This is a genomic window from Cobetia sp. 3AK (assembly GCF_029846335.1).
GTDB lineage: Bacteria > Pseudomonadota > Gammaproteobacteria > Pseudomonadales > Halomonadaceae > Cobetia > Cobetia marina.
The window spans coordinates 346,029-430,939 of the sequence record NZ_JARWKR010000003.1 but is presented as its reverse complement, the minus strand read 5'-3'; the positions used below and the strand labels follow the sequence as shown (position 1 = coordinate 430,939).

Here is an 84,911-nt window from a genome sequence, read left to right as displayed (position 1 = left end):
CAGGCACTTATACTGAACCGCCCCTGCAGCCCAGCTGCAGGGGCGGTTCTCTTTGTGCGCGGAAAAAGTCGTGCTCGGAGAAGTGGTGCTCGGAGAAGTGGTGCTCGGAGAAGTTGCGCAGAAAGTCCTGCGTGCGAAATAGCAGTGGGCGAAAGAAAAGAGCGAGAGGAAAGCTCCGCGTGAGCAACGTGCATATGCCACAAGAAGGCCCCTGTCGAGATATCGACAGGGGCCTTTTGTCTTCGGGGCCTTTTGTCTTCAGAGCCAGTGAAGTTTCAGCGCGCCATCACATCAGGGCGAGACTTCGTAGAGCTCGATGGGCGTACCGTCAGGGTCTGCCAGGAAGGTGAAGCGGGCGCCGGTGTATTCATCGACACGTATCGGCTCTGGCGTGGCGCCACGGGCGATCAGCAGCTCGACACAGGTGTCGATGTCCTCGGTTGCCAGCGCCAGGTGACGCAGCCCACAGGCTTCCGGATAGCTTGGGCGCTCAGGCGGTGACGGGAAGGAGAACAGCTCCAGCTGGATACCGCCCGGCAAGCGCAGGTCGAGCTTGTAGCTGTCGCGGGCTTCACGATAGGCCTCGTGGATCACCTGCGCATCCATGACCTCGAGATAGAAGCGCCTGGCGCGTGGGTAATCAGCGGTGATGAGTGCCACGTGATGCACTCGCGTCAAAGGCAGGCGCGCTGTCGAAGTGGCACTTGATGCCATGGTGGGACGTTCCGTTGTCATATGGTTGCTCCTGCTGAGAGTCTTCGGTGGCGAATGCCCGAGTGACATCCTGATGAAAGAAGGCGCCCAGTGGGCGCCTTCTTTCATTGAACCCATCACGGGTCATGCTGTGCGCTATCTCAACGACACAGGGTTTCCAGGGCTTCGATCAGGCTGTCCATCTCGGCATCGGTACCGATGCTGATGCGCAGATGGTCACGTAGCGCATCGGTGTTGAAGTGGCGCACCAGGATGCCCTGCTCGCGAAGGCCGATGAACAGCTTGCCGGCATCATGGGTCGGGTGAGTCGCCAGCACGAAGTTGGTCTGTGACGGCAGGATCTCGAAGCCCAATGCGGCCATGCGATCGCGCGTCTGCTCACGGGTAGTGATGACGCGTGTGCGGCACTCATCGAAATAGGCGGGATCACTGAGCGCGGCGACGCCGACCTGCTCGGCCAGACGATCGATGGGGTAGGAATTGAAGGAGTCCTTCACGCGCTCCAGGCCCTCGATCAGCTCCCGCGAGGCCACGGCATAGCCAAGGCGAATGCCCGCGAGGCTACGCGACTTCGAGAAAGTGCCTGACACGACCAGATTCGGATACTGATGAATCAGCGGGATGGCGCTTTCCCCCCCGAAGTCCACGTAAGCTTCATCCACCAGCACCACGCTCTGCGGGTTGCGCTCCAGCAGCGCGGCAATCGCCTTGCGGCCATGGCCATGCCCTGTCGGGGCATTGGGGTTGGCGAAGATGATGCCGCCATTGTCACTGCCGAAGGCTTCGAGATCGACTTCCCAGTTGTCGGTCAGCGCGATGCTGCGTGATTCGATGCCATACATGCGGCAGTAGACCGGATAGAAGCTGTAGCTGATGGAGGGCAACAGCAGCGGCTTGTCCTGACGGAAGAAGGCCTGGAAGGCCAGCGCTAGTACCTCGTCGGAGCCATTGCCGACGAAGACTTCCTCTGCGGCCACATGGAAGGTCTCGGCCAGGGCGGCGCGTAGCGAGCTGGAACTCGGGTCCGGGTAGCGACGCAGGTCAGAGGCATTGAACTCGCGCAGCGTCTGTTCCACGGCCGGGGCCGGCGGGTAGGGGTTTTCATTGGTGTTCAGCTTGATCAGCTGTTCACGCGGTTGTTCGCCGGGGACGTAGGGGGTCAGGTCGTGGACCTGTGGGCTCCAGTACTTGCTCATGATTTCTCGCCGCTGGTGACAGTGCATGACCCGTGTCATGGATAGGTTTCATGTTGCCCGCTGGATCGTCGCGGTACAAGCATCGGCAGGCTCTCGCATGAGTCGCGAGGATGCCGCGTGGCGCGACCTGGCGCATTGTTGCCATCCCAGCATTATTCTCATGCACCGCGTGCGCTTGAAGCATCAGCTGGCGCACCGCATGTCACTGGCATGCCCGCCCGGTTCGCCCGAAGCGGCGGCTGGCGAAAGATCAGAGACTCAAGGAGCACCGATGACTGCCAACACCAAGGCCCCGTACGCCGACACCCTGCTTGATCCGGTCACGCTCGGTGATCTCACCCTGCCCAATCGTATCCTGATGGCGCCACTGACCCGAGCGCGCACGCCGGACAGCATTCCCGGTGAGCTTCAGGAGGTCTACTACGGACAGCGTGCCGGCGCCGGCCTGATCATCAGCGAGGCGACCAACATCTCGCCGACCGCGCGTGGTTACGTCTACACACCGGGTATCTGGACGGATGAGCAGGAAGCCGGCTGGAAGGGCGTCGTCGAGGCAGTGCACGCCAAGGGTGGACGCATGGCGCTTCAGCTGTGGCATGTCGGGCGTGTCTCGCACGAGATGGTGCAGCCGGATGGCCAGCCACCGGTCGCGCCCAGCGCCCTGCGTGGTGAAGGCGCCCAGTGCTTCGTCGAGTTCGAGGATGGCAGCAGTGGTCGCCACCCCACCAGCACGCCGCGTGCGCTGGAGACGGAGGAAATCCCCCAGCTGGTCGAGGACTATCGTCAGGCTGCCGTGCGCGCCAAGCGTGCCGGCTTTGACATGATCGAGGTGCATGCCGCCAACGCCTATCTGCTCAACCAGTTCATGGCGACCGGTACCAACCAGCGCACCGACCAGTACGGTGGTTCGGTCGAGAATCGTGCGCGCCTGACACTGGAAGTCGTCGATGCCGTCGCCGAGGTCTTCGGGCCGGAGCGCACCGGCATCCGTCTGACGCCCTTCATCGAGATCTTCGGTCTCACCGATGACGAGCCGGAAGAGATGGCCTTCTACATGGCAGACCAGCTCTCCAGACGTGGCATTGCCTACGTGCACGTCAACGAGCCGGACTGGGCCGGCGGCGACGTCAAGTTCACCGATGACTTCCGCCGCGCACTGCGGGAGCGCGTCAAGGGCGCGCTGATCTTCTGCGGTCATTACGACGGGGAGCGTGCGGCACGCATCATCGACGAGGGCATTGCGGATGCCGTCGCCATCGGGCGCCCCTACATCGCCAATCCGGACCTGGTCGAACGCCTGCGTCTGGATGCGCCGCTCAACGAGCAGGATCCTGATACCTTCTACGGTGGCGGTGCCGAGGGCTACACCGATTATCCCTTCCTCGACAACGGGCATGATCGCCGTGGCTGAGGCCGACATGATTTAGCGAATGGCGTTCGATAAACGCCATCGGGGGTGGCCTCACGGGGCTGATACCCGCTATTCTTGAGCGTGGAAGCTCGTGAGCGGTCCGTCTGTCGAGGCAGTCGGGCCGCTCGCCGTCGATAGCGCTGACGCTGCTATCGAATCATCGCCTTAAGGAGGATTCAATGCAGATCAGGACTCTGATGGTGGGAGCCGCGCTGATGGTCGGTCTCGCCGGGTGCGCATCAACGGCCCAGACGACGGATGGTGCCGCTGCCAATGACGCCACCGAGACAGCCAGCGAGCAGGTTGCCGTCTACAAGGGCACCCTGCCGTGTCGTCGTTGCACGGGCATTGACCTCGATGTGCGTCTCAAGGGAGCGGAAGATGCTGCCCCGGAAGCGCGTACCTTCAGTCTCGATGCCACCTATCGCGATCATCCGCAGCAGCCCGCGCCGGAGCACTACGAGGGTCAGTGGGATGTGCTGTCAGGTACGGTGACCGACCCGAATGCCACCGTCTATGAGCTGACGCCGAATGGCGAGGGCCAGACCTACTACTTCCTGCGCCTGGACCCCCAGACACTGGAACTGGTCGACCCGCAGAAGCGCCGCTTCCAGAACGGCGAGACACTGCGTCTCAAGCGCGAGTGATGCCACCGCGTGTCATGCACGCGTAAGGTGACAGCAAGGCGGCGCAAGCCGCCTTGCTTGTGTCTGGCATCCGTGTCGGGCGTTCGCATCGAGCGCCCCTGCCTGGTGCCACCGGGCGATGCGGGGCATGGGTGCCATGCCGGGCGAGGTGGTCCGAAATCATTACTCCCTGACAGGATGGTCTGATGGCGAAAGCAAAGAGCGCCTTCGTATGTACCGAGTGCGGTAGCGAATTCTCGAAGTGGCAGGGGCAGTGCAGCGGCTGTCGCGAGTGGAATACCCTGCAGGAGATTCGGGTCGGTGCCACGGTATTGCCGGGGGCTGCGCCGGCTGCCGGGGGCATCAGCACTGGCGGGGCGTCACGTGGCGCCACCAGCGCCAGAGGCGGCTATGCCGGCACGCTGAGTGACAATGTGACGGATCTGTCCAACGTCTCGCTGGCCGAAGTGCCGCGCTTCTCCTCTACCTTCGGTGAGTTTGATCGCGTGCTTGGCGGCGGTCTGGTGCCTGGCTCCGCCGTATTGCTCGGCGGGCACCCCGGCGCCGGCAAGTCGACGCTGCTGCTGCAGACCGCCTGCAAGCTGGCGCAGCACAAGCGTTCGCTCTACGTCACCGGTGAAGAGTCGCTGTCGCAGGTGGCGATGCGTGCCCATCGACTGCAGCTCCCGACCCAGGGACTCAAGATGCTGGCCGAGACCAGCGTCGAGACGATTCTGGCCACCGCCGAGCGCGAGAAGCCAGAGGTGTTGATCATCGACTCCATCCAGACCATGCATCTGGAGGATCTGTCATCCGCGCCGGGTGGTGTCTCGCAGGTGCGTGAGTCCGCCGCCGCGTTGACCCGCTTCGCCAAGCGAACCAACACCGTGCTGCTGCTGGTCGGCCACGTGACCAAGGACGGCTCGCTGGCCGGACCCAAGGTGCTGGAGCACATGATCGACGCCTCCCTGCTGCTGGAGGGCGATGGTGATTCGCGCTTCCGCACCCTGCGCGGACAGAAGAACCGCTTCGGCGCGGTCAACGAGCTGGGCGTGTTCGCCATGGTCGAGCTTGGCCTGAAGGAGGTGAAGAACCCCAGTGCGATCTTCCTGTCACGCAGCGAGGAGCAATCCTCCGGCAGCCTGGTGATGGTGGTCTGGGAAGGGACTCGGCCGATCCTGATCGAGGTCCAGGCGTTGCTGGACGATTCGCCGCTGGGCAATCCCCGGCGCGTCGCGGTCGGTCTGGATGGCAACCGACTCTCGATGTTGCTGGCCGTGCTCAACAAGCACGGCGGCCTGTTCACCGGCGATCAGGATGTCTTCCTGAACGTGGTGGGCGGGGTCAAGGTGCTCGAGACCAGCGCCGACCTCGCGGTGCTGTGTGCGGTGGTATCCAGCCTGCAGAACCGCCCGCTGCCGCGTGAACTGGTGGTGTTCGGTGAGGTCGGCCTGTCCGGCGAGATCCGCCCGGTGCCCAGTGGGCAGGAGCGCATCGTCGAGGCCGCCAAGCATGGCTTCACGCGCGCCATCGTGCCCAAGGGCAATGCCCCCAAGAATCCGCCCAAGGGCATGACGATCGTCGCGGTCGACAAGTTGTCCCAGGCGCTGGAAGCCCTGTGATGGCTGCCGGCAGCTGCCACGCGCAAGCTTTCCGGTGACATTCCGCCTGAAACGCACAAGGCCAGCCTCGCGGCTGGCCTTGTGCATATGGGATTGCCACTGGGCGTGATGTCAGTCCTGGTTGTCAGCCTGACGGGCGGCGTGAGCGCAGGCCTTGAGGCGCGCGACCAGCTGCTCGACGCCACGCTCGCGCATCAGTGCCTCGTTGCGCGCCGGCACCTCTTCCACATCCCCAGAATAGGCATTGATCGCCGCCTCGACCGAGCTTTCCCGCAGCAGGTGCAGCATCGGGAAGGGCGAGCGGTTGGTGTAGTTCGCGGCGTCGTCTTCCTCGGTATCCTCGAAGACATAGTCCGGATGGAAGCTGGCCAGCTGATAGATGCCCTCATAACCCTGCATCTCGAGCAGTGCCTCAGCGTAATCCAGCAGCTCCAGATAGGCATCGAAGTCGCGGAAGCCATCCTTGAAGATCACCAGGGTGGTTTCGGCATCGCGATTGGCATCGAGGTTGAGGAGTTCATCGCCGAGTGCCTGCAGGCAACGCTCGAGTCCCGCGCCGGGGATGACGGCGTACTGGACGCTGTTGCGCGCCACTTCACGTGCCGCGAACGGGCATAGATTGTCCGCGATGATGTGCGTCTCGACCCACTGGCGGGTGGTCTCGATGGCCTCGGCCTCACTGACCTCAAGTGCAGGCGTATAGCCGGCCGACGGGGTGGAAGAGGTGGTGTCAGCAGGCGTAGCGTCGGTGGTCATGGCGTCAGTGTCCGCAGCGGTGTCAGGAGGGTGCATTGTCACTGCTCATGCCGGCCATGGCCAGTCCGGATTGGCAGCGCGCCACGATTGTCGCCGGTATCGCTACCGGCAAAGGGAGCCCCGGGCCGGCGAGTACGGTTCGCTGACACGCTGTTTCATCAGCGTATTCAGGGATAGACTTGCCGGGGCCGGACGTCGCCACGCCCGGCCCCGGCGTCGTTTCTTCACGGAGGCGATGGCCTCTCCCGCAGCCCACGCACCTTCATGGAGGCACTTCTTGACCGCTGACAATCCACCGCCACGCCAGCCTGCCGATGATGCCTCTGCCACGTCGAGTGCCACGGCATACCGCCTGTCACGCCTGCTGCCGTTTCTGGGCTGGATGCGCCAGCTGTCGCCGAGAGATGCGCGCGCGGACCTGATCGCCGGGCTGAGCGGTGCGGTGCTGGTACTGCCTCAGGGGGTGGCCTACGCGCTGATCGCGGGGTTGCCCCCGGCGCATGGACTCTATGCCGCCATCGTGGTCGCGATCATCGCCGGACTCTTCGGCTGCTCGCGGCATATGGTCAGCGGGCCGGCCGCCGCCATCTCGATGGTGGTCTTCGGTACCGTCTCGACCCTGGCCACCCCCGGCAGTCCGGAATACCTGCCGCTGGTGCTGGCGCTGACCTGCATGGTCGGCATCATCCAGCTCGCACTCGGGCTGCTGCGCATGGGGGCGCTGGTCAATCTGATCTCGCATACCGTGGTGATCGGCTTCACCGCCGGTGCCGGCGTATTGATCGCCACCAGTCAGCTCAAGCATCTGTTCGGTATCGCGCTGGGAGATGCCTCGAGCTTCCTCGGCACCTGGTGGGCATTGCTTGGGCACCTGGAAGACACCTCGTGGGCGACCCTGATCACCGGCCTCAGTACGCTCGCCAGTGCCTTGCTGGTACGGCGGGTGAATCGCAGACTGCCGTGGATGCTGGTCGCGATGGCCGTCGGTTGCGGGGTTGCGGCATTGCTGGGTGGCAGCGAGGCAGGCATCCCGATGGTGGGGGCTCTCTCCGGCAGCCTGCCGCCGCTTTCTCTGCCGCCACTGGGGTTTGACACCCTGCGCTCGCTGGGCGGTGCGGCCTTTGCGCTGGCGGTTCTCGGCCTGATCGAGGCGGTCTCCATCGCCCGCGCCATCGGGGTACGCTCGCACCAGCGCATCGATGGCAATCAGGAGTTCATCGGCCAGGGGCTGTCGAATCTGGTCGGCAGCTTCTTCTCGTGCTTCGCCGGCTCCGGCTCCTTCACCCGTTCAGGGGCCAACTACGATGCCGGCGCCCGCACGCCGCTGTCGGTGATGATCGCGGCCCTGATCGTGCTGGCGGTGCTGTTGCTGGTGCCGAATGTCACGGCCTGGCTGCCATTGCCCGCCATGGCGGGCCTGATCATGGTGATCGCCGCCAACCTGTTCGAATTCAGTCATATCCGTCAGATTCTCACCGTCAGCCGCGAGGAAGCGGTGGTGCTGGTGATCACCTTCCTCGCCACGCTGCTGCTGCCGCTTGAGTTCGCCATCTTCGCCGGCGTGCTGGTGTCGCTGGTGCTGTATCTGAATCGCACCTCGCGTCCACGTCTGGTGGAAATGGCACCGGACCCCGAACACCCGGAGCTGGGCGTGCGCAATGCCGAGCGCTATCAGCTGACCCAATGCCGTGAGGTCGTCATCCTGCGAGTGGATGGCTCGCTGTTCTTCGGCGCGGTGGACCACGTCCAGCGCAAGCTGGCGCGCTATACCGGCAAGCACGTCATCCTGCTCGGCACCGGCTGCAACTTCATCGACATCGCGGGGGCCGAGATGCTCGAGATCGAGCAGCGCCGCCTACAGGATGCCGGCGGCAGCCTGAGCATGTGCGGCTTCCGACGCTACGCGCTGGAAGTGATGGAGCGCGGAGGCTTCCTTGAGCGCATGGGGGATGAGCACTACTTTCATACTGCCGAGGCGGCCATTGCCGCGCTGCGCGAGGCAGTGTCCGAGGCGCATCGGCCACACGACGGCGAGCCGGCCGCATGTGCGTCCTGCCCGCTGTTCGGCCCTGACAGCATCGGCCCGAGCCAGGGCATTCGCCTGACGCCGCCGCTGGCCTGAGCGGGCCGTGCGGCAGCTGACAGGGCGAGAGTTGGCGGCACGCGAGACGGCAAGGCTGGGGGCCATGTCGTGCATGCGATAGAATGCCTGCCATCGATGTGCCGGGTGCGAGTCGACGGCCATTGCCTCATTTCCGTTTTCCAGTCGAGAGATGCCCATGAGTTTGCCCACCGTGGCGGCCAGCTGCGATCTGATTCGCGATGGCCGTCCGCTGATCGATGTGCGTGCACCGATCGAATTTGCGGCCGGCTCCCTGCCGGGGGCCGTCAACCTTCCGCTGATGGATGACGAGGAACGTCACCGGGTCGGTCTGCAGTACAAGCAGGTCGGCCCGGAGTCGGCGGTGCATCTGGGTCATCAGCTGGTCAGTGGCGGGATCAAGCGCGCCAGGATTCGTGCCTGGGTCGAGCACGTCGAGCGCCATCCCGAGGCGGTTCTCTACTGCTTCCGGGGCGGCATGCGCTCTCAGCTCAGCCAGCAATGGTTGAAGGAGGCAGGCATCGAGCGCCCGCGGATCGCCGGGGGCTGGAAGGCCATGCGTCAGCAGCTTTGCCAGCATATCGATGAGCGCGTCGAGCAGGCCCCGATGCTGCTGATCGGGGGCCTGACCGGCTGCGCCAAGACCGAGCTGATCCATGCGCTCGACAATGGCATCGACCTGGAAGGCTGCGCGCGCCACAAGGGCTCGGCCTTCGGCCGTCATCCCTTCCCGGCACCGAGCCAGATCGACTTCGAGCATCGCATCAGCGCCGAGATGCTGTCACTGGCCGCGGACGCGCCCACCGTCATGGAAGATGAGTCGCGCTTCATCGGCAGCGTCAACATTCCGCTGCAGGCATGGCGCGCGATGGAGGCTGCCCCGCTGGTGAGAGTCGAGATGCCACTGGACTGGCGACTGGTGCAGATTCAGAAGGACTACATCGAAGGGCTGTGGGCCACCTACAGCGGGCACTATGGTGACTTCCTTGGCTGGGCACTGCTGCAGCGTCAGCTGCGTCAGGCGTTGCTGCGTCTGCGCAAGCGGTTGGGCAGTGCACGTCTGGCGCGCCTGATTCGCATGCAGGACATCGCCTTCCGTGAACACAAGCGAGGCAATCCCACTGCCCATGAAGGCTGGCTGGCCCCGCTGCTCAGCGAATACTACGACCCCATGTACCGTTATCAGCTCGAGAAGCACGAGCGTACCTTCCTGCATGTCGGCGACTGGGACAACACGCTCGCCTTCGTGCGTGACTGGAGTGCCACGCATCGCTGGCAGCGCTGAGTCGTCGTAGGGCCCCAGCGCCGCCCGGGAGCGCCTCAGGCGTCGAGCCAGTCCACCAGCAGGCGGTCCAGCAGGGCGGCCTGCCGATCAAAGCGCTTCGGGTCTTCCAGCAGCGCGTCTTCTGACTGCACTCCGCGACCCTCATTCGGGGCGGGGTGATGCCGGAGACGGTCACGCGTTGCGCCGGCATCCAGATGGGGATGGAAGTTGAGCGCCAGCACCCGGCCAGCATCCCAGCTGAATCCGGCGATCGGGGTATGCTCACCGCTGGCCAGCAGCTCGCAATCCTCCGGCAGGCCACAGATCTCCTCATGCCACAGCAGCGTCTCGAATTCGGCGGGCAGTCCCACGGGACACTCGTCACTGCGCGTGAGCGTGGCCCAGCGACGCTGCGGCACCACGGCCGGAGACACGATGGCGCCGAGTTGCTCGGCGATGAGGCGCGCGCCCAGCCCGATGCCCAGTACGGGGCGGTTGCTGTTGAGCGCGCGGCGAATCAGCTTGCGCTGCAGGCGCAGTGGCTGTGATTGGGTGCTCTCGGCACCTGACAATGGCTGAGGGCCATCCAGGATCACCAGCGCCTGGAAATCGTCGATGCCGGGGAGCGTCTCGCCATCCAGCGGGAAGCTGGTGTTGTAGCTGTGGCCCATGCCGACAAGCCAGTCGCTCAGGCGTACAGAGTCCTGCCAGCCTTGTGATCGTGGCAGGGCATCAGTCGCTGAGTGAGGCGCTGCGTCGGGGATAAGGCCTTGATGTATGAAGTAAAGGTGCATGGCGTCATCATGCGTGAGCGCCATGGCAGCGTAAAGACTTCTGTGCCATCACGACGGCGTACCCAACAGTGACATGACGAGGGGAGAGCAGCATGCGGGCCGAACTACTTGAACAGATCTACACCGTGGTGGCACAGATTCCCGAAGGTCGCATCACCACCTATGGGCGTATCGCCAAGATGACCGAGGGTGCCAGCGCACGCATGGTCGGCTCGGCGATGCGTCACCTGCCGGATGGCCATCAGCTGCCATGGCATCGCGTGATCAATGCATCGCTCAAGGTCACCGACCACGGTGGCGCGGTGCGTCAGCGCGAGAAACTGCGCAGCGAAGGCGTGCTGTTCGATGCTGTCGGTCGCGTGCCCAGAGAATGTCTGTGGCCCTGAATCTCGCCGCGGCAAAGTCTCGTTCGTCAGACTGCCTGAGTGCGCTACCCTAACGCATGTCCCATGCCATCTGTGGCGGGCTGTCGGCTGGCGGATTTTTCCTCCCGACATGTGCCCCGCCTCTTTGAAAAGTGAAGTGAGAAGAGAGCCGTCATGACTCAGCCTGTTCCCGGTTTCCGCGCGCGTCTGGAAGCGCTGGCCCCCGTTCGCCGTACCGCCTTCATGGCAACGCTGACCGAGCGACTCCTGCCCAATGCCGGCTTCTACGCCGAGGCCAATGGCACCGCCAGCGCGCTGGAGACCACGCGCGAGTTGCGCAAGCTGCTGGACCTCGTCTGGGAGCAGCTGCGCGTTCGCGATGCCAAGATCGATTTCTCGCTGCAGGCCGAGAAGGTCACGGCCTTCGAGCCCGACGAGCATGACGACAGCTTCGGTGCGCGCCGTGCACTGGAAGCCGTCATGGCGCTGACCGCCTGCATCGATGTGCTGATCAGTGAGGAGCCGGAAGCCGCGCTCAAGGTCAGTCGCCTGTCCGCCGATGGCGTTCGCGCGCTGATCGACCTGCAGGCCGGTGAGGGCATCGAGCAGGAAGCGCTGGAAGCCATGATTCGCGAACATCCGCTGATGGTCGATGAGCGCGACTTCCAGGACGCCGTGCTGGAGAGTGTCGAGGCTCCGCGTCTTGAGCGTGATGACTGGCGAGCGCTCAAGCGGCTGGGGCGTAACGAGGATGTCAGCAATCTGGGGCTATCCTTGCAGGAATGAGCCCCCGGAAGACCGGGTGAGCGAGCCTGCCCGGCTGACACTGGCAGCCAGGCCATTCCCTTGGAGAGACAGATGGGCAAGACGAGTCAGATGCTTTCCCGCACAGGCGTTGATCCCTTGAATGGCCTGATCCTCGCGCATCTCGAGTCAATGCAGCAGCATCTGGCGCAGGCGACGCTCACCGCGCAGGAGGTCCATGCGCTGCGCGTCGACTGCAAGCAGCTGCGGGGCTGGTGGCAACTGCGACGTGAGTCACTGGGCAAGGCGGCGGTGAGTGAGCATCAGGCGCGTCCGCGCGCCATCGCCAGGGCATTGGCCGGCCCGCGTGAGGCGCGCATGCTGCGCAAGACCCATGCGCGCGCCTATGCCTGGGTGGATGAGCGTAGCCAGCGTCTGCTGGATGCGCTGCGTCCGGGGCTGATCAGTGCCGCATTGAGCGAGTCGGTGGCGGAGCTGGATCACGCACCTCTGAAACGGCTGCTGAGCGACGAGGTGGCCGCCTGGCAGGCCGCTCCGCTGACGGGGGAGGAGTTCACGGCCGGATTGGAATTCAGTCGTCACCGCCTCCACAAGCTGGCGGCGCGGGTGATCAGCGAGCGGGAGATCGAGACGTCCCACCGGCTGCGCAAGTGGATCAAGTACCGCAGGTTCCAGCTGGCACTGGTGCATGCGGCGCTGGGGGAGACGGCAGGGCGTGAACTCGAGTCACCGAGTCGTGGGCGTCGTCGTGAGCCGGAATTGCTCGACAAGGCAGCATCCCGTCTGGGCAATCAGCATGACCTTGCCGAGCTGGCGCTGTGGGTCGGCGAGCGGGTGATGCTGCCCGCCGCCGAGAAGCATCTGGTGGGTGATATTCTGCGACTTGCCGACCAGCGACTCGAGCAGGCGCTCACGCCACTGGCGAAGCTGGGCTACGCCTGAGTGCTGTCGTCGCCTGACCTGTGGGTAATGTCTCTGAAGACACGAACGCCGCCATTCCCTGAGGAGTGGCGACGTTCGTGTATCTACCTGACGCGAAGGAGATCGCTCAGAGGCGCATCTCGATGCCGCGCTCGGCCATGTAGGCCTTGGCTTGCGGGATGGTGTACTCGGCGAAGTGGAAGATGCTGGCGGCCAGCACCGCATCCGCCCCGCCCTCGAGCACGCCGTCCACCAGATGGTCGAGGGTGCCGACCCCACCGGAGGCGATCACCGGCACGCTGACGGCGTCGGAGATGGCGCGTGTCACGCCGAGATCGAAGCCGGCCTTGGTGCCATCGCGGTCCATGCTGGTCAGCAGCAATTCACCGGCGCCCAGCTCGACCATCTTCTTCGCCCACTCGACAGCGTCGAGCCCGGTTGGCTTGCGCCCGCCGTGGGTGAAGATTTCCCAGCGCGGAGTCTCGCCCTCTTCGCTGACGCGCTTGGCGTCGATGGCGACCACGATGCACTGGCTGCCGAAGCGGTCCGCCGCTTCACGCACGAAGTCCGGGTTGAACACGGCGGCGGTATTGATCGAGACCTTGTCCGCGCCGGCATTCAGCATGGTGCGGATGTCCTCGCAGGTGCGGATGCCACCACCGACCGTCAGCGGGATGAAGACCTCACCGGCGATGCGCGACACCATGTCGACCGTGGTGCCACGGTTGTCGACGCTGGCGGTGATGTCGAGGAAGGTGATCTCGTCGGCGCCTTGCTCGTTGTAGCGCTTGGCGACCTCGACCGGATCACCGGCATCGCGGATACCGACGAAGTTGACGCCCTTGACGACGCGACCGGCGTCGACGTCCAGACACGGGATGATGCGTTTGGCGAGTGCCATGATCGCTCCCCCTCAGGCCGTGCGGCCGGTGATGGCGTCGGACAGCGCCTGTGCTTCGGCGATATCCAGGCTGCCTTCATAGATGGCGCGACCGGTGATGGCGCCGAGGATGCCCTGATCGGCCACTTCGGCCAGGCCACGGATGTCATCCAGATTGGTCACGCCGCCGGAGGCGATCACCGGGATGCCGCCTTCGCGGGCCAGTGCCACGGTAGCCTCGATGTTGACGCCCTGCATCATGCCGTCGCGGGCGATGTCGGTGTAGACGATGGAGGACACGCCGTCATTGGCGAAACGCTTGGCAAGCTCGGTCGCCTTGATGGTGGAGACCTCGGCCCAGCCATCGGTGGCCACGAAGCCGTCACGCGCATCGAGACCGACGATGATGCGGCCCGGGAAGGCGCGGCACATCTCGGCGACGAAGGCCGGTTCCTTCACGGCCTTGGTGCCGATGATGACCTGACCGACGCCGGCCTCCAGATAGTGCTCGATGGTCGCGGCATCACGGATGCCACCGCCGATCTGGATCGGCAGCTCCGGGTAGGCGCGGGCGATGCGTGTCACCGCGTCACCATTGACCGGCTTGCCTTCGAAGGCACCGTTGAGATCGACCAGATGCAGGCGGCGACCACCGGCCTCGACCCAGCGCGCGGCCATGGCCAGCGGGTCATCGCCGTAGTTGGTGGAGTCTTCCATGCGGCCTTGCTTCAGGCGTACGCACTGACCGTCCTTGAGATCGATCGCGGGGATTACCAGCATGTCGGGTGTCCTCTCGGCGTGTCTTGGCACGCCTGAATTGTCGTCGGTATATCGAAGGCGGATGAATCGGTGCCCGACTCGCAAGGCAGGCACCGACGGTCACGCAGGTGAGCCCTCAGGGCTGCCAGCGGACGAAATTCTCGAGCAGCTTGAGGCCGGCGGCCGCACTCTTCTCCGGGTGGAACTGCACCGCGAACAGGCTGCCCTCACCGATGGCGACGTGCGCCTCGGCACCGGCGTAGTGAGTCGCGCCGAAGACCTGTGAGCGCTCGGCAGCCGAGACATAGAAGCTGTGCACGAAGTAGAAGCGCGAGTTGTCCTCGATGCCTTCCCACAGCGCATGGCCCTGGGTGTGGGCGACGTGGTTCCAGCCCATGTGCGGCACCTTGAGACGCTGGCCGTGTTCGTCCAGCTGCTTGTCATCAAAGCGCTTCACATCGCCCTTGAAGTAGGCGAGGCAATCGATGCCACCGTTCTCTTCACTGCGCTCCATCAGCATCTGCTGACCGACACACACGCCCAGCAGCGGCTTGCTGTGGTTGCTCAGCAGTTCGCCGACCAGCCCGCGCAGTTCGGCGCGCTCAAGCTCGCCCATGCAATCGCGGATGGCGCCCTGACCGGGCAGCACCACGCGGGTCGCACCACGGATGGCGCGCGGGTCACTGGTGATCACGACATTCTCGTCAGCCACATGCTCAAGTGCCTTGGCGACGGAGTGCAGGTTGCCCATGCCATAGTCGATGACGGCAATCGTCATGTCTTTCTCCCGCAGGCCGGAGGGGATTCCGGCATTGGATGTTCATGCAGAGGAAGTGCCACCCGGTGCCCGGCAAGCGGCAATGGCTGGCGACACATCCTCTGGCCGCGCGTCACGACGCTTACAGCGAGCCCTTGGTGGAGGCGATGCGGCCTCCCATGCGCTCGTCCTCTTCCACCGCCATGCGCACGGCACGGCCGAAGGCCTTGAAGATGGTCTCCGCCTGGTGGTGGGCATTGAAGCCCTTGAGGTTGTCGATGTGCAGCGTGGCGCCGGCATGGTTGACGAAGCCCTGGAAGAATTCCCAGAACAGCTGCGTATCGAAACGCCCGATGTTGCCGCGCGTGAACTCGCACTGCATGAACAGGCCCGGGCGACCGGAGAAGTCGATCACCACGCGTGACAGGGCTTCGTCCAGCGGCACGTAGGCATGGCCGTAGCGGCGGATGCCGGCCTTGTTGCCGAGCGCCTGCGCGAAGGCCTGGCCGAGAGTGATGCCGATGTCCTCGACGGTATGGTGGTCGTCGATGTGCAGATCACCGTCGCAGTCGACGTCGATGTCGATCACGCCGTGACGGGCGATCTGGTCCATCATGTGTTCGAGGAAGGGCACGCCGGTGTTGGCGCTCAGCTTGCCTTCGCCGTCCAGATTGATGCGAACCCGAATCTTGGTTTCCGAGGTGTTGCGATGAACCTCGGCGATACGCTCTGCCATGATGTCTCTCCAGCGGTCGGTGACCTCACCGCGGCTTCGGGGCTGATGAGGTCTGGCGCAGTCTGGGGCCTGGGTGTGAGAGGCGTATGTCCAGTCCGGCCGGGAAGTGCGCATCATGTGGTTGTTGTCATGTGATGTCGCAAGTGAAAGCGTGATCCAGTGACGTTGTCGAGGTTGCGGGTCACTGATCGATGGCAGACGCGTCGTCCTTGCCTGCCCAGCCCGTCATTATAGAGAAAGGACAACGGCATCCGCTACAATGGCGGGCATTCATATCGCGGGCGAGGATCTCACCATGCCGGTCACTCTTCAGATGATCGATCACGCACGCTGGCAGGCCGATGAGCAAGTGCGCATCGACCTGTCACGCATCTATCACGAAGCCCCCGGTGAACGCCTGCCACTCGCGCCGGATGAGTTCATTCAGGCCAGCCTGGAGACCGGTCATCGCTTCTGCACCGCCTTCTTCAATGATCGCCATATCGGCGCCCTGCTGTGCGAGGACGATGGAAGGGCATGGCGCATCCGTCATTGCTGCGTGCGCAAGAGCACCCGTCGACGCGGGGTGGGAACGCGCCTGATGGCATTGATGTCGCTGGAAGCGGCGGCGCGTGAGCGCCTGCTGGTCGTGCCGGATCAAGGATTGACGCTGGCTGACGAGCTTCTGCTGTCGCGGCTCGGTTACGTGAAGGATGCCGAGCAGCAAGGCTTCGTGCTGGCCCAGACAGATAGCGAAAGCTGACGGCTGGACCGGCGTGACAGGAACTGATGACGCCGGGGCCTGTCCACCGCAGGTGAACGTTGACGCTGGCGTCTGGCATCGGGCGCACGTTCGCGCCCTCAGGTGCGACAATCGGGATCATTCACACGTGCCGGGCAATGCCTTCAGGAGCGAAGGCAGCCCGGACATCTCATCGTGTCAAATGGAGGACGCAGATGAAAGCACTGTTCAGGGCCTTGCTGGCCATCGTCGGAGTACTGGCGCTGGTCGTGGTGGCGGGGGTGATCTATGTCACCACCTTCCTCGACCCGAATGATCTCAAGCCGCGTCTGGTCAAGGCGGTCAAGGACCAGGCGGGGCTGGAGCTGGCCCTGAACGGTCCGCTGGACTGGTCGTTCTACCCGCGTCTGGGCGTCAGTGTCGAGGACGCCCAGACCTGGCTGCCGGAGCAGGCTCACGACCAGACACCCTTCGCCTCCTTCAAGCGTGCCGAGGTCGGGGTGTCCTTCGCACCCTTGCTGAGCGGTGAGGTGGAGGTCGAGGGCGTGTTCCTCGATGGCCTGAAACTGGACCTCAAGCGAGACGCTGACGGGCGAGGCAACTGGGAGAGTCTGTTGCAGCATGCTGCCGATGCCGCCGAGAGCGGTGCGGCGGACAAGGCCCTGCCTCCCGCCAAGAGTGCCGGTGTCGCCATGGCCGATGAGACGCAGGGAGATGCCGGTGTCAGCGATGGCGCTGAAGGCATGGCCGTCAATCTCGATATCGCCTCGATTCAGGTCACCAATGGGCAGATCACCTACCAGGATGCTGCCAGCGGTCTCGACATGACGCTCAATGAGCTGGCATTGAGCTCCAGCAACGTCAGCCCGACCAAGGCGTTCCCGGTGGAGCTGTCCTTCGTGGCGGAGGGGCGTGAGCCTGAGCTGCGCAGCACCATCAACCTGGACGGCAAGGTGGCGCTGGACCTTCAGAACGGTCGCCATGTCCTGACCGGCATCAGCCTGGATACCGCCACCAGCATGCCGTCGCTGAGCGAGCAGTCCCAACAGCTGGCGCTGGAGATCGATACCCTGACACTGGATACCGAGCAGCAGCGCTATCGCATCGAGGGTGGGGAGCTGGATGCCTCGCTCAACGAACCGTCGCTGGGAGAGAAGGCGCTGCCGGTGAAGGCGACCTTCGGGGCGGAAGCGGATCTTGCCGAAGGCACCGCGACGCTCTCCGATCTGCTGCTGACCTCGGGCAGTGACCTGCGTCTGAGCGGGGCGCTCAAGGCCAGTGACATCACGGGCGAGGCGCTGAGCTACAGCGGGCAGTTCAAGCTGGCCCCGCTGTCGCCCAAGGCGTGGATGACGCGGGTCGGCATGCAGGCACCGCAGACGGCACGCGGCGATGCGCTGACCTCGCTGGCATTCTCCAGCCCGCTCAAGGGCGACCTGTCACAGGTACAGCTGACCAACCTGGTGATGGCGCTGGATGACACCACCATCAACGGACGTCTCGGCTCCTCCTTCGATGCCTCGCAGATCACCTTTGATCTGGATGTCGATGCGCTGAATCTGGACGACTACCTCCCGCCGCAGACCAGCGAGAAGACCGCGAATCTCGGTACGGGGGTGACGGCAGGACTGGTGGCGCCGGCCTACGCGGCTGACGGCGATGCAGAGGTGTTGCCGGTGGAGCTGCTCAGAACTCTCGGGCTCAAGGGCCAGCTGGACATCGCGAACCTCACGGCATCCGGACTCGAGATGCGCAAGGTGTCCGCCAAGCTGTCCGGCCAGCCGGGACTGCAGCAGCTCGATAGCCTGACGGCCAGTCTGTACGGCGGTAGCCTGGCAGCCAGTGCCCGCATCGACAGTCGCAAGACACCGCTGACCATGAGCTTCGGCGAGAAGTTGACCAATCTGGATATCGCGCCATTCCTCAAGGCGCTGGCGCCTGAGCAGGATGACATCCTGCGTGGCCGTCTGACCCTCAATGGCGACTACACCACCAGCACCAATCAACTCGACAGCATGAAGCGCAACCTGAATGGTTCAGGTGACTTCGAGATCCGCAATGGCGAGATACTCGACGTCAACGTGTCCGAGAAGATGTGCACCACGGTGGCGACGCTGAGTGGCAAGACGTCCTCGCGTGACTGGGCAGCGAATACCCCGCTGGAACGCGCACAGGGCAGCTTCAAGGTCACCAATGGCGTGATCAGCAATCAGGATCTGGCACTGGCAATCCCGGGTATCGCGCTGGATGGCAAGGGGCAGCTCAACCTGCCGACCGAAGCCTTTGACTACAACGTGGCGGCGCGCTTCATCGAAGGAACGGATGACGCTGCCTGTGAGGTCAATCCGCGTCTGGTCAAGTTGCGTTTCCCGGTGCAGTGTCAGGGCAATCTGAGCGGTGAGCCGGGCGAATGGTGCGGCTTTGACCAGAAGGGCTTCCAGACGGCCGCCGCGGAACTGGCCAAGGATGAAGCCAAGCGCAAGGCGGGCGAGAAGGTCAGCGAGAAGCTGGATGAGAAGCTCGATGAAGACACGCGCAAGAAGATCGATGACAAGCTGGGCGAAGGCGCCAGCGACAAGCTGAAGGGCGCGATTCAGGGGCTGTTCAACTGATCACGCGCTCCTAGCACAGCAAGACCGGCACGCCAGTCCCTCGGGGCTGGCGTGCTGCCGTTGGAGCCCAGACCATGGCGCGCCATGGTACGAGTCACGAGTAGAGGAAGTCTTGATGGCGGTACCTGACACTGCGGCCACGCCTGACGTGGCGGCGTCTGATACCCACGCCCCGCCAGGCGTGGCAAGCATTGCGCTGAGCCCGGAGGAATTCCAGGCCCGCGTGTTCGACTGGTTCGATGAGCATGGCCGCAAGCACCTGCCCTGGCAGGAGAACACCACCCCGTATCGTGTATGGGTCTCGGAGATCATGCTCCAGCAGACCCAGGTCACGACGGTGCTGCCCTATTACGCGCGCTTCATGGAATGCTTCCCGGATGTCGCCGCGCTGGCGGCGGCGGAGATCGATGAGGTACTGCACCTGTGGACGGGGCTTGGCTACTACGCCCGGGCGCGCAATCTGCACAAGGCCGCTCAACAGGTGGTCGCTGAGTATGGCGGCACCTTCCCGGTCGAGAGTGTCGAGGCACTGTCGGCCTTGCCAGGTATCGGGCGCTCGACCGCCGGGGCGATCATCAGCATCAGCACCGGACAACGGGCGCCGATTCTCGATGGCAACGTCAAGCGCGTGCTGGCTCGCCTGCATGCCGTGGAAGGCTGGCCGGGACGTCCGGCGGTGGAGCGCAAGCTGTGGGCATTGGCGGAGCGCTATACCCCGCAGATGCGGCTGGCGGACTGGACCCAGGCGATGATGGATCTCGGGGCCACCCTGTGCACGCGCGGCAGCAAGCCGGATTGTACGCGCTGTCCCTTCGAGGAAGTCTGTGTGGCGCATGCACGCGGCGAGGAAAAGCGCTTCCCCGAGAGCAAGCCCAAGAAGGCTATTCCGACACGTCAGACGCTGATGCTGCTGGTCAGTGACGAGACGGGCCGGATTCTGCTCGAACGACGCCCACCAACGGGCATCTGGGGCGGCCTGTGGGCGCCGCCGCTGGTCGAGAACCGCGAGGCCGCGCGGGAGTGGGTCGCCCGTGAAGCGCGAGGCGCGCATCTGGAGGCGCCGCTGGACAGTTTCGAGCATGTCTTCAGCCACTTCCGGCTGACCATCACGCCGCAGCCGGTCCAGCTGGGAGCGGCGGAACTGACGCCGTCGGCGGAGGATGGCGTCAACGAACACGGAGCAGACCGCCGTTTCGTCGACCCCGCCGCGCCGGATGCCGTGGGCCTGCCGGCACCGGTCAAGGCGCTGCTGGCACGCTGCACGGATGATCTGTTCGGGCTGTGAGCGAGTCGCTCTCATCGACAGGCCTCGGACGCCTGGGGGAAACCCGCTCAAGCGTGCGAGAATGAGGCAATCGATTGAGCGTCTGGCGAAGGCTCGGCGCTCAACCGCACTGACATCCAGTTCTCTTACGGAGTTACCCATGCGCACCGTACATTGCCGCAAGTATGACCAGGACCTGCCGGGTCTCGACTTTCCGCCGCTGCCGGGCGAGAAGGGCCAGGATATCTGGGCCAACGTCTCGAAGCAGGCATGGGAAGAATGGCAGGCGCTGCAGACACGCCTGATCAACGAGAAGCACCTCAACATGATGGATGCCGACAGCCGTCGCTATCTGATGGAGCAGATGGAGCGTTTCTTCCGCAACGAAGAGACCGATCAGGCCGAAGGTTTCGTCCCGACTGACGCCGCCGCCAAGGGCGAAGCGCAGGGCGGACAGGGCTACGAAGTCTGACGAGACGGCGAGGGCGATGGAAAACGAATAACGACGCCAAATTCTTGATAAGCAAGGGTTGACGTCGGGAAAGGTTTTCTATTTAATACGTCCTCGTTGGCAAGGGCCAGATAGCTCAGTTGGTAGAGCAGGGGATTGAAAATCCCCGTGTCGGCGGTTCGATTCCGTCTCTGGCCACCAAGTGTTGGGGTATAGCCAAGTGGTAAGGCACCGGTTTTTGGTATCGGCATTCCCAGGTTCGAGTCCTGGTACCCCAGCCAGCTGACATGCAGTAACGTAGTAAGAAGACTCATATCATGAGTTCTTTGTGCCGGCTTAGCTCAGTTGGTAGAGCAACTGACTTGTAATCAGTAGGTCGAGGGTTCGACTCCTTTAGCCGGCACCATCTTCAGGCTTCTGTAGATGAACGAAGAACGCAGGATATCGAAGTCGCCCAGGCGGCTTTTTTTGTGTCTTCCGGTCGGCCAGATAGCTCAGTTGGTAGAGCAGGGGATTGAAAATCCCCGTGTCGGCGGTTCGATTCCGTCTCTGGCCACCAAATTGGGGTATAGCCAAGTGGTAAGGCACCGGTTTTTGGTATCGGCATTCCCAGGTTCGAGTCCTGGTACCCCAGCCAATTCTGGCTAGCAGATGAAGTCGCAGGATGAATTCGGCAGCCAACAGAAAAGCCACCCTCCGGGGTGGCTTTTTTGCGTCTGGCGTCTGCTCGCCTTGCGTCTTTCGGCGCTCAATGCGCGGCAGATGAGCCGGGGTGATGGGCCTGCCAGCTGAGGCGTTTGCGATAGATGGTCGATGGGGCGATTTCCAGAATGGCAGCGGCACGCGGAATGCTGCCATCGCATGCCGCTATCACCGTCTCGATGGCATCCCGCTCCACCATCCACAGCGGGCGCTGCCAGAGGCCCTGGTTCTCGGCGCCGGGTGGTGCGTGCTCGAGTCTCTCGTGTGAGCCGCCGTGTGCTGGCAGGTCCAGCATGGCGGCCGTGAGACTCTCGCCCTCGTGGAGGATGATGGCGCGGCGCAGGGTGTTTTCCAGCTCGCGCACGTTGCCCGGCCAATCGTGGGCCAGCAGCGCCTGCTCCGCGCAGGCGCTCAGGCTGGTGAAATGCTTGCCTTCGTGGCTGGCCATGCGACTCAGCAAGCCGTTGGCGATCTCGAGAATGTCACTTCCGCGCTCGCGCAGGGGCGGCACCTTGAGCGGGATGACGTGCAGGCGGTAGAAGAGGTCTTCGCGGAAGCGATGGGTCTCCACCAGCTGACGCGGGTCCTGATGCGTGGCGCAGACGATACGGCAGTTGACCTCGACCGTGCGTGTCGCGCCCACGGGCATCACCTGGCCGGTCTGCAGAAAGCGCAACAGCTTGCTCTGCAGTGGCAAGGGCAGTTCGGCGATCTCATCCAGGAACAGCGTCCCGCCATCCGCTGCCACGGCCAGGCCCTGCTGGGCACTGACGGCACCGGTAAAGGCGCCACGCACATGCCCGAACAGCTGTGATTCCAATAGCTCCGCCGGGATGGCAGCACAGTTGACGGCGATGAAAGGGCCTTCGCGTACCGGGCTGTGGCGGTGGATGGCAGTGGCGCATAGCTCCTTGCCGCTGCCGCTTTCGCCGGTGATGAAGATGGGGGCGTCCGAATGGGCGACCTGTATGAGGGTGCGATAGAGGGTCTGCATGGACGATGAGCCTCCGATGAACCCCTCAAAACCGTTAGGCCGGCCTGTCGGTAGAGACTTCACCCGTGCGGGGGAGTCGACAGTCAGATTCAACGCAGTGGTGATCGGCGTAGCCTGATGGTGAGCCTTCAGTGCGGTCATGAGTGATGTTCCCTTGCTGCTGGACCCCTGTCAGCAGCTCGTAGAGCATCGCTGCAGGAGCATAATTGTCGGGCTGCTTCTGGTGACAGCCTCTCGGAAGGACACACGCTCCCCAAGCGTTGAGTCTTCGTCATGCGGGTTGTTGCGCGTCCTTTTCCAAGCTTACTCAAACGTGAGAGATGATCATGGCGGCTTTTAGTGGGTTTTTTCCGCTGCGCGCGAGGGTCAGATATCTCATCCCACCCGTTGGCATGATGACCAACTCTCTCCTCACGTTTGACACGTGAGTCTGATGTTCTCAAGTGCCCTGCCTGGGCCGTCACGCCTTGCCCGGGCGGGACATCATGGGGCTTCTTCCTCTTCATCATCCGCATTGTTGTGGGTGATGGTGAAATCCGTTGACGACGTCTGCGAGCTGCCATCGGCGGACTGGTCCGCCGTGCTGTCGATGGTGCCGGTGGAACCATCACTCAGCGTCTGTTCGATCTGTTGCCAGTTGCCGATCGAGGTACTGCTGCCGGTATTGAGGGTGTATTCCCCGATATTGGTATCGGACCCTTCACCCAGGCTGCCGGCCTTCTTGCTCTCATAGAGAATCAGGGCGGTTTCTGCGCTACGTGCCGGAAAGTCGTAGGGGAAGGGCCCCATCAGCGAGTTGGCGCTGGCAGTCGTGGCCAGCAGGCATCCCGCGCTGACGACCCCCAGGCTGATACGTGTGAAAGCATTCATGTCTTGCTCCTTTCGATCTGTGAAAGATGCAGTATCTGATGCGTGAAGACTATGATGTCGGCAGGTACTGAAACACACGCGGGTCGCCCCGCGTGTGTTGGTTGCCTGCTGAGGATTTACGGAGTAACGGGGCCGACGGAGACGGACATGTTGTTACCCACAGAGGTGGCCGTATTGCTGATGACTGGGCCATCGAAGCTGCCTGCCGGCGGCAGATCCAGCGTGATGCCGCTGACTGTGGCAGTCGAGCTGATGTTGGCGAAGCTCATCTGGGTATTGTCGGCAATCAAGGCGCTATTGATATCGGTGCTATCCAGAGTGACCGACAGATTGTTACCCACGGAGGTCGCGGAATTGTCCACGGTCAGGTTGAGGATGTCGTTGACCGTAGCCAGTGAGACGACATTTGCCAGCTGGGGGCCGTGGGAGTGACGACCATGCCCACCGCCATAGAGTTCGCTTCCGGACAGGGTCTGCTCATTATGCAGATTGACCATGGCATCGCTGTCGATGGAGATATTGTTGCCCACCGAGGTGGCAGCATTTTCCAGTGCCTCAAGCTTGGAGATGTCAGGATTGGGCGTTGAGCCGGCATAGCTGATATAGACATCCACATCGGCCGATGCTTTCGCCATGGCATCAGCATCAGCTTCAGCTTTTAAGCCTTTGAATCCGGCACTGGCCTCGGCACTGGACTTGGCTTTGGCTTTGGCGCTGAGGCTATCCACCAGCTCTATGGTCGGGTCGCCTGCTTCGCCAGCGCCGTAGCTGATATCACTGACGATAGCTGTGGATGACACATCGCCGACTTGCTTCTGCAGGCTTTCGATCATGACCAGGCCGCCCGGGTCTGTGATGCCCGGATCAATATAGACGTCAATGTTGACATCGGTATTTACCTGTCCATCCCAGTCCCAGTCCACTTCATCGAAGGCTTGCGCCTGACTTGCCATCATCACACTACTTACGAGACCGATGGCGACTGCGAGCTTATTATAGGTAGTCATTGTCATGTTCCTCATGAATGTTGACTTATTGTGCTGCGCTGGATGCTGCCGGTACTTCTGATGCGGGTGCTGCTTGCAACGGTGTTGCGACTGCTTCATTGCCACTTGCTGCATTGCTGCTGGTATTGGCTGCGGCCACTTGCTGCGTGTTGCTATTGTCATCTGCAACATGCTGTCCCGGGTGCAATGCACATTCCTGTCCCGCAGGTACAGGAAGTCCCAGGCCTTCAGTCAGAAGCTGATACGCGCCCATCTCCACGACTGATCTCACCCCCAACTGCAGTGGTTCATTGCGCACTGCGCCGGAGTCAAACTCGATCAACTGATTGCCGAAGAAGCGGTAGATACCGGCTTCGACTTCGTAACCGACCACCTGCTTCTGCAGGCTGGTGACATAGACGGTGCGGAATGTGCGGATATCGACCATGCGTAGATCCAGACCGACATTGATGACTGCAGTACGTAGTCCGGCCCCGATTCCGCTGACGAACAGGCGGGCACCGCCGCTTGAAATGTTGTAATTGAGCTCTGTGAGAGCACCGAGAACCACGAAATGTGAAGGGAGAACTGCCAATTTACGCGGCGAGTAGGCCATTGCCTTATTCTCGAAAAGCTGCTGCTCTGCCAGCGGGACTCGAACATCGAGACGCTCGGTAAGATGTACCTTGCGAGTCTTGTAGAGGGCACTGATCAGCATCTCGGATACGCCCTGGGTCACGGCAGCACTCTCTGTCACGGTGGAGTAACTGCGTTGACCGGTCTTGTCCGTCACCTGACCCACTGCAATTACAGGCAGGTTGGTGGCACCTTGCACCCGGCTGAGTGATACGAGGCATTCACTATATGGCGTGTTGTTTGAGGTGACTGGTGGCCCTACGACCGGTTCGACATTGTCGAATTTCGGTTCGACAGCTGCGCAGCCCCCCAGCACTGTGGCCATGCAAGCGGCCAGACAAATCCGTGGCTTGAACATGCTGGAAGTTCCCCTGGTGTGACGCATTGTCCTGCGCCGTTCTTGTACTCTGATATGTGTCTATCAGTTGTGATGCCGTGACTTTACAGGGGCATTAAGTGTGCCAACTAAATTCACAATAGTTCACAACAACTTACGCTTATTGTCTGGTGATCATTCGCGATGCGATTTGCAAAAGGCGAAGCGTATTGGGGTGAATTGTCAGGAGGCAATGACAAGGAATGAGGCGATATATGAGTCATGATGTCTTTCATGCATGAGGCGCGTGGCCACCGCGTGAATGATGAAATGATCTATCGGGGTGACTGAGGAATCTTGTCATCCGTGAGACACAGGAGGTCTCATGTTTTCGCGAGAACGGTGATGGCGGGGGTAGTGCGCGATTGAATGGTCTTTTAACGAACTCGGGGATCAGGCGTCTGTGATTAATTCATGATTCATGGGGTTGAAGTCTGTGTCATGGCCCATAGGTGGGACAGTGCGGCCAAGCCGCAGGAATAGAACGCCGGATTCCTCTTTCCTCTATGCAAGCCATTGATGCCTTAAGGAGAGCAAGATGACAGCTTCACGCCACATGACCTCGTACAACGCCACCGCTGCGCTTTCGTCCAAGCAGCGCCACCACCACGAGATGGACGGCAGCAACGCCAGCGATGGCGCAGAGTCCTCCAATCAGCGTCTGGGTGTTCGTCAGGTCGATGCCGATCGCGATCAGGCGCCGGAAGCCTATCTGGACAAGTCAGGCAGCGACCGGGGCTCCTCCCACTCGCGCGACGCCTACCCGACGCGTCTGAGCCAGCCACCGCAGCACCTGTGGCAGAAGCGCCGCGAGCCCGTCGTGCACTCGCGCGCCGATGAGGGGCCGCTGGGGGCTGAGCAACTCAAGCGGTTCGAGCGCGATGGCTTCCTGTTCGAGCCGGAATTCCTGGCCCCGGAAGAAGTCGAGACGCTGAAGGCCGAACTGGCTGCGCTGCTGGAGCAGGAAGATCTCCAGGGCCGTGATTTCACCATCACCGAGCCCAAGAGCCGCGAGATCCGCTCCATCTTCGCCGTGCACTTCCTGTCGGAGCGCTTCCGCCAGCTTGCCGAAGACCCGCGCCTGATGGATCGCGCGCGCCAGATTCTGGGTGGCGATGTCTATGTCCACCAGTCGCGCATCAACTACAAGCCGGGCTTCGAGGGCAAGGGCTTCAACTGGCATTCGGACTTCGAGACCTGGCACGCCGAGGATGGCATGCCGGAAATGCGTGCGGTCAGCGCCTCGATCATCCTGAATGACAATCACCACTTCAACGGCCCGCTGATGCTGATCCCCGGCTCGCACGAAGTCTTCGTGCACTGCCTGGGTGAGACGCCGGAAGACAATCACAAGTCTTCGCTGCAGGCACAGGAAGTCGGTGTGCCCTCGCGCGAAGCGCTGCGAGAGCTGGTCGCCCAGCGTGGCATCGAGGCGCCCACCGGTGCCGCGGGTGGTCTGCTGATGTTTGACTGCAACACCTTGCATGGCTCCAACGCCAACATGTCGCCGGACCCGCGCAGCAACGCCTTCTTCGTCTACAACCGCGTCGACAATGCCATGCAGGCGCCGTTCGCGGCCTCTCGTCCGCGCCCTGAATTTCTGGCCCACCGTGCCGATGGTGGCTGGGATGAACTGGAAAAATGAGCCGCGCGTGACAGATCGCCAGCGTGAGCAAGCGAAAGGAAAGACCGAAAGGCTGAGCAAGCCAGTGGACTGAACTGCACAACCCGGGGTTGCGTTCAGGCGGCGAAATCTCGGACGTTGGTGTGGTAGTGGCAAACCGGCGGGGCGGCGTAAGATTGAGACATCTCTCATTGATCACCTCTCATTGATCATCCATCACGCCCCGACAGGAGTTCTGCATGCCGCTTGCTCAGCGTTTTACCCCACGTTTCAGCGATGGTCGTGTCTTTGCCCATGATCTCGGCAAGGTGGTGTGCGTGGGGCGCAATTATGCTGCCCACGCCGCGGAGCTCGGCAATGAAGTGCCCAGCGAGCCGTTGCTGTTCATCAAGCCCGCCACCAGCGTGGTGCCCATGGACAAGCCGCTGCCGCTCTCGAAGCGACGTGGCCAGTACCATTACGAGGCCGAGCTTGCGCTGCTGATCGGCAAGCCACTGTGCGAGGCGAGTGAAGACGAGGCGCTGGAGGCATTGGCCGGCATGGGGCTGGCGCTGGATCTCACCCTGCGTGAGCGTCAGAGCAAGCTCAAGGCCAAGGGGCAGCCGTGGGAACTGGCCAAGGCCTTTGACGGCAGCTGTCCGCTGTCCTCCTTCGTGGCGCTGGAAGGCCCGCGCTGGCGTGATGGCGAAGGCGCACTGCATGATGTCGATTTCCAGGCACTGCAGTATCGTTTTGCCATCGACGGCGAGCAGCGTCAGCAGGCGGATACCCGTCTGATGCTGTTCCCTGTCGCGCGGCTGCTCAGCGAGATCAGCCACAGCTTCACGCTGCTGCCCGGCGACGTGGTACTGACCGGCACGCCGGAAGGGGTTGGCGAGCTGAATCCGGATCAGGCGCTGGCACTGACGCTGGATGCCCCGGATGGCAGCGGCGAGCTGCTGCGTGTCGAGACGCGCACTCGCGGCGTGGCATGACGACTGGGGCTGACTGGGGCTGAGACAGCCCTGAGCGAGTAGCCAGCAGCCCTGAGCGAGTTCACAACAGCCCTGAGCGTGTTGGCAGCAGCCCTGAGCGAGTTGAGACAGAAAAGCCCCTGCCGGGATTCCGGCAGGGGCTTTTGCTGTCTGGGCTGCTGCTTTCCGGGCTCGAATCTCTGAAGCAGAGATCAGCTCAATGACGGAAGGGCTCAGCTCTCCAGGTAGGTATATCCTTCCAGACCTGCCTTCAGGTCCTCGAGCAGGTCTGCCTGTTCCAGCGCGTTCAGATTGGATGACTTGAGCTGACGCGCGAGGCGGGCCGCCAGCTGATCCGGGTCGAAGTTCACGTAGCGCAGCACCTGCGCCACGCTATCGCCCTGGATGGCATGGGAAAGCTGCCATTGGCCCTCGTCGTCGAGGCTGGCATCCACGGAATCGGTATCGCCGAACAGGTTGTGCAGGTCGCCGAGGATTTCCTGATAGGCTCCGACCATGAAGAAGCCGAGCAGCTTCTCTTCCTCGGCATGCCATTCCGGCAGCGGCAGGGTGGCATCCAGGCCCTGGTCATCCACATAGGTGTCGATGCGGCCATCACTGTCGCAGGTGATGTCCTGAATCACGCCACGGCGAGTCGGCGCGCGGTCGAGACCGGTCAGCGGCAGAATCGGGAAGATCTGCTCGATGCCCCAGATGTCCGGCAGTGACTGGAACAGCGAGAAGTTGACGAACAGCTTGTCGGCCAGCTTCTCGTTGAGCTCATCGAGCACCGCGCGGTGCGAACGCTGGCGCGCATCGAGGCGCCCGGCGAGACTGCGGCACACGTTGGTGTAGATGGCCTCGGCCTCGGCACGGATGGCGATGCTCGCCAGCCCCATCACGAAGCGCTCCTGCACCTGATGCTGGGCATGCACCACGGCGTGGTAGATCTCCACCAGCTCACGTGGCTCGAGCGCACCTTCCAGACGCGCGGCCTGTGTCCACAGCGCGGCGATCTGCAGATCATCCTCACGCGGCGTGGGCAGCGGCAGGTCGACACGCTCCTCGCCGATCACGTCCGTCACCAGCACGGCGTGGTGAGCGGTCAGGGCACGACCGGATTCGGAGATGATGTGCGGATGCGGCAGATCATGCGCCTCGCACACCGCGTGGAACGCCCCGACCACATAGTCGGCGTATTCACGCATCGAGTAGTTGAGCGAGCAGGCGCTTTCCGAGCGCGTGCCTTCGTAGTCCACGCCCAGGCCACCGCCGACATCGACGATTTCCACGCCGGCACCGGCTTCATGCAGCCCCTGATAGAAGCGCGCGCACTCGGCCAGGCCGCGCTGGATGTCGCTGATGTCCGCGATCTGCGAGCCGAGGTGGAAGTGGACCAGCTTGAGGCAGTCCAGCGCATCCACTTCGCGCAGGCGCTCGACCAGCGCGACGATCTGGCTCGCCGTCAGGCCGAATTTCGACTTCTCGCCGCCGGTGTTCTGCCAGTTGCCCTTGCCGATGGTGGCCAGGCGCGCGCGCAGACCGATGCGCGGCCGCACACCGAGACGTTCAGCTTCTTCCAGTACCAGTTCCAGCTCGCTGGCCTTCTCGACCACCAGGTGCACGCGGTGGCCGAGCTTCTCGCCCATCAGCGCCAGACGCACGTACTCGCGGTCCTTGTAGCCGTTGCAGACGATGACCGACGGGCCATTGTCCGACAGCGCCAGCACGGCGAGCAGTTCCGGCTTGCTGCCGGCTTCCAGGCCGACACGCCCGCGCGAGCGTTCGCTGGTCGCCAGCAGTTCCTCGACCACGCGGCGCTGCTGGTTGACCTTGATCGGATAGACGGCGGTGTAGCTGGCGCCATAGCCGCGTGAGCTGATGGCGGCATCGAAGGCGGCGCACAGCTGCTCGACCCGGTCATGCAGGATATCGGCGAAGCGGATCAGCAGCGGCAGTCGCAGGCCCTGGGCGCGGGCCTTGTCGATCAGCGAGATCAGCGGCAGCGCAGGCGTACCCGGTTCGCCATGGGGGCGCACCAGCGTCAGGCCATCCTGGCCCACGTCGAAATAGCCGCTGCCCCACTGGTCAATGTTGTAGGTGCGGCGTGCTTCGGCTGCAAAGGAGGTCATCGCGGTCTCCGGAGATGGACGGCGTGAAGGCAAGCCCGGCGGTGCTCAGCGGTGTGGGCAGCGTCGGAGAAGACAATGGCGCCCGCACGGATGCGGGCGCTCAGGGGGCGCATTATGCCTGCTGGGGAGGCGCAGGCAATCGCTTTGCCACTTGCGTGGACATTCAGGCCGGCTGGGTGGCGTCGGGCAGCGGCAGGGCGCCTTCCTCGATGCGCCGGCCCAGCAACTGGCGATACTGTGCCGGGTCCTTCGGCGTCAGGCTGTGAGCGGGCGGGTCCACGTAGACCACCAGCAGGCGTGACAGCCAGTAGCGCAGCGCGGTCATGCGCAGCATGCTCGGCCACAGGCGACGTTCGTCAGCGTTCATCGGACGCTCGGCCAGATAGGCGCTGAGCAGGGCGTCATAACGCGCCTGATCCAGACGGCCATCGTCATTGGAGCACCAGTCATTGACCAGAATCGACAGATCGAAGATCAGGTCGCCGGTGCAGCCATTGTAGAAGTCGATGATGCCGCCGAGGCGATCGCCGTCAAACAGGGTGTTGTCGCGGAACAGATCCCCGTGCAGCGCGCCCTGTGGCAGGTCGACGCCACTGAAGACGTCTTCGCAGACATCGATCTCGTCGGCCATCAGCGCCTGGTCTTCCGGGCTCAGATAGGCCAGCACCTTGTGGTGCATCGGCTTGATCCAATGCAGGTCACGGGTGTTGGGGCGCTGGCCGGTGAAGTGCTGCGAGACGGCGTGCATGCGCCCCAGCGCCGCACCGATCTCGCGGCACTGGGCGACATTGGGCGAGACGGGCCACTTGCCCGGCATGCGCGGAAACAGCAACGCCGGCTTGCCTGCCAGCGTCTTGAGCGCCTGACCTTCGCGGTCATGCAGCGGGCCGGGCACCGGCAGCTGGTGGCCGGCGAGGAAATCGAGCAGCTCGACGAAGAAGGGCAGTTCCTCATGCTCGCCCTGCTCGAACAGGGTCAGCACCATCTCGCGGCGGTCGGTGGTGACGAAGAAGGTCGAGTTCTCGGTGCCGTGGGCGACATCTTCCAGCGATGTCAGCGTGCCTGCATCGTACTCTGCCAGAAATTCTGCGACCTGAGCCTCGCTCAGGGGGGTAAAGACTGCCATGGGTGACTCTTCTCGCCGAAATGTGTCCGCCCCATCAGTGGCGCGCCGCTGGACCGACGCGGCGGCAATGCGCTGACAGGAGTTGTTGTCGGTAGGCAGGAGGGAGACCTCCATGCCCGGACCGAGCGCAAGGGATGCGTCCGGTCCGGGCATGATGCCCATCACTGCCGGGTCAGATGCCGCGTGACCCGCAATGCCGAGCTTATCACTTTTTCCGCGCCCAGCCGGGCACCTTGAGCTGACTGGCCTGCGACACGCTGGAACGGGTGAAGTTGCCGTTGCCATCACTGTCGAGCAGGAAGAAGGGCGTGCCCCCCTTGGGGATGATCTCGATGGCGTACAGATGGCCATTGACGCGGTATTCGCGCAGCTGGCGGTCATCCTGCTGACGGCTGGTGACCTGTGGCTTGGGGGCATCACTCTCGGCCACGGCCAGCGGGGCGCCCAGTGCGGTGATGACCAGCAGCAGAGCACTCGCCAGCAGCGTGGGCAGGCGCAGCGTCGGGTGCGGAGCAATCGAAGCAGTCGTGCGCATGGCATTCCTCCTTTAACACGTGAGCCTTCATCGCAGGGAGACTGGCGACAAGGCCCCGTATACAAAAGTCCTGAGCGCAAAGATTCTGTGCGCAAGCGTGCGGAGGGCAAGCGAATCGGCGATGGCCAGAAACCTTGCCTGATGGGCGCAGTCTACGACTCTTGTCAGCCGCGTGCACGATTTCACTGCCCCTGGGAGCTGCCCGAAAGCCGGTCCATGCCCGCGGCGTGACTGTGCCTCGCCGCAGCCCTTGCGTATCATGACAGCCATTGATGCCGAGAGAGTTTCGGCCCCGACTCTGCTTGCCCCAAGCTCACCCTTCAGCCTACGGATGCGACTGCTCATGGCCGCCACGCCGATCGTTCTCGTCGATGGATCTTCCTACCTCTATCGTGCCTTTCATGCCCTGCCGCCGCTGACCACCTCCAAGGGCCTGCCCACCGGCGCGGTGAAGGGCGTGATCAACATGCTCAAGAGCCTGATCCGCCAGTATCCGGACAGCCCCATGGCGGTGGTGTTCGACGCCAAGGGCAAGACCTTCCGTGATGACATGTATCCCGAGTACAAGGCCCAGCGTCCGCCGATGCCCGATGACCTGCGCCTGCAGGTCGAGCCGCTGCATGCCTGCGTGCGCGCGCTGGGTCTGCCGCTATTGTGCGTGGAAGGTGTCGAGGCCGATGACGTCATCGGGACTCTTGCGCGACTGGCCACCGAGGCCGGGCGTGACGCCGTCATCTCCACCGGCGACAAGGACATGGCCCAGCTGGTGAACGAGCACATCACGCTGGTCAACACCATGAAGAACGAGACGCTGGACGTGGACGGCGTCACCGAGAAGTTCGGCATTCCGCCCAATCTGATCATCGACTTCCTCGCGCTGATGGGCGACAAGGTCGACAACATTCCCGGCGTGCCGGGCGTGGGCGAGAAGACCGCGCTGGGCCTGCTGCAGGGCATGGGCGGCGGTCTCGACACCATCTACGGTGATCTCGATCGCATCAAGACGCTCAGCTTCCGCGGCGCCAAGACGCTGGCCAAGAAGATGGAAGCGCACCGCGAGGATGCCTATCTCTCCTATCGTCTCGCCACCATCAAGCTGGACTGCGAGCTGGAGCATGGCCTGGAGGACCTCGCGATCGCCGCGCCGGATACCGCCGCGCTGGTCGAGCTCTACAAGGAGATGGAGTTCCGCGCCTGGCTGAAGGAGCTGCTGGAAGGCGGTGACATGGCCGCCACCCCGCACGCCGACGAGAAGGACAGCGGTGTCGCCGGCGGTGATCTGTTCGGCGACAGCATCGCGCCCGTCGCGGACAAGGCCTCCGGCAAGGGCAAGGCCGCCGCTGCACCGACGCCTGAGCTGGATGCGGCGGGTGACGAGGACGAGTTGCCCGAGGCGCTGCCGCCGCGTGAGGAGCGCAACTACCGCGCCATCACCGAGCAGGCCGAGCTGGACGCGTGGCTGGAGCGTGTGCGCAACGCCACCTCGCTGTGCTTCGACCTCGAGACCACCAGCCTCAACTACATGGAAGCCGAGATCGTCGGCATCGGCATGGCGCTGGAGGTCGGCGAGGCCGTCTACATTCCCGTCGCCCACAGCTATCTGGATGCCCCCGCGCAGCTGGAGCGCCAGGCCGTGCTGGAGGCGCTGACGCCGATTCTGGCCGATGGCGCCATCACCAAGATCGGCCAGAACCTCAAGTACGACATCGAGGTGCTGGCGCGCTATGACATCGCGGTGGCCGGTCCGCTGGCCGACACCATGCTGATGTCCTACGTGCTCAACTCCACCGCGACCCGTCACGACATGGACTCGCTGGCGCTCAAGTACCTGGGCGAGAGCACCATCAGCTTCACCGACATCGCCGGCAAGGGCGCCAAGCAGCTGACGTTTGACCAGATCGCGCTGGAAGAGGCGATGCCCTACGCCTGTGAGGATGTCGACATCACCCTGCGCCTCGCCGCGCTGCTGATGCCGCGCATCGAGAAGCTGGGCCGTCTGGGCGAGGTGCTGCGTGATTACGAATACCCGCTGATTCCGGTGCTGGCGCGCATCGAGCGCAACGGCGTCGCGATTGACCCCGAGCGCCTTCACGCCCAGACCCGTGAGCTGACCGAGCAGATCCACGACATCGAGAAGCAGGCCTTTGAGCTGGCGGGCCGCGAGTTCAACCTCTCTTCCCCCAAGCAGCTGGGCGAGATCCTCTTCGAGGAGCAGAAGCTGCCGGTCAAGAAGAAGACCCCCAAGGGCGCGCCGTCCACCGCCGAAGCCGTGCTTGAGGAGCTGGCGCTGGACTACCCGCTGCCCAAGCTGATCATGCGTCATCGTGGCATGACCAAGCTCAAGAGCACCTACACCGACAAGCTGCCGCAGCTGGTCAACCCGACCACGCGCCGCCTGCACACCAGCTACCATCAGGCCGTCACCGCCACCGGGCGTCTGTCGTCTTCCGATCCGAATCTGCAGAACATCCCGGTGCGCAGCGAAGAGGGCCGTCGCATTCGTCAGGCCTTCATCGCACGCCCCGGCTATCGCATCGTCGCGGCGGATTACTCGCAGATCGAGCTGCGCATCATGGCGCACCTCTCCGGTGACAAGGGGCTGCTCTCGGCCTTCGCCGACAACCGTGACGTGCACGCCGCCACCGCCGCGGAAGTCTTCGGTACCGAGGAATCACGTGTCAGCAGTGACCAGCGTCGCAGCGCCAAGGCCATCAACTTCGGACTGATCTACGGCATGTCCGCCTGGGGCCTCTCGCGTCAGCTGGATATCGACCCCGGCCAGGCCAAGACCTACATCGAACGCTACTTCGAGCGCTATCCGGGCGTCGCCACCTACATGGAAGACACTCGCCACCTCGCCGCCGAGCAGGGCTATGTCGAGACCATCTTCGGCCGTCGTCTCTACCTGCCGGAAATCGGCTCGCGCAATCATGCGCGTCGTAGTGCTGCCGAACGCACCGCCATCAACGCCCCGATGCAAGGCAGCGCCGCCGACATCATCAAGCGCGCCATGATCGACGTGGACGCCTGGCTGGCGGGCAATGACGGTGACAAGGCGTATGACGCCATGATGGTCATGCAGGTACACGATGAACTCGTCTTCGAAGTCGCCGAAGCGCAGGTCGAAGACTTCATGAAAGACGTTGCCCAGCGCATGCAGAACGCTGCCTCCCTCGACGTCCCGCTGCTCGTCGAAGTCGAGCAAGGCGACAACTGGGAAGAAGCGCATTAACGCTTAAAATCCAAACGGAATATAAAAGCCAAGGTTGAGTGATGCTTAACCTTGGCTTTTTTGTGTTGATTCTAAATATTCTGTAAGTAGGCCTTTTAGACTAGGGTCTATTTTCAATGCGTTTTCACAGAAACTGATAAACTCCGTCTTAAGTTCTTCTGAAGTCGTTATTCCTCCTTCAATCTCGGTGTGGTTATTTTGTTGTACTTGGTCTTCGATAGGTTCTCTATCTCCGTGCTTAAAGATAAATATAGCTGAAATATGGATGCAGTATTGAGTGAGTAGCATTATTTCAAGCGATGTCTTTGGTACTTTTGCATTAAAGTACCTTTCATTGATGCATGTTATTCGACCTGAGTTATTGTCATCTCTGTAGCCGTGAGCAAGCATTGTGTTTCTCATACCTTCAATTCCATTCCACTTCTTCAATCTTGCAATTGCAGGTCGGACGACTTTCATTGTGTCTCTAATCTCTGGGATATCTCTTGAGTATTTTTTGAACCTTTTCCATTCGTTTAAAAAAGAGCTGATATCAATCAGCATTTTGTTTGTTATGGAAAATCTCAGGTCATAGTCATCGTGATAGCGCTGTAAGACAGCATAGTCTTTTTCCATTGTGTGTTTTAGGACGCTTAATATGATCAACGATTCTTGGAATTTGTCTTTCATTTTAGCCCTGCGTAAGCGTATTGGGGTTTTAGTTTCTATTTCTTATAGTAGTGTAGGTGCTAATATAAAAATATAGAATTTTTCCAATCAAATAATTGCTATCTACGACCACTGGCTACATTGATCCTTGGCGGCGGTAGGCCGATGCTGTAGGTGGTGTCCGGTTTTCCGGACGCTGGCTGCGGGTGATGGCGCAGCGCACAACAATCAGATCCGGCGGGTGTCGGTGGCGGCATGACGGCCCCCCATGATGATCGGACACGCCAAGGGAGAGTCGGTGATGGCTCAGCAGATGCCAGTGTCAGGCGCGGCGGGTGGAGCGAAGGCGGCTGCCCCGCTGCGCAACGATTCACCTGCCACCTCGATTCATGTCGAGCGGGCGCGTCGCGAGTTGCTGCGAGCCGCGATGGATGCGGTGGAGGAGTGGGTGGTGGTGGTGGATGCCCAGGGCGGTATCCAGTTTCTGAACGCCCCCTATGCCGAGTTTCTCGGGGTGGAGGCCAGCGAGGTGCTGGGGCGCGATGTCAGCGAGGTGATCGAGAACACCCGCATGCATGAGGTGCTGGAAAGCGGCCGCGCGGAGCTGGCCCAGCTGCAGTTGATTCGTGGCCACCACATGATTGCCCACCGTTACCCCATCTTCCGTGATGGCGAGCTGATCGGCGCCATCGGCTCGGTGCTCTATCACGACACCTGGGAATGGCGGCAGGTGAATGCTCAGGTCCAGGCGCTGGAAGCGGAGGTGGACTACTACCGTCAGGCGCTGGAAACCCCCAACGGCGCGCGCTGGCAGTTGAGTGACATCATCGGGGATTCGCCCGCCATGCGGGAGCTGGCCAGCAAGGTACGCAAGATCGCCCCCGGCGGCGCCTCGGTATTGATCCGTGGCGAGTCCGGTACTGGCAAGGAGCTGTATGCTCATGCGCTGCATCGCAGCTCGGCGCGTGCCAAGGGGCCCTTCATCAAGCTCAACTGCGCGGCGATTCCCGAAGCGCTGCTGGAGGCGGAGCTGTTCGGCTATGAGGAAGGCGCGTTCACCGGCGCGAGGCGAGGCGGCAAGCCCGGCAAGTTCCAGCTCGCGGATGGTGGCACGCTGTTTCTCGATGAGGTTGGTGACATGCCGCTGGCGATGCAGGCCAAGTTGCTGCGCGTGCTGCAGGACCGTGAAGTCGAGGCGGTCGGCGCGACACGCCTGGTCACCGTCGATGTACGAGTCATCGCCGCCACGCACCGCCCGCTGGAGGCGCTGGTCGAGAGCGGCGAATTCCGCGAAGACCTCTTCTATCGCATCAACGTGGTGCCACTGCAGGTGCCGCCGCTGCGCGAGCGCCGTGATGACCTGCCGACCCTGGCCACGCATCTGCTGTCACGTCTGGCGCGTCGTAGTGGCCGTCGTCCGCCGATACTCTCCGAGACCGCGTTGGAGCGCCTGTGTGCCCATCACTGGCCCGGCAACGTGCGCGAGCTGGAAAACGTCCTCGAAGCCGCCTTCTACCTGGGCGGCAGCCATATCCAGCCGACCGATCTGCCGGATGCCATCGGTGCCCGGCATGGCGATGCCCGCCGAACTGAATTATCCACACCCCCCTCGGATTCAGCCGTGCTTGCTGCTTCCGACACGCCAGTGGCAACCGGCTCGCTACGGGAGGCGATGGCGCAGACCGAGCGACGCCTGATTGAGGCCGCCCTGTCTGCCGCCAATGGCAATCGCACCCGCGCCGCCCGTCAGCTCGGCATCGCCAAGTCCTCGCTCTACGAGAAGCTCAACCGTCATGGCCTGTTGGCCGAAACGCCCTGATCGAGAGTGGTTTCACCTTCCCGCCACAGACGAGGGGTCAAAGCGTCCGGAAATTCGGTCAATGACCGGAATTCCGGACGCTTTGCGTATCTTGCCACCCCACGCCGTGCCTGCCCGCATGGGGTCTGCCTTCCACTATCGGCATATTCGACTGGAGTCGTAGACCGAATTCATGTCAGCGCGCGACCTTGGTCGCAGCCTTGGCGACCCGCGTGTCCGGTTTTCCGGACACTGCCGAGCATGGATGGCGGCATCGAGGACATCGTGTGGCTACTCGTGCGTGATTGGCTCTCGTAGCTCTCTGAAATCATTGGAATTGTTGTGGCGTGGTCAGGCGCTTGCGTTGTCAATGGGTAAGTTGACGTAAGCGTCAGCTTGTTGCGTGCCTTATCGCCAGAAAGCATCGAGCCGTACGACCAGCCAGTACAACAACAAATCAGGGAGCCGTGCCATGTTGCATCACGCCACGCCGCGTCACACGACGCCGACTCGTCGCCTGCGCCTCGGAGCCGCCATCGCGGCGGCCGTCGCCACCACCACCTTGATGGCCGCCGCACCTGCTCAGGCGGAAGGGCCGAAGCAGCTCGACGTCGCCAGTACCTTCTCGACCAAGAACTTCCTGGGCGCCGGGGCCGTGCGTCTGTCCGAGGAACTCAAGAGCGCCACCGGCGGTGAAGTCGGTCTGCGCGTGCATGAGCCGGGCGATCTGGTGCCGGCCTTCGAAGTCTTCAACTCCGTCTCTTCCGGCGCGATCCAGGCCGGTTGGGACTGGATGGGCTATTGGGCCGGCACGGTGCCGATCACCAACCTCTACGGTGCGCTGCCGTTCGGCCCGAGCCCGGAAGCCTTCATGTCATGGATGTGGGCCGGTGAGGGCACCGAGCTGATCCAGGCTGCCTATGACCCCTACGGCGTGAAGGTGCTGCCGTGCTTCATCTCCCCGCAGGAGACGGGCGGCTGGTACAACAAGGAAATCAACTCGCCGGATGACTTCAAGGGCCTGTCGATGCGCATCTCGGGCCTCGGCGCCAAGGTGCTCAACAAGCTGGGCGCCTCCACCCAGCTGGTACCGGGCAGCGAGATCTATCTCGCGCTGGAGCGTGGCCGTGTCGATGCCACCGAGTTCTCGGTGCCGCAGGTCGATCAGGCGATGGGCTTCAATGAAGTCGCCAAGTACTACTACTTCCCGGGTTGGCACCAGAGCGCCAGCTGGTTCTCGCTGTTGATCAACCAGCAGGTGTGGGACAGCTACAGTGACCAGCGCAAGGCGCAGTTCCAGACCGCCTGCCGCGCGACCCTGCAGTGGGCGATGGCCGAAGCGCCGCCGGCTCAGGTACGTGCGATCCATGAGCTCGAGGAGAAGGGTGTCGAGGTCAAGCGCTTCCCGGAACCGGTGATGACCGCGCTGCAGAAGGCATGGGGGGAAGTGCTGGAAGAAGAGAAGCAGACCAATCCTGACTTCGCCAAGGCCTACGATTCGCTGATGAAGCATGCCGCATTGATCGACGAATGGTACGAGCTGCAGGCCATGCCGCAGCCGATGGCCATGAAGCAGGCCGGTGACGCTGAGGAGGGTAGCGCCCAATGACCGACCCCCGCCTTGCGCCCTGGCGGGCACAGGGCGGGGCGGTGTGTGACGCCCTGGGCCGACCGCTGGTCGGCCTGGGGCTATGGGTGGGTCGCCTGACCAGTTGGTTGGGTCTGGCGATCATCCTGGCCGTGCTCACCACCGTCACGCTCAACGCCCTGGGCATCAATGAAATCGCCAACTGGGGGTCGCCTGACGTGCTGCTGTTCGGCACCGCGATCACCATCAATTCCGTCACCGAGCTTCAATGGCATCTGTTCGGCCTGCTGACGCTGTTCGGTGGCACCTATGCCTTGCACAGCGACACGCATGTGCGGGTCGATCTGTTCTACCAGCGCCTCTCGCCGCGTGGGCGCGCCGTGGTCGATATCCTCGGCCACCTCATCATGCTGATTCCCTTCTGCCTGCTGATCGCCTGGCTGTCCAAGCACTTCGTCACCATGTCCTACATGTCCGGCGAGAAGTCCAACTATGGCGGGCTGGTGGACCGGTATCTGATCAAGGCGATGCTGCCGACGGGGCTGGTGTTTCTCGCCCTCGGCGCACTTGGGCAGATCTTCGAGAATCTGGCCTGCCTGTTCGACCCGGCGCGCACTCCTGAGCGCCTGAAGGACCACGAGATTGCCAGTCTTGCCGGCCTTGCACCTCAGTCAAGCAAGACGCAGGACACCGCTGCACACGAGACGGCCGGCACGACGGCACCCAAGGATCAAGCAGACGGGAGCCATGACGATGCTCGCTGAATACGCCTTGCCCATCACCATGGTGGTGGCACTTCTGATCGGTATCTTCTCCGGCTACCCGGTAGCCTTCCTGCTCGGCGGGCTGGGTATCCTGTTCGCCTTCATCGGCGACATTCCGCTGCCGTTTCTCGGCACCGTCGGCTCGCGCATCTTCGGCGGGGTGATCGAGAACTGGCTGCTGATCGCGATTCCGCTGTTCGTGTTCATGGGACTGATGCTGGAAAGCTCCGGGGTGGCGCGCAATCTGCTGATGACGTTGCAGCGCCTGTTCGGCCGCGTGCATGGCGGTCTGGCCGTCTCGGTGGCGCTATTGGGCGTGGTGATGGCCGCCAGTACCGGCATCATCGGTGCCTCGGTGGTCATGCTGGGCCTGCTGGCGCTGCCGGTGATGCTGGGGCAGGGCTACAAGGCCGAGATGGCCTGTGGGGTCATCGCGGCCTCCGGCACCCTGGGCATCCTGATTCCGCCCTCGATCATGCTGGTGCTGATGGGCTCCATCCTGCAGATCTCGGTGGGGGCACTGTTCAAGGCGGCGCTGATTCCGGGGCTGATGCTCGGCGCGCTCTACGTGGCCTATCTGCTGATCACCGCCAAGCTGCGCCCGGACTGGGCACCGCTGCCGGACCAGTCGCTGCTCGGTACCGACAAGACACCGCTGCCGCTGGCGCTGCTGCGGGATCTGCTCGGCCCGATGGTGCTGATCGTCGCGGTGCTGGGCTCGATCATGACCGGTATCGCCACGCCCACCGAGGCCGCGGCCATCGGCGCGGGCGGCAGTCTGCTGCTGGCGCTGGTGATGGGCGGGCTGTCCTTCGACACCCTGCGCAACACGCTGCGCGATACCTCGCGGACCAGCGCGATGATCCTGTTCGTCGTCATCGGCGCGACCTGCTTCTCGGTGGTCTTCAAGCGGCTGGGCGGCGACTATCTGATCGAGGATGTCATCACCGGCACCGGCCTGGGTCCCTACGGCCTGCTGTTGCTGCTGATGGGACTGATCTTCGTGCTCGGCTTCTTCCTCGAGTGGATCGAGATCAGCTTCGTTGTGCTGCCGCTGGTGGCGCCGGTGGTCGAGGCGCTGGACTTCGGGCTCGGGCTGTCCGGCCAGGGGCTGCTGGTATGGTTCGCGATTCTGGTCGCCATCAACCTGCAGACGAGTTTCCTGACCCCCCCCTTCGGCTACGCATTGTTCTATCTCAAGGGCATCACCGCCGGGCAGGTGTCCATCGGCACCATCTATCGCTCGATTCTGCCCTTCGTCGGCCTGCAGCTAGCGGGGTTGATCCTGTGCATGCTGTTCCCCGCGCTGGTGCTGTGGTTGCCGGGGCTGATGCCCTGAGTGCGGGCAGGGGGCGGGCAGAGTGCGGGCGTGACATCGGCACCGTGCCACCGCCACGCCGGGGGAGGGGGCAGCAGCGCGAGGGGCATCACAGGGAGGTGATGTGCCACAGATCCGCCGTGATCGGCAGAGCGATCCATCAGGGAGAACGAGATGCTGCCACGACGCAGGGTATTGATTGCGGGGCAGGGGGAATGGCTGGAAGCCATGGCGCGCACCTTCCTGGAAGATGGTGCCATCATCGCCCTGATGAGCACCGCGCAGACGGATCTCGAGCGCGTGCTGGACGCGCTGGGCGGCGAGCAGTCGGATCGCTTCGGTCAGGTGGTGGGCGAGGGCTGTTTCGAGGTGCTGGTGGCGCGTCTCGGCCGTCTCGACGTGCTGGTCTGCATGCCGCCGCAGGCCGTGGCCGGGCAGTCGCTGGAGGCGTGTCTGGTCGCGCAGGTCGCCGGGCCCGGCGCCTTGCTCAAGGCGGCCTGTGCACGCATGTTGCGCCACGGTGGACGCCTGCTGGCCGTCGCGCCGCCGCTGTCCTCACCGCTGCCCTCGCAGGAGCATCATGGCACTGCCATGGCGCAGGCGGCGCTGGGTGAGTTGATCCAGCGCCTCGCGCTGCGTGCCCCCGACAGGGTGCGCGCCAATCTGCTGTGTCCCGAGGGCAGCCGACCGGATGCCGTGGCGGAGTGCGCGCGCTTCCTGGCCGGTGGTGCCGGGCGCGCGCTCAACGGTCAGGTCCTGCACCTGACCGACTGATATCGAATGGGGGCTCCCGGCCCTCGTTCTCTTGTCGTACCCCCGGCGCACGATGGCTGCCGGGCCTGCCTGCCATTCCTTCCCAAGCCTTGCCGATTCGTTTCCGCGGATGCGCCGCGTTCGCTGGTCCGACATATGGCCAATTACATCAAATCTATGTCCAATTTCCTCAAACCACTTCGACGGTAGGGGCTTAAGGTAGAAGAGATTCCAGTCGGACCCGCCCCCGAGAGCAGGCACCTGCCAGGGAAAACAAGCGTGCCGCTCCCCAGCCGTGGAGAACATCGAGTGCCCAGCGCCCCCCTTTCCGTCTGCCTGACAGACTCCGGACGACAACTGCAGCTGAGCCACCCCGAGGGTGATCTGACCCTCGAGGCGCTCTGGCTGCGCGAGCGGAGTCCTGATGACGCGACTCTCGATTCCCTGACCGGTCAGCGCCTGATCGAGGCGGCGGATCTGCCGCTGGATCTGCGCCTGAGCGAGGCGCAGCTCGACGGCGATACGCTGTCGCTGGCCTTCAGCGACGGCCACGCGGTGAGTGTCTCGTCGTCGGCCCTGCTGGCGGAGTGTCGCGCGCCACAGGCCTACCAGGGCATGACGTTCTGGAAGGGGGATCTCGCCCAGCTGCCCGAGGCTGACTTCGCGGCAGCACTGGACGATGACGCGGCCTTGCTGGACATGCTCGAGCAGTTGCAGCGCTTCGGCTTCGTGCGGGTCAGTGGCGTGCCGGATCACGAAGATGGCATGCAGAGCCTGATCCATCGCATCGGACCGCTGCGACGCACCAACTGGGGCGGCATCGCCGACGTGAAATCCGTCGCCAACGCCTACGACCTCACCATGACCCAGCGCGGGCTGGAGCCGCATACCGACAACCCCTATCGCGATCCGATTCCCGGCTATATCTGGCTGCACTGCCTGCGCAATGCCGCCCTGGGGGGTGACAGTACGCTGGTGGACGGGTTCAGCGCGGCGGAGCATCTGCGTCGTGAAGACCCCGAGGCCTTTGCCTGCCTGACCGAGGTCAGCCCCGGATTCCGCTATCACGATGCCACCACGCGGCTGGAGAGCGAAGGCCCGCTGATCGAGCTGGACAGTCGGGGGCAGGTGGCCCGTGTGCGCTTCTCCAATCGTACCGAGCGGGTGCCGGCGTTGCCGAGCGCGACCCTGCGCCGTTACTACGCGGCCCGTCAGGCGTTCTACCGCCTGATTGCCGGTGACGACTTCACGCTGCACCTCAAGCTGGCGCCGGGCCAGATGCTGATCATGGACAACTACCGGCTGTTCCATGGTCGCAGTGCCTTCCAGCTGGAAGGCGGCATCCGCCATATGCGTCAGGGCTATGTGGATCGCGACTCCACGGCCAGCCGCCGCCTGCTGCTGGCCGATCAGCTTGCCGATCAGCTCAGCGGTCAGCCGGACAACAAGGAGGAGGCCACCGCATGAGTCAGCAAGATACCGTCCCGATGACCCAGGCGCGCTTTCGCAGCTTCGCGGAAAGCACGCATGCCGAATGGGCGCTGATCGATGCGCACTTCCGGGAGTATCAGTCCGATGCCTGTCGGCGCGTGATCGCCCACCTGGGCTGCCTCCAAGGAGATCACCATGGCTATCCGGTGGATCGCTACGAGCACTGCCTGCAGACGGCGACCCGCGCCTTGCGTGCCGGCGCCGATGAGGAGATGGTGGTCTGCGCGCTGTTGCACGACATCGGCGATGATCTCGCACCGGCCAATCATGCCGAGATCGCCGCGGGTATCCTCGAACCGTTCATCGATCCGCTCAATGTCTGGATGATTCGCCATCACGAGCTGTTCCAGGGCTATCACTACCGGGAATTCTTCGGCCAGGACCGCCATGCACGTGATGCCTACGCCCACCACCCTGCCTATGAGCGCACCGTGCGCTTCTGTGACGAGTGGGACCAGACCAGCTTCGACCCCGAATACGACACCCTGCCGCTTGCGCATTTCCTCCCGATGCTTGCGCGCGTGATGGGGCGTGAGCCCTTTGGCGGCCTGCCGAAACTGGTGGCAGCGCCATCGGCTGCAGTCGCGCAAGGCATGCAAGACCCCGCTTGACACTCCCTATAACAAGGCCCGGCGCGACCGGTGCTGACAAGGAACGACAAGATGAAGCGACCCCTGACCTGCCTGACCTCTTCCCCGTTGCGCGGCACCCGCCGCGGACTTCTCACGCTCGGTGCACTGCTGCTCAGTACGGCGCCGCTGGCGGCTTCTGCCCAGGACACGGACGACGCCTTGACGCTCATCGTGCCGCCCTGGCCCGGTGTCAGCGTCAAGAGCGAGATCGTCGCCCAGATTCTCGCCCCGATGGGCTATGACGTGGAGCGGCAGGAAGTCAGCTCCACCGTCGGTTACAACACGCTGACCACCGGCGACAGTGATGCCTTCCTCGCCGGCTGGCTGCCGGCCCAGAAGGACAGCTACGACGCGGCCATGGCGGCCGGCGCGATCACGGATCTCGGCAACAACGTCACCGGTGCCCGGATGGGCTTCGCGGTGCCGGGCTATGTCTATGACGCGGGTATCCACAGCGCGGCGGATCTGGCCGCCCACGCCGATGAATTCGATGAGACCATCTACTCCATCGAAAGCGGCTCCACCATCAGCGACATGCTCAACGGCGCCATCGACGACGATGTCTATGGGCTGGGTGACTGGGATGCGATGGAATCCTCGACACCGGGGATGCTCAGTGAAGTGCGCGCCGCCGAGCGCGAGCAACGCTGGATCGCCTTCTACGGCTGGACGCCGCACTGGATGGTGCCGGAATTCGACACCCATATTCTGGAAGACCCGGAATCGGTCTTCGGTCCTGACAACGGCGCCAGTGACGTCAAGACCGTCGTGCGGACCGCCTACGCCGAGGCCAATCCCAACCTGACGCGCTTCCTCGATCAGCTGGTCTTCAGCTCCGATGAACAGAGCGCCTTCATCCTCGACTACAGCCTGAACGAGCGTGACCTCGATGAGGTGGCGCACGACTGGCTCGTCGCCCACCCGGAGCGTCTGGCGGAGTTTCTTGCCGGCGTGACGACCCGCGATGGCGAAGATGCCGTCGCTGCCGTGAGCGCCAGCCTGCAAGACTGACGCAGCCTCCCTACCGCGATGGCGGTCATTGATCGCTTCCCGCGCTCCACTTCTCCTGCATACGAAGACGCCGAGTCAGTCGACTCGGCGTCTTGCTGTCAGGGGCCCAGTGTTCAGGCCCCGAAACCCGCGATGAAGACGCGCACGCAGCGCCTGACGTGTGGTCGCAGGCTTTCCGGGTCGGCCGGTTCGGGGAAGCTGCCCAGCAGGGCATCGACATGCAGCGGGTTGAGCAGCATGCCGGTCAGCAGGTTGGCGGCGGCCAGCGGTTCCTGCCCGAGGCCGGAGCCTGGCAAGTGGCCCTCCGCCACCTGTCGTGACAGGTAGCCAGCCAGCCGCTGGCGCGTCAGCTTGGGGCCATTGTCGAGGAAGAGCTTGCCGAGCTGCGGGTTGCGGCCGCTCTCGAAGGCGAGGCCACGAAACAGCCGGATCAGCTGTGGTTCGAGGGCCAGTGTCAGCATCGCCATCCCGAAGTGTTCCAGGGCCTCGTCGACGCGACGTGCCTCATTGACTTCGTGATCCATCACCGACCATACCGACTGTGCTTCCTGCTGCATCACGGCGAGGAACAGCCCCTCCTTGTTGCCGAAATTCCGATAAAGCGTCGTCAGTGATCCGCCGGCCTCCCGTGCGATCTCGTTGATGCTGGTCGCGGCGTAGCCATTTTGCAGGAAGTGTTCTCTGGCGACTTCCCGCTGGCGCCTGCGGCGGGCTTCCCCGCGCGGCGAGGTGCGGGATGTGGCGGTGTCCGGAGCACTCTGCGAGGAAGGGGAGTCCGTCATGTCTGTGTCCTCTGGTGAAAGGGGCCGACTGACGCCGTCAGGGTTGCGATATTGCGAACGAGGCACGCTGTCGGTTGACGCTGTCGGGGGTGGCTCAATGAAGTGTAGTATTCATTACACTTAGTGGCGGTGCAAGATGGCAGTCCCGAGCGCAGGCGTTGCGTCATCGAGGCCGGCCACCGTCAGACGGTTTCCCTGCCTGGCACTGACAGGCAGCAACAGAGAGTCGCCGTATGAACAAGGCAGGCAAGGGCGCAGTGGCGCTCCTCGTGGTGGCGGGCGTGATCGTGGGTGGCGTGATGGGAGTCGAGTGGTGGCAGGTCGGGCGCTTCATGCAGGAGACCGACAATGCCTATGTGCGGACCGACAGCGTGCCGGTGCGTTCCGAGGTCACCGCGCGTGTGACGCGCATGCTGGTGCATGACAACCAGCCGGTGAAGAAAGGGCAGTTGCTGGTTCAGCTGGACGATGGGGATGCCAGGGCCAACCTGGATCAGGCGAGCGCCGCACTCGACAAGGCGCGCACCGGGGAAGTCCAGGCCGAGCGTCAGCTGGATCTGCAGAGCGCGAAGATCGATGAGGCCAAGGCGGCCCTGGCCTCGGCCAAGGCCGAGCGCGATCAGGCCGCGCTGCATCTCAAGCGCTCAAGAAGTCTGGAGAGCCGCAGCTACGCCTCGCGGCAGTCCCTTGAAGATGATCAGGTGACCCTGCGCACCGCCGAGGCCAGCGTGGCGCAGCAGCAGGCGTCGCTGGTCTCCGCGCGTCAGCAACTCGAGGTCTACAAGGCACAGCTGGACTCGGCCCGCGCCGAAGTGGTGTCAGCGGCGGCGGATCTCGCCTACGCGCGCCACCAGCTGGAGAAGACCTCGATTCGTGCGCCCCAGAACGGCGTGGTCGGCAATCGCAGTGTCGAGGTCGGCACCATGGCCAGCGCCTCGCTGACCCTGATGCAGCTGGTGCCGGTGGAAAGCGCCTACGTGGTGGCCAACTACAAGGAAACCCAGACCGAGCGCATGCGAGTCGGGCAGCCGGTCCACCTTGAGGTGGATGCCTATCCGGACATCGAGTTCGAGGGGGTGGTGGACAGCCTCGCGCCGGCGACCGGCACCGAGTTCAGCCTGCTGCCGACGGACAATGCCACCGGCAACTTCAACAAGATCGTCCAGCGCGTGCCGGTGCGTATCCGCCTGACCGGCCCGGAGGCGGCATTGCCACGCCTGCGGGCGGGGCTGTCGGTCGTGCCGTCCATCGACACCCGTGAGCTGCCGGAGACCGGCACCTATGCGGCCAGTGTCACCGCGCCTGTCACTGCGGCTGTCACCGCGCCAGTCATGGCACCTGATAGCGTGCAGGTCGCCTCCGATGTCGCGGCCACCGCCGAACACGGAGCGCAGTGAGCATGGCCGAGGCAACCGCAGCCCCGGCAGGGGCTGCCAGTGACATGCCGTCGCGCCGTCAGCAGATCGGCTTCATCGCGGCGGTGTTCGGCATGTTCATGGCGATCCTGGATATCCAGATCGTCGCCAGCTCGCTCAATGAGATCCAGGCGGGCCTGGCGGCCAGTCCCGAGCAGGTCTCCTGGATCCAGACCAGCTATCTGATCGCCGAGATCGTGATGATTCCGCTCTCGGGCATGCTGGCGCGCATCTTCTCGACCCGCGTGGTACTGACCGTCTCGGCGCTGGGGTTCACGCTGGCGAGTCTGGGCTGTGCATTGTCCACCTCGCTTGAGGCGCTGATCGTGCTGCGTGCGGTCCAGGGCTTCATGGGCGGGGCGATGATTCCGCTGACCCAGGCCGTGAGCTTCTCGATCTTCCCGCGACGCAAGATGGGCACCATTCAGGCGGTGATCGGCCTGGTGGCGACCATGGCGCCGTCCATCGGTCCCACCGTCGGTGGCTATCTGACCGAGTATTTCAGCTGGCACTGGCTGTTTCTGGCCAATCTGCTGCCGGGCATCCTCGTGGCCAGTCTGGTGTGGCGCAATCTGGAGATCGACAGCGGTGATCGCGGACTGCTCAAGCGTCTGGACACGCTGGGACTGTCGTTGATGGCGGTGTTTCTCGGCAGCCTCGAATACGTGCTGGAGGAGGGGCCGGGAGATGACTGGTTCGCCAGCACCCCCATCCTGCTGTGGGCCATCGTCTGTGCGCTGAGCTGCGTGGGCTTCTTCTGGCGCGTGCTGAGTGCTGACAACCCCATCGTGGATCTGCGCGTGTTCAAGAATCGCAACTTCGCGCTCGGCGCGCTGGTCGGCTTCTGGCTGGGCGTGGTGCTCTACGGGCTGGTCTATCTGGTGCCGCTGTTCCTCGGCAGCGTGCGTGGCTTCTCGAGCCTGCAGATCGGCGAGGTGATGTTCGTGGCGGGCGTGGCGATGTTCCTGATGGCACCGCTGTCGGGAAAGCTCTCCGATCTCATCGATCTGCGCCTGATGATGTTCATCGGTCTGGTGCTGACCGGTGTCGGCACCGGCATGAATGCCCATCTGACGTCGGGCTCGGGATACAACGAGTTCTTCTGGCCGCAGGTCATCCGTGGCGTGGGCCAGATTCTGGTGCTGCTGTCGGTGTCACGCCTGGCGATGGGACGACTGGCGCCCCACGAACTGGGCAACGGCAGTGGCCTGTTCAACGTGATGCGCAACCTGGGCGGCGCGGTGGGTCTGGCGCTGATCGATACCGTGCGCGACTGGCGGGAGGACTACCACTGGAACCAGCTGATCGGCTCCATCGACCAGAGCCGCCAGGTGGTGATCGACCAGCTGGCCAGCTATCAGGTGACCTTCTCGGGCCTGACCGACCCCTGGCAGGCGGGCGTCGCGATGATCGCGCAGCGCATCAGTCTTCAGGCCGAGGTGCTGGCCTTCGACAATATCTTCCTGTGGCTGGGCGCGGTCTATGTGGTGGGCAGTGTCGTGGTGATCGCCTTCCGTCGCCCGGAGAGCGAGGGCAGTGACGAAGGCGGCGCTCACTAGCGTGGCGTCCCGTGGCGTCACCGCCGCCCCGGCCAACCAAAAGACCCGCCTTGATGGCGGGTCTTGTCGTTTCAGCCTTCGGGTGACAGCGTCTCACCAGCCCCAGAACATCAGGTACCAGACCCCCAGCGCGGGCAGGCAGGCCAGTGCGACGCTTGTCGTGCCGACCAGTCGCGCGGCGTTGCCGGCGAGCCGTCCACCGTTGCGCTGCTCGCCATTGTGTTGCTCGCCATTGTGCAGCTCGCCAGTGATGCGCCAGGCCAGTCGCAGGCCCCACAGGCAGGCCAGTGCCAGCAGCACGGCGCGAAGATCATTGGCCCAGGTGAGGTTGATGCCGTCACCGCGCAGCAGCGTCATGGTGGTGGCGGAGAGGCCGAGGAACACGCCGAGCCCGCCCAGCGGAATCAGGCTCAGCGAGAGATGCCACAGGCGTGACAGCGTCGCCTTGCCCCCCATCAGCCAGTTGCCAAGCAAGAGCGGCAGGCTGGTGAGTGCGCCCAGCAGACCGCCGCCCACCACGATCCACAGCGTGATCAGACTGCCATCGAGCAGATTGAAGACATCGTTGTGCTCGGGATAGTTGGTCAGGATCCAGGTGGGCAGGGTGGTGGTCAGCGGCCACATCAGATCATGCTCGATCAGCCAGACGGCCAGCTGCTGCTTGAGCGCGACGAACCACGGGCTGGCGCTCCAGCTGAAGGCGCCGATGGCGATGCCGAGCAGGCCGAACACCAGCACCGAGTAGTGGGTGAAACGCACCGGCTGCGGCGGCTCGACCAGCTCCACGCCCGGCGACCGCCATTCCAGCTGCATCGCGTCCTTGTAGCCACTGCAGCGCCCGCAGACATGGCAGTCGCCGGCACTGTCGAGCTGCTTGAGCGGAATCAATGGCGCGCAGTCAGGCGCATGCGTACGCATACGCACGGCATTGCCCTGGCGCACGGCGCGGTTGTGGGCGTGCCAGCGCGCCTGGTCGGTACGGAAGTGGGTCGGCGAGAGGCGCGCCAGCAGATTGAAGACGCCATTCACCGGGCATAGCTGACGGCACCAGACGCGGGTGCCCTTGCCGTAGATCAGCCCGACCACGATCGCCGCCACCGTCGAGCCGCCCAGTACCACCAGCGCGCCCAGCGGGTACTGATAGACGCTGGCCAGCTGACCGTAGAGCGTGGTGCCCAGGAAGGCCACGAAGGGCCAGCCTCCCCAGCGCATCCAGCCCGGAATCGGCCGGCCGAGCCCGATGCGGCTGGCGGCCTCCGTCAGGGTACCCTCGGGGCAGAAGACCCCGCACCACACCCGGCCCATCAGCACCATGCTGATCAGCACGAAGGGCCACCACAGCCCCCAGAACACGAATTCGGCGAACACCGTCAGATTGGTGAGGATGTGCGCCTGATAGTCGGGCAGCGGCAGCAATGCCGGCACCACCAGCAGGAAGGCGTAGATGCCCACCACCAGCCACTGGATCAGCTGGATCAGGCCGCGCCGCTGTTGCATCGCCTGGCCGAAACGCGCGATACGCGTGGCTCGGGAGGCGCCGGCTCCGGCGTCACTGGCGATGATGTCCGCCCGTGCGTCGGGGCGTGCGGAGTGTGTACTGCAATGGGCCATGAACGCTTCCTCTTCTCTCACTGGGCAGTGCGCGGGACGGGCATCAGCTGCGCGCGCGGGCGGTGAGCTGCTTGCGCTGATCCTTGCGCTCCACCTTGCGCTGGCGCTTCATCAGAGTGATGACGATGACCCAGTAGAGGGCATAGCCCAGCACCATGGTGGTGGCGGGCCAGGCGCGATAGCCGGCGAAGGTCGCCAGCAGGCCACCGAGACCGCTGCCATCATCGAGCAGCCAGCTGGAATCCCACAGCGGGTCGAGACCGGCCGGCAGATAGCCCAGGCCGATGAGCTGCTCAAGCCCTGACATCAACAATGACGCGGCCAGCAGCAGCAGCAGGACTTCCGTGACGCGGAAGAACAGCTTCCAGGAGAACAGGCGCGAACCCAGCTGCAGGGCCATGAAGGTCGCCACTGCCAGCGCGAAACCGATGAAGGCCGCGAGAGAGAAGCTGCCGATGCCACCGGACTGCAGGCTGGCGGCGCCCATGCCGTAGAGGAAGACGACGGTTTCCGCACCTTCACGTGCCACGGCGATGGCGACCAGTACCGCGACCCCCCAGTAGCTGCCGGAGGAGACGGCCTCGGCCAGGCCGCTCTCGAGTTCTGCCTTGAGAGTCCGGCCCTTGGTCCGCATCCAGAGCACCATCTGGGTGATCAGCAGGCAGGCGATCAATACCAGCGCCGCCTGGAAGACTTCCTGGGCGGTGCCGGTCAGCCAGGTGTTGGCGCCCATCAGGGCCGCGCCCATCAGTCCGGCCAGCACCAGACCGGCAACGACCCCACCCCACAGGTAGCGCAGCCCGGCGCGCGTGCCCGACTGCACCAGCCAGGCATGCATGATGCCGATGACGAGAATGGCTTCGACGCTTTCGCGCCAGACGATAAACAGAACCTGATCAAACATGGCGGGACTCTCGGGGACAGCGGGCAGGGTGAGGAATCGGCAATGCCGTTCGTGCCCTGACAGGGAAGAGGTGGCAGGCGCGGCAGGGGACGAGGCAAGTGACGGCGGACATGTGCCTGTGCCTCAGTCTTCTGCGACGACCTTGCCGCGGGCATCCGGCAGGTGGAAGTCATCGAAGTAGTCGTAGCTGCCGGCACGCAAGGGGTGGATCACCACGAAGGATTTCACGCCCGGGGCCAGCACCTTCTCCTTGCGCAGCGAATTGCTCTCGAATTCGGCGGGCGTGTTGCCCGCGTTGTGCAGCTGGATGACGAATTTCTCGCCGGACTTGACCTTGAGCACCTCGGGACTGAGCTTGCCGTTGGTGAGCGTCAGGTCATAGGACGGCATGTCGCTGGCCAGCGTCACGCGCGGCAGCAGTACCGCCAGCAGCAGAGCGAGGGTCGGCAGCAGCGCAGCGACGGACTGCCGGGCAGAGCGACGACGAGGAAGGCGCATGATGGGCTCCGGGATAGTGGGGTAGGCACTCGGCAGAGGCACGAGGGAGAGTCATTCGGACGTGGCACTCGCGGGCGCCAGGTGCCAGGGATGGAGGGTTGCCGGCAGAGCGACCAATGGCCGCGAGCGCTTTTCAGCACAGGCGGCCATTGGAGACAGCGGGCGGACATGCCGGCGGATACGAGATGGCGCCGTCATGTCCGCCACGTGCAGAGGCTGGTGCTCAGTAGCCGCCTTTCTTGCCGACACCGGCATACACGAAGTCGTAATCGGTGGTGATGGTGTCCGGCCACTCGGCGACACCGGTTTCCTTGTCGATGTGACGCGGCATGTCCGGGTGCTGGATGTCGAAGGTCAGGTGGTACTTGCCCGGGCCATCCAGCTTGACGTTCTTGCCATAGTGGGTGCCGTCGTTGGCGATCATCGGTACCAGATCGCCTTCGATCGGGGTATCACTGCCCTGCTTGGTCAGGGTGTAGTGAATGCCCAGATAGGGAATCCAGTCGCCCGGCGCGAAGCCGTTGTCGTTTTCCATCAGTGCGTGGATATCGGCTTCCAGATGGATGTCGGCCTGATTGGCCGGCAGCTTGCCGGCCGGGGCCATCACCACTGGCTGCAGATAGACGGCCGCGATTTCCATGCCGCCTTCCTTGACCGGAGTGCCGATCGGGTATTCCAGTGCCGAGGCCTGGCCCGCCACGAACGGTGCCGCCAGGCTCAGGGCGAGCAGGGCAGGCTTGAGCGCGCGGGGCAGAGTAGTGGTGACGAAATGACGCTGTGGCATCGGGGATGGCTCGCAATAATGGGAAGTGGAGCTTCATTATCCTGATAGGCATAAATATAACCATTCTCATTCTTGCGCCGCCTGCGTTGCCTATCTTGCAACGGGGTGTTTTTAAATATGAGATATTACTTAAATAAAAGGACGTTGAGAGAGAGGGCTGCCCGGCGTGACTGGCCCCTGGCCTCCCGTCATGAGGATTCCAGCACCATGTCTGGTCTGCCACGTCACCATGCGGCATGCTGCGCGCCATGATGACGACTTCTTCACGTTACCCCGCCCCATTGGACCCTCCCGCCATCGATGCCTGGTGCCGGACACTGCATGAGCGCCTGCTCGCGCGGCATCAGCGCGCCTGTCTGTGGATCAGCGGCAGAGAGGGCACGAGCGGTGTTCCCTGCGCTGCTGCGCTGGCGATCTGTGATCTGTGGCCAGCGCGTGAGTCTGCTCCGCTGTGGCTGGGGGCCGGAGAGGCGATCACGACGCCGGGCGGGACACACGTGCGCTCGCTGGCGATGGCCAAGGCTGCCACTCAGCTGGGCGGCGAGCAGGCATTGGTCGTCTTCGATGCCGCACATCCGCAGAGTGGTCTTGATCCCGATGCCTTCGGGGCCGTGGCCGGCACTCTGATGGCGGGAGGACTGCTGGTGCTGGTGACGCCTGCTGCCTGGGCCGACGCCGAGCCAGCGCCAGCGCCGGATGGCGACTACGCGCGTCTGGCGCACTGGCCGTTCGCGCGTGAGCAGCTTGCGGCGCGCTATCTGGCGCGGCTGGCACGGCGTCTCCAGGCGGATGCCAGCGTACTGCACTGGCCGCAGGGCGAACCGTTACCGGCGCTGCCACCCGCCGGGGAGGCAGCGACCCGTGTCGGTGAGGTCACGGACCCTGATTGCCTGACGTCGGATCAGGCCGAGGTGGTGGCCGCGCTGGCGGCACTCCGCCCGAACCAGCCGGTGGTGATCAGTGCCGATCGTGGCCGCGGCAAGAGTGCCGCGCTGGGCATCGCCGCGGCACGCTGTCTGGCAGCGGGGGAAAGTGTCTGGCTGACGGCGCCACGGCCGGCGGCGGTGGCCGCGGTCTTCGCGCGTCTGGCAGCGCTGCTGCCGCGGGGGCGCCGCGAGGGCAATGCCTTTCGGCTTTGCGTGCCGGCAGCGCACCCTGCGCAAGGCGGGTGGACAGCTGATGGAGCGGAGGTTGCGAGCGAGCTGCGTTTCCTGGCACCGGACGCCATCACCGCCGCCCGCCTTGCCTGCCCGGAGGGGCCGCTGCCTCGCTTGTTCGTCGATGAAGCGGCCGCCATCCCCACCCCGTTGCTCAAGGCGTCTCTGGCGCATTTTCCGCGCATCGCCTTCGCCACCACCGTCCATGGCTATGAAGGTACCGGGCGAGGGTTCCAGCTGCGTTTCCGCCAGCATCTCGAGCGTCAATGCCCCGGCTGGCAGGCGCTTGAGATGACCACGCCTGTCCGCTGGGCGTCCGGTGATCCGCTGGAGGCGCTGACCGATGATCTGTTGTTGCTCTCGGCACCGCCATCAACGCTGGCGCCGGTCATGGAGGATCGCAGCGATGTCGAGCGATGGCTGGCCGGCAGTGAGGTCGTCGTGCTGGATCGGGACGCTCTGGCACGCGATGAAGCGATGCTGGAGTCGCTGTTCGGCCTGCTGGTGCAGGCGCATTACCGCACCACGCCGGCGGACCTGCGGCAGCTGCTGGATACCCCGGGGCTCAGGCTGCTGGCGATTCGCCATCAGGAGATCGCCAGTGGCAAGCCGGCATGGCTGGGCGTCGTGGCGGCCGTCGAGGAGGGCGGGTTTCCTGCTCCGCTGGCAGAGGATATCTGGCGAGGTCAGCGGCGGCCGCGCGGGCATCTGCTGGCGCAGTCTCTGGCGGCGCATGCCGGTCATCAGGCGGCCGCCGAGACGCGCTGGTGGCGGATTCTGCGCATCGCGATACATCCCGCACTGTGGCGGCGTGGGCAGGGGGCGCGCTTGCTCAATGCGCTGGAGCAGCAGGCACGGCTGGCGGGTGTCACTCGTCTCGGCACCAGTTTCGGGGCCGAGGCGGGGCTGGTGGACTTCTGGCTGTCCCAGGGCTTCATGCCACTGCGCATGGGGCTCAAGCGCGATGCGGCCAGTGGCGAGCATGCGGTGATGATGGGCAAGGCGACGGGGGAATCATGCGATGGCGCAGGCGAGGCCTCGCCGGGAGATACCTTGCTCGAGGCGCTGCATCAGGACTTTCAGCATCTGCTGCCGAGCCTGCTGGCGCATGAGCTGGCCGGGCTGCCTGACGTGCTGGCATCGCGGCTCGCCCTGGGCGGTCAACCGGCTCAGGGCTGTCAACCGGCTCAAGGCTGGCCGCAACGACTTGACTGGTATCTGCGCGGTGGCGGAGGTCTTGCCCTGGTGCGGCCGTGGCTGCAGGCCGCGCTGAAAGCCCACGGCTCCCCGGATGAGCAGTGCGTCGGCTCATCCGGACTGGATGAGGCCGCGCGTCACGGGCTCGCACTGGCCCTGGCCGGCCAGGATGCACCAGCCTTCATCGACTGGGCCGAGCGTCAGGGCATCGTGGGGCGCAAGGCGCGTGATCGCTGGTGTCGTGCGGCGGCAGGGCGTCTCGTCGATGCGCACGGTGCCCTGCCTGGCGGCGATCATTGATCAGAGGCCGGGGATGCCGATCGGTCCCGGCATGTCGGGAATCGGCGAGCAGCCGCTCAGCATCAGCAGGCCAGCAGTGGCGGAAAGGACGGATAACAGCAGAAGTCGGCGGGGCATGAGGGCTCCGGTTGTCAGGGGCTGGAAGTGCACAGCGTGGCCGTGTCGAGAGATCTCATCCTTGCATATTCGCAGTCACTGATCGACAGGCACCGACAACCACTAGCCATGGCCGTGGACGGTTCCGTATGCTCGGGGATGACAAGAACAGGAAACTTCGCCATGAATGAGCATATCGACACGTTGGAACCCGCCATTGTCTGGCGTCATTTTCGTACCCTGTGCAATATCCCGCGCCCTTCCGGGCATGAAGCGGCACTGGTTGAGCATCTGATTGAGTGGGCGCAGTCGCGCGGCCTCGCGCATGACCGCGACGATTTCGGCAACCTGCGTCTGCGCAAGGCGGCCACCCCCGGCCATGAGAGCGCTCCGGGGATCGTGTTGCAGGGGCATCTCGACATGGTGGCCCAGGCGGCCAGCGACTCCCGCCATGACTTCACCCGTGATGCGCTCGAGACCTATCTCGAGGATGGCTGGCTCAAGGCGCGCGGCACGACGCTGGGCGCCGACAATGGCCTCGGCGTCGCCGCGGCGCTGGCGGTGCTGGAAGACGAGACGCTGGTGCATGGTCCGCTGGAGGCGTTGTTCACCCTCGAGGAAGAAACCTCGATGGGCGGCGCATTGAATCTGGCCGAAGGCTGGCTGGAAGGGCGCTATCTGCTCAATCTGGACTCGGAGGACCGTGGCCAGGTCTATATCGGTTGCGCTGGCGGTGCGGACATCAATGTCGCGCACGAATTCGCCACGTCCTCGCTGAAGGATGCCGAGGCGGAGCTTGAGCTCACCATCGGCGGGCTGGTCGGAGGACATTCCGGGCTCGACATCCATTGTGGGCGCGGCAATGCCAACCGCCTGATGTCACGGGCACTGGTGGCGCTGGCGGAATTCTCGCCGCGTCTGGTCAGCTGGTCTGGCGGTACGCTGCGCAATGCACTGCCACGCGAGGCGACCGTCGGCGTGGTTCTGTTCGATGAGCGTGTCGCGGCAGCCCGCCAGCGTCTGGCGGAATTCGAGGCGCAGATTCGCGATGAGCTACGTGACACGGACCCGGACGTCACCCTCAGCGTGACGCGCGGCAATGCCGAGAGTGCCCTGTCCGTCGAGGATACCCAGCGGCTTGTCGCCGTACTGGATGCCGCGCCCTATGGCGTGGAGCGCATGAGTGCAGCCGTGGAAGGCGTGGTGGAAACCTCCAACAACCTCGGCGTGGTCCAGCTGCGTGAGGGGAGTTTCCATCTCTGCGCCCTGGTGCGATCGCTGCGTGATGATGCGGTCTCCATGATGGAGCAGCGCATCCGCGGGCTGTTCGGCCTGTTGGGGGCGCACACTCAGGCCGAGAATGCCTACCCGGGTTGGCAGCCGCAGCCTGAGGCGGAGCTTTTGGCGCGATTCTGCCATCTGCACGAGAGCGTCACCGGCCGCGCGCCGGAGATCAAGGTCATCCATGCCGGTCTGGAATGCGGCATCCTGGGGGCCAAGTATCCCCAGCTCGAGATGATTTCCTTCGGCCCCTTGATTCGCGGTGCGCACTCGCCCAGCGAGCGCGTCGAGGTCGACTCGGTCGGGGAATTCTGGCAGGTGCTCAAAGGACTGATCACGACGCTTGCCGAGCCGCGCGACGCCTGATCCGGGCCGATTGACTCCCCACGACACCGCCCCCGCAGGTAGCCTGCGGGGGCGGTGTCGTATCTGGGCATCAGGCTCTCGTTGCGCTTCCTGCGGGGCGCTGGCTGGGCACTTCGAGCGTGCGTCAGCTCAGTGGATATTGATGCGTATCGCCGGGAAGCCGATGCTCACGCCATCGTGACGGCGGCGCAGGTCATGGCGGCGCGAATCGTATTGTCGATACTGATGAGGCGCGTAGCGCTCATGTTGGTAGTAGCGGCGCTGGGGAATGCGGTGACGCGTGTCGTGGCGAGAGTGATGGCGCTCCACTCGCGGCTCGTCGAACATCCTGAGATGGCGGCGCTTGATCGCCTCATGGCGGCTTTGCGGTGTGCTGTGACGCTCGATGGTCTGTCGGCCGTGATGCTGCTGACCCTGTGAGCGATGACGATCATCCGCGGCAACGACACCGGGGATGGCGAGGCTCAGCATGAGTCCCAGGCCCAGCAGGACTGGTGCCATTGTGATGGTGTGCATGGGGTGGTCTCCCGTGTTGTCGGATAGTCACCCTTCTTGATCCCTGTTCACACGATACCGTGTCGCGGACACTTTGACGAACAGCGTTCTCTGATGTGTCGACGTCTCCCTGAATCCATGTCGTGATCTTCTGGCCTTCATGCTCTATGGCGCTCAAGGTAAGTGCTTGCTCGCAAATGCTTTTCCCGCGATGAGCGTCAGTCTGCGGTGCAGAGCGCAAAAAAACGCCCCTGCCGTGGGGGCAGGGGCGTTTTCGGGTGCTGTCGTCGGGGACGAGATCAGGCGTGTTGATGCTGATGCTTGCCCTCGGCGAGCTCCTCGAGCAGCTTGGCATTGAAGGCATCGAGGTCATCCGGCTTGCGGCTGGTGACCAGCGCGCTGTCACACACGACGTCGCTGTCCTGCCACTCGGCACCGGCGTTTCGCAGGTCCTGGGCGACGGAGGGGAAGGAGGTCATCTTGCGGCCTTCGACCACCCCGGCGTTGATCAGGATCCACGGCGCGTGACAGATGGCGGCCACCGGCTTGTGGGCCTGGAAGAAGCTGCGCACGAAGTTCAGTGCGGTCTCGTCCTGGCGCAGGGTATCGGGATTGAACAGGCCGCCCGGTAGCACCAGGCCATGATAGTCGTGTTCGCTGGCATCGCTGAGCGAGGTGTCGACCTGGTAGGTCTCGCCCCAGTCGGTTTCGGCCCAGGCACGAATGCCGTCTTTCTCCGGCGAGACGATGTGTACCTCGACGCCCGCCTCCTGCAGTGCGGCGCGCGGCACCGCGAGCTCGGATTCCTCGAAGCCATGGGTCGCGAGAATGGCCACGCGCTTACCTTGCAGTTGTTGACGTGTCTGCTGATCGGTCTGCTGTGTCATGCAAATCTCCTTTCCGTGCTTCGGCTCTTGCGAGCGTGTTGGGCAGAGAAGGGAAAAATTCTGCTCTCAGCATGCGTTACTCACTGAGGTGAGCGCCCCACGTTGATGCAGCGAATTCCCGTCCTTTCGTGCCCTGACACTCAAGACATGGATGCGCGATACTGACTTTCAAGGGGGTGACCCCACTGCGTTTTCACCGGCCATGGAGTGCCCGATGCCTCTGCTTTCTGAATCTTCCGCCGTGATGTGGTTGCTGGTCGGCGTGCTGTTGATGCTGTCGTTGATCCTGGGGTTGGGCTGGCGGCGAACCCGCGAGCAGCTTCACGCTCTCGAAGAGAGCAGTGACGAAACCCGGCAGGCGTTGCAGCAGACGCTTGAAGAGGCGCGGGATCTACAGCAACAGGCCGAGCAGCGGACGGCCCTGGTCGAGCAGCGTGCCGCACTGGATGGGCAGCAGGCGGAGCAGCAGCAACGCTATCTGAGCCAGTCGCTGGAGGAGGCGCGCCAGGCGCGCGATGCGCTGACGGAACAGCTCGCCACGCTGCGCGAATCGCTGCAGGGGCGGCTTGATGAACAGTCGCGTGCGCTGAGTGAACAGCAGACGCTGGCACGCAGCCTGACCCGTCAGCAGGAAGTGCTGGAGGCCCAGCTGCTGGAGCGTGAGGAGCGTCTCGAGACATTGACCGAGCGCTACGCCGAGCTGCGCGAGACCCATGCCTCGCTGGTCACGCGTCAGCGTCAGGAGGCCACTCATCACGCCGAGCAGCTGGCACTGCTCAACGACTCCCGCGAACGCCTGAGTCAGGAATTCGAGCAGCTGGCAGGCAAGGTGTTCGAGGAGCGCCAGCAGCGTTTCTCCGCCGCCAGTGGTGCCCAGCTCGAACAGTTGCTCAAGCCGTTTCGCGAGCAGGTCGGGGACTTTCGTCAGCGCCTCGAGCAGCTGCATGGCGAGGAGGTACGCGAACGCACCAGCCTCAAGAGTCAGCTCGACCAGCTGGCGGGACTCAATCGCCAGATCACCGAGGAAGCGGCCAATCTGTCACGTGCGCTCAAGGGCGACAGCAAGATGCAGGGCAACTGGGGCGAGATGATTCTGGAGACCGTGCTCGAGCGCTCTGGCCTGCGAGAGGGGATCGAGTTCAAGCGTGAGGTGTCCTTCAGCGGTGAAGGCGGGCGCCAGCGCCCGGATGCCATCGTCTATCTGCCGGACAACAAGCATCTGATCATCGATGCCAAGGTCTCGTTGAGCGCCTACACCGACTACGTCAATGCCGCGGATGAGACGGCGCGGGCGCGAGCCCTGAGGGCGCATCTGACCTCGGTGCGCGGCCACGTCACGGGACTGGCGCGGCGCAACTATCCCGCCATCGAGGGGCTGGGGTCACCGGATTTCGTGTTCCTGTTCCTGCCGATGGAGCCCGCCTTCGCGCTGGCCTTCGAGCATGACGACAGCCTGTTCCAGGACGCCTTCACCCAGGGCGTGGTGATGGTGACGCCGACCACCTTGCTGGCCAGTCTGCGCACCGTGGCCAGTCTGTGGAGTCTGGAGCGCCAGAACGACAATGCGCGCGTGATCGGTGAGCGTGCCGGGGCGCTGCTCGACAAGTTCCGCGGACTTGCCGAATCCCTCGAGGAGCTTGGTAGCCAGCTGGGCCGTACCCGCGAGGCGCACGATACCGCCATGAAGCGTCTGGCCAGCGGGCGCGGCAACCTGATCAGCCGTGCCGAGGAACTGCTGGAGCTCGGCGCGCGCATGAAGAAGCCGTTGCCCGAGACCCTGGTGCGTCAATCCCGTGACTCCCTGCATCACCAGGGGCCGGTCTCTGGCCCGACATCGCAGTCCGATGCTGCTATTGAATCTGAGACTGAGCCTGAGCCTGAGCCTGCCTCTGGCTCGACGGCGGACAAGGCTCAAGGTGCCACGCTATCGCGCTGGGAACATCTGGAGCGCAAGTGGCAAGGGGACACCCCGTGAACCGGCACATCTCGCTCATTGCCGGCTGACACTCGGTGGCATGCCATCTCTCGTATTCCCTGTTCTTTCTCGACGGCCCTCCAGCAGGGCCGTTTTTCTTGAGATGCAGGGTCAACGCAAGCTCGGACTATCGTGTTCTGACGCGGCGAGGAAGGAAATATCGTGAGTGATGCAAAAAATTCGACATCTTCTGCATCCGTTCTCCGGACCTCCCCGTAAGTTGGTTTGAGCCTGCGGTAATGGGGCGAAAATGACAAATGAACAACTTTCAGCTCATGAATGAGCGTTTTCTCAGGAGATGTGCCCATGTCTACCAAGTCCAACAAGTCCGCCAAGACCGCTTTCGCCCTGGCTTCCGCCCTCGGTACCGCCGTAGCGCTGTCTGCCGCCGTGGTCTCCATTCCGGCGCATGCCGCAGGCATGGAAAAGTGCTATGGCGTGTCGCTGGCCGGTGAGAATGACTGCGCTGCAGGCCCGGGCACCTCCTGTGCCGGCACTTCGACCGTCGATTATCAGGGCAATGCCTGGAAGCTGGTCCCGGAAGGCACCTGCACCTCCATCGAAACGCCCACTGGCACCGGCAGCCTGGAAGAGATCAAGTAAGCATCACGCCTCGGGTCTCCCCCGAACCTGACGTCCGGTGGGCGGGTGTCTCACCCCTCCGCCGGACGCTCGCAGAATCGAGAGGTCGTCATGCACGAGTCATCCCCCACCTCCCGCAGCCCGGATTTCGGTACGGCCTTGCCGTCGTTCGATGACATGGCCACGGGAATCAGCCTCAAGGCGCAGCATGTCAGGGAGCTGATGTCATCACGGCCGGCGCTGGGGTTCCTCGAGATTCATGCCGAGAACTACATGGGCGCAGGCGGAGCCCCCCATGCGCGGCTGGATGCGCTGCAGGAGTATCCGCTGTCGATCCATGGTGTCGGCCTGTCGCTGGCATCGGATCGTCCGCTGGAGGCCGCGCATCTGGCGCGCCTTCGAGCGCTCTGCGAGCGTCACCCGCCCACCAGTGTGTCAGAGCATCTGGCCTGGGCCGGCCATAGCGGCCACTTCTACAACGACCTGCTGCCGGTGCCATTGACCGACGCGATGCTGGCACGGGTCAGCGATAACCTGATGCGGCTGCAGGACTGCCTGGGCCGCCAGGTATTGATCGAGAATCCCGCACACTATCTGCGCTTTGATGCGCAGGCTCTGGGCGCGGAGTTGATTCCCGAGACGAATTTCCTGACCCGACTGGTCGAGCGCAGCGGCTGTGGACTGTTGATCGACGTCAACAATGTCTTCGTCTCGGCGCACAACATCGGTGTCGATCCTGCGGCATGGCTTGAGTCGATCCCGGCCGCGGCCGTCGGCGAGATCCATCTGGCGGGTCATGTCGTCGATGAGCGCGAAGGCCTGCTGATCGACAATCACGGTGCGCCGGTCTGCGAGGCGGTATGGGCCCTGTATGCCGACTTCATCCAGCGAGTCGGGCCGCGCCCGACCCTGATCGAGTGGGATACCCAAGTGCCGGCGCTGGAGGTGTTGCTGGGGCAGACGGCTCGGGCCGAGCAGATTCTGCAGAGCGCCTTGGTTCAGCAGGGCTCTCGGGTTCCGCAGACCTCTGGCCCTCAGGTGGAGAGTCCGCGATGAGCACGCCAACGGCCCCCATGACTGACCATGATCTTCTCGCCTGGCAGCGGGCCTTCATCACGGCGCTTGAGCAGCCTGACCGTCATCTGCCGGGCATCGAGGCGGCACATCAGGGGCGTCTTGACGTCTATCGCAACAATGTCTGGGCCAGCCTGATCTCCGCGCTGCAGGACGCCTATCCCGTGACGCGTCAGGTCGTGGGCGAGCGCTTCTTCGCGGCGCTGGCGCATGATCACTCACGCCGTCACCTGCCGGAACCGCCCTTGATGATGGAGTACGGGGCGGGGCTTGCCGAGACCTTGCACACGACTCTGACGACGCTGGTCGAGCATCGACAGGCATCGGCCGCTCAGCTGCCGTTCTACGCGGTGGATCTGGCGCGGTTCGAGGCCGCGCGTCTCACGGCCTATCACGCCGCCGACGCTGAAGTGCTGGCACCGGCCAGGCTGGCGCAGCTGTCACCCGAGGCGGTGTTGGCGCTGACCTTCCTGCCTCATCCCGCGGCAGGTCTGCTGCGCCTGGAGCATGCGATCTTCGAGGTCTGGCAACGCCACCAGAATGAGGGAGCCAGCCTTGAAGGCCTGGATGTCGCGCGGCCCGAGAACCTGCTGATCACCCGTCCGGCCCTGGAGGTTCAGGTGACGGTGCTGTCAGAGGCGGCTGCCTGGTTGCTCGACCTGCTGTTGGCGGGTGAATCGCTCGCGGATGCGGCCGCCATGCTGGCGGATGTCCATCCCGAGCAGGACCTGGGGCAGCTGCTGGCCCCTCTGCTGGCAAGTGGCGTGTTTCTCGCGCCGGACTAGTGTCGCCCCATGATCTTTCGTCCATGCCAGTCTCCTGCCGACCTACCCGGGCCGAGCTGGCGCATCCCCTTTTTCTCGCGCACTGGCGCATCCTTGAGGAGGCCTCATCATGAGCCTTGAGTCATCCACGACGCCCGCGGTCCGTACCGGTGTGGCGGGGCAAGTCCTGAACGTGTTCGTCTGGCTGGAAAATCTGCGCATGGATGCCGTGCTGATCCTGATGCGCATCGTCATTGGCGCCGTGTTCTTCATGTCAGCGCAGACCAAGGTCGATGGCTTCGCGCTCAAGGAAAGCACCTTCTTCCTGTTCGAGTACGAATACGCGTTGCCGCTGGTCCCGCCGGTACTGGCCGCCTATCTGGCCACGATTGCCGAGCATCTCTTCCCGCTGATGCTGTGGCTGGGCCTGGGCTCCCGCCTTGCCGCGCTGGGTCTGGCCGGCATGACATTGACCATTCAGCTGTTCGTCTACCCGGAAGCCTGGGTAACCCACGGTCTGTGGCTGTCCAGTCTGCTGGTACTGGTGCTGCAGGGCCCGGGGCGTCTGTCACTGGATCACCTGATTCGCTCACGTATCGCCTGATCTTGCCTGCTGGCCACAACGCAAGACGGAGACCTCAGGGTCTCCGTCTTGCGTTGTGCGTATCGCGTGTCGTCGTGGGTCAGACAGGCTCTTCGGCGCGCTGATGCTCGATCTCGGCACGTACCATCTCGACACTGGCGGCATCGATGTAGTCATTGGCGTGTGCATGATGCGCCATGTCGAGGCTGTCGGTGCTCAACAGCATGTCGCAGCCCAGTGCGGAGAGCTCCTCGCCCAGCGTGGCCAGCTCTGCCTTGCGCGATTCGGAGTCACCGATCTGGCGAATGTAGATGGCGCAGATGCGGCCCGGGTAACGGCGCACGACATCGGCATAGACCTCCGGATCATGCTGACCGCTGTCTCCGATGAGCAGGAACTGCATCTCGTCATACAGGTCGAGCATCTTCTCGATCAGCGCCTGCTTGTGGTCTTCCGAGCGCTTGGGCAGGGGGCGCTGCAGCGTCAGCCCCCATTCGCGCAGGAACAGGATGGGGCCGACCGGGATGCGGTTGTGCTGGAAGAACACCTCCAGCATCTCATAGATGCTCCAGGGGCCGCGTGAGACGTAGAGCAGCGGGCGACTCTGCTGACCGTCGCTGCCCTCGTGGAGCGCCTGATAGAGCGCGGCGACTCCCGGGAAGGCAGTGCGTCGCTCGGCGGATTCGATGAACAGCCGATAGAGCATCTTGAGCTTGTTGGCGACACCGGTGTACATCACGGTGTCGTCGATATCGCTGATCACGCCCAGTCGGGTACTGGCCGGTGGCAGGTAGACCTGGGCCTCGCCCTCGACAGCGGCCTGCTTCGGCGGCCGGGCGGTGATCCGTGCCGTCTGCCATTGGCCTTGATCTGCCAAGGGCGACAGCAGAGGCAGGTGGACGCTGAAGTAGCCATCGCGGTCGGTGACGACCGTGGTCTGGTTGCCGCCAAGGCTGACGTCCACCTCCACGCCGCCCTTGCCCCAGCGCAGCAGACGGCGGCCGACATCCATCAGATCGCGCCCGGCCCCGGGCGCCAGCTGACTGCGCGAGCCGGGCTGCTGAAAGATGCGGCCCATCAGAAAGGCTTCATTGTGTGAGCCATAGCCACGATAGGCATGGATGACGCAACCATCCTTGCCCTGGGCATGGCGCATGGGCTTGGCAGCCACATGCAGCAACTTGCGTAGCAGACGTGTCAGCGGCAGTGACATGCAACCCTCCTGGTATGACGCCTGATCAACCTGCCTGATTGGCAGCCACCCTGCGTGTCGCGTGATGATGCGCTTCCGAGCATGGTCCTGCGCCTCTTGCTCAAGTGCTTCTCGGGCTCAAGTTCTTCTCGGGCTCAAGTCCTTCTCGAACTCAAGTTCTTCTCGAGTCTGCCCCTCGAGTGGTGTCCGACCCACGAAAACGCCGCCTTCCGGACACCGCGCAAGCACGGGACAGAAGGCGGCGTTCACGGCCTGCCGATCACGCTGGCGGCAGTGTCAGACACGCGATGGTGTCCTGGTCAGAATCACTCGCCCAGGTAGGCGGACAGCATCCAGACCGTCTTTTCCTGCTCGCGGATATAGTCGCCGACCAGCGAGGCAGTCCCTTCATCGTCGGCATCGGAGGCGACGGAGAGGATTTCACGCTGCAGCTCGATCAGGGACTTGTAGCCGGTGAGCAGACCCTTGACGCAAGCGGTGCCATCGCTGACATGGGTGTCTTCCTTGATGGTCGCCACGCGAGCGTAATCGCTATAGGCGTGCATCGGCTCGTGACCCAGGGTCAGGATGCGCTCGGCGATCTCGTCGACCTTGGTCAGCAGGTCGGTGTAGGTTTCCTCGAACTTCACGTGCAGCTCGAAGAACTGGTTGCCCTTCACGTTCCAGTGATAGCCGCGCGCGTTCATGTAGAAGGTCTGGTAGTTGGCCAGCAGCACATTGAGGTGCTCCGCCAGCTGGGTTGCGCTGGAAGTGTGCAGGCCAATGGCATTGGTATCGGTGGACATGAAGACTCTCCTTGAGAATGGGCGACGTGAAATGTGGTTGGAATACGTGGTGAGGCAGGGCGCGGGCACTGAGGACAAGCAGGCGATATCCCTTACCTTCGAGTGCCTCGGGTCCAGGAGGCCAAGCCCATGACACCAGGCCCGGGCAACCGGGTCGATGACACCAGTGTAGAGGGTGACGGTGCCGTGCAGTAACGAATTCGCTGCATCGTCGTGATCGTCTGGTGCTATGACGTGTTCCGGTGCGAATGATCGGATGACTGAGCCATCCAGTGCCTCACGATGAATCCGTGATCAAGCGTCTTTCTGGTACATGCGGCTCAGGATGACGCTTTTCAAGGTGGCACGGCAAGGTAGCACGCGGTTCATTGCCGGGGCATGACCGTGAGAAACGCAAAGGCCCCGCACGGGGCGGGGCCTTTGCGACAGCCAGACCAGCAGCTGTCATCACTTCAGCAACGCTCAGGCGTCAGTTGCGCGCCATGTGCAGGAAGTGCATGTGCTTCTCGTACTGATCCAGTACATCACCGATGACCTGCTCCTTGGTGTAGCCCATCAGGTCATAGGTCTGGCCGCCTTCGCGCAGGAAGACCTCGGCCCGGTACTGGCGCTCCACGTCACTGGTGCCCTTGCGCTTGACGTTGCGCAGCGCGAAGGCCGGTGCCGCATACTCGCGGACACGTACGCCATAGATGAAGTCGATCTCGTCGCCATGGCTGACCTGCAGATAGCTGCGGTCATCTTCGTCGTTGACGCGCACATCCAGCCCCTGCGCCTCGAACTCCTTGGCGACATCCGACAGCGCCGGCGTCACGACATCCGACAGATACTGCTCGACATTCTTCTGCTGCGGCGTCTCGACCAGGGTCTGGACGCGCTTCTGCCAGCTGCGTGCACCACCGGCGGTATGCCCCGGCGTGTTGCTGAGATGCTGCATGGAGCGCTGCTTGACGCCTTCAAGACGCAGCGCCTTGAGCAGGCCGTAGCAGACGAACATCAGGATGATGGCGAAGGGCAGGGCAGAGGCCAGCGAGGCGGTCTGCAGTGCGCCGAGACCCCCGGCCATCAGCAGCGCCACGGCCACGAAACCTTCGGACACGGCCCAGAAGATGCGCTGCCAGACCGGAGATTCATCGCCTTCCTTCGAGGTCAGCATGTCGATGACCAATGAGCCGGAGTCGGAGGAGGTGACGAAGAAGGTCACCACCAGCACCGTGGCCAGCAGGGAGGTCACGCTACCGAACGGGAACAGTTCCAGGAACTTGAACAGTGCCACGGAGGCATCCGCGGAGACGGCCTCGGCCAGATTGCCAGCGGCGTCGGTCATCAACAGGTGCAGTGCACTGTCGCCGAAGAAGGTCAGCCACATGAAGGTGAAGCCCATCGGCACGAACAGCACGCCATAGACGAATTCACGGATGGTACGACCACGCGAGACGCGTGCGATGAACATGCCGACGAACGGGGACCACGCGATCCACCAGCCCCAGTAGAACAGGGTCCAGCCACCCAGCCACTCGGACGGGCCGTCTTCCGGGATGTAGGCGAACATGTTGAAGGTCTTGTCGACCACTTCGCTGAGGTAGCCACCGATGTTCTGGATCAGGGTCTGCAGCAGGAAGATGGTCGGGCCAACGCACAGCACGAACAGCATCAATGCCAGCGCAAGACCGAGGTTCAGCTCGGAGAGACGACGGATGCCGCCGTCCAGCCCCATGACCACGGAGATGGTCGCCAGGCCGGTGATGATGGCGATCAGGATGACCTGGGTGGTCAGGCTGTTGTCGATATCGAACAGATAATGCAGACCGGAGCTGACCTGCAGCACCCCCAGACCCAGCGAGGTGGCCACCCCGAACATGGTGCCGAAGACGGCGAAGATGTCGACGGCATGACCGATCGGGCCGTGGATGCGCTTGCCGATCAGCGGGTACAGCGCGGAGCTGATGCGCAGCGGCAGGTTGTGGCGGAAGCTGAAGTAGGCCAGCGCCAGTGCCACGACGGCATAGACGCCCCAGGCGTGGATGCCCCAGTGGAAGAAGGTGGTCTTCATGGCCTCGCGAGCGGCTTCCACGGTACCGGCATCGCCCACGGGCGGTGCGGTGAAGTGGAAGACCGGCTCGGCGACACCATAGAACATCAGGCCGATACCCATGCCCGCGGAAAACAGCATCGCGAACCAGGAGCCGTAGCTGAAGTCCGGCTCGGAGTGGTCCGGCCCCAGCTTGATGTCACCGGATTTCGAGAAGGCGAGCCCCAGCGTGAAGACCACGAACAGCCCCATGGCCAGCAGGTAGAACCAGCCGACGGTATCGATGATCCAGGTCTGGACGTGGCCGAAGACCACGTTCGCCGTCTCGGGCATGGATACGGTGAAGATCACGAACGCCAGTATCACCACGGCGGAGCCGAAGAAGACTGGCGGATTGATCTTCGCGACCGTAGGTTGGTCGGCATTTTCTGACATAAATTTCTCTCCCTGATTGCCTGTTCGACGATAATGGTAACTTATTGAACCTGTGGCGTCGTGAGTTGTCCGCGCCATATCGTTTCCATGTGTAACCGATGATGAGGCCATGGAAATGCGATGGGGACGAAAGCGCTCCGGCACGCTGATGCCTTGGCGCATCGCGGGTCAGGCGTCGTGCCAGCCGGTACTGGCCGTCGCCCGGGAACATGCATGAGGTAGGCGTTGGCGTGGTGGCGAGCTAAGATGAGACCGTCTGCATTCAGGCCCCTTTACTGCTTGATACTATAGTTATGCACAAATCCTACAAGGCTTAAGTGTCAGTCTAGTGGCTTTGCGCCATCTCGCGGATGAAAATCGTGATGGATCGCCAAGTCAGATGGCTGATCGGAGACGTTCGCATGTTCTCTCGACTTCCCTTAGCTCCCTCTCGCACGGGGCTGCTCATCTCGGGCCTGCTGCTGTTGAGCGGCTGTTCCACGCTGACGAGTCAGGACCCGCTATCTGCCCATGACAGCGAAGCGCTGCCTGCGGCCTGCATCTTCCCGCGTCAGGGCGATGCCGATCAGTGGCTGCGTGCCGCCGCCGAGGTCGTGGAGGCCCGTGGCTACAAGGTGCGCGAAAGTGAGCTGTCGCTGGGCCTGGTGACCGGGGAGCGCAAGGTCGACCAACCGGGGCTCGGGGCCATCGAGGGGCCCTTCGGCTCTCGCATCGGGTTCTCGGTGGGCTACGGCGTGGCCGCCGGGCGTGGCATCGGTGTCGGGGTGGGCAATGACGTCTATCGGGACGACCCGATCAGTTTCGAGCGCATCTCGCTGGTGGCACCGGACGAGCGAGTGCGCGTGATCCGTGATGAGCAGGTCATCAACCAGGGCGGGTATGTCATCGATGCCCGACCACAGAATCTCAGCGAGAGCTGTCAACAGATCGAACGTCAGCTGGAAGCCGCGCTGGCGGGCCGTGATCCTCGAGAGGTGCGCTGATGAATCCTTCCCTTCCTCGCTGCCTGCGTCTGGTGGCCTGTCTCGCCCTGCTGTCGCTGGGCGGCTGCATGACACAGCCGACCCATGCGCCGGACTCCCGTACCGCGGTGATCGCGCCCGACAGCGGCACGCTGACCTCCCGGCAGGTCTTCGTCACGCTGATGACCACGCTTGCGGAGCGCGGCTTCATCATCGAGCGGGCAGACCCGGATCTCGAGCGGCTGGATGCCAGCTACGCCGCCAGACCACCGCTGACCCTCGACGCCTGGGTGAGTGAGGTGAACGGCCAGATTCGTCTGAGCGTGACGGGTGACAGCAATGGCGCCGAGATCGCGCCGGGGCGTCTCGACAACCTGCTGGTGGACGTGGCAGTGGCGCTGAACGCACGTACCGTGCCGGTGATCGGCACGCCATGATCGCCAGCACCTCATGACATCGCGCCATGCCCCGGGGCGTGATCGGGCATCTTCCGATCGCTTGTGCCCGGAGGGATTGAGTCTGCACCGACGACGGCGCCTGGCCTGGCTGGCACTGGGCGCCAGCCTGTTGGCCGGCGTACTGGTGCTGTTCGCGCTCTGGCAGTGGGAGTTCGCCCGCAGCGAGCGTGAGGCACGCCAGCATGCGGCCACTCGGCTGCACTTCTATGCCAGCACCCTCAATGCGGAGTTGTCGCGCTTTCAGTGGCTGCCCGCCATGCTGGCGCGACAACCGCGCGTGCGTGCCGCCTTCGATGACACGGCCGATATCGCCGAGTCCGGCAATCGTCTCGACTGGCACCTGCAGCGTGTGGCCCGGGAATCCGGCGCCGCCGCGATCTTCCTGACGGATGCCTCCGGCGTGACGCTGGCCGCGAGCAACTTCGATGAATCCGACAGCTTCGTGGGCCATCGTTACGCCTACCGGCCCTATTTTCTGGATGCGATGGCGGGCGGGCGCGGGGAATTCTTTGCGGTGGGCAACACCACGGGGCGCCCCGGTTACTTCGTGTCCGCGCCCGTGGCGGGGGCAGACGGCCAGCCGCTGGGCGTGCTGGTGGTCAAGGTCTCGCTGGAGGCGCTGGAGGATACCTGGCGTCAGGCCGGCGAAACGGTACTGCTGGCCGATGCCAATCGTGTCGTGCTGCTGGCCTCACGGCGGAGCTGGAAATACCGCACCCTCGAACCCCTCGCGCCCGCCGCTCTCGACGACATCCGGGCGCAGCAGCAATTCCGCGGGGCGCCGCTCTCCCCGCTGGCGCGCTCGCTGGAAGACGGCAGTCTGGTGCTGGGGGCGGGAGAGGCGTCTTCCCGCTCCTCGACTTCCGTCGGCCAGCGCTATCTGGATGAGTCGCTGTTCAGTGGTCCGCTGGCCTGGCAGCTGCACTTTCTGATGCCGCTGCGGCCTCTCTATATACAGGCGCGCAACACCATGCTGGCCGGGCTGGCGGTACTGCTGGGGCTGGGCATGCTGGCGCTGTGGATGCGCGAGCGTCAGGCGCGCCTGCGGCTCATCCGGCGTGAGGCGGTGGTCATGCGTGAGATCAACGAGCGTCTCGAGGAGCGTGTCGCCGAGCGCTCCCGCGAGCTTGAGGCCACCCGTGACGAGCTGGTGCAGGCGGGCAAGCTGGCGGCGTTGGGCACCATGGCTGCCGGCATTGCCCATGAACTCAATCAGCCGCTGGTCGGCATTCGCACCTATGCCGCCAGTGGCGGGAAGTTGCTGACGCGTGGCGTGTCTCAGGCGACGACCCGCCCGGAGCTGCTGCCACGTGCCGCCGAAGCGGCGAGCGGCAATTTCACGCGTATCGCGGCACTGGCCGAGCGTCTGGGCGACATGATCCGCCAGTTGCGGGTGTTCGTGCGGCCGGCCAGTCAGCAGCCGCCAGCGCCGCTGGCACTGGTGCCTCGCATCGAGTACGCCCTGGAGCTGCTCGATGAGCGGTGCGAGCTTCTGGGACTCGTGATCGAGCGGCAGGGACTGATGCCAGAGGTGCGGGTGATAGGAGAGCAGGCGCGCCTCGAGCAGCTGCTCACCAACCTGATCCGCAATGCCGTGGATGCGCTGGAGGGTCAGCAGCGCGATGGCACCCTGGACGGGGTCGCCCGTATCCGGCTGAGCTGGCAGGCCTGGCCTGAGGTTGCCTGGCTCGAGGGGCGGCCCGGCGGTTGCCTGCGCATCGAGGACAATGGCCCCGGGATCGACCCGGCATTGCGGGCCACCCTGTTCGACCCCTTCACCACCACCCGCGAAGTGGGTGACGGCATGGGCATGGGGCTCTTTCTGAGCTATGGCATGGCACGTGACCTGGGCGGTGTCCTGCGGCTTTCGGATGATGTCCCGCCGAGTGCGCTGGGCGGTGCCAACTTCGAACTGTGGCTGTGCACGCCCCCTGATGACGCGGGCAGCCCGACACCCACTCGACTGACCCCGGAGGCACCTGACCATGAGTGATGCTGCCTTCGAGACAGGCGATGAGCGCCTGACTCAGGATCATGAGCTAACCCGCGAGGCGCCCATCTGGCTGGTGGACGACGACCCGGCCGTGCGGGAATCGCTGTCTCAGTGGCTGGAACTTGCGGACCTCAACCTGCGCTGCTTCCCGCGGGCTGAGGCCTTGCTGGAAGCGCTGGCCGCCGGCGAGCCGGTCAGCGTGGTGATCAGTGACATTCGCATGCCGGGCATGGATGGGCTGACGCTGCTGTCACGGCTCACGCTCGAGGCGCCGGAGCTGCCGGTGCTGATGATGACAGGGCATGGCGATGTGGCCACTGCGGTCTCGGCCATGCAGGGCGGAGCGCGCGATTTCATCGAGAAACCCTTTGACCCGGAAGCGCTCGAGCTCAAGCTGCGTCAGGCGCTGGCAGGCCGGCGGCTGAGCGATGAGAACCAGCGGCTGCGTCGTCGCCTGAGCGTGCGGGGGCTTGCCGGTCTGCTACGTGGTGAAAGCGCGAAGATACGTCAGTTGCGCGAGCAGATACTGGAGCTCAAGGGGCATCCGGCACGCGTCTGGATCACGGGGGAGTCGGGCAGCGGGCGGACCACCACGGCGCTGGCACTCGCCGAGCATGCGCCGTCGGAGGGAGAGGCCCAGCGCGCCGGCACATCGCCGGCCTCCGCGTTGCTGGCGAAGGTCGAATGTCGTGCTCTGGTCGGTATGGCGACGAGCACCAAGGCGTCGAGCACCAAGGCGTCGAGCGGCGCGGCGTCGAGCGGCGCGGCATTGTCCGAGGCGATTGATGAGGCTCTTCAGGCCGCTCCCGAGATGAATACCCTGTTGCTGCATGACGTCGACGTTCTGAGCCGTGAGCAGTGGCAGTGGCTGGATGCCTGGCTGAACGCTCAGCCCGAGGTCGGACGTCGCGCGCCACGGGTGGTCTTCAGCGCCGAGTGCAGCGTCCAGGCCTTGGTGGCCTCCGGCACGCTGGGGCTGACGCGGGGGCACGCGCTGGCGGAGATCGAGCTGGTCACGCCGTCACTGCGTGAGCGGCGCGAGGATATCCCGTTGTTGATGGCGCATTTCAGCCGCCAGGCCGCCGACGTTCATCAGGTTCCTGAGTTGCCCTTCGTCCGGGGCGAGCTGACGACCCTCATGGCGGCCGACTGGCCCGGAAATCTTGCCCAGCTGCGTCAGCTGGCCAGCCAGCGGACCGTGCTGGGTGAACAGGGGCAGGAGCCGCCGGCGACCGGGCAGGAAGCGGGAGAGGAGGACCCGGACGGGCTTGCCGCGCAGGTGGCGTTGTTCGAGGCGACGCTGATTCGAGCGGCCCTGACACGTGCCCGAGGCAACATTGCCCAGGTGCTGGAGGAACTGGCCCTTCCGCGCCGGACGCTCAACCTCAAGATGCACAAGTACGGACTGCGGCGTGATGACTTTCGTCATGGTGCGGACGGGGTATCGGAATGAGCGCCTGCTCGGGAATCAAATTGTCGGTCTGGCGTCGAAGGGGTGGTTCGTGACCCCGAATGTTATAAGGTAACGACGATGTACCACGCCTGCCATTCGCTTTTCTTCGTATTCGCCTTTCCGGAGTGTCTGCATGCCCCTTGCTGTTGATCATCGCGATGATGCGCGATCGTTTCCGCGCACCTGGCGTCGTTGCCTGCGCTTGCTGACGGGGGCGTGGGTCGGCATGTTGGCCATCGCGTCGTTGATGGTCAGTCAACCGGCGCTTGCCCATCCGCATGGCTGGGTGGATCTGCGCGTGACCCTGCGCCTGGATGATCAGGGGCGGGCGGTGGCATTGCGTCAGTACTGGTTGCTGGACCCCTTCTATAGCCTGACGCTGCGGCAGGAGCTGGCCGCCCTGCAGGACGATACCAGCATGGAGCAGCGCCTGGATGCGCTGGGCAGCGAGATCCTCGCCAATCTTTCCCAGTTCGATTATTACACCCATGTTCAGCGTGACGGAGCGCCGGTGGCGCTGGGAGAGGCGACACGCCAGACCACCTGGCTCAAGGGGGAGCGCGTCGCCTTTCAGATGGAACTGCCTCTGGCCGAACCCGTGCCGATGGCCGGCCATACGCTCAGTTATCGCATCTATGATCCCACCTATTACATCGAGATCCTGCATGACCCGGATGCGATCGCCGTCCAGGAAGGGCTGGTGATCAAGGGGTTGTCCTCGCAGCAGGTGCCGATGGACTGTACGGCGAAGATCGCCAAGGCAGACCCGGATCCCCAGAAGGTCGCCGAGGCCTCGATGCTGGATATCAATGCCACCGCGCCGATGGATCTTGGCCAGTATTTCGCCGATGTCGGCAGTGTCCATTGTGAGGCGTCTCGATGAGCGATGAGCACAAGGACACCACCGGGCTTGGGGATGTCAAAAGCCTCAAGGGCATGCGTGATGGCCTGCTCAAGCCGGCCTCTTCGCGAGGGCGACGCCTGGCCGGCTGGCTGGCCCTCGGATTCGGATTGATCGTGCTGGGCATGGCCCTGTGGCCGAGCCTGGTACAGGCCTGGGGTGAGGCGCTGGGCTGGATCTTCGCTGAACAGTCGCGTTTTCAGCGCTCGCTCGGGCGCGCCATGAGCGAGCTTGCCGCGCACCCCGGCACCCCCTGGGCGCTGATCGGGCTGTCCTTCACTTACGGAGTGCTGCATGCGGCGGGCCCCGGCCATGGCAAGGTGGTGATCAGTACGCTGCTGGCCAGCCAGCCCATCGCGCGGCGACGTGCGCTATGGCTCTCGCTGCTGGCGGCCTTGCTGCAGGGCGTGAGTGCGCTGGTGCTGGTGGGGCTGGGGGCGGGACTGCTCGACTGGGCCGGGCGTGAGGTGCTCGGGCAGGTCGAGAAGGTCACTCTGCTCAGCCATGTCGGCGTACTGGCGTTGGGCCTGCTGCTGCTGTGGCGTGCCGCGCGTGCGTTGTGGCGGGCACTCAGGGCGCCCGCCACCACTGGCATGGAAGAGAGCGTGACGACACAGGAAGCGCCAGCGATGCAGGGGCTGGCGTTCGAGCCGTCGCATGGTCGCGACCACTCTCACGGCCACGATCATTCACACGGGCATGACTGCGGTTGCGGCCATGCGCATGGCGTGACGGCGGAGCAGGCCAGCGGCGACTGGCGCACCATGGGTATGGCGGTGCTGGCGATCGGCCTGCGGCCGTGTTCCGGCGCGATTCTGGTATTGCTGGCCGCGCTGGCGCTGAATCTGGTCGGCAGCGGGGTACTGGCGGTGCTGGCGATGTCACTGGGCACCGCGCTGACGGTGGGCAGCGTGGCGATGGCCACGCTGCTGATGAAGGCCAGCGGGCGTCTGGCGGCGGGCACGGCGCGCCTGACCGGCAAGCGCGAAGCGGGCGGAGTGCTTCGTCAGTGGCCATGGGCCGCGGTGATCGGGCTGCTCGGCGGGATCGTCATCAGCGTGTTCGGGGCCTTGCTGGTCGCCAGCAGTCTCAAGGCGCTGGACTCTCCCACCGGACGCGGTGCCTCGCCGTTCGGGCGCGCGGCGCAGAGCGCGCCGTCCCCGCTGCGTGCCGCTCCCGCCGCGTCTCTGGTGGCTCCGCGCCCCGCCGTCGAGACACCAGAAGCAGGCACATGACAGGTGCCTGGCGATCCAGCGTCCGGCACTCGGCGTCCGACTGATGTCATGCTGACTGGCTTCCCTTCCCATCACGACAACGGGGCCCGCTGGGCCCCGTTGTCGTTGGCGCCTGAACAGGGCGCTAGAAGGAATAGGTCGGCAGCTCGGCGATCTTCATGCGTAGCGTGTCAATCAGCGTGGTGAGCGCTTCATTGTCATAGGCCTTCGGGCGTCCCACTCCCCAGACCGGCCCGGGCCAGGTGGCATCATCGCTGCTGCGGGCGATCACGTGTACATGCAGCTGTGACACGACATTGCCCAGGGTGCCGATATTGAGCTTTTCGCCGTCACTGAGCTGCATCAACAGCTCGCCGAGCAGGGTGGTCTCGTGCCACAGCTGGTGCTGGGAATGGCTGTCCAGCTCATAGACTTCGCGAATGTCCGCACGGCGTGGCACCAGCATCAACCAGGGATAGCGCGCATCGTTCATGAGGCGCACGCTGCACAATGCCAGATCGGCCACGAAGTGAGTGTCTGCCTCCAGCTGCGGGTGCAGGGTGAAATCATTCATTGTCGTTCCTCGTCGTCGCGGGGCTGGCGCGCCCGAATGGCCTCGGCTGATCTGCCGGTCCGTCTGCCGGCGGGGCCGTCACGGGTGTCCCCAGGCCGGGTGTCTGAATGTCTCCAGTGTGACCAGATCGGCAGAATCCTGCCACTTTTCGGTTTGCGCCATGCCGGCCGGCCGTTGGCGCAATGCCCCCATCGCCAAATACCGCCCCTGCTCGACACTTGCTAGTCTTCACTCAAGGCTGGGCAGTACGACCTGACCTTCGCTGTCCCGTCCGCTATCGCCACGTCTCGCCTATTCCAACAATAAGGGTTCGCCTGCGTTCCGGCAGGCCCGCCAAGGAGTCATTCCATGCAAAAGCGCCAGTTCCTCAAGGCCGGCCTCGGTCTCGCCATCGCTGCCTCTCTGGGTCTCAGTGCCGCAGCCCAGGCGGAAGGCAAGTACATCATGGGTACCGCGACCACCGGCGGTACCTTCTATCCCGTCGGCGTGGCGCTTTCCACGCTGATCAAGGTCAAGCTCGAGCCGACCGCCGGCATCTCGGTGTCCGCGATCTCCTCCGCCGGCTCCGGCGAGAACCTCAAGCTGATGGAAGAGAACCAGGCCCAGTTCGGCATCATCCAGGGCCTCTATGGCGCCTGGGCATGGAATGGCACTCCGCCGGTCAACAAGGCGCACAAGGACCTGCGCAGCATCTCGATGCTGTGGCAGAACGTCGAGCACTTCGTGGCACGCAACGATGAGGTCAAGACCGGCACCATCGAGGACATGACCAACTTCTATGGCAAGAGCTTCTCCATCGGCAAGAAGAACTCCGGCACCGAGGGCTCGGGTCGCTTCATTCTCGAGCAGCTGGGTATCGATGCCGACAAGATGAATCTGGCCTACATGGGCTATGGCCCGAGTGCCGACGCGATGCAGAACGGCAACATCGACGGCATGAACATTCCGGCAGGCGCACCGGCTTCCGCCGTGACGCGTGCCTACGCCAACCTCGGTGACGAGATCACCACGCTGGACTTCACCGAAGAGCAGCTGGCCAAGGTCAATTCCCAGTTCGAGCTGTGGACACCGTATGAAATCGCCGCTGGCACCTATCCGGGCCAGGACAAGGCGATCAACACCATCGCCCAGCCGAACATCCTCGTGGTACGTGATGACGTCTCCGAAGAAGACGTCTACCAGATCACCAAGACCATGTACGAGAACCTGCCGTTCTTGAACAACATCCACCCGGCCACCAAGGCCATGGCACTCGACAAGGCCATCGCTGGTCTGCCGCTGCCGCTGCACCCGGGTGCCGTGCGTTACTTCAAGGAGCAGGGCATCGAGATCCCTGAGCGTCTGATCGCCGACTGACCCACCCCTGAGTCCGCTCCATCGCTGCCCTCATCGCGCGCCCATGGCCGCGGTGAGGGCTGTGCAGTCCAACAAGACAGTGCCGGTCCGGCGTCATGCTGCGCCTTCGTTTCGCAAGGCAGCCTCTGCCAGGCCAAAGCCTGCCCATGCATCACTGATGTCACCGACGTCATTGATGAAGCAAGTCCGCATTTCCTCGCAAGCCCGGGCGCAGGTTGACGCCACACGTCGCCGCCGCGCCATCGCTGTCTGATCCCGTCTTGAGGCACCGCCATGCATGATTCCCGCTCGCCAGAGCCCTCTCGTCCCACTGAAGCCGTGCCGGATGCGCCGGACCTGTCCGGTGTGCGCGATGAATCCGTCGAAGCCGCGCCATGGCGCATGGAACTGCCCTGGCTAGGGCGGGCCGTGTTCGTGATTTCCATCGTCATCTGTCTGGCGCATCTGTACTTCAACACCATCTCGACCCTGTCGGAGCTGTGGGTGAGCGCGTTGCACTTCGGGCTGTTCGGCCTGCTGTGCGCGCTGACCATCCCGATGCTGACGCCGTCCAGTGATGGTGCCAAGCGCTGGGTGTTGGGTGTGGATGTCATGCTGGGGCTGGCGGCACTGGGTTGCGGTCTCTATCTGATCGGCTTCGAGGATGCGCTCTATGATCGTGGGGTCGTGTTCTCCCCCGCGGACTGGGTGGTCTCCATCGTCGCGGTGGGGCTGATTCTCGAGTTCGCGCGGCGCACCACCGGCTGGTTCATCCCGGTGCTGTGTCTGATCGCGCTGACCTATGTGGCCTGGTGGGGCAAGTATGTCGGTGGCGTGTTCAACTTCCCGGGCCTGACCTGGGAGACGGTGCTGTTCAGAAGCTTCATCGGCGGCGAAGGGATGCTGGGCTCCATCGCGCGCATTTCCTGGTCCTACGTGTTCATGTTCATCCTGTTCGGCGCCTTCCTGGTCAAGTCCGGCGCGGGTGACTTCATCATCGATCTGGCGCGCTGCGCGGCGGGTCGCTTCAAGGGTGGCCCGGGCTTCGTGGCCGTGTTCGCCTCCGGCCTGATGGGCTCGGTCTCCGGCTCCAGTGTCGCCAACACCGTCTCCACCGGCGTGATCACGATCCCGCTGATGCGGCGTGCCGGCTTCCCGGCGCGCTTCGCGGCAGGCGTGGAGGCCGCCGCCTCCACCGGTGGCCAGCTGATGCCGCCGGTGATGGGCGCGGGCGCCTTCATCATGGCGTCCTATACCCAGGTGCCGTACCTGACCATCGTCGGCGTGGCCGCCTTGCCGGCGCTGCTCTACTTCCTGTCTGTCGCCATGTTCGTGCGCATCGAGGCCAAACGCTCCGACGCCACGGCGCTGGATGACCCGCAGGGCCCGCGCCTCAAGGACGTGCTCAAGGATGGCTGGCACTATCTGGCACCGCTGTTCGTGCTGGTCGGTGCACTGATCTACGGCTTCACGCCGACCTACGCCGCCGGCATCGCGATCCTGTCCGTCATCGCGGCCTCGTGGCTGTCGAAGAACCCGATGAAGCTCGGCGACATCATCGAGGCGATGCTGGCCGGGGTGCGCAACATGACCACCACGGCGATCCTGCTGATCACCGTCGGGCTGATCGTCAATGTCGTCTCCACCACGGGGATCGGCAACACCTTCTCGCTGATGATCACCGACTGGGCGGGTGGCAGCCTGCTGATCACCATCATCCTGGTTGCGCTTGCGTCCTTGATCCTGGGCATGGGGCTGCCGGTGACGGCGTCCTATATCGTGCTGGGCACGCTGTCCGCCCCGGCGCTCTACAACCTGATCGCGCACTCCCAGCTGGTGGATCTGCTGGCGGCGGGCAACCTGCCGGAGCAGGCCAAGGCCATCTTCATGCTGGCGGCACCTGACAAGCTGGACCTGCTGGGCGCGCCGATGAGCATGGACGCCGCACGTGAACTGCTGGCCCTGGTGCCGGATACCTTCCAGAGCCAGCTGTATGAGCAGGCGCTGTCGCCGCACGTGCTGACCATGGCACTGGTGAGTGCCCACATGATCATCTTCTGGCTGTCCCAGGACTCCAACGTCACGCCGCCGGTCTGCCTGACCGCCTTCGCGGCTGCCGCCATCGCCAAGACACCGCCGATGAAGACAGGCCTGATGGCGTGGAAGATCGCCAAGGGGCTCTACATCGTGCCGCTGCTGTTCGCCTGGAGTCCGCTGATCTCCGGCGACATCGGTGAGATGCTGACGGTCTTCGTGTTCGCGCTGTTCGGGATCTACGCTATCGTGGCGGGCATGGAAGGCTATCTGGAGCACGAACTGCCCTGGTGGCTGCGTCTGGCGATGTTCCCGCTGGGAGCGCTGATGCTGTGGCCGCATGGTCAGCTGACCTATGATATCGCCGGGCTGGCCATCTTCCTGGGCGTGCTGACCTACAGCGTGCGCCAGAGTGGCCGTCAGGAAGCTCTGGCTTCCTGAGTTCCGGCAGGTTCCGGCAGACGTGCCTGAATCCTGCATGACGTGACGCAATGCATCACCCACGATGCCCGGCATCCCTGCCTTCGCGAGGTTCCTGCGAGGAGGGTGTGTCGGGCATCGCGCGCTCTGAATGACGAAGTGCGTGCAGCGTGTCCCCCTTTTACGGCAAGACAAGGAATGTCGGCATGACAAGTGATGTGGCAGGGCTGGCAGGCGGCCTTGATCTGATCAGCGTGATGGCGCTGATCGCGCTGGGTGGCGTGGCCGGCTTCATCAATGTGCTCTCGGCGGGTGGTTCGATGCTGACGCTGCCCTTGTTGATGTTTCTCGGCCTGCCCCCCGCACAGGCCAATGCCACCAACCGCGTGGCGATCGCGTTGCAGAGTGCGACTGCCACCAGCACCTTCCTCAAGGCGGGGGCGCACAACATGGGGGTGGCCTGGCGACTGGCCGTGCCTGCCGTGCTGGGCGCGATGCTGGGGGCCTGGCTGGCGACCCGGATCAGTGCTGAGGCCTTCGAGGGTGTACTGATCGTGGTGATGGTGGTGTGCTCGATCATGATGCTGCTGCCGACGCCGCGCATCGACACCCGTGAGCTGACGCCGGAACGCATCACTCCCATCGTGCTGCTGGCGATGTTCGGCATCGGTCTCTATGGTGGCTTCATTCAGGTGGGCGTCGGCGTGCTGTTCATCGTGGTGCTCTACCGGTTGCTCAAGATCGATCTGACCCAGGTCAACGTCTTCAAGGTCTTCATCGTGTTGATGTATACCCTGCCGGCGCTGGCGGTCTTCGTGTTCGATGGTCAGGTGCGCTGGGCCTATGGCCTGGTACTGGCGGTCGGCAACATGAGCGGCGCCTTCCTCGGTGCGCGGGTCAACATGAGCCCTGCCGGTGCGCGTTGGGTCAAGTGGCTGACGGTGGCGGTGATCTTCCTCATCGTGCTCAAGCTGGTGCTGACCTGATGCTGATTTGAGGCATGACACGGAGTAAGCTCGGGTCATTGCCGACATGGCGCCACCTTCGTGGCGCGGTGTCACCCAACTTTCATGACGACGCCGTGCGGGCAGGGCGTCGCTTCTTTCTCATTGTTCAGGAGTCTTCCCACATGCAGGCCATGGTCATCGAGCAATACGGCGCCCCGGATGTGTTCGTCGAGCGCGAGCTGGACACGCCGACCCCGGCACGAGGTCAGGTGCGCATCAAGGTATCCGCCTCCAGCGTCAATCCCATCGAGACCAAGCTGCGCAGTGGCCTGGTCAAGTCGCACCCCGACTTCCCGGCCATCCTCAATGGCGATGTCGCGGGGGTGATCGACGCCGTGGGCGAGGGCGTGACGGATTTCTCGGTCGGCGATGAAGTGCTGGGCTGCGCCGGTGGCGTGAAGGGCTGGCAGGGCGCACTGGCGGATTACATGATCGCTGACACCCGTGTGATCGTGAAACGCCCGAGTCTGGCGGCGCTGACCCTGGAAGAATGCGCGGCCTTGCCACTGGTGTTCCTGACGGCCTGGACGGCGCTGGTCTCGCGCGGTCAGATCAAGGAAGGCGAGCACGTGCTGATCCACGCCGGTACCGGAGGGGTCGGTCATGTCGCGGTGCAGATCGCCAAGTATCTCGGCGCACATGTCACCACCACCGTGTCCAGCGAGGCCAAGGCCGATCTGGCGCGCCAGCTGGGCGCCGACGAGATCATCAACTATCGCGAGGAAGCGGTCAGTGACTATGTGGCACGCCTGACCTCCGGGCGTGGCTTCGATCTCGTCTTCGACACCGTCGGTGGTGACAATCTGGATCGCTCCATCGAGGCCACGGCGATCTCCGGTCGTCTGTGCTCCATCAACACCCGCTCGACCCACGACCTGACCCAGCTGCACGCCAAGAACCTGTCGCTGCACGTCATCTTCCGCTCGGTGCCGCTGCTGACCGGTATCGGCATGGATGAGCAGCCGGAGCTGCTCAACGCCCTGAGCGAGATGCTGGAGGCCGGGGCGGTTCGCCCGCTGCTGGACGAGCATCAGTTCAGCTTCCGCGATATCGCCAAGGCACATGAATTGATCGAATCCGGCGAGGCACTGGGCAAGATTCTGCTGGTGAATCGCTGAAGATTGGCACTTTCCAGTGTCACGAAGGTCAGAGTGGCAGAGACGATTGATCAGGAATGCATGACATGCGAGTGACTCGCTTGATGATGGCCGCCTTGCTGGTGGCCAGCGTGGCCCTGACGGGCTGCAACACGGTGGCCGGCTTTGGCAAGGATCTTGAACACCTGGGTGGCAAGATCGACAACGCAGCCAGCTGAGCCTGACGGCCTGATCGACACCTTGCGTGCGATCAGGCACTTGAGAGAGGAATACCCATGCGACGCTTCATGATGATGACCGGTACGGCTCTGCTGTTCGGCCTGATGCTGGGAGGCTGCAACACCGTGGAAGGCTTCGGGGAAGATCTTGAGCATCTGGGGGGCTCCATCGAGGAGTCGGCCAGCTGAGCGAGTGAGGTAGCAGCGGATTCAGGCAATGAACGAAACATGAATTTCTCCCTTGAAACCCCGCAGGGTGGCCCAAGGTAATGGGTATCAGCGCAGGCATGACGCGTTGAATGGCAGGATCCATGATATCCATCACCACAAGGAGCATGACCATGTCCCGTACCATTGCACTGCTGTTCGCCTCTTTCTTCACTGTGGCGGCACTCTCCGGCTGCAACACCGTTGACGGTGCCGGCCAGGATGTCGAACACGCAGGTGAAGCCGTTCAGGACGCTGCCCAGTAAGCAGGTCGCCAGACACGCCGCTTCACTGTCAGCACGAGATGTGAGGCATGAGGCGCGATGCAATAGCGGCCCTGCGCCGATGATGACGCCCGGTGATTTCCGCCGGGCGTCGTCGTGTCCGGCCTTCCGTCGTCGCGTGCATCTGCTCTGCGTGCCATTCACTTTCTCTACTCTCCCCCTCGCAAGGACCCCGTCATGGATCATCGGCAGTTGGGCTTTCTGGTCGCGCTGGCCAATGAACGCCATTTCGGACGGGCGGCGCGAGTCTGCCATGTCACCCAGCCGACGCTGTCGGCGCGTCTCAAGCAGCTCGAGGAGGAGCTGGGCACGGCGCTGATACTGCGCGGCCATCGTTTCGAAGGCTTCACGCCGGAGGGGGAGCGGGTGCTGACCCATGCGCGGCGCATCATCGCCGAGCTGGATGAGCTCAAGGGAGATCTGTCACCCGAGGCCGTGCTGACCGGTCGGCTGACGCTGGGTGTCGTGCCGTCCGCGCTGGCGGCGGTGGGGGAATTCCTGCCGCGTCTGCGTGAGGCCTTTCCCCAGCTCTCCCTGCGCATGCGGGAGCTGTCCACCTCTTCGCTGGCTCAGGGGCTGGAGGATGGTGAGCTGGATCTCGCGGTCGGCTATCCGGCGGCCCCCGCCATGAGCGGCTTCGCCTGCCGACCGCTCTATCAGGAGCATTCGGCGCTGATTGCCAGTCAGGCGCATTTCCTGCTGCCCGAGACACCCGCATGGGAGTGTCTGCGGGAGTATCCGCTGGTGCTGCTGACGCCGGAGATGCAGCAGCGGCGCCGGCTCAATCAGCAACTGGCTCAGCTGAACCATCAGCCGTCGCCGTTGCTGGAAGCCAACTCCATCGCGGCGCTGGGCGTGATGCTGGAGGCGGGCCTGGGGGTGAGCGTGCTGGCGGAACACCTTGCCGACTCGCGTCTCGGTACGGGGCTGGTGGCGCGACGCCTGCCCGGGGAGGGCGAGACGGTGGGGCTGCTGTGGCGTAGCGGCCAACAGCATAGCCGTCGGCTGAATGCCGTGCTGGAGCTGTTGCGCTCGCTCCCTCGGTCGGCAGACGTGGACGGATGATGGAGGGGGCAACGCAAGACACCCCGTGAAAACGGGGTGTCTTGATCAGTCTTCAGCCACGCACGAGGTGGGGGTCAGCCCTTGTCGGCGTCCTGGGTCTGCGCCTTGAGCGCGGCCAGACGAGCCGCTTCGCGCTGACGCTGCTTGGCGTCACGACGCGCCTGCATCTGGGCGAGCGCGTCCTTGCCCAGGTGCGCCTCACCCCGTTGCTCGGCGAGACGAATCTGATTCTCGCGCTCGGCAAAGCGTGCCTTCTGGGCATCGCTGAGCTTGTCGTAGCAGCGCGGGCAGCTGACACCCTTCTGGTACTTGTCGCTCTGCTTGTCCGCTTGCGTGATCGGCAGACGGCAGGCGTGACATTGGTCGAACTGACCGGGGCGCAACTTGTGGTCGACGGTGACACGGTCATCGAACACGAAACATTCGCCCTGCCACAGCGTCTCTTCCTGGGGCACCTCTTCCAGATACTTCAGAATGCCGCCCTTGAGGTGATAGACCTCCTCAAACCCCTGCTCCTTCAGATAGGCGGTGGATTTCTCGCAGCGAATGCCTCCGGTGCAGAACATCGCCACCTTGCGGTGCTGCTGCGGGTCGAGCTCACGGGAGACATAGTCCGGGAAATCACGGAAAGCGGCCGTGTTCGGGTTGACGGCACCCTTGAAGGTCCCCACTTCCACTTCATAGTCGTTGCGGGTGTCGATCAGCAGCACGTCAGGGTCGGAGATCAGCGCGTTCCAGTTCTTCGGCTCCACGTAGGTACCGACGGTATGGCGCGGGTCGATCCCTTCCACGCCCATGGTGACGATCTCGCGCTTGAGCTTGACCTTGGCACGCAGGAAGGGGGACTGCTCTGCCAGAGACTGCTTGGTATCCAGTTCCGCCAGGCGCGGGTCTGCCGTCAGCCAGGCCAGCAGGGCATCGATGCCGGCGCGAGAGCCGGAGACGGTGCCATTGATGCCCTCGCGTGCCAGCAGCAGGGTGCCGCGGATGCCATGCTCGTCCATCACTGCCAGCAGCGGTTCGCGCAGCGCCTCGAAGTCCTCGAGGGTGACGAACTTGTAGAGCGCGCAGACGACATGCTGCGGCGCCAGCGGGCTGGGACGAGCGGTGTCGGCAGCCGGTGCGACGGTCGTGGGGGTATCGGTCATGCAGGAGTCCTCATGCGGGCCGGAACGTAAATCCGGAGCAGGATGATCAGAAGGGAAGGCGTGCGACAGCGCGTGAGTGCCGCGTCGTCCAGGCGAGCCTTCGTGGTTCGGCGGCATATTTTACGTGACTCGCGCACGAATTTCCTGCGCGGGATCAAGGGGTCGCCTCATGCTGGCAATTTCATTGATGGTGTCTATCAAGGTACGGGCGAGTTCAATTGGTGAGCGATCGATGATGACGCTATCGTATCGCCATGACGGCTTGCGTACATTCGCGAATCTGCACAGTGATGTCGCGCACAACGGGGTGTCGGAATGAGTGATTCACTCTATCAAGCAGCGACCGAGGGACTGCGTTATCAGGATGCGCGTGAGCGGCCCTTGCGAGAGCTGGATGGGCCCTCCGAGCTACCCGTGAGTCTGGTGCTCAATGAGATCCCGATGGGCACGCTGCTGGCGAGCCCCGAGGCGCTGGAGCCTCTGGCGCTGGGGCACGCCTTCACCGCAGGCTGGATCACGCGGCGTGAGGAGGTCACTGCCATCCATCTCTCGCGGCTGCGCCATGGGCTGGCGGTGCGTCTGGACGTCAGCGAGGCGCTGGCGCGCAAGGCCGAGGGCCATCAGCGGCGCGAGAGCAGCGTGTCCAGCTGTGGCGCCTGTGGTGTGCAGGATGAGGCCGAGCTGATGGCTGGCCTGACACGCCTGCCGCCACGGGCAGCGCTCTCACCTGAGGCGTTGATGCGTGGGCTGGAGCGCCTGGAGCGCGCGACACGGCGCGGCATGCACATGGCGCTGGGGCTGGACGCCGAGGGCGGCCTGATCTCGCAGGGGGCCGATATCGGTCGCCACAATGCGCTGGACCGCGTGATCGGCATGAGTCTC

General features: G+C 63.9%; 75 protein-coding genes and 5 tRNA genes (1 of these 80 only partly in view). 52 read left to right on the top strand and 28 right to left on the bottom strand.

Going from position 1 to position 84,911, the window contains the following annotated elements:
• Nucleotides 1-291: 291 nt before the first annotated feature.
• Together QD228_RS06635 and hisC are read right to left on the bottom strand one after the other, a co-directional pair.
• Nucleotides 292-735 carry a VOC family protein gene (locus QD228_RS06635; protein ID WP_240499622.1) on the bottom strand — a complete coding sequence of 148 codons (444 nt, stop codon included), beginning with the start codon at nt 733-735 and terminating at the stop codon, nt 292-294.
• A gap of 119 nt (nt 736-854) precedes the next feature.
• The gene (hisC, locus tag QD228_RS06630; RefSeq protein ID WP_084209842.1) at nt 855-1,910 is read right to left on the bottom strand and encodes a histidinol-phosphate transaminase; all 1,056 of its coding nucleotides are present in this window, start codon (nt 1,908-1,910) and stop codon (nt 855-857) included.
• 271 nt (nt 1,911-2,181) lie between these two features.
• On the opposite strand from hisC, the gene QD228_RS06625 reads away from it, so the two are divergent.
• From QD228_RS06625 to radA, 3 genes are all read left to right on the top strand, one after another.
• Complete coding sequence (locus QD228_RS06625) at nt 2,182-3,321, top strand: alkene reductase (RefSeq protein ID WP_176493736.1); 1,140 nt, start codon at nt 2,182-2,184, stop codon at nt 3,319-3,321.
• Between the two features lie 179 nt (nt 3,322-3,500).
• Nucleotides 3,501-3,968: a copper resistance protein NlpE N-terminal domain-containing protein gene (locus QD228_RS06620; RefSeq protein WP_077378513.1), complete on the top strand. Its 468-nt coding sequence runs from the start codon at nt 3,501-3,503 to the stop codon at nt 3,966-3,968.
• Between the two features lie 185 nt (nt 3,969-4,153).
• On the top strand, nt 4,154-5,569 hold the full coding sequence (radA, locus tag QD228_RS06615) for a DNA repair protein RadA (RefSeq protein ID WP_077378515.1): 1,416 nt from the start codon (nt 4,154-4,156) through the stop codon (nt 5,567-5,569).
• Nucleotides 5,570-5,680: 111 nt separating this feature from the next.
• Here the strand turns inward: radA and QD228_RS06610 are convergent, their stop codons facing one another.
• Nucleotides 5,681-6,325, bottom strand: coding sequence for a DUF1415 domain-containing protein (locus QD228_RS06610; protein ID WP_279874836.1), 645 nt, complete (start codon nt 6,323-6,325; stop codon nt 5,681-5,683).
• A 277-nt stretch (nt 6,326-6,602) separates the two neighbouring features.
• On the opposite strand from QD228_RS06610, the gene QD228_RS06605 reads away from it, so the two are divergent.
• Together QD228_RS06605 and mnmH are read left to right on the top strand one after the other, a co-directional pair.
• The gene (locus QD228_RS06605; protein ID WP_279874835.1) at nt 6,603-8,447 is read left to right on the top strand and encodes a SulP family inorganic anion transporter; all 1,845 of its coding nucleotides are present in this window, start codon (nt 6,603-6,605) and stop codon (nt 8,445-8,447) included.
• Between the two features lie 157 nt (nt 8,448-8,604).
• Entirely contained in the window at nt 8,605-9,711 is a 1,107-nt protein-coding gene (gene mnmH / locus QD228_RS06600; RefSeq protein WP_077378521.1) for a tRNA 2-selenouridine(34) synthase MnmH, read from the top strand.
• Between the two features lie 35 nt (nt 9,712-9,746).
• Here mnmH and QD228_RS06595 read toward each other — a convergent pair whose 3' ends face one another.
• Nucleotides 9,747-10,361: a type 1 glutamine amidotransferase gene (locus QD228_RS06595; RefSeq protein ID WP_164850387.1), complete on the bottom strand. Its 615-nt coding sequence runs from the start codon at nt 10,359-10,361 to the stop codon at nt 9,747-9,749.
• Between the two features lie 215 nt (nt 10,362-10,576).
• Here QD228_RS06595 and QD228_RS06590 point away from each other — a divergent pair, with 215 nt between their 5' ends.
• The 3 genes from QD228_RS06590 to QD228_RS06580 all read left to right on the top strand — a co-directional run bounded on the left by QD228_RS06590 (nt 10,577) and on the right by QD228_RS06580 (nt 12,556).
• On the top strand, nt 10,577-10,870 hold the full coding sequence (locus tag QD228_RS06590) for an MGMT family protein (RefSeq protein ID WP_279874834.1): 294 nt from the start codon (nt 10,577-10,579) through the stop codon (nt 10,868-10,870).
• A 153-nt stretch (nt 10,871-11,023) separates the two neighbouring features.
• Nucleotides 11,024-11,635 carry a DUF416 family protein gene (locus QD228_RS06585; RefSeq protein WP_077378530.1) on the top strand — a complete coding sequence of 204 codons (612 nt, stop codon included), beginning with the start codon at nt 11,024-11,026 and terminating at the stop codon, nt 11,633-11,635.
• A gap of 90 nt (nt 11,636-11,725) precedes the next feature.
• Entirely contained in the window at nt 11,726-12,556 is an 831-nt protein-coding gene (locus QD228_RS06580) for a CHAD domain-containing protein (RefSeq protein ID WP_279874833.1), read from the top strand.
• Between the two features lie 106 nt (nt 12,557-12,662).
• Here the strand turns inward: QD228_RS06580 and hisF are convergent, their stop codons facing one another.
• From hisF to hisB, 4 genes are all read right to left on the bottom strand, one after another.
• Nucleotides 12,663-13,436: an imidazole glycerol phosphate synthase subunit HisF gene (hisF, locus tag QD228_RS06575; RefSeq protein WP_077378537.1), complete on the bottom strand. Its 774-nt coding sequence runs from the start codon at nt 13,434-13,436 to the stop codon at nt 12,663-12,665.
• 12 nt (nt 13,437-13,448) lie between these two features.
• A complete protein-coding gene (gene hisA, locus QD228_RS06570) occupies nt 13,449-14,195 on the bottom strand; it encodes a 1-(5-phosphoribosyl)-5-[(5-phosphoribosylamino)methylideneamino]imidazole-4-carboxamide isomerase (RefSeq protein WP_077378540.1) in 747 nt (248 codons plus the stop codon).
• A gap of 115 nt (nt 14,196-14,310) precedes the next feature.
• Nucleotides 14,311-14,952, bottom strand: a complete 642-nt coding sequence (gene hisH / locus QD228_RS06565; protein ID WP_077378543.1) for an imidazole glycerol phosphate synthase subunit HisH — start codon at nt 14,950-14,952, stop codon at nt 14,311-14,313.
• A gap of 121 nt (nt 14,953-15,073) precedes the next feature.
• Nucleotides 15,074-15,667, bottom strand: coding sequence for an imidazoleglycerol-phosphate dehydratase HisB (gene hisB, locus QD228_RS06560; RefSeq protein ID WP_077378545.1), 594 nt, complete (start codon nt 15,665-15,667; stop codon nt 15,074-15,076).
• Nucleotides 15,668-15,962: 295 nt separating this feature from the next.
• On the opposite strand from hisB, the gene QD228_RS06555 reads away from it, so the two are divergent.
• From QD228_RS06555 to QD228_RS06515, 9 genes are all read left to right on the top strand, one after another.
• The gene (locus QD228_RS06555) at nt 15,963-16,409 is read left to right on the top strand and encodes an acetyl-CoA sensor PanZ family protein (protein WP_077379332.1); all 447 of its coding nucleotides are present in this window, start codon (nt 15,963-15,965) and stop codon (nt 16,407-16,409) included.
• Between the two features lie 194 nt (nt 16,410-16,603).
• Nucleotides 16,604-19,000 carry an AsmA family protein gene (locus QD228_RS06550; RefSeq protein ID WP_279874832.1) on the top strand — a complete coding sequence of 799 codons (2,397 nt, stop codon included), beginning with the start codon at nt 16,604-16,606 and terminating at the stop codon, nt 18,998-19,000.
• Between the two features lie 115 nt (nt 19,001-19,115).
• On the top strand, nt 19,116-20,285 hold the full coding sequence (mutY, locus tag QD228_RS06545; protein ID WP_279874830.1) for an A/G-specific adenine glycosylase: 1,170 nt from the start codon (nt 19,116-19,118) through the stop codon (nt 20,283-20,285).
• Nucleotides 20,286-20,424: 139 nt separating this feature from the next.
• Nucleotides 20,425-20,736 carry an oxidative damage protection protein gene (locus QD228_RS06540; RefSeq protein ID WP_077378554.1) on the top strand — a complete coding sequence of 104 codons (312 nt, stop codon included), beginning with the start codon at nt 20,425-20,427 and terminating at the stop codon, nt 20,734-20,736.
• Between the two features lie 104 nt (nt 20,737-20,840).
• Nucleotides 20,841-20,916: transfer RNA gene (locus QD228_RS06535), tRNA-Phe, on the top strand.
• 5 nt (nt 20,917-20,921) lie between these two features.
• Nucleotides 20,922-20,996 (top strand) — tRNA-Gln (locus QD228_RS06530).
• 49 nt (nt 20,997-21,045) lie between these two features.
• Nucleotides 21,046-21,121, top strand: a tRNA-Thr gene (locus QD228_RS06525).
• 77 nt (nt 21,122-21,198) lie between these two features.
• Nucleotides 21,199-21,274: transfer RNA gene (locus QD228_RS06520), tRNA-Phe, on the top strand.
• A 3-nt stretch (nt 21,275-21,277) separates the two neighbouring features.
• A tRNA-Gln gene (locus QD228_RS06515) sits at nt 21,278-21,352 on the top strand.
• 111 nt (nt 21,353-21,463) lie between these two features.
• Here QD228_RS06515 and QD228_RS06510 read toward each other — a convergent pair.
• The 4 genes from QD228_RS06510 to QD228_RS06495 all read right to left on the bottom strand — a co-directional run bounded on the left by QD228_RS06510 (nt 21,464) and on the right by QD228_RS06495 (nt 25,261).
• Complete coding sequence (locus QD228_RS06510; protein WP_077378557.1) at nt 21,464-22,552, bottom strand: sigma-54 dependent transcriptional regulator; 1,089 nt, start codon at nt 22,550-22,552, stop codon at nt 21,464-21,466.
• A 342-nt stretch (nt 22,553-22,894) separates the two neighbouring features.
• A complete protein-coding gene (locus QD228_RS06505; RefSeq protein WP_279874829.1) occupies nt 22,895-23,281 on the bottom strand; it encodes a hypothetical protein in 387 nt (128 codons plus the stop codon).
• Nucleotides 23,282-23,397: 116 nt separating this feature from the next.
• Entirely contained in the window at nt 23,398-24,288 is an 891-nt protein-coding gene (locus QD228_RS06500) for a hypothetical protein (RefSeq protein ID WP_279874828.1), read from the bottom strand.
• 25 nt (nt 24,289-24,313) lie between these two features.
• The gene (locus QD228_RS06495; RefSeq protein WP_279874827.1) at nt 24,314-25,261 is read right to left on the bottom strand and encodes a CsgG/HfaB family protein; all 948 of its coding nucleotides are present in this window, start codon (nt 25,259-25,261) and stop codon (nt 24,314-24,316) included.
• 556 nt (nt 25,262-25,817) lie between these two features.
• Between QD228_RS06495 and thpD the strand changes: the two genes are divergently transcribed.
• Nucleotides 25,818-26,924: an ectoine hydroxylase gene (thpD, locus tag QD228_RS06490; protein WP_308477993.1), complete on the top strand. Its 1,107-nt coding sequence runs from the start codon at nt 25,818-25,820 to the stop codon at nt 26,922-26,924.
• A gap of 218 nt (nt 26,925-27,142) precedes the next feature.
• Nucleotides 27,143-27,877, top strand: a complete 735-nt coding sequence (locus QD228_RS06485; RefSeq protein WP_176493727.1) for a fumarylacetoacetate hydrolase family protein — start codon at nt 27,143-27,145, stop codon at nt 27,875-27,877.
• A 212-nt stretch (nt 27,878-28,089) separates the two neighbouring features.
• On the opposite strand, the gene speA is transcribed toward QD228_RS06485, so the two are convergent.
• The 3 genes from speA to QD228_RS06470 all read right to left on the bottom strand — a co-directional run bounded on the left by speA (nt 28,090) and on the right by QD228_RS06470 (nt 31,649).
• Nucleotides 28,090-29,988, bottom strand: coding sequence for a biosynthetic arginine decarboxylase (speA, locus tag QD228_RS06480; protein WP_077378572.1), 1,899 nt, complete (start codon nt 29,986-29,988; stop codon nt 28,090-28,092).
• 163 nt (nt 29,989-30,151) lie between these two features.
• The gene (locus QD228_RS06475) at nt 30,152-31,114 is read right to left on the bottom strand and encodes a homoserine kinase (protein WP_084209458.1); all 963 of its coding nucleotides are present in this window, start codon (nt 31,112-31,114) and stop codon (nt 30,152-30,154) included.
• 205 nt (nt 31,115-31,319) lie between these two features.
• Nucleotides 31,320-31,649, bottom strand: a complete 330-nt coding sequence (locus QD228_RS06470; protein WP_084209457.1) for a DUF2782 domain-containing protein — start codon at nt 31,647-31,649, stop codon at nt 31,320-31,322.
• A 343-nt stretch (nt 31,650-31,992) separates the two neighbouring features.
• On the opposite strand from QD228_RS06470, the gene polA reads away from it, so the two are divergent.
• Nucleotides 31,993-34,881 (top strand): DNA polymerase I, encoded by a 2,889-nt coding sequence (gene polA, locus QD228_RS06465; RefSeq protein ID WP_279874826.1) that lies wholly within the window; start codon nt 31,993-31,995, stop codon nt 34,879-34,881.
• Nucleotides 34,882-34,926: 45 nt separating this feature from the next.
• Here the strand turns inward: polA and QD228_RS06460 are convergent, their stop codons facing one another.
• On the bottom strand, nt 34,927-35,550 hold the full coding sequence (locus QD228_RS06460) for a hypothetical protein (RefSeq protein ID WP_279874825.1): 624 nt from the start codon (nt 35,548-35,550) through the stop codon (nt 34,927-34,929).
• A gap of 247 nt (nt 35,551-35,797) precedes the next feature.
• On the opposite strand from QD228_RS06460, the gene QD228_RS06455 reads away from it, so the two are divergent.
• The 8 genes from QD228_RS06455 to QD228_RS06420 all read left to right on the top strand — a co-directional run bounded on the left by QD228_RS06455 (nt 35,798) and on the right by QD228_RS06420 (nt 44,884).
• Entirely contained in the window at nt 35,798-37,348 is a 1,551-nt protein-coding gene (locus QD228_RS06455; protein ID WP_279874824.1) for a sigma 54-interacting transcriptional regulator, read from the top strand.
• 451 nt (nt 37,349-37,799) lie between these two features.
• Nucleotides 37,800-38,936: a TRAP transporter substrate-binding protein gene (locus tag QD228_RS06450; protein WP_240704291.1), complete on the top strand. Its 1,137-nt coding sequence runs from the start codon at nt 37,800-37,802 to the stop codon at nt 38,934-38,936.
• Nucleotides 38,933-39,679: a TRAP transporter small permease subunit gene (locus QD228_RS06445; protein ID WP_279874823.1), complete on the top strand. Its 747-nt coding sequence runs from the start codon at nt 38,933-38,935 to the stop codon at nt 39,677-39,679. The genes QD228_RS06450 and QD228_RS06445 overlap by 4 nt, the downstream gene beginning before the upstream one ends.
• On the top strand, nt 39,669-41,018 hold the full coding sequence (locus QD228_RS06440) for a TRAP transporter large permease subunit (protein ID WP_077378596.1): 1,350 nt from the start codon (nt 39,669-39,671) through the stop codon (nt 41,016-41,018). Before QD228_RS06445 ends, QD228_RS06440 begins: the two co-directional genes overlap by 11 nt.
• A gap of 153 nt (nt 41,019-41,171) precedes the next feature.
• A complete protein-coding gene (locus QD228_RS06435; RefSeq protein ID WP_077378599.1) occupies nt 41,172-41,771 on the top strand; it encodes a hypothetical protein in 600 nt (199 codons plus the stop codon).
• A gap of 315 nt (nt 41,772-42,086) precedes the next feature.
• On the top strand, nt 42,087-43,217 hold the full coding sequence (locus tag QD228_RS06430) for a TauD/TfdA family dioxygenase (protein ID WP_279874844.1): 1,131 nt from the start codon (nt 42,087-42,089) through the stop codon (nt 43,215-43,217).
• Nucleotides 43,218-43,237: 20 nt separating this feature from the next.
• Entirely contained in the window at nt 43,238-43,852 is a 615-nt protein-coding gene (locus QD228_RS06425) for an HD domain-containing protein (protein ID WP_271302433.1), read from the top strand.
• A gap of 51 nt (nt 43,853-43,903) precedes the next feature.
• Nucleotides 43,904-44,884: an ABC transporter substrate-binding protein gene (locus QD228_RS06420; protein WP_279874822.1), complete on the top strand. Its 981-nt coding sequence runs from the start codon at nt 43,904-43,906 to the stop codon at nt 44,882-44,884.
• A 113-nt stretch (nt 44,885-44,997) separates the two neighbouring features.
• Here QD228_RS06420 and QD228_RS06415 read toward each other — a convergent pair whose 3' ends face one another.
• The gene (locus QD228_RS06415) at nt 44,998-45,666 is read right to left on the bottom strand and encodes a TetR/AcrR family transcriptional regulator (RefSeq protein ID WP_077378608.1); all 669 of its coding nucleotides are present in this window, start codon (nt 45,664-45,666) and stop codon (nt 44,998-45,000) included.
• 233 nt (nt 45,667-45,899) lie between these two features.
• Here QD228_RS06415 and QD228_RS06410 point away from each other — a divergent pair, with 233 nt between their 5' ends.
• On the top strand, nt 45,900-47,063 hold the full coding sequence (locus QD228_RS06410) for an HlyD family secretion protein (protein WP_279874821.1): 1,164 nt from the start codon (nt 45,900-45,902) through the stop codon (nt 47,061-47,063).
• Between the two features lie 2 nt (nt 47,064-47,065).
• Nucleotides 47,066-48,640: a DHA2 family efflux MFS transporter permease subunit gene (locus tag QD228_RS06405; protein ID WP_077378613.1), complete on the top strand. Its 1,575-nt coding sequence runs from the start codon at nt 47,066-47,068 to the stop codon at nt 48,638-48,640.
• A 93-nt stretch (nt 48,641-48,733) separates the two neighbouring features.
• On the opposite strand, the gene QD228_RS06400 is transcribed toward QD228_RS06405, so the two are convergent.
• From QD228_RS06400 to QD228_RS06385, 4 genes are all read right to left on the bottom strand, one after another.
• Nucleotides 48,734-50,251, bottom strand: coding sequence for a 4Fe-4S binding protein (locus tag QD228_RS06400; protein ID WP_279874820.1), 1,518 nt, complete (start codon nt 50,249-50,251; stop codon nt 48,734-48,736).
• 43 nt (nt 50,252-50,294) lie between these two features.
• Nucleotides 50,295-51,155 carry an FTR1 family protein gene (locus QD228_RS06395; RefSeq protein WP_077378619.1) on the bottom strand — a complete coding sequence of 287 codons (861 nt, stop codon included), beginning with the start codon at nt 51,153-51,155 and terminating at the stop codon, nt 50,295-50,297.
• 123 nt (nt 51,156-51,278) lie between these two features.
• Nucleotides 51,279-51,653, bottom strand: a complete 375-nt coding sequence (locus QD228_RS06390) for a cupredoxin domain-containing protein (protein WP_279874819.1) — start codon at nt 51,651-51,653, stop codon at nt 51,279-51,281.
• Between the two features lie 223 nt (nt 51,654-51,876).
• Nucleotides 51,877-52,437: an iron transporter gene (locus QD228_RS06385; protein ID WP_077378625.1), complete on the bottom strand. Its 561-nt coding sequence runs from the start codon at nt 52,435-52,437 to the stop codon at nt 51,877-51,879.
• Nucleotides 52,438-52,685: 248 nt separating this feature from the next.
• Here QD228_RS06385 and QD228_RS06380 point away from each other — a divergent pair, with 248 nt between their 5' ends.
• The gene (locus QD228_RS06380) at nt 52,686-55,091 is read left to right on the top strand and encodes a GNAT family N-acetyltransferase (RefSeq protein ID WP_279874818.1); all 2,406 of its coding nucleotides are present in this window, start codon (nt 52,686-52,688) and stop codon (nt 55,089-55,091) included.
• A gap of 279 nt (nt 55,092-55,370) precedes the next feature.
• On the top strand, nt 55,371-56,834 hold the full coding sequence (locus QD228_RS06375; protein ID WP_279874817.1) for an aminoacyl-histidine dipeptidase: 1,464 nt from the start codon (nt 55,371-55,373) through the stop codon (nt 56,832-56,834).
• A gap of 129 nt (nt 56,835-56,963) precedes the next feature.
• Here QD228_RS06375 and QD228_RS06370 read toward each other — a convergent pair whose 3' ends face one another.
• On the bottom strand, nt 56,964-57,350 hold the full coding sequence (locus QD228_RS06370) for a hypothetical protein (RefSeq protein ID WP_279874815.1): 387 nt from the start codon (nt 57,348-57,350) through the stop codon (nt 56,964-56,966).
• 278 nt (nt 57,351-57,628) lie between these two features.
• Complete coding sequence (locus QD228_RS06365) at nt 57,629-58,216, bottom strand: type 1 glutamine amidotransferase domain-containing protein (RefSeq protein WP_084209441.1); 588 nt, start codon at nt 58,214-58,216, stop codon at nt 57,629-57,631.
• A gap of 214 nt (nt 58,217-58,430) precedes the next feature.
• Here QD228_RS06365 and rmuC point away from each other — a divergent pair, with 214 nt between their 5' ends.
• The 5 genes from rmuC (at nt 58,431) to QD228_RS06340 (ending at nt 63,215) form a co-directional block, all read left to right on the top strand.
• A complete protein-coding gene (gene rmuC, locus QD228_RS06360) occupies nt 58,431-60,191 on the top strand; it encodes a DNA recombination protein RmuC (RefSeq protein ID WP_279874814.1) in 1,761 nt (586 codons plus the stop codon).
• Between the two features lie 306 nt (nt 60,192-60,497).
• A complete protein-coding gene (locus QD228_RS06355; RefSeq protein ID WP_084209440.1) occupies nt 60,498-60,794 on the top strand; it encodes a DUF2282 domain-containing protein in 297 nt (98 codons plus the stop codon).
• Nucleotides 60,795-60,884: 90 nt separating this feature from the next.
• Nucleotides 60,885-61,829: a DUF692 domain-containing protein gene (locus QD228_RS06350; RefSeq protein WP_077378643.1), complete on the top strand. Its 945-nt coding sequence runs from the start codon at nt 60,885-60,887 to the stop codon at nt 61,827-61,829.
• Entirely contained in the window at nt 61,826-62,632 is an 807-nt protein-coding gene (locus QD228_RS06345; protein ID WP_279874812.1) for a DNA-binding domain-containing protein, read from the top strand. Before QD228_RS06350 ends, QD228_RS06345 begins: the two co-directional genes overlap by 4 nt.
• A gap of 109 nt (nt 62,633-62,741) precedes the next feature.
• On the top strand, nt 62,742-63,215 hold the full coding sequence (locus QD228_RS06340) for a DoxX family protein (RefSeq protein WP_077378649.1): 474 nt from the start codon (nt 62,742-62,744) through the stop codon (nt 63,213-63,215).
• A 79-nt stretch (nt 63,216-63,294) separates the two neighbouring features.
• On the opposite strand, the gene QD228_RS06335 is transcribed toward QD228_RS06340, so the two are convergent.
• From QD228_RS06335 to betT, 3 genes are all read right to left on the bottom strand, one after another.
• Nucleotides 63,295-64,407 (bottom strand): phosphatase domain-containing protein, encoded by a 1,113-nt coding sequence (locus QD228_RS06335; RefSeq protein WP_077378652.1) that lies wholly within the window; start codon nt 64,405-64,407, stop codon nt 63,295-63,297.
• Between the two features lie 305 nt (nt 64,408-64,712).
• Complete coding sequence (locus QD228_RS06330; RefSeq protein WP_065392451.1) at nt 64,713-65,192, bottom strand: Dps family protein; 480 nt, start codon at nt 65,190-65,192, stop codon at nt 64,713-64,715.
• 469 nt (nt 65,193-65,661) lie between these two features.
• Nucleotides 65,662-67,659 carry a choline BCCT transporter BetT gene (gene betT / locus QD228_RS06325; RefSeq protein ID WP_077378655.1) on the bottom strand — a complete coding sequence of 666 codons (1,998 nt, stop codon included), beginning with the start codon at nt 67,657-67,659 and terminating at the stop codon, nt 65,662-65,664.
• A 401-nt stretch (nt 67,660-68,060) separates the two neighbouring features.
• Between betT and QD228_RS06320 the strand changes: the two genes are divergently transcribed.
• From QD228_RS06320 to QD228_RS06295, 6 genes are all read left to right on the top strand, one after another.
• Nucleotides 68,061-68,642: a hypothetical protein gene (locus QD228_RS06320; protein ID WP_279874810.1), complete on the top strand. Its 582-nt coding sequence runs from the start codon at nt 68,061-68,063 to the stop codon at nt 68,640-68,642.
• Complete coding sequence (locus tag QD228_RS06315; RefSeq protein WP_084209437.1) at nt 68,642-69,058, top strand: hypothetical protein; 417 nt, start codon at nt 68,642-68,644, stop codon at nt 69,056-69,058. Before QD228_RS06320 ends, QD228_RS06315 begins: the two co-directional genes overlap by 1 nt.
• Before the next feature lie 13 nt (nt 69,059-69,071).
• Nucleotides 69,072-71,072: a cache domain-containing protein gene (locus QD228_RS06310; protein ID WP_279874809.1), complete on the top strand. Its 2,001-nt coding sequence runs from the start codon at nt 69,072-69,074 to the stop codon at nt 71,070-71,072.
• A complete protein-coding gene (locus QD228_RS06305) occupies nt 71,065-72,525 on the top strand; it encodes a response regulator (protein WP_279874808.1) in 1,461 nt (486 codons plus the stop codon). The genes QD228_RS06310 and QD228_RS06305 overlap by 8 nt, the downstream gene beginning before the upstream one ends.
• A 133-nt stretch (nt 72,526-72,658) precedes the next feature.
• Nucleotides 72,659-73,408 carry a DUF1007 family protein gene (locus QD228_RS06300; RefSeq protein WP_279874807.1) on the top strand — a complete coding sequence of 250 codons (750 nt, stop codon included), beginning with the start codon at nt 72,659-72,661 and terminating at the stop codon, nt 73,406-73,408.
• Nucleotides 73,405-74,661 carry a hypothetical protein gene (locus QD228_RS06295; RefSeq protein ID WP_084209434.1) on the top strand — a complete coding sequence of 419 codons (1,257 nt, stop codon included), beginning with the start codon at nt 73,405-73,407 and terminating at the stop codon, nt 74,659-74,661. Before QD228_RS06300 ends, QD228_RS06295 begins: the two co-directional genes overlap by 4 nt.
• Nucleotides 74,662-74,785: 124 nt before the next feature.
• Here QD228_RS06295 and QD228_RS06290 read toward each other — a convergent pair whose 3' ends face one another.
• On the bottom strand, nt 74,786-75,214 hold the full coding sequence (locus QD228_RS06290; RefSeq protein ID WP_077378676.1) for an HIT family protein: 429 nt from the start codon (nt 75,212-75,214) through the stop codon (nt 74,786-74,788).
• A 348-nt stretch (nt 75,215-75,562) separates the two neighbouring features.
• Here QD228_RS06290 and QD228_RS06285 point away from each other — a divergent pair, with 348 nt between their 5' ends.
• The 8 genes from QD228_RS06285 to QD228_RS06250 all read left to right on the top strand — a co-directional run bounded on the left by QD228_RS06285 (nt 75,563) and on the right by QD228_RS06250 (nt 82,881).
• Entirely contained in the window at nt 75,563-76,570 is a 1,008-nt protein-coding gene (locus QD228_RS06285; RefSeq protein WP_077378679.1) for a TAXI family TRAP transporter solute-binding subunit, read from the top strand.
• A gap of 381 nt (nt 76,571-76,951) precedes the next feature.
• Nucleotides 76,952-79,024, top strand: a complete 2,073-nt coding sequence (locus QD228_RS06280) for a TRAP transporter permease (protein ID WP_205632796.1) — start codon at nt 76,952-76,954, stop codon at nt 79,022-79,024.
• A 185-nt stretch (nt 79,025-79,209) separates the two neighbouring features.
• Nucleotides 79,210-79,989, top strand: coding sequence for a TSUP family transporter (locus QD228_RS06275; protein ID WP_279874805.1), 780 nt, complete (start codon nt 79,210-79,212; stop codon nt 79,987-79,989).
• A 143-nt stretch (nt 79,990-80,132) separates the two neighbouring features.
• Nucleotides 80,133-81,128 (top strand): zinc-dependent alcohol dehydrogenase family protein, encoded by a 996-nt coding sequence (locus tag QD228_RS06270; protein ID WP_084209433.1) that lies wholly within the window; start codon nt 80,133-80,135, stop codon nt 81,126-81,128.
• A 65-nt stretch (nt 81,129-81,193) separates the two neighbouring features.
• Nucleotides 81,194-81,325 carry an entericidin A/B family lipoprotein gene (locus QD228_RS06265; protein ID WP_077378691.1) on the top strand — a complete coding sequence of 44 codons (132 nt, stop codon included), beginning with the start codon at nt 81,194-81,196 and terminating at the stop codon, nt 81,323-81,325.
• A 57-nt stretch (nt 81,326-81,382) separates the two neighbouring features.
• Nucleotides 81,383-81,514, top strand: a complete 132-nt coding sequence (locus QD228_RS06260; protein WP_077378694.1) for an entericidin A/B family lipoprotein — start codon at nt 81,383-81,385, stop codon at nt 81,512-81,514.
• A 152-nt stretch (nt 81,515-81,666) separates the two neighbouring features.
• Entirely contained in the window at nt 81,667-81,798 is a 132-nt protein-coding gene (locus QD228_RS06255) for an entericidin A/B family lipoprotein (protein WP_077378697.1), read from the top strand.
• Nucleotides 81,799-81,993: 195 nt separating this feature from the next.
• The gene (locus tag QD228_RS06250) at nt 81,994-82,881 is read left to right on the top strand and encodes a LysR family transcriptional regulator (RefSeq protein ID WP_077378700.1); all 888 of its coding nucleotides are present in this window, start codon (nt 81,994-81,996) and stop codon (nt 82,879-82,881) included.
• A gap of 74 nt (nt 82,882-82,955) precedes the next feature.
• On the opposite strand, the gene QD228_RS06245 is transcribed toward QD228_RS06250, so the two are convergent.
• Nucleotides 82,956-84,029 (bottom strand): rhodanese-related sulfurtransferase, encoded by a 1,074-nt coding sequence (locus tag QD228_RS06245; protein ID WP_279874803.1) that lies wholly within the window; start codon nt 84,027-84,029, stop codon nt 82,956-82,958.
• Between the two features lie 315 nt (nt 84,030-84,344).
• On the opposite strand from QD228_RS06245, the gene QD228_RS06240 reads away from it, so the two are divergent.
• Nucleotides 84,345-84,911, top strand: partial view of a formate dehydrogenase accessory sulfurtransferase FdhD gene (locus tag QD228_RS06240; RefSeq protein ID WP_279874801.1) — the 5' portion only. 210 nt of this gene lie beyond the right edge of the window; 567 of the gene's 777 nt are visible here — the first part of the coding sequence; it begins with the start codon at nt 84,345-84,347; its stop codon lies beyond the right edge, outside the window.

Excerpts from the sequence above, each read along its gene's own strand:
- polA (WP_279874826.1), top strand. The coding sequence starts at position 31,993 with ATGGCCGCCACGCCGATCGTTCTCGTCGATGGATCTTCCTACCTCTAT.
- QD228_RS06245 (WP_279874803.1), bottom strand. The coding sequence starts at position 84,029 with ATGACCGATACCCCCACGACCGTCGCACCGGCTGCCGACACCGCTCGT.
- QD228_RS06340 (WP_077378649.1), top strand. The coding sequence starts at position 62,742 with ATGAGCCTTGAGTCATCCACGACGCCCGCGGTCCGTACCGGTGTGGCG.
- QD228_RS06255 (WP_077378697.1), top strand. The coding sequence starts at position 81,667 with ATGTCCCGTACCATTGCACTGCTGTTCGCCTCTTTCTTCACTGTGGCG.
- QD228_RS06435 (WP_077378599.1), top strand. The coding sequence starts at position 41,172 with ATGCTGCCACGACGCAGGGTATTGATTGCGGGGCAGGGGGAATGGCTG.
- QD228_RS06315 (WP_084209437.1), top strand. The coding sequence starts at position 68,642 with ATGAATCCTTCCCTTCCTCGCTGCCTGCGTCTGGTGGCCTGTCTCGCC.
- QD228_RS06595 (WP_164850387.1), bottom strand. The coding sequence starts at position 10,361 with ATGGGCCACAGCTACAACACCAGCTTCCCGCTGGATGGCGAGACGCTC.
- QD228_RS06285 (WP_077378679.1), top strand. The coding sequence starts at position 75,563 with ATGCAAAAGCGCCAGTTCCTCAAGGCCGGCCTCGGTCTCGCCATCGCT.
- mnmH (WP_077378521.1), top strand. The coding sequence starts at position 8,605 with ATGAGTTTGCCCACCGTGGCGGCCAGCTGCGATCTGATTCGCGATGGC.
- QD228_RS06365 (WP_084209441.1), bottom strand. The coding sequence starts at position 58,216 with ATGACACAGCAGACCGATCAGCAGACACGTCAACAACTGCAAGGTAAG.
- QD228_RS06470 (WP_084209457.1), bottom strand. The coding sequence starts at position 31,649 with ATGCGCACGACTGCTTCGATTGCTCCGCACCCGACGCTGCGCCTGCCC.
- QD228_RS06410 (WP_279874821.1), top strand. The coding sequence starts at position 45,900 with ATGAACAAGGCAGGCAAGGGCGCAGTGGCGCTCCTCGTGGTGGCGGGC.
- QD228_RS06380 (WP_279874818.1), top strand. The coding sequence starts at position 52,686 with ATGATGACGACTTCTTCACGTTACCCCGCCCCATTGGACCCTCCCGCC.
- rmuC (WP_279874814.1), top strand. The coding sequence starts at position 58,431 with ATGCCTCTGCTTTCTGAATCTTCCGCCGTGATGTGGTTGCTGGTCGGC.
- QD228_RS06590 (WP_279874834.1), top strand. The coding sequence starts at position 10,577 with ATGCGGGCCGAACTACTTGAACAGATCTACACCGTGGTGGCACAGATT.
- QD228_RS06275 (WP_279874805.1), top strand. The coding sequence starts at position 79,210 with ATGACAAGTGATGTGGCAGGGCTGGCAGGCGGCCTTGATCTGATCAGC.
- QD228_RS06390 (WP_279874819.1), bottom strand. The coding sequence starts at position 51,653 with ATGCGCCTTCCTCGTCGTCGCTCTGCCCGGCAGTCCGTCGCTGCGCTG.
- hisC (WP_084209842.1), bottom strand. The coding sequence starts at position 1,910 with ATGAGCAAGTACTGGAGCCCACAGGTCCACGACCTGACCCCCTACGTC.
- QD228_RS06385 (WP_077378625.1), bottom strand. The coding sequence starts at position 52,437 with ATGCCACAGCGTCATTTCGTCACCACTACTCTGCCCCGCGCGCTCAAG.
- hisH (WP_077378543.1), bottom strand. The coding sequence starts at position 14,952 with ATGACGATTGCCGTCATCGACTATGGCATGGGCAACCTGCACTCCGTC.
- QD228_RS06505 (WP_279874829.1), bottom strand. The coding sequence starts at position 23,281 with ATGAATGCTTTCACACGTATCAGCCTGGGGGTCGTCAGCGCGGGATGC.
- QD228_RS06415 (WP_077378608.1), bottom strand. The coding sequence starts at position 45,666 with ATGACGGACTCCCCTTCCTCGCAGAGTGCTCCGGACACCGCCACATCC.
- QD228_RS06260 (WP_077378694.1), top strand. The coding sequence starts at position 81,383 with ATGCGACGCTTCATGATGATGACCGGTACGGCTCTGCTGTTCGGCCTG.
- QD228_RS06585 (WP_077378530.1), top strand. The coding sequence starts at position 11,024 with ATGACTCAGCCTGTTCCCGGTTTCCGCGCGCGTCTGGAAGCGCTGGCC.
- QD228_RS06375 (WP_279874817.1), top strand. The coding sequence starts at position 55,371 with ATGAATGAGCATATCGACACGTTGGAACCCGCCATTGTCTGGCGTCAT.
- QD228_RS06555 (WP_077379332.1), top strand. The coding sequence starts at position 15,963 with ATGCCGGTCACTCTTCAGATGATCGATCACGCACGCTGGCAGGCCGAT.
- mutY (WP_279874830.1), top strand. The coding sequence starts at position 19,116 with ATGGCGGTACCTGACACTGCGGCCACGCCTGACGTGGCGGCGTCTGAT.
- QD228_RS06345 (WP_279874812.1), top strand. The coding sequence starts at position 61,826 with ATGAGCACGCCAACGGCCCCCATGACTGACCATGATCTTCTCGCCTGG.
- QD228_RS06370 (WP_279874815.1), bottom strand. The coding sequence starts at position 57,350 with ATGCACACCATCACAATGGCACCAGTCCTGCTGGGCCTGGGACTCATG.
- QD228_RS06475 (WP_084209458.1), bottom strand. The coding sequence starts at position 31,114 with ATGGCAGTCTTTACCCCCCTGAGCGAGGCTCAGGTCGCAGAATTTCTG.
- QD228_RS06330 (WP_065392451.1), bottom strand. The coding sequence starts at position 65,192 with ATGTCCACCGATACCAATGCCATTGGCCTGCACACTTCCAGCGCAACC.
- QD228_RS06445 (WP_279874823.1), top strand. The coding sequence starts at position 38,933 with ATGACCGACCCCCGCCTTGCGCCCTGGCGGGCACAGGGCGGGGCGGTG.
- speA (WP_077378572.1), bottom strand. The coding sequence starts at position 29,988 with ATGACCTCCTTTGCAGCCGAAGCACGCCGCACCTACAACATTGACCAG.
- QD228_RS06320 (WP_279874810.1), top strand. The coding sequence starts at position 68,061 with ATGTTCTCTCGACTTCCCTTAGCTCCCTCTCGCACGGGGCTGCTCATC.
- QD228_RS06425 (WP_271302433.1), top strand. The coding sequence starts at position 43,238 with ATGACCCAGGCGCGCTTTCGCAGCTTCGCGGAAAGCACGCATGCCGAA.
- hisF (WP_077378537.1), bottom strand. The coding sequence starts at position 13,436 with ATGGCACTCGCCAAACGCATCATCCCGTGTCTGGACGTCGACGCCGGT.
- QD228_RS06440 (WP_077378596.1), top strand. The coding sequence starts at position 39,669 with ATGCTCGCTGAATACGCCTTGCCCATCACCATGGTGGTGGCACTTCTG.
- QD228_RS06625 (WP_176493736.1), top strand. The coding sequence starts at position 2,182 with ATGACTGCCAACACCAAGGCCCCGTACGCCGACACCCTGCTTGATCCG.
- QD228_RS06460 (WP_279874825.1), bottom strand. The coding sequence starts at position 35,550 with ATGAAAGACAAATTCCAAGAATCGTTGATCATATTAAGCGTCCTAAAA.
- QD228_RS06305 (WP_279874808.1), top strand. The coding sequence starts at position 71,065 with ATGAGTGATGCTGCCTTCGAGACAGGCGATGAGCGCCTGACTCAGGAT.
- thpD (WP_308477993.1), top strand. The coding sequence starts at position 25,818 with ATGACAGCTTCACGCCACATGACCTCGTACAACGCCACCGCTGCGCTT.
- QD228_RS06540 (WP_077378554.1), top strand. The coding sequence starts at position 20,425 with ATGCGCACCGTACATTGCCGCAAGTATGACCAGGACCTGCCGGGTCTC.
- hisA (WP_077378540.1), bottom strand. The coding sequence starts at position 14,195 with ATGCTGGTAATCCCCGCGATCGATCTCAAGGACGGTCAGTGCGTACGC.
- QD228_RS06300 (WP_279874807.1), top strand. The coding sequence starts at position 72,659 with ATGCCCCTTGCTGTTGATCATCGCGATGATGCGCGATCGTTTCCGCGC.
- QD228_RS06400 (WP_279874820.1), bottom strand. The coding sequence starts at position 50,251 with ATGGCCCATTGCAGTACACACTCCGCACGCCCCGACGCACGGGCGGAC.
- QD228_RS06355 (WP_084209440.1), top strand. The coding sequence starts at position 60,498 with ATGTCTACCAAGTCCAACAAGTCCGCCAAGACCGCTTTCGCCCTGGCT.
- betT (WP_077378655.1), bottom strand. The coding sequence starts at position 67,659 with ATGTCAGAAAATGCCGACCAACCTACGGTCGCGAAGATCAATCCGCCA.
- QD228_RS06335 (WP_077378652.1), bottom strand. The coding sequence starts at position 64,407 with ATGTCACTGCCGCTGACACGTCTGCTACGCAAGTTGCTGCATGTGGCT.
- QD228_RS06485 (WP_176493727.1), top strand. The coding sequence starts at position 27,143 with ATGCCGCTTGCTCAGCGTTTTACCCCACGTTTCAGCGATGGTCGTGTC.
- QD228_RS06350 (WP_077378643.1), top strand. The coding sequence starts at position 60,885 with ATGCACGAGTCATCCCCCACCTCCCGCAGCCCGGATTTCGGTACGGCC.
- QD228_RS06295 (WP_084209434.1), top strand. The coding sequence starts at position 73,405 with ATGAGCGATGAGCACAAGGACACCACCGGGCTTGGGGATGTCAAAAGC.
- QD228_RS06450 (WP_240704291.1), top strand. The coding sequence starts at position 37,800 with ATGTTGCATCACGCCACGCCGCGTCACACGACGCCGACTCGTCGCCTG.
- QD228_RS06405 (WP_077378613.1), top strand. The coding sequence starts at position 47,066 with ATGGCCGAGGCAACCGCAGCCCCGGCAGGGGCTGCCAGTGACATGCCG.
- hisB (WP_077378545.1), bottom strand. The coding sequence starts at position 15,667 with ATGGCAGAGCGTATCGCCGAGGTTCATCGCAACACCTCGGAAACCAAG.
- QD228_RS06280 (WP_205632796.1), top strand. The coding sequence starts at position 76,952 with ATGGAACTGCCCTGGCTAGGGCGGGCCGTGTTCGTGATTTCCATCGTC.
- QD228_RS06270 (WP_084209433.1), top strand. The coding sequence starts at position 80,133 with ATGCAGGCCATGGTCATCGAGCAATACGGCGCCCCGGATGTGTTCGTC.
- QD228_RS06420 (WP_279874822.1), top strand. The coding sequence starts at position 43,904 with ATGAAGCGACCCCTGACCTGCCTGACCTCTTCCCCGTTGCGCGGCACC.
- QD228_RS06265 (WP_077378691.1), top strand. The coding sequence starts at position 81,194 with ATGCGAGTGACTCGCTTGATGATGGCCGCCTTGCTGGTGGCCAGCGTG.
- QD228_RS06395 (WP_077378619.1), bottom strand. The coding sequence starts at position 51,155 with ATGTTTGATCAGGTTCTGTTTATCGTCTGGCGCGAAAGCGTCGAAGCC.
- QD228_RS06580 (WP_279874833.1), top strand. The coding sequence starts at position 11,726 with ATGCTTTCCCGCACAGGCGTTGATCCCTTGAATGGCCTGATCCTCGCG.
- QD228_RS06620 (WP_077378513.1), top strand. The coding sequence starts at position 3,501 with ATGCAGATCAGGACTCTGATGGTGGGAGCCGCGCTGATGGTCGGTCTC.
- QD228_RS06310 (WP_279874809.1), top strand. The coding sequence starts at position 69,072 with ATGACATCGCGCCATGCCCCGGGGCGTGATCGGGCATCTTCCGATCGC.
- QD228_RS06500 (WP_279874828.1), bottom strand. The coding sequence starts at position 24,288 with ATGACTACCTATAATAAGCTCGCAGTCGCCATCGGTCTCGTAAGTAGT.
- QD228_RS06290 (WP_077378676.1), bottom strand. The coding sequence starts at position 75,214 with ATGAATGATTTCACCCTGCACCCGCAGCTGGAGGCAGACACTCACTTC.
- QD228_RS06610 (WP_279874836.1), bottom strand. The coding sequence starts at position 6,325 with ATGACCACCGACGCTACGCCTGCTGACACCACCTCTTCCACCCCGTCG.
- radA (WP_077378515.1), top strand. The coding sequence starts at position 4,154 with ATGGCGAAAGCAAAGAGCGCCTTCGTATGTACCGAGTGCGGTAGCGAA.
- QD228_RS06635 (WP_240499622.1), bottom strand. The coding sequence starts at position 735 with ATGACAACGGAACGTCCCACCATGGCATCAAGTGCCACTTCGACAGCG.
- QD228_RS06250 (WP_077378700.1), top strand. The coding sequence starts at position 81,994 with ATGGATCATCGGCAGTTGGGCTTTCTGGTCGCGCTGGCCAATGAACGC.
- QD228_RS06510 (WP_077378557.1), bottom strand. The coding sequence starts at position 22,552 with ATGACCGCACTGAAGGCTCACCATCAGGCTACGCCGATCACCACTGCG.
- QD228_RS06550 (WP_279874832.1), top strand. The coding sequence starts at position 16,604 with ATGAAAGCACTGTTCAGGGCCTTGCTGGCCATCGTCGGAGTACTGGCG.
- QD228_RS06455 (WP_279874824.1), top strand. The coding sequence starts at position 35,798 with ATGATGATCGGACACGCCAAGGGAGAGTCGGTGATGGCTCAGCAGATG.
- QD228_RS06495 (WP_279874827.1), bottom strand. The coding sequence starts at position 25,261 with ATGTTCAAGCCACGGATTTGTCTGGCCGCTTGCATGGCCACAGTGCTG.